Genomic DNA, 113,332 nt, shown 5'->3' with positions numbered 1-113,332 from the left:
CAAGTGCGTTCACATATGGAGGTTTTTCGGCTTAGCGTTGGACAGGTGGCCGATATGGCCGCCATAGACAAATCTACTCTCAGCCGATCGCTCAAAAAGGGCGCATTCTCGAAGCGAGTGCGGCAGCGTTTACGCAACGTCGTCGATCCAGTCAGATCGGACGAGTCTGTAAGTGAATTGGTGCATAAAGCGTTGCGTTTAATCTCGGCTTCGGATAGGCTGCGCGAACGCGCAGATCGGTTGTTGATCCAAGCACTCGACCAATCCGCCGCGAGTAAATAGGAGCACCCGCATGGCCAACAGCAAGCAGCTTATCGCGATGATCCGCAGCCATGCGGCCGGCGACGACGAGCGCTTTTTCGCGATCGCGGACCACATTGCATCCGACGCCCGCAAGGCCGGCCACCACCGGATGGCGGACGAGATCGGCACGCTGGTCGGATCCCTGCGCGAGGAGACCGACGAGCGGCGCGTCGCTTCGCGACCGACGATGATCGCGGCGCCGAGGGGTGAGCTCGCCTCGCTGGTTCGCGCCTCCTATCCTGAGACGCGCCTGTCCGACGTTGTGCTCGCCGACGACGTCGAGAAGCGGCTGCGCAAGATCGTGCGCGAGCACCGCGAGCGCGGACTCCTCGCCGCTAGCGGGCTCCTGCCGCGGCGCAAGGTGCTGCTGTCGGGTCCGCCGGGCACCGGCAAGAGCCTGACCGCCGCGGCGATCGCTGGCGAGCTGGGGCTGCCGCTGTTCACCGTGCAACTCGATGGCGTCATCACCAAGTACATGGGCGAGACCGCCGCCAAGCTGCGCATCGTGTTCGACGCCATGCAGGGCGCGCGAGGCGTCTACTTCTTCGACGAGGTCGACGCGCTAGCTACAAGGCGCGGCGCCGACAACGACATTGGCGAGGCGCGCCGGATGCTCAACTCGTTTCTCCAGTTCCTGGACGAGGAATCGTCGGGCAGCCTCATCCTAGCCGCAACCAACCACCAAGAATTGCTCGACCGCGCGTTCTTTCGGCGGTTCGAAGCCATAGTGCGCTACGATCTGCCCCCGCCCGACCACGTCCGTCGGATCCTCACTCAGCGCTTGCCGCAGTTCGACCTGTCCGGCGTGCCGTGGAGCGAGGTTTCCGCGACAGCCCAGGGCCTAAGCCAAGCCGACATCGTCGCCGCGGCGGACGACGCGGCGCGCGATGCGGTACTGGAGGAGGGCGGGTGCCTGACCGGCGCCACGATCCTGCAGGCGATCTCGGACCGTAAGCATCCGGATCGGCAGTAGCTTCATCTGGCACACGACCCGGCCGAGTGCTAACCAGCTGGAATGGCTCGACACCGTCACATTATTGTCCAGGGCATTGGTCGCGCGTCCGATGACTTCCAGCCGCACGGCGGCGGCTCAAACCGCGCGCCCTCGGCCCTCGAGAACAGGGCCGCCCATGCGGGCCGCCTGCGTGGCGACCTCGCGAACCTCTCCAGCAGCATGCGAGATGCGCGGATTGAGCAGGCCGCGATGGGCGTCCCGGCGCGGAAGCGCGGTCTCACGGTCGCGGTGACGTCGCGCGAGGGCGAGGAGCTGGTCACAGGCACCGCCAGGCGCTCCACCAGTAGAGGGATGCAGCTCCTCAACGTGCAGCGGCACGCCAAGGTCGAGGAGAACCGCGGGCATGACCGCGCCATTTACTTCCTGACCGGCAGCGCGATCGAGTCGCTGGGCAAGTCGCTGACATCCTACGAGGAGTGGAACCCCGACGGCGATGACCGCCGCAACGAGGAGTTCGATCCCGACACCGGGGACTCGATCAAGCGGCCGCGTAACTTCTGGCTTTTCGAGAGCGCCGCCGAGTTCCGGCGCGCGACGATCGAGGACCTCTGGACCGACACGCTGGAGAGATTCCCCGGCGGCCGCGGAGAGGCCGAATGGGAGATCTGGGTTCGCGCGCCGATGGTCGACGCCTTCGAGGCCGCGGTCGACGAGCTCGGAATCGAGACGTCGGGACGCCGGTCCGAGTTCGTGGACATCCTGGTTTACAACGTCATCGCGACCAAGGCGGCGCTCGACCGCCTCATCGGCAGCAGTGCGGCTGTTGTCGAACTGCGCGGTGCGTCCAGCTTCATCGCCGAGCACGCCGACCTGCCGCCGCCCGCGCGCCTCGCGCAGTATCAGGCCATCGCCGACCGGATCGTGCCCGCGCCGCCGGCCGCGCCGTGGGTCACGCTTCTGGATACCGGGGTCAACCGGGCGAACGCACTGATTTCGCCGGCCCTGCCTGCCGAACGCTGCCGCGCCGTCGCCCGCGCGTGGAACGCCCTCGACCCGGACGGCCACGGGACGAAGATGGCAGGCGTCGCGCTCTACGGCGACCTCGCCGACGTCGCCGGCGGCACCGACGCGGTCAGGCTCGAAATCGGCCTTGAGTCTGTCGCGGTGTTCAATCCCGGCAGCCCCGTCCGCATCCCGGCGCGCGACGCGATCGCGCGCGGCGTCCGAGCCGCCGAGGCCGAGGACGAGCACCGGCGCGTCTACTGCCTCGCGGCCACCGCCGTCGGCGAGCCCGAGGACGGCCGCCCGACCTCGACCTCGTCCACGCTCGACAAGCTCGCGTTCAACGACAGGCGCAACACGAGGCTGTTCTGCGTCGCGGTCGGCAACGTCGAGACCTCCGCCACCGCGCCCTACCTCGTCTCCTCCTACGCGACGCTCAATGGGGACCACGGCATCCAGTCGCCCGCGCAGGCGCTGAACGTGCTCTCGGTCGGCGCGCTTACGCACAAGTGCACGGGTCCGTCGCCTCTCGCCGACACCGGCGGACTGTCGCCGCGGTCGCGCACCGCCCAGCCGTGGCGCTTCCGCCCCAAGCACCACAAGCCCGATATCGTCATGGAGGGCGGCAACCACGGCATCGATCCGGGCGGGCGCACCTCGCATCCGCACGCCCCCGACATGATCGCGACCACGTCCAACGATCCCACCCGCCGGCCGATCACTTTCACGGGCGACACGAGCGCGGCATGCGCCGCCGCCTCGCGCCTCGCCGGCCGCGTGCTCGCCCGATACCCGGCCATGCGGCCGGAGACCGTGCGCGGCCTGCTCGTCCACTGCGCGGAGTGGACCGCCATCATGCAGGCCCGACGGCAGGATCTGATCGCCGCCGGCGCCACCGAGGAGGAGGCGACTCTCGCGACGCTCGACTGCTTCGGCTGGGGCGTTCCCGACGAAGAGCGCGTCTTTTGGAGCGCCGACAACGCGCTCACGCTCATCGCGCAGGACACGCTCAGGCCGTTCAAGCAAGATGAGGGCCGCGGGGTCACACTCAAAGAGATGAAGTCCTTCCGCCTGCCATGGCCGGACCATGCCCTCGGCGCCCTCGGCTCTACCGAAGTCGAGATGCGGTGCACGCTGTCCTACTTTATCGAGCCGGACCTCCATAGCGCCGGGCTGCAGCGCCCGCAGCTCTACTCTTCGCACGGCCTCAGCTTCGACTTCCAGCGCTTCGAGGAGAGCGAGGCGCGCGCGGAGCGGCGGGTCAACCGCGCTGTATTCGCGTCGGAATCCAGCACCGCAGACAACGGCTGGGCGCTGGGCTGGCGCAAGCGCAACCGGGGCACGCTCCATCACGACGTCTGGCGCGGTCCGGCCTATCAGCTCGTCGGACGTCGGCTGCTCAACGTGGCGCCTAGCCGGGGATGGTGGGCGACCAACGCCGAGACCCCGCCCGCCAACCTCGCGGTCCCCTTCAGCCTCATCGTATCGATCAGGACGCCGGAAACCACCAACGACCTCGTGTCGGAGGTAAGGGCGATCGTCCCCGCCTCGGCGCTGGTCGACGTCCCCAGCCTAGTCAGGACGTAGCGAACCGCGCCATCACGTCGCCGTGCGTCAGATAGGCGAGCGCGGCGACCGACGCGTCCGCGTTCTTCCAGCGCGCATCGCGCACCGCAGCGCCGAGGGTTACGCGCCCGCTCACGAGCTGGGGAAGAGTGTCCTGAGCCATCTGGAAGGCCATCGCGTCCTGCACTGCCCAGAGCGGCGCGATCAGGCCGCCGAAACCGGTGGCGGGGACCATCGCGCCCCAGCCTGTGTTCATCCCCAGCATCTCGGCGCCGGCCGACGCCTCGCAGGCGTTCAGCACAATCAGCGGCCCGTCCCGGTGACCGATCTGGACCGAGGACTGGTTAACCTCCATCAGGCCGACCGGAGCGTCCTGAAGCTCGATGCCGCCATCGTTTGAGCCCGTGTCGGCCATGCCGTGTCCCGCGAAGTGGATCATCTGCACGGGACGGGGATGCTTCCCATCCAGCAAGTCGAGAAATGCGTCGCGCGTCGGGTCCATGCGAATGGCACCTAGGGTCGAGCAGATCCACGCGCTCTCGGCCGCCGCCGAAGCCAGTTTCTGCACGGGATAGTCCGGCACGAAGGACAGGATGTCTCCCGGCAGGAACGTCGGCCGCAGCGCGCCGTTCGTGTTCAGCGGCCACCGGGCGACGGGATGCTCAATGTAGAGGTGGTCCACCTTCCCGCCATCAATGTCGGGCTTCATCATCTCCCACGGCACGTGCGGGTCGTCGCTGCTGAACTGGATCGGAAAGTCGCCGCCTAGGACCTGGCGGCAGCGCAGATAGGCGTCGCGGAAGCCGTCAGGCGCCTTGCGCCAGATCGTCTCCCCGATACCGCGCATCGTGCGCCGGAAGCTTTCGACCGGTAGGTCCGGGCATGACGCGAGAAGCGTGTCGGCGAACGTCTTCGCCGTGCCGCCGAGCTGCACGGTCCCGCTGCCGGTCCGGTATCCGTCCGGCCCGTAGGTCTTCCAGACCCACTGCTGCTGGCCTTCCACGCCCGCGATCATAACGACGAGCGCGGGGCCCGACGCGTCGGGCGCCACCGTGACCACGCTGGCCGCAGCGGGAGGAGCCTTCGGCTGTGCCGGTTTCGCCTGCTCCTCAGCATCGGTGGCCTTCCGCGGCGCATCGGCCGCCGCCAGGTCCCGTCGCGTGGACCCGCAGATGCGCGTGCCGTGCAGATAGTAGACCTGCAGCACAGCGGGCGTTCCCCGCACGTAGTCCGGAGAAACGGTACAGGTGAACGTGGCCGGGGTCGTGGGCCCGTCCCTGCGTAGCGTGATCGAACCGGTCAGGGGCGTCACGGCTTTCAGCCAGTCGCCGACGATCTGCACCGACAGCTCGATCTCGGTCCAGTCGGCGGCGAAGCTGCCGACGTTGATCAGCCTCTCTCCGCCATTCGCATCCGTCGTCAGGTCCACCGTTACGTCGAGGACGGCGCCGGCCGACGGCTCGCCCGAACTCTCCACGATAGGATAGCGGTTGACCTCGACGGGATCCAGCTCCTCGTCCCCGTCGTAGGACGCATATTCGACCCCGGGGCCCTCGATCCGGCCGCTGCCGCCGCCGTTGTACATCTCGTCCCATACGGGATTGGCGCTCTTGCGATGCCAGCGGGCCTCGATTCCGGGGGGCGCCCTCGCCGTCCGATCGCGCGACCTCCTCCGTCTCGACCTTGTCGAAGTAGTCGTCCTCGTCGGAGGAGTCGCTGGCACCCTCTAGGAAGGCGGCGACCTCGAGCCGGTTGGACACCTTGAACACGCCGTCGAACGCGAGAAGCTGACGCTTCGCGTCGCCGCGGCAGGCCTCGCTCGCCACCTCGCCGGACAGGACAATCGTGTCGCCTTCGATGAAGACGTCCAGCTCGGTCACCTCGCCGGGATACCGCGCCGACAGGATCTCGGCGAGCTTGTGCCCAATTTCGTCGATGCTCGTCCAACCGTAGTCCATCATTGGCCCCCGCCACACTTCTCTCGTCGGCCTTGGCGGCCGATCGCTTGACCGATTGTCAACCGGGCGGACGTTCGGTTCAAGAGGACCCTTCCGCTTCGGAACCATCTCGTCTCAGGGCGCCGAATTCACCATCAGGTCTATCTCCATGATTCCCTGGCCGTCCGCAGGCGGAAAGTGAGCCCTGTAGCCGTACTTCGCCTTCGTGTCGTCATCGCCCCACGGTAGCGTCCAGTCCGATCCGTAGTTGAACCACACATCCTTGACGCCAGGCACGCCGTAGTGGATGAACCGTGCGATCGATTCCGGATCGGGATGCTGATGCAGCGAACCGTTGGTGGAGATCGCGATCTGACGGCAATCGATGCTCTCGATGAGCTCGCGCGACGTGTTCTTCTTGCTGCCGTGGTGGGACGCCTTGAGAAAATCGAGGCGGTAGCGCCCGCCCTCCTCCCTCGCGAGAGGCTTCAGCCACGACGTCAGCAGATCAGGATGTGCGTCACCCGCGAGCAGGACGCGCCGGTCCCGCCACTCGGCGACGAACGCGATGCTAGTCCCGTTCGGGATCTCGGTGTCGATCTCGCCGTCGGCCACATAGTCGTCGACGACGATCGGCGGCTTCACCGGCGGTCGGGCCGCCCTCGCCCCTCCGCGCACGCCGGACCGCGCGGTTGCGATCGTCTTGCGGTAGGCCTCCCACCTGACACGCATCGCAGCCAGATGCGCCGCGTCCGGCGACAACATCGTGACCTTCAGACCTTCGACGTCGATCGGACCTGGCGCCTTCTCAATCGCCGCTACGCCGTCCTCGAAGGGCGTGTTGAGCGGCAGGCGCAGCCGCGCGATCGCCTTCGACCAGTCGTCGCCCTGCCGCATGCTGCGAACGCCCGCGCGTCCCATCTCCTCGAAGCCGTTATACCAAACCTGCTCCGGCAACAGCGGGCGGTTGACGTCGTCGAAGTAGGCGAGGGAGCCCTCGATATGGTCCGCATCCACGTGCGAGAGCACGTAGAGGTCCAGCTTCTCCCCGGCCTTCTTGATCGCGGCCAACTCGTCGTGAAGATAGGCGTAGGCGCCTTTCCTGCCGCCATCGACCACCATGTGGTGGAGCGGCCCGTCGTCGCCCCAGGACAGAAGCAGGCAGTCGCCGTCGAGAGCGGGCAGCATCTTCAGTCTGAACGTCACCGTTTCTTCCTCTCCCTACCAACCGGCGCCTGTCACCTCTTCTAGTGAACTCTTACGATAGATTCTGCGAATGCCCGCTTTCGCGTTCGGGCGTCCCAATGTCGCCAGTCGGCTCTCGGCCAAAACCGGTCGCCCCCAGATCGCATGAGGTAATGGCGGAAACTGGGCCGATTGCAGTATGTCCGCTTTGGAGCGGAGATCGGGCAAATTCAGACATCGCGGGCTACGCATGCCACGCTAAGCTCGCTCGCTACTGGTCGAGGGCGGCGATTTGCTTGAGGAACTGGCGCCTTCCTCCGAAGGCAGGGTGGCGCACTGGCACGTGAGGATATCCGCACCGCTTTAGTGCAATTGCCGCATCAGTGCCCACTGTGACTATCCGCTTCGGCCGGAGCAATTCTATGAGGGTATGGAGATGCGATACACAAATTTCGCGCTCAGTTGCGGTGTGCCGCCGGTTAGAAAGGGGTTCTTCGGGGCGATGCGGATGAACAGGAACCACATTCCAGAGAAACACAGGTCGCTCCACACGGCTTAGCGCTTCCCAAACGGTACCGGCGGTCACTTCCTTCGTCGGACCCGCTTGAGTCGCACGACGCAACAAGCCCGCTACTCCGAAACGGCTGCCATGTGCCAGAAGGTGAGTATCATCTGTCATAGCAAGACCGGTCCGGCGGCCTCCGTTATGGCCAAGTTCAAGCCCAATCCAAAGGTCGTCTACACTCGTTTCCGCCGCAGCCTTCAGGACGTGCCGCAGATTAGATCTGCGGATTTTTGGCGCGTCCTCCACATCGAAAGGATCGTAACGGTCAGCGTAGGGATTGAAGCAGTTGTCCATTCGGAGCATGGCGACCGCTTCGACGAATTCCTCCACCGCTAGTGTGATGCTCATTTCAATGACCGGTACGTGAGACGATGGCGAATCATATCGGCGACGACCACGCCGCCCTTGTTCTTACGGAGCTCACGAAACACTTCGAACCCCCGGATGATCGCTTCCTCCCACATCCAGAGCGGCCGAGATTCGACTTCATAGCCCTTCACCATCTGACGAATCGTCTTCAGTAGTCCGTAGTCGAGCCCCGTCACCCCCTCGAAGGCATGATGGCGCAGTCCATGCGCGAATATCCAGTTGGAAATACCTTCCTCTGCGATGATCGCGCGCGCACCGTCCTGTTGCTCGTCGATTTCGGGGCGGCTCTTGCGCTTTAGGCGAAGGAGTGAACGCATTACCGGCGACCAACCAAGGAAGGCGATGTAGGAGAGGTGAAAGACATCGTGGTAGCGATAATCGTCGGGCACCAGCGCATTGTCTGTAAGCCGGTCACCGACGTTGATGCCATGCCATTGCTGGATGACGTACGGCGCACCCTTCGTTGTCAGCTTCTCCCGAAAAGTTATTTCCATCCGTCGCGGGAGCTGCTCGTCGGCATCGAAGTCGTTGTCGAATGGTTCTCCCCAGTCGCGAACGACAGGGAAACGGTCGAGCGACTTTGCGAGGCTAAATTGAGCAGCTTCGTCTAGGCTGAGATGAGCGATATCCGCCGCAGCGATGAGCCCGCGGAAAATTTCGACCATCGATTGAATTATTGTCTCCCTTTCGGCGTTGGCGCCGCGGCCAATTTCGAGGAAGGCACCGACACGACTAGCTAAAATCAGCAGGCGCCGCTCGACCTGCCGGCCGCTTGCCGGCTCGCCGAAATTTCGTCCCGCCTGCTGGAGCGCAGTGAAAGTGCGAGGGCGATGCTGCGAGCCTTTGAACCCCCAGCCCCGGCTCTGAACAGCACGCGCAGCAAGGTCCGATATCTTTACGGGGACTAGCCGCGCGACGTTGGCGAAATACCAAAGCACATCACCCAGTTCCTCCACCGAGGATGCGCGGTAGGAGAGATACGCACGCTTGTCCCGCTGCTTCTTTTTCACCTCGCTGAGCAGGCTTCCGGTTTCGCCGAAAAGCCCCATCATAAGAAAATCGCGAGCAGCGTCATCCCGGAGACCCGTCCGATTGAGCGCGCCGGCGTATCGCTGATACTCATCGAGCATCAGATCGTCGGTGAAATTCCGGCGTGGAGCGAGCTGTCGACGCACCTGATCGAGGGGCAGGAACGCAGTCACCGCGTGACCTTAGCCTTGGCTACGACGGGAGCGGATTGGTTTGTACTCACTTCCAGTTGGGTCTCTGTAGCTTGTGGGGGCGAATTGCCGTTCTTGGTGATTGCACCGGACCACCTGTTCGCGACTGATGAAACTATCATTGATCCGAACAGTAAAGTGAAACAAATCGCCCAGAGCTTTACCGCGATAGTTGCGCTTGACGCCGAAACCACGCCCTTCCGTCTGTCATTTGAATACCGCCCCCAAGTGAGGCGCAAGCTAAGGACGATGCTAAGGGAAATGAGCGCGGCGACGGCTGGCTGTACCAGGCCTGCTTGAGCTATGGTCTCCCAGTTTGCCGGTAGGCTTAGCGCCAAGATAAGTATCGCGACAAAAAACGGAGTGAGAGCGACCGTGATCCACCTCGCCCGATAAGCTGGACCCACTCTGCGAACTCTCGGCTGCTTGCCCGGCGGGGAAGCTTTGACGTCAGTCATCAATGCCGACTCCTGCAGTAAACTCCGCAGCCGATACGACCTTCGGCGAGCACTCTCGAACGCCAAAAGCGATCAACCCGCCCAGGATAAGCGCACTTGCCCATCGGGTGACGGTCTGTTCACGTTCAAGCGATCGGATGCGATCATCCAACTCTGACTCGACCTCCTCGATCTTGTTCTTTAATCCCTTCAGGGTTTCGAACTCTCCAGCGATCGCGGATATTGCCTCGGGCTCGATATGGAAGAGAGGCTTTTTGCTTTTGCTTTGTTCGCCGCCATAAGGTCGTTCAGTCGTCTCATCGAGGTCAGCAAAAAATACCTCGAACAAGGCCTGCCCCGCTTTCAGATGAACTTCGCTAGGGCCAGCATTATATACTGCGAGGACAAGGCGTCCGTCGTATCCCGGGTCGATGTGGAAGCCGGAGACGTTGATCAGCCCCTTAAATTGAAGTTCTCGAGCACGAAGTGCAACAAGAGCGAACGCATCAGGCGGAACTCGTACAGCCTCCTCGGTTAACAAGAAAGCGAATTGTCCCGGCGGTATTCTAAAAGATTCTTTCGATTCGAGTTTACGGATGCTCTTCGGGTCAGTGTCGCTGACAGGGGTCACATAAGCTTCACGCCCCATCTTGATATTGTATGAAGCGGCCTTCAGTTGCGCGTCATCTAAAGTGTACTGACCGGGATCGGAGTCGTCCTCTTCTTTCGGCACCCAGAAGAGGGGAGTGGCTTTCTCGTGCTGCGCACGAATTCGTTGGGCTGACCAAAAGCCGCCTCTCGGTCCCGGGTCACCTTTTTCTCCCCGAAATAATTTCAGCATCGAGCCCTCCCCAACCTTGCTGGCTTGCTTTGTTTATTCCAGTCAAGCTGAAATCGGCTTTTTTTAGAAAAGCTGTCCTTGGCGGCTTGAAGATTTCAACGTCAATCCGTTATCCATTGACGGAACCTCCAGTTGCCAACGAGGTGGAAAAAGTGGGGCGGGCTCGGCGCGCAGGGAGGCCCGATACGACTGCTTGATGCGCTTACGGTCGCTAACGCCGCGGACTTCTGGATGCGCAACTCGAGCGTACTTCGAGATTTCGCAGAAGATGTTCTGGCAATCGATCAATTGGAGCTTGCGTCCGAACAGCCCCTTAAAGTCGATTCCAAGTTTGGCGAACTCTCGGTCTTGGACCTGGGCCATATGCTCGATCACCTCTCGCGCTGAGCGGCCACCGGTGTCTTCAAAGCATTTGGCGATCCCATCGAGCGCGCCCGGCCCCGCTACAACGAAATCAGCCTCTGAGAAGTCGAGTAGATTCGAGTAGTTGAGGTCGATCGCATACTGAAAGGTGAGGAACGGCCCGAGTCCAGGATACGGGCTGAGCAGTTCGTACACCTCAGCAAGATTGCGCGCGCGCTCCACCCGTGCCGGCAGGCCATCATCCATCATCCGCGCGAGCAACGACAGATGATTCGCGTGCTTTCGCGCATGTCCGAGCTGCGGCGAAGGCATGATGTAGGCGGCCGAGTAGATACGGGCGCCGTGAGTCATCGCTCGATCAAGCAGAGCATCGACCGCGGATAGGTCCATGCTCTGCCAGGAAACCGGACCTAGCTGAGTTTCTATAAGTTCCCACGTCTCGATCTTGTTGAAAATCTTGAACAGCAGGGTGCGGAAGAATAGCTCGGCCGGAGCCTGCGAACGGTCCGAGCGGTATTGAACGTTGCGGATAAGATACTGGCTGACGCGGTCTGCGGCGCGATAAGTGTTGGTGAAGCGGTAGGTGGCGAGGATCGGATCATCCGTCCATGGCCCTTGGGGGTCGGAAAGGCGGCGCTCGTAGATCGCGTGGCGCTCGGCGGCGAAGCGCCAGTAGCTGTTATAGACGGAGGTCGGGGTCATTGGGTCCTGAGATTGGCGGCTCAACGGCAAGGGAGTGAGTGCCGCTATCGCAAGATAGCCGTAGTTCTGTCTACTTTAACGAGGCCCAGTGCGTCGGCTTAGCGACATAGCCGCGCTCTGGGTGGCCGGTCGCCCAAGTCTCGAAAGCCTCGGCGCGGGCCGCGCTGAACCGGCACTTATGGCCGGGCCCCTTCTTGATAAGGTCTCGTAGTTCCTCGGGAATTTCTGGCGCTTTCACACCGAAATAGGCGAAGTCGCGTCCGATCAAGATACGCTCGGTCTTGCCCGTATCCCGTTTCAGATTCTTTTCGTTTCGGCTACCGTCCGCATTGCTGTGGAACGAGAAATCCTGCTTGAACAGGCCCGTCGTCGGGTCGCGCTCATAGATGTTGTCGCCGAACCGCTCGGCCTTTCCCGGCGCACGCATGTCCGGACGCTTGGAGCGAAAGCGCCGCGCCGTGCGATACTGGTCGAAATCGATGATCTCGTCGACCCGCATCCAGTATACCATATTATTGACCAGTCCGGTCGCAGTCGCGCCTGTCCCTATGACGATATCGCCGAGCTTGGCTGCCTTGCGGATATCCGGCTTGCAGCATGCCAGCGTGCAGGCGCCGTGGAACGGATTCGGCGCGAAGCCTAAGTCGTGCTCGATGACATAACTGTAGACGGTCATCCGCTTAGCATCCGCCGGTCGTCGGTGTGGGGGTGGGTGTCGCGGCTCCGGCGGGATCCTGGTGCTGCGGCACACCGCACACGGCGTCGTGGATGCGTTCCGCGTCCCAGGCGACGGTGTCCGCACCATAGTCGGCTAGCGGCGACAGGTCGCCATCGGCTCCCGGACCCCAGACGCCGATGACGCGGCAACCATGCGCGATCGCCGCCGTCAATTCAGGCTCGAGATCGTCTTCGGTCAGGCCAGGCTCAAGCACGACGATGCATGCGGGTGCGATCTGCACGTCATCGTTATCGTCATCGGCTGCCGGCTCGGACGGCGTGAGATCAATCTCGCAGTCTTCCAGTTCATCGACGATCTCGCAGCCGATCGCATTCAACAGGTCCTTGATCGCCGTGCGCAGCGCTCCTGTGACGTGGGGATGGATATAGACCTTCATCGCTCGGATCTCCGTTCCAGGATGCGCGCGGCCCGCGCAGCCATGCCGCATAGGTTGATCCAGGCTTGACGATCGAATCGGTTGGACTAAAACGCCAAAAGTGTCTGGATTTGGATTATCTACGTTGAGACTTAATGTGAGGTCAAGTCCAATCTCGGACTGTCGAGTGAGGGAGTGTGTCAATGGCTGAAAATTTAGCTGGCCCCCTGTCGGGTAGCGATATGCCATCGGTTTCAGCCGGATTTGAAGCTTTCCTCAAAATTGCCGAACTTTGGCGCCTCTCGAGCGACGAACAGATCAAGCTGCTGGGGTCGCCGGCGCGATCGACTTACTTCAAATGGAAGAAGGACGGCGGCGTCATCCCGGCGGACACGCTGGAACGCATCTCGCATATCCTGTCGATCTTCAAAGCACTCGAGATACTGATCCCTGACGCCGACGCTGCAGATAGTTGGGTGCGTCGGGAAAATGACTATTTTGATGGCCAAAGCGCGCTCAACGTTATGCTCGGAGGGCAAGTTGTTGATATCTACCGCGTCAGACAGTATCTTGACGCTCAGCGTGGATGCTGAGCAGTTCCAGTTGGCATCAATTGACCAGATTTGGCATCGGCTCATTCCATCGCGCTTCCCCCCCATCCGGGTGTATGAGCGTATCGCCGCGAATGATCAGCATGACGCGGTCACCGAACTGGAGGTGCTCACCAGCCCACGCGTGCGGGCTCGGCAGCGCTTGATTGGCATCGGGGCGGTCGATGAAGCCAGCCCGCAGCTACAGAATTGGAATCACGCGCCGTTCACTTATCTCAACCCTGAAGGAAGCGCTTTGTTCAGGCCCGCAATTGCGGTGCTTGAGCTTTTTGACACGCTGCAGACAGCGCTTGCCGTCTCAGTTGTTCGACGCGAGCGATTCCTAAGAAGTACCCGTGTGCCCAAGTTAGGACTTGATATGCGGGTTCTCACGACAAGGATACGCGGGGAGTTTGCCGATCTTCGTGGTGCGGCTCTTCCTGATAATAAGAGTGAGCGCTGGACAATCGGTGATCGACTTGTGAAGGCGCAAGTTGACGGTGTGCTGTTCAACTGCCCGGAGCGCAGCGGAGCTTCTTGCTTGGCTGTTCTCAACAGCGGCGTCTTGGAACGCAGTGTTCAGGCGGATCACTTTCGATTTGTCTGGGATGGTGCGCGTATCCTGTCGCTCTACTCATTTAGCGGTCAAGGCACGGTTATCGCTGCCGACGCGCTCAGTGGCCCGGCGATCAAAGAACTTCAATAAATATCGGATGCACCCGGAAACCTGAGGCGAATCGCATTCCCCATGTGGGCTCGGGTTATCCAGTAGCGCCACGCCGGCCTTTGCGACGAGGCTGATCAGCCAGTTCGTCGCGCGAAGTGCGATGGGTGCGTTCGCCAAGCAAGGGTGTTCGTTACGCTAGCGGCGGGCGCAGCGCAGCAAGCTGCCTTCCGCTTTCCGCTCGTTGCAGACACCCCGCCGGGCATATGCGAACGACAGCTTTCGGATTTGCTTGCGGATTGGCGGGACGGCGGACTTTGAGGCGCAAAGCTGCCGCCACTCACTCGAGCGACTTGTCATCCGAGAATAGCGGCATATCCCACGTCATCGGTTCAAATTTCGACACCGTAACACCGACAAGCCGCACCCCTTGCTCAAGCGGATAGAGGGAGCGGATCAACTCGATTGCCGTCGACCGCAAATCGCTCGGATCGCACACCGTCTGTGGCTGGGTTCGACTGCGAGTCACTTGCCTGAAATCCGCGTACTTCGCCTTGACTGTGACAGTCCGCCCGAACTGCTGACGGCCCAAACACCATGCTGCGACATCGCCAGCCATTTTCAGGACGCCAGCCTCGATCTCAGCGGGGTCGGTAAGGTCGCGGTCGAACGTCGTCTCCGCCCCCGATGATTTGCGCTCACGGCTCGGGTTTACCGGGCGATCGTCGATGCCCCGCGCGATGCCATGATACCATTCGGCTGAACTACCAAAATGCTGGGCCAAAAACGCGATCGATCGCGCCTTGAGGTCGGCCCCGGTTTCGATGCCCAGCCGCTTCATCTTGGCGGCAGTCACCGGACCCACTCCGTGGAACTTGGCGACCGGCAACTGCTCGACCCAGGCCGCGCCCATTTCGGGCGTGACCGCGAACTGCCCATTGGGCTTGCGATGATCCGAAGCGAGCTTGGCGAGAAACTTGTTGTAGGAGATCCCTGCCGATGCCGTGAGACCGGTCTGCTCCAGGATGCGCGCGCGGATTTCCTTGGCGGTCGCCCAGGCGGTCTGCAGCCCCCGGCGATCCTCGGTCACATCGAGATAGGCTTCGTCCAGCGAGAGCGGCTGGATGAGGTCGGTATAGTCGGCAAAGATGGCGTGGATCTGCGCCGAGACCGCGCGGTAAACCTCGAAGCGTGGCGGCACAAATACCAGCTCCGGACAACGCCGCAATGCGGTCACCGATGGCAGGGCCGAGCGCACCCCGAACGTACGTGCCTCATAGCTTGCCGCAGCCACCACGCCGCGTGCCGCCGCCGAGCCGACGGCGACAGGTTTCCCCCGAAGCGCCGGATCGTCGCGCTGCTCGACCGAAGCGAAGAAGGCATCCATGTCGATATGGATGATCTTTCGGACGGTCGGATCGGTCATTGGCATGGTTTAGCGAAGCCCGAACAAAGATGGAACGGGCAAGGCGCTGCCTTTGGTTTCTCTATGCGGCAAAAGCCCGCACGAGCCACCGATAGTCTCTCTAAGCCAAGCCGAAACTGACGCCTTTACAATGGCTTGGCGGAAACCGGCCCGAACAAGAGACTCGTTCACCACCGGTATCTCCATAAAAAAGGATGTGCAGACAATGGGTTAAGCACGGGTGCGAGACACTGCCTTTATCTTGCATCCACTCCTCCCCCCTTCACCCGCCGCTTCTCCCCGTCCTCTCCGCCGCCCCCGACCAATGCAACCGAGGCCGCGCCAAGGACCGAGCCCTCGACAATCAGAATACATCCAATATGGAGGTAAATTGAGAGATCAGCTGCGCTGCTTGAGAAGGAAATGCCATGTCTGAAGACACGAATTTGAACCCGGTCGAGCTTGCAACCGAGCTGACGATTGCGTGGCTCGGAAACCAGAACAACCGCGTGCAGGCGGACGAAGTGCCGACGTTTCTGCGCACGATGCATGCGACATTGACCGAACTTTCGGGCGCAACTTCCGCGCCGAATGCACCTCAGGATGACGCCGAACCGGCGCAAGAGTTCGTGCCGGCAGTGACTGTTCGCAAGTCGCTCGGGTCGAAGGATCACATCATTTCGATGATCGACGGCAAGCCGTACAAGACGCTGCGGCGGCATCTCTCGACGCACGGTCTGACACCGGAAGAGTATCGCGCGCGCTATAACCTCAAACCCGATTACCCGATGGTTGCGGAAAGCTATTCGGAAGCGCGCCGCGCGATGGCGAAGAAGATCGGCCTGGGTAACAAAGGCCGTGCGGCCAAGAAGCGTGCGCCGAAATCTGCCTGAATAAGTGATGAAAGACCGGCCGCAGCGCGGCCGGTCAGCTTTCTGCGGCGGCCTTGAGCTCTTCGAGCCGCTCGGTGCAGAGCGCGGCAACAAGGTCGCGCAGCTGCTCGATGGACGCGGCAAGCGCGTCAAGATCCTCGCGTGTGATCGCATAGCTGGCCGAATATCTCGCCTCGACATAGGCGCGTTTTAACCGCTCGAACCGTGCCCGGTCGGCCTTGGTCGCGCGCGGCCACGCATCGACCAGACGTGGGTCTTTGTCCTCGGCAAGCGAGCGCAGAAACTTGATGTTATGCGAGCGCGGGAAATACAGCGTCTGCACAAGCAGGAAGCAGATATAGAGCCGCTCCGCAGCTTGGTGCAGCGTGAACGCGGCTAGGTTCGGGTTATCACGCTCCCGATAAAGCTGCACTCCGGCCAGCAGGTCATCGACGCCATTTGACCATCGCTCAAAATACTCGCGCGCCATGCGGTGCGCGTCGGCCGCTGTAAGCGGCTTGGGCGTTGCCAACGAATGGCCCGGCAGCTCGTAGAGCGCGATGCCGTCGCGCGCGATATCGGTCCAGAAATACTCGCCGCGCGAGAGGCTGCGGTTCACCTCGTCCAGCGCATGGACGATGATATTGACCGGGCGTGCGATGCTGGGATCGCGCGCGATCCTGTCCTCGGCGATGTACCAGTAGTCGGCGATGTCGGTGAGGTTTTCGTGACTGACGACGATCAGCAGATCGAAGTCGGACTGATAGCCATTGTCGGGTTCATCGACCCAGTCCTCGCGGGCATAGCTGCCGAACAGGATGATCTTGAGCACTTTGCCATTGCGTTTGTGCGCGGCGGTTGCAGAACCGATCGCCCTGTCGAATTCCTCGAGCAGGATAGCGCGCACGCGCTCGAGTTCACGCTGCTGCTGCTCGGGAAGATGGTCGATCTCGGACTTCATCGCTGCACACTCACGCGCCCGGCTTAGTCTGGCAAGCCAAAGAGCGAAAGGCGGGCCTCATAGCCCGCCCTGCTCGACGCTGCGGTTAATATGAAACATTGCGTCGGCAAGGGCGCGCTCGACTTCGTCCACGCTGACGCCAAGCTCGATGGCGATCCGGGCGTAATCGAGACCTGAAAAGCGGTGCCGCTCGAACACCGCATAGGGCAGCGGCTCCATCGTATCGAGCGCCTGATCGATGCGCCGGAGCAGTTCCGGCAGGGGCAGATGGTGAGCCATGATCCGGCTCCTTTTGCGCAGGAACCGGCGGCGCTTCGCGCGCGCCGGTCCCCGGATGGATGGTCATGCGGCTTCGGGAGGCTGCGCGGTGTGCGGCTCGGCGGCATTGGGTTGGCTCCCCTCAACCGTCTCCAAACCGTCCTCGCCCTCTGGCGCGATCAGCGTTGCAACCGCAGCCGAGCGCCGTACCGATCCGACGCCGCCGCGTGGCGTATAGGCCGATGCCGGGAAGCGCAGCCAGCGCGGGACCCAGCCCTCGACCTTCGCGCGCCCGTTGGAGCCGCTAACGCAGTCCTTGAGGATGGTGCGCAGTACCTTGCCGCTCTCCTTGGCGTTCGCCTCGGCAACGGACTTGCCCGCCACTTCCTCGACCATCGCGCCAAGCACCTCGCGGTCGCGGACCGCGTCCAGAAGCGCATCGTTGGCCTCCCACACCGGGGCCATGTCGACCGCCAGATGCTCGCCCAACAGGTCCACCATGTCGCTGCGCGCGTCGAGGGTTTCGGCCATGACGATGGCGAGGATCGACAACAGCTGTGCATCGTCGAGCGACAACAGCTTGGCGAACAGGGCGGTAGTGCTCCCCTCGTTTCCACCGGTCACCGTCGGTGCCTCGGGATCGAACCCGAGCAACGCGATTACCGCGCGCCGCTTGGCATCGAACGCCGCCTCGCTGGCGCTGACCTCGACGCTCTCGGTCACCGCATCGGAGGCCGCGCGCTGCGGCTCGACACGTACATTCCACAGCGGCGAACCCGCGATCATGTGCGCGACCGCCACCCGCAACGCCACGCCCGGCGCATCGACCAGCTTGGCACGCACCGCTGCATGGCGATGCAGGTCGATATAGTCCTGCAAGGTCGCCGTGACCTCGGGCCGGGTCGGCTTCTCGACAGCTTCGCCCCGCTCCAGCTTCCGCGCCTCCTTGGTGGTGACATAGCCTTCATGGAAGGTGACATCGCCGCGATGACCGATGCTGATGAACACCCTGCCGCCCTGACGTTTTGAGCGCCGCTCATGCTCCCAGCTGCGGAAATAGTCGCCGCGCTCCAGCACCACGACCTCGCTCCACCCGGCCTCGCGATATGCTTCGGCCCGCGCGGCAATCGCCGCCTCCTGCGCGGTCCAGAACGTCTCGACACTCGCGAAATAGCGCTCGTCGCCGAACAGGTCGGAGACGATCTCGCCCTTGTACTCGGCAACGTCGAACAGCGCAGCATCGCACAGGATCGACGTACCGCCGAACAGCCACGCCTTGAGCTGCTGACCGACCGGAGCGCGCTGCTCGGGATCGTCGACCAGCGCTAGCCAGTCGCGCTGCTGCGCCTTGCTCGCGAGGGTCAGGTGTCGCACGGTCACCGCGTCGATCTGCTCGTGGCGGTAGAGGTTGCGGATGCGCGGCAGCAAATTGCCAAGCGCAAGCGTACGCTTCACCTGCACCTCGGTGAGGCCAAAGGTCAGCGCGACATCCTCGGGGCTGCGACCCTCGCGGATCAGCCGGGTGAACGTCTCCCATCGCGTCACCTCGTCGGGATCGAGCCGGGCCATGTTCTCGATCAGCGAGGCTTCAAGCGCCGCTGCGTCGTCTCCCGCCTCCATGATCGCGCACGGCAGCGCGTCACTCCCGCCGCCTTCTTCGGCCACGGCAAGGGCTGCATGGTAGCGCCGCTTGCCCGCGACGATCTCATAGGTGTCGGGACTGCCATTCTGCCGCACGATCAGCGGCACCAGCACGCCGCGCGCCCGTACAGACGGCAGGATGTTGGTGAGATCGGGCACCTTCTTCACGCCCCGCATATTGGCGGTCGAGACAGACAGGTTGGTGAGGTCGATATGCTTGAGTTCCATGGGTCTACTCCTTCTTCCTGAACCGCACCGGCCCCGGCGAAGGGGGGTGGGCGGCAAGGAGCGGACTGGCAGTCCCGCCGACTGGAGGCGGGCGGCACCCGAAGGGCCGTAACAACGTGAAGGACCGGCAAAGCCGGTTGCGGCCCGCCGCGGCGGGACTAGAAGGCAGCGACGCCCACCCCCCTTGGCCGCGGCCGAGACCAACAACGCCAGCGCGAAGCGCTGACCGCAGCATCCTCAAGCGCCAAGCGCTTGCCGCTCCGCCAGGAGCCCACCAAACACGCACTCTTGAAGCCGGACGGCCGTCGCGGCGGCGTGCGCGCGCAGCTGTGCGCCGGCCGCCGCCGCGCCCTCCGGTCGGATCGAGTGTGCCACGCGGCACACCAACTACGCGGCCTCTGGCGGTTCCGCAGGAAGCCGCCAGTGTACGCTCATTCGAACCCGCGTACTGCCTCAGGCAGCGCTAGGCGCCCTCCCAAACCTGATTGAGAACACGTGCAGCGATGGCGGCCTTATCCTGCGGCAGGAACCGTCCATAATGCTGAGCGACCATCTCGGGCGTATCCTGAATCGCATAGCTGGCCTGTTCATAGGAGCCGGTCTTTTTCAGGATGTGGGTCGCCAGCACGTCGCGAACATTGTGAGGGCCATGCGGGAGCAGACCCTTGATCGCGCCACGCCCGGTATAGGGATTGAAGATTCCGTAGCGCTGGATCACCAACCGCCAGGCTTCGTAGAATGTATTCTGATCATAGGACGCGTCGCGGCTGGTTCGCTTGACCGTTTTCACGAAGAACGTTTCCGGATCTTCGGCTTCTCCCAGCAACAATGGGCGGTAGCACCCGATATAGGCGTCGATCCTGGCGTACAGCCCGTCGAGATCGGGCAAGGTCAACCGAAAGGGCTGCTTTCCAAAAAATGAGGAATTGGCGTTCTTGAACGCCACCGACGGGATCAGAACCTCCCACGCCTGATCGCGCGAACTCCAGCGCAATTCACCGCGACGCAAATGCTCGAGTTGCCGCTCGGATCGCGGCGTCTGGCCACGGGGGCAGACCATTAGCTGCCGCAGATTCTTTTGCCGAACCCCCAAATGCAACCCCAGCCGAAGCATCAGAAACCCGCGCATCGCTTCGGCCGCGGGACGTGGATACCGCCGCTCGTCGGGCATGCGTGCGATGATTTCGTCGGCAATCCGCCGATAGGCTCCGACCGGGCTGTCATCCTCCAGTATCGTGAGGATCGGCTCGAACGGGTCACGATGGATGCGCACCACTCGTGCCAGCTCTTTCGACCGTGCCAGGGCATGGTCATAAATACGATCGCACGCCCCATTCCAGTCGCGCCGCGCGTACGCAATGTCCTCCTGCGAAATCAGACCGGGAATGGGTGTCAATCTCTCCGCTAGCCATTCGCTCTGACGAATCCATCCAGTCTCGCGGCGACTAAACGCCATCCCGAGCGCCAGCATGTTGACCTCCCACGACGTGTAGAAGCCGCGCCGCGCCTCGCGCCATTGCAGGTACCAGTCCCAGAAGGCGGGGAAGATCAATAGCGCCATGGTCAGGCTTTGCAGCGGTACACCAAGGCCCAAAACCGGTCGTTCCGGGTCGCCAGCAAGTGCCCCGAACATAAGACCGAAATGCTCAATTTTCTGGGTAACCGTCTCTTCGCCCCATACGCCAGAGCGCTTGACGCCGATCTGCGTGAGCGTCGCGGTCTTGAACCGAATGAGGTCACTCATCTCCATCACAAGCCCTGGCGGGGCGGGGCGCACCCCATCGCCTGCAACCTGCCCTCCGGTGTCCGTTTCCAGCGACGACGCCGAGGGTAAAAAGTCAGGGAAGCGCAGCGAAAAGCGAACCTTCATCGCCTCTGCTTGAAAGCGGCGATAGTCGGTCGAGCCGGAGATGATCACTGATCGGATCCAGTGAAGGATCTCCGCGCGCTCCGCTTGCGGGCGCTGGTCGAAGTCTTCCGGCAAGTGCCACGCTAGGCGACGACGCTCCGCTGTGGGCATCGTCGCGAACTTGTGGCCAGCAATGGCCCGCCCGGTGTTTGCGAGCTTTCCACGAAAATAGCCCGGTTGCAGTCGGTAGCGGTGCTCGACCCGCGCCAGCATCTCGAAGCTCTGCACGGCGCTCGGTAGTTTTGCGCCCGCTGCCCATTGCTGAAATGTCTTGCGGTCGAATGTCTCGCCGGGCCGACACACCGCTCGGTGCAGATGATGGCAGCTATCGCCGTGCCGCTTTAGCTGGAGCGCGAAGGCTTCAGGAAAAGAGGGTGGATCGATCCAGTCGGTGGTCAGAGGTTCGGGGAACTCAACTATGGGGCGCGGCTTTGGCCCGCGTCGAGTGAGAGTCGGCGATACAACTGCAGCGCTAGATGTCGTAGGGCATACACGACGGACAGGCTTGGGACGCAAAGTAGCAGACAATGAAGACTCCTGAGCTAAGGTAGCTCAGGCTATGACGCTCAAGTGTCTGCTTCCCCGCCCATATAGTTTCTTGTAGCCTCACGCTCACAGATAAATGCGCCCCAATCGGCCATGAGAAATCGGCGCTTGTCGAGGAAATCGGTCCGCCGATACGCAGCCTCGACCTTGTTGGACACCGCATGCGCCAGCGCAGCTTCGGCCACCTCGCCGGGGTAATCGGTCTTGTCCGCGACCCAGTCGCGAAAAGCCGACCGGAAGCCGTGGACGGTGACGCCAAGCTCCATGTCGCGCAGAATTTTCAACAGCGTCATGTCGGAGAGCGGTCGTTTCACATTCTGCCCCGGAAACACGAGATCGCTCGCCCCAACCTTGAATGCCTTTGCCCGCTCGAACACAGCGACCGCTTCGTCCGACAAAGGCACAAGATGGGTCCGCCCCATCTTCATGCGCTCGGCGGGGACCGACCAGATGCGGTTTTTGAGATCGAGCTCCGACCAGCATGCACCGCGAATCTCCCCTGACCGTGCAGCGGTCAGGATCAGCGCCTCAAGGGCAACCCGGCCAACCGACTCCCGCTCCCGCAATCTCTCGATGAATGCAGGCACATCAGCATATGGCATCGCGGCAAAGTGCCGATCCTTCTTGGGTTGGCGCGGCAGCCCCTTCGCGATCGACCGCATCGGCGCTTCGGTTCTCCTGAACCCTTTAGCGCACGCCCAGTCGAGTACCGTAGCGATCCGCTGGCGCACGCGACGCGCCGTCTCCGGCTTGCTCAACCAGATTGGGGCGAGAACGTCGCGAATGGCCGGTCCTTCGATCTCGTTGACCGGTCGATCGCCGAACGCCGGAAATACATAGGACTCCAGCGTCGAAATCCACTGCTGCTGGTGCTTGCCGTTCTTCCAGGCGGCGCAGTGCTCCTCATGAACCATGATCGCAGCCTCGCGGAACGTCGGGATCGTCACCCGCTCGAGCTTACGCTCTGCTACCGGGTCGATTCCCTGAGCGATTTTGCGGCGCATTGTGAATGCCGCCTCACGGGCATCAGCGAGCGAAACCGCCTTCAAAGATCCAAGCCCGATATCCCGCCGACGCCCATCGGCCTGGATGCGCAGCACCCATCGCGCCGAGTCCTTCCCATTCACCTGCAGAAACAGACCGTCGCCGTCGGAATATTTGCCGGGCTCGGACAATGACCGAACCTTGGCCGCTGTGAGCTTTCCCATCGCGTCCCACTCCGATTTACCCCACACTTTACCCCACACTTCGATCAGGAACGCATGGGACAGCATGGAACTCAGCGGGACCAAAAAACCGCTGATTTCCGGGAGTTTTTAGCAATTTTTGGGGTTCGCGACGACCCTAAAAAGGTCCAAAATGGCGGAGACGGAGGGATTCGAACCCTCGGTACGGTTCCCCGTACGACGCTTTAGCAAAGCGTTGGTTTCAGCCACTCACCCACGTCTCCGGATGCCTGCGGCGAGCGGGGGCTATAGCGAGCGTCTGCCACGCGATCAATGGGCGGATTTGCGGCGGCTGGGCGCGAAATCGACTCGGGTCATCGCCGGTTCATTGCCGCCCGGTCATGGCAGGAGGTAAGTGCGACGCTGCGGGAGGGTTCATATGCGACGGTTGATGCTCTGGATCGGGATGGCGTTCGCGCTGCCATCGCTGGCGGTTGCGCCCGCGCTGGCGCAGAGCATCCAGAAGGTCGATCCGGACACCGCGATCGACGCCGATCTCGACCGGCCGCAGACCGCGATCCCCGCCCAGCCCACGCCGCAGGACGAGCCTGTCGATCCCGGCGCACCCGATGAGGCCCCGCCAGCGCAGGGGCAGGTGCCGCCACCGGCACCCACGGTGCCCCCGGCTGCCCAGGCCCAGTCGGAGCTGCAAAAGCCGGAAGCCCCGACCACATTCGACCAGGTGCGCCTCGTCTCTGCAGCGGAAGGCGTGTTCGGCAAGGGGGCGACGGGCCTCGCCGCGCTGATCGAGGATATCCTGAAGGATCAGGGCCAACCCAACGCCTATATCGCCGGGTCGGAAGGATCGGGCGCGGTGGTCGTCGGACTGCGCTACGGATCGGGCACGATGGTTCATGCGGTCGAGGGCGAGCGCGATGTCTATTGGACGGGACCGTCGGTCGGTTTCGACATCGGTGGCGACGCCAACAAGGTGTTCGTGCTGGTGTACAATCTCTACGACAGCCAGGAGCTCTACAAGCGCTTCCCGGCGGGCGAGGGGCGGCTCTATTTCGTCGGCGGCTTTTCGGCCAGCTATCTGCGCCGTGGCGACGTGGTGCTGATCCCGGTACGGCTGGGCGTCGGATGGCGCGCGGGCGCCAACGTCGGATACATGAAGTTCAGCGAAAAGCGGCGCTGGCTGCCGTTTTAGGTTCGGCTCAGCGACGCTGAACCGGGTGCGGCACTTGAAGCCCGCACCCTTCCCCGCTAGGCGGGGCGCATGCCAGTATCCCAAGCCGATATCGATCTCGCCCAGCGCCTCGCCGATGCGGCGGGCGCGGCGATCCGCCCCTATTTCCGCGCCGAACATGGGCTGGAGTCCAAGGATGACGCCTCGCCGGTAACCCTCGCCGACAAGGCGGCGGAGGCGGCGATGCGGCGGCTGATCATTGCCGAACGGCCGATGGACGCGATCATCGGCGAGGAAGAGGAGGAACGTGAGGGCAGCAGCGGGCGAACCTGGGTGCTCGACCCCATCGACGGGACGCGCAGCTTCATCGTCGGGCGACCGATCTTCGGTACGCTGATCGCGTTGCTGGAGGATGGCTGGCCGGTGCTGGGAATCATCGACCAGCCGATCATCGGCGAACGCTGGCTGGGCGTCACCGGGCGCACCACCTTGTTCAACGGCAAGCTCGCAGAAACGCGTGCGTGCCGCGAGCTGTCCAAGGCGCTGCTCGCCACCACCTCCCCCGCCCTGTTCACCGACGGCCAGCTCCATGCGTTCGAGCATGTCGACGCGGCGGTGCTGAGCACCGTACTGGGCGGCGACTGCTATAATTATGGGCTGGTCGCATCGGGCCATCTCGACCTGGTGATCGAGGCGGGGCTGAAGCTCCACGATTTCGCCGCCCTGGTCCCGGTGGTCGAGGGCGCGGGCGGGCGCATGTGCGACTGGCAGGGCGACCCGCTGCACGCCGGGAGCAATGGCGAGGTGATCGCGGCGGGCGACCCCGCGCGGATCGAGGAAATCGTCGAGGCGCTCGCCTGTCGGGGTCACTAATCCCTAGAAAATCCCCAGAAACTTCTTCCGCTGCTCCTTGCGCTCGGCCCTGGTGCGTGAGCCGTCCTCGGACTTGGCGGTCGTCCCCTTGCCGACATCGTCGCGCGGGCGGCCCTTGGTGTCGCGCTGGGCCTTGGCCGTCGCACCGGCAAGGACCGGGCCGCACGCCGCGCTCTTGGCATCGCCGACATCGACGAATGCCAGAATGCCCGCCAGCGGACTGGCTGCCACGCCTAGGCCGAGACCGGCTCCGGCACGCCCGAGCAGTTCGGGGGTGATCACGTCGATCTTGGGCTGCGCGAAGTAGCCGCCGATCCCGACCGGCGACTGGCCGGCGAACAGGCTGAACTTCTTCGAATCGGCGCGGAAGGCGAGGTCGAGCGTTTCGTTGCGGAAACTGAAGCCGCCGCGGCCGAGCATGACGTTCTTTTGCGTGTCGATCAGGATCGGGTCCGCCGCCGCGATCCCGCGCTGCACCGTAAAGGCGATCAAGCCGCAATTGATCTGGACAGGTTCCTTCAGCTTCCCCTCGAACATCTTCTGAATGAACGTGCCGATATCGAGTTCGGACAGCTGGATGTTGCGCGTCCAGAAGCTGCCACGCGGCAGGATAACCGCGATGCGGCCGTTGGAGGCGGCCAGCGACTTGCGCACGCTGTCGCCCGTCCCGGTCATCTTGACGCGCGCCGACAGCGTACCGCTTGTCCCCGATTCCTCGACCCCAAATCCCTTGAGCAGCACCCCGATGGGCGTCGGCGACAGGCGGATATCATAGTCGGTGAGAACCGCCGGATTGCGCGCGTTGATCTTGATGTCCGAAGACACTGTGCCACGCGCCATCGCGAAGTTCAGCGGAGAGAGGGTGAGCAGCCGGTCGTCGAGCGTCAGGCCGAGCGTCACGTTGCTGAGTGGCAGTTGCTCTGCCCGGACGCGCGCAACCTTCCAGTTGAGCCTGGCGTCGAAATTGCGCAGCGCCTCGATCCGCAGCGGAGCATCGGGCAGGATATGCGGGCGTCCGCCTTCCATCCGCGTCACCGCGCCCGCAGCCGACGCTCCTGGGCTGTAGCCGATGAACGGGCCGACATCGACGATATCGAGCGTGCGTGTGGCAAGTTCGGCGTCGAGTAAGATGCGCGGTTCGCCCATGCGGACGGTCAGCCGTCCACCCAAGTCGCTGTCGCCGAACGTGCCGCGCAGTCCGGTGAAGCGCCATTCGTCGCCCGCCTTGGTCAATGCCGAGCGCAGGCGATAGGTGCGGGTATCGGGCACCGCGACCCCGGCAACGCTGAACAGATCGGCGAGGTTGCCGCCGCGCACATCGACCTTAAGGTCGGCTCCCTCGATCTGCGTCGCTTCGGGCAGGGTTCCGGTGATGTCTGCGCGGGTCTGCGCGCCCTCTACTCGTAGCGCGAGCTGATTCTGGCCGCCCGCAACCGTGGCGTTGGGTGAAAGCAATGCGCCCCACAGGGTGAACGGCGTGCGGCGCGCCATCCCGGTGCCGCGGAAGCGAATCGCCTCGTCGAACCGGTCGTCAGTCGCCTGGACCGTCTCGATCGTGATATCGGCGGACAGCGCCATCTTGGGGTCGCGGTAGCTGAGCTTGCTTTCGGCGACGATTGCGCGGCGGATCAGCGGAATGTCGAGCGGCTCGCCCTTCTCCTCGCTGAACGTCCATGTGTTGCGCCGTCCGGCTTCGTCCCAACGCAGGTCGACCGCACCGCTCTGAAGGTCCAGCACGTTGATACGCCGGCCACCCCACAGAAAGCTGAAGGTGGCGACATTGAGTTCGATACGCTTGGCCGCGAAGAAATTGCCTTCCCCCACCCATATCGGGTTGGAGACGGTCAGCTCTTCGGAGACATATTTGAGGTTGATCGGGTTGAAATAGAACTGGAAATCGCCCGCGACGCGCACCTCGCGCCCGGTCTGGCTGCTCACGATCCGCTCGAACGTCCCCTTCAGGAACCGGCCCTTGGTGATGTAGAGAATCGCCCAGGCGATGAACAACGCCAGCAGGACACCGCCGATGACGCGCACGGTGATGACCATCCAGCGTGGCCAGCGGCGCTGCTCAACGGGCGAATCGTCATCCCCACCGCTCTGAGTGGCGGCGGGTTCGGACGTCTCGGGCGGATCGACAGGCTCGGCATCCGCCGTGACGATCGGGGCGTCCCGGTCGGCCATGACAGCGTGAAAAGACTCAGGATACCAATTCAGTTCCGAACCTTGCTTTTCCCACCGTTCCTCGCTACTGGCCCGCCTTTCCGCGATTCAGGGGAACCGCCCGGCTAACAAGGGCTGCCGGGGCTGTTCGTGATCGTCGCGCGTAAAAGGAGACGGAAATGCCCAAGATGAAGACCAAGAGCGGTGTGAAGAAGCGCTTCAAATTCACCGCGACGGGCAAGGTGAAGCACGGCGTCGCCGGCAAGCGTCACCGCCTGAGCAGCCATAACGCGAAATATATTCGCACCAACCGCGGCACGTCGGTCCTGTCCGAAGCTGATGCCGGCCATGTGCGCCTCTGGGCGCCCTACGGCCTCAAGTAAGGAGTAGCAGACCATGGCACGTGTCAAACGTGGTGTAACCACCAAGGCGAAGCACAAGCGGATTCTGGATCAGGCGAAGGGCTATTATGGCCGTCGCAAGAACACCATCCGCATCGCGCGCCAGGCCGTCGAAAAGGCCGGCCAATACGCCTATCGCGACCGCAAGGTTAAGAAGCGCAGCTTCCGGGCTCTCTGGATTCAGCGCATCAACGCCGGCGTCCGCGCCGAGGGCCTGACCTATTCGCAGTTCATGCACGGGCTGAAGCTCGCCGGTATCGAACTGGACCGGAAGGTCCTGGCCGACATCGCGATGCACGAAGGTGAGGCGTTTACCGCCATCATCGCGCAGGCGAAGGCGGCTCTGCCCCAGGCCGCCTGAGGCAAGCCTGTAGCGACCGAATATGGGGCGCCGGTGGACATCCACCGGCGCCCTTTTTCTTGTCCCCCGAGAGGGTTCGACCGATGACGCTCCAGACCTGGTGGCTCTATGTCACCGCCGTGTTCCTGATCTCCGCGACGCCGGGGCCGAACATGCTTCACGTCATGGTGCAGAGCATCCATCACGGCGCGCGCCGGTCGGTTGCGTCGATGGCGGGGCTGATGACCGCGAACCTCGTCTGTCTGCTCGCCTCAGCCGCCGGACTGGGCGCGCTGCTCAAGGCGTCACCGGTGCTGTTCGATGCGCTGCGCTATGCCGGGGTCGGCTATCTGGTGTGGCTGGGGATCAAGGCGTGGCGGGCGCCGGTCGGCGGCGATGCCGACGCGGAGAAGCCTGCCCCGCCTTCCCTCCCCGCAATGTTCGGGGCCGGGCTCGGCACCGGATTTTCTAATCCCAAGCTGATCATCTTCGCCGCCGCGCTATTCCCGCAGTTTATCGACACCAACGCGCCGTTCGCGCCACAGCTCGCAACCCTGATCGTCAGCTTTGCCGCGATCGAGGCATTCTGGTTCAGCATGTACGCGTTGGGCGGGCGGTCGCTGTCCGCCTGGCTCGCGCCTGCCAACCGTCAGCGGCTGTTCAACCGGGTGACCGGCGGCGTGTTCGTCGCGTTCGGCATCGCTTTGCTGGGCAGTCGGGCTTGACCTTCGCGCCCGTCTGCGGTTCGGGCCAATAGACCAATGAACGGAAATTCGATGACCGATCTCGACCAACTCAAGGCCGACCTTCTCGCCGCGATCGACGCGGCTGCCGGCGTCGACGCGCTGGAGGCCGTGCGCGTGCATGCGCTGGGCAAGCAGGGTGCCGTCACGGGCCTGCTCAAGACACTCGGCGGGATGTCACCGGAAGAGCGGCAGGAGACCGGCCCGCGCATTCACGGCCTGCGCGAAGTGGTGACCGAGGCGATCGCGGTGCGGAAGGCGACGCTCGAATCCGCGGCGCTCGAGGCGAAGCTCGCCAGCGAGACGCTCGACATGACGCTGCCGGTCGATAGCGTGCCCGCCGGCACCGTCCACCCGATCAGCCAGGTGATGGACGAGCTCGCCGAAATCTTCGCTGATATGGGCTTTGCCGTCGCGACCGGGCCGGAGATCGAGGACGACTGGCACAATTTCACCGCGCTCAACATTCCGGAGACGCATCCGGCGCGCGCGATGCACGACACCTTCTACCTCGCCGGCGAGCATGAGCGGCCCATGGTGCTGCGCACGCACACCAGCCCCGTGCAGATCCGCACCATGACCAGCCAGACGCCGCCGATCCGCATCATCGCGCCGGGCCGCGTCTATCGCAGCGACAGCGACGCGACCCACACGCCGATGTTCCACCAGATCGAGGGGCTGGTGATCGACAAGGGGATCACGCTCGGCCACCTCAAATGGACGCTGGAGACCTTTCTCAAGGCCTATTTCGAGCGTGACGACATCGTGCTGCGTCTGCGCCCGAGCTATTTCCCATTCACCGAGCCGAGCGCGGAGGTCGATGTCGGCTTCACCTGGATCAACGGCAAGCGCGTGATCGGCGGCAGCGGCGATGCCGAGGGCGGCGGCTGGATGGAGGTGCTGGGCAGCGGCATGGTCCACCGCCGGGTGATCGAGGCATGCGGGCTGGACCCGGATGAATGGCAGGGCTTTGCCTTCGGCACCGGGGTCGATCGCCTCGCGATGCTCAAATATGGGATGGACGATTTGCGCGCATTCTTCGACGGCGACCTGCGCTGGCTGAAGCATTACGGCTTCTCGGCACTCGACGTGCCCACGCTGTCGGGGGAGTTGGCGCATGAAGTTCACGCTGAGCTGGCTCAAGGAGCATCTCGACACCGATGCCTCGCTGACCGACGTCCTCGATGCCCTGAACCGCATCGGGCATGAGGTCGAGGGCGTGGAGAATCCCGGCGCGGCGCTGGCCGCGTTCAAGGTCGCGCGCGTGCTGACCGCCGAGCGGCATCCGCAGGCCGACAAGCTGCAGGTGCTGACCGTCGATGCCGGAGACGGCGCGCCGCTGCAGATCGTGTGCGGCGCGCCCAATGCCCGCGCTGGCCTCGTCGGCGTGCTCGGCCTGCCCGGCGCAACGGTGCCCGCCAACGGCATGGTGCTGAAGGTCGCGGCGGTGCGCGGCGTCGAATCGAACGGCATGATGTGTTCCAGCCGCGAGCTGGAGCTGGGCGACGATCATGACGGCATCATCGAACTGCCCGAGGATGCGCCGGTCGGCACGGCGTTCCCGGATTATGCCGGGCTCGACGATCCGGTGATCGACGTGTCGATCACGCCCAACCGTCAGGATTGCATGGGCGTACGTGGCATTGCCCGCGACCTTGCCGCTGCGGGTCTCGGCACGTTGAAGCCGCTCGACGCCACCCCGGTTCCCGCCAGTGGGCCGGGGCCGGAGGTGCGGATCGAGGCACCCGAAGGCTGCCCTGCCTATTTCGGCCAGACCGTCAGTGGCGTCACTAACAGTGCCGCGCCCGACTGGATGCAGCGCCGGTTGAAGGCGATCGGCCAGCGCCCGATCAGCGCGCTGGTCGACATCACCAACTATGTGATGATTGACCTCGGCCGCCCGCTCCACGTCTATGACAAGGCGAAGCTCAGCGGTGCGCTGACCGTGCGCAAGGCAAAGCCGGGCGAGCAGGTGCTGGCGCTCAACGAAAAGACCTACACGCTCGACGAGACGATCACGGTGATCGCGGACGATAATGGCGTCCACGATATCGGTGGGATCATGGGCGGCGAGGACACCGGCGTGTCGGAAACGACCACCGACGTCGTGATCGAATGCGCCTATTTCGAGCCGGAGGCGATTGCGCGAGCGGGGCAGAAGCTGCTGCTCACTTCGGACGCCCGCACCCGGTTCGAGCGCGGCGTCGATCCCGAGTTCCTTGACGACGGCATCGCCATCGCCGCGCGGCTGGTGACGCAGATCTGCGGCGGAACCGCGAGCGAAGTGACGCGCGCGGGCACGGTGCCGAAAGTCGGCATCACCACCGGCTATGACCCGCGTCTCGCCGAGACGCTGGGTGGCATGGCGATCCCGGCAGAGCGGCAGCGCGACATCCTCGAATCGCTGGGCTTCACCGTCCAGCCGCTCGACGCCAATGGCGACCCGTGTGAGCTGGACGACGCGTGCGACGGCTTCCGCGTCACCGCCCCCAGTTGGCGGCGCGACGTCGACGGCCCCGCCGATCTGGTCGAGGAAGTGATCCGGATCGAGGGGATCGACAAGGTCCCCTCCACCCCCTCCCCCGCGCGCCCGGCGTCGCCAAGCCGACCGCGACGCCCGAGCAGAAGCTGGAACGCCGCATCCGCCGCACCGCCGCCGCACGCGGCCTCAACGAAGCGGTGACGTGGAGCTTCATCTCCGAGAGCGAGGCGCAAGCGGTCGGTGGCGGCGCATGGACGCTCGCCAACCCGATCAGCGAAGACCTGAAGGTCATGCGCCCCTCGCTGCTGCCCGGCCTGATGATGGCGGCGGCGCGCAATGTGAAGCGCGGCGCGACGAGCGTGCGCCTGTTCGAACTCGGCCGCCGCTATCTGGCCGATGGCGAGAAGCTGACGCTCACCGTCCTGCTCACGGGCGACCGCAGCCCGCGCGGCTGGGCGAACGGCAAGGCGCAGCCCTTCGGCGCGTTCGATGCCAAGGGTGAGGCACTGGCACTGCTCGAAGCCGCCGGCGCGCCGGTCGGCAACCTTCAGGTGATGGGCGAAGCGGGTGCGGCCTGGCATCCCGGCCAGTCGGCGACGCTGCGGCTGGGTCCGAAGACAGTGCTCGCCGCATTCGGCATGCTCCACCCGAGCCTGACCAAGCGCTTCGACCTCGACGGCCCGGTCGCCGCGGTCGAGATGTTCCTCGACGCGATCCCGACCAAGCGCGCGACCGGCTTCGCCCGTCCGGCCTACACGCCCCCGGCGTTGCAGGCGGTGACGCGCGATTTCGCGTTCATCGTGCCGAGCACGCTGGCGGCGGGCGATCTGGTCCGCGCGGTCAAGGGTGCGGACAAAGCCAGCATCACCGACGCCCGCCTGTTCGACCTGTTCACCGGCGCGGGCGTCGAGGACGGCAAGAAGAGCCTCGCGGTCGAAGTGACGCTGCAACCGGGCGAAAAGAGCTTCACCGACGCGGAGATCAAGGCGGTGGCCGACAAGGTCGTCGCGGCGGCAGCAAAGCTGGGCGCGAGCCTGCGCGGCTGAACCTTGCCCGCTACCCGGCTAGCGGTCGGGTAGCGGTGGCGCGCCGCCGTCTGCGCCACGTCCATGCGGCCAGGAACAGGCCGCCCAGTATCCCGATTGCATAGCTAGCGCTATGCGCGAAGCCGACGGTTAGAAAGGCGACGTGGCGGTCTTCCGGAACACGGGCCGCCATCTCGCCGACGAGCCAAATGGCACCCTGCGCGGCGAGTAGCGCCCCGACTATGCCGCCGACCGCTGCCCCGCCAGCGCTTACCAGCATGAGCCGGACGATCCCGGCGCGCACGTCATTGACTCTGAGCTTTGGAGCACGGCCCACTCGCGCAGCCAACGCAAGCAGGATCCCGAGGATCAGGCCGACCCACCAAGTTGCGATGACGCCCCAGCCGATCGCGAGAAGAAACGGTGAGTCCGTGGCAAAGACCGGTGGATGCCCGATCGTGAAATACTCGACGCACACATGCGCGGTCACCTGATCGTGCAGGATACCGTAAACGACCGCCGCCAAGATCGCGAAGAGGATGATTTTCAGCGATTCCATGATGCTCTCGGTGGGCGATCATTGCAGCGTGTCGGACGAATGACCATAGGGCGTGGGTCTCCAGCGAAAGGACCCGGACCATGCCAACCGTACTCATCACCGGCGCGACAGCAGGGATCGGCGAAGCGGCGGTGCATGCCTTTGCCGATTCTGGCTGGCATGTCGTTGCGACGGGTCGCCGGGCGGACCGGCTGGCGGCGCTGAAGAGCGACGGCGTCCACACGCTCGAATTCGACATTCGCGACGAGGCTGCGCGGGATGCCGCGCTGGCATCGCTGCCCGAACCGTTTGCCGACATCGATCTGCTGATCAACAATGCGGGGCTCGCCCGGGGCCTTGAGAAGGCGCAGCAGGCCGATCTCGATAACTGGAAGACGATGGTCGACACCAACGTCACTGCGATGATGTCGATCACCCACAAGTTGCTGCCGATGCTGATCGAACGGCGCGGCGCGATCATCAATCTCGGCTCGGTCGCGGGCAGCTATGTCTATCCGGCCGGCAATGTCTATGCCGGGACCAAGGCGTTCGTGAATCATTTCAGCCTCGCGCTGCGTGCCGATCTGCACGGCACCGGGGTCCGTGTGACCTCGATCGAGCCGGGGATGGTCGAGACCGAGTTCATGACCGTGCGCACCGGCGGCGACAAGACTGCGTCCGACCGGCTCTATGCGGGCGTCCATCCAATGACCGCCGAGGACATCGCCGAAACCCTGCTCTGGGTCGCGACCCTGCCGCCGCACCTCAACATCAACCGGCTCGAACTGATGCCGGTGAACCAGGATTTCGCCGGCTTTGCGGTGCATCGCGAGGCGTAGGACGAGTCCCGCGACGGGATCGGCCGCGTCGCGCCCCTTGCCATCGCGGCGTTAACCAATAGCCTGTCCGCCGGGGGCAGGTGATGGAGTCGATCGATCCCGGCAATGCATGCGCTGCGTTCGGCGAGGACGATCTCGTCGAGCTGCTCGCCATCGCCGAATTCCATGAGGACGCGGGCAGCGTGCTGATGAACCTCGCCAAACAGGCGGGGAAACAGGCCGATTCCATCATCGAGTGGCTCCCCGACGACTGGGAGGCCAAGCTGCAGGGGGATGCTCGATCTGGCGCTGCGCCAGAGCTATGCTTTCGCGTTCCGCACCAACAAGTCCAACCGTCGCGCGCCCGGCGACACGCGGCCGGTGAAGAATAGCGAGGGGTTTCACCGCTTCGCCGCCGGGTTCACCGGCGCGATCGGCGGGTTGGGCGGGGTCGGCACCACGCTGGCCGACCTTGCGGTTACCACCACGCTGATCCTGCGATCTATCCAGCAGATCGCGGCGCATTATGGCGAGGATATCGACGATCCGGAGGTGCGCGCGCAGTGTATCGCGGTGTTCGGCCTGGGCGGCCCGCTCAGCGACGACGACGCGACCGATACCGGGCTGTGGGCCGGACGCATCGCGCTCAGCCATCAATCGGTGTCGGGCGTGATCGGCGCGGTGGTGCCACGGCTGGGGCGGACGATGGGCCAGACGATCGCCGCACGCGCCGCCCCGGTGGTCAGCGCCGCGACCGGGGCGGCGATCAACACCGTCTTCACCCGCTACTATCAGAAGATGGCGCACGTCCATTTCCGCCTGCGCCGGATCGAGCGCCGCCACCCGCGAGAGGAGGTGATGGCGTGCTTTGAGCGGATCGTGATGATGGAGCGCGCGCGGCGGCGATCCAAGAAGCGGCGGGGGTGAGACCCCTCGATTCACGCGCCACTTGCCGCTAGAGGGCCGCGATGCCCGAAAATGTGATTCCCGATCGTCGCACCTTCGCGATCATCTCCCACCCTGACGCCGGCAAGACCACGCTGACCGAAAAGCTGCTGCTGTTCGGCGGCGCGATCCATCTTGCCGGCGAAGTGAAGGCACGCGGCCAGGCGCGACGCGCACGGTCGGACTGGATGAAGATCGAACAGCAGCGCGGGATTTCGGTCACCTCATCGGTGATGACGTTCGAGCGCGACGGCATCACCTTCAATCTGCTCGACACGCCGGGGCACGAGGATTTCAGCGAGGATACCTATCGCACGCTGACTGCGGTCGATTCGGCGGTGATGGTGATCGACGCCGCCAAGGGCATCGAAAGCCAGACACGCAAGCTGTTCGAAGTGTGCCGGCTGCGCAACGTGCCGATCATCACCTTCGTCAACAAGGTCGACCGCGAGGGCCGTGAGATGTTCGAGATCCTCGACGAGATCGCCGACCTGCTCGCGCTCGACGTCGCGCCGATGACCTGGCCGGTCGGCATGGGCGGCCAGTTCGAGGGGATTTACGACCTGGTCGACCATCGCCTGCTGCTTCCCGAGGGAGACAGCCGCGAATTTCAGGGCAAGGTGGTGCAGACCAGTGGCCTCGACGACCCCCAGCTCGACACGCTGATCTCGGCGCAGACGCTCGCCAAGGTTCGCGAGGAAGCCGAGCTGGGGCTGGCGGGCTATGCGACGTTCGATGGCGACGCCTATCGCAATGGCGATCTGACCCCGGTCTATTTCGGGTCAGCGCTCAAGGAATTCGGGGTCGATTCGCTGATCGACGCGCTCGCGGCCCATGCCCCGCCCCCGCACGCTTTGCCCGCCGAACCCGCGCCAGTCGCGCCGGACAATCCCGAAGTCACCGGATTCGTGTTCAAGGTGCAGGCGAACATGGATCCCAACCACCGCGACCGAATCGCGTTCATGCGGCTGGTGTCGGGCACCTTCAAGCGCGGCATGAAACTGACTCCGAGCGGGCACGGCAAGCCGATCGCGATCCATTCGCCGATCATGTTCTTCGCCCAGCAGCGCGAACTGGCGGACGAGGCGTTTCCGGGCGACATCATCGGGATTCCCAACCACGGCACGCTGCGCGTCGGCGATACGCTGAGCGAAAAGGCGGCGGTGCGCTTTACCGGCCTGCCCAATTTCGCGCCGGAAATCCTGCGCCGCGTGGTGCTGAAGGATCCGACCAAGACCAAGCAGCTGCGCAAGGCGCTCGACGACCTGTCCGAAGAGGGCGTGATCCAGGTCTTTTACCCGGATATCGGCTCGAACTGGATCATCGGCGTGGTCGGCCAGCTTCAGCTCGAAGTGCTACTCAGTCGCCTCGATGCCGAATATAAGGTCGGCGCAAACCTTGAGCCGGCACCGTTCGACACGGCGCGCTGGGTCGGCGGCGAGGCGGGCGATGTGAAGGAATTCATGGACCTCAACCGCACCGCAATGGCCAAGGACCGCGACGGCAACCCGGTGTTCCTCGCCAAATCGGCGTGGGAAGTCGGCTATATCGCCGACCGCTATTCCAAAGTGAAGTTCATGGCGACACGCGAGCGGTAGGGATTTGCGCCCCTGCGAAAGCAGGACACCAGAGTTTCAACCCGAATCGCCTGTAGCTCTGGGTTCCTGCTTTCGCAGGAACACAAGTTTACGTCACTCCGGACGCGCGCGCGCCTGCGGATAGGTGCCAAGCACACGCATCGACTTGGTGTGGAACTTGAGTTCCTCCAGCGCGCGATCGACTGCGGCGTCGCCGGGACGACCCACGATGTCGGCATAGAATTCCGTCGCCGCGAAGCTGCCGCCGCGCTGGTAGCTTTCCAGCTTGGTCATGTTTACCCCATTGGTCGCGAAGCCGCCCAGCGCCTTGTACAGCGCGGCGGGCACGTTCTTCACCTCGAACACGAACGTGGTCATGTACGGCCCGTGATCGCGCAGCGGCGGCGCACTGCGCGAGAGCATCACGAAACGGGTCATGTTGTGATCGGCGTCGGCGACGTCGTTGTCGAAGATCGTCAGACCATAGAGCGGCGCAGCGCCCGGCGGGGCGAGCGCGGCCACGGCGGGATCGCCCTCCTCCGCCACCACCGCCGCCGCCCCGGCGGTATCGGGGTAGGAGAGCGGTGCGATCCCCTGAGCCTTCAGCCAGTGGCGGCACTGGCCCAGCGCCTGCGGATGGCTCATCGCCTGACGCACCCCGGCGCGCGCGCCCAGTCCCATCAGCGCGTAGCGGATCGGCAGGAAATGCTCGCCGATGATGACCAGGCCCGATTCGGGCAGCAGGAAATGGATGTCGGCGACCCGCCCGTGCAGCGAATTTTCGATCGGGATCATCGCGCAATCGGCGCGCCCGTCGCGCACCGCGTCGATCGCATCCTCAAAGCTGAAGCAGGGGAGCGGCAGCCCGGTCGGGAAGGCCTCCAGCGCAGCCATGTGCGAATTTGCGCCCGGCGCGCCCTGGAACGCGACCGCGCGTTTGGGCTCGGCCAGAGCGGCCTGCGTCATCCGTTCGACGATCGGGCGGGCGGGGGCGGCGAAATTGTCCATCGGCGCGCGCGTAACCGCGCGATCAACTTGCGGCAAGCCCGGGTTGCGGGGATCAAAAGGCCACACTAAAGAACCCGGCCAAGATCAACACGGGGCAGAACGGGCGCACATGGACAATCGCATGAACACGATCGCAGGCTGGGTCCTGTTCGGCTGTGCCTCTGCCCTCGGCCTCTCGATCGCCAGCGGCATGATCTATCATGGTGGAAAGCCCGAGAAGGAAGGCTATCCGGTCGAGAGCGCGGACGGCCCGGAGGGCGGCAGCGGTGCCGCTGCGGTCGAGCCGATCGCCAACCGCCTGGCCAAGGCCGATGTCGCCAAGGGTCAGGCATCGTTCGCCAAATGCGCGGCATGTCATTCGATCACCCAGGGCGGTGCGAATGGCGTGGGGCCGAATCTGTGGGCGTCGATGGGCAAGCCGCACGGCCATGTCGCCGGATTCGCCTATTCCGACGCGCTCAAGGCGGTTCCGGGCAACTGGACGTTCGAGGCGATGGACGCATGGCTCGCCAGCCCGCGCAAATATGCCGCCGGCACCAAGATGACCTTTGCCGGCCTGTCCGATCCGCAGGAACGCGCGAACGTGATCGCCTATATGAACGCGCAGGGCTCGAACCTGCCTTTGCCAGCCCCCGAAGCGGCTCCGGCCGAGGGTGAGACAGAAGCTGGCAACGAAGTGACACCGACCGAACTGGGCAATGCCGGCACTCCGGCTTCTGGCGCACCCTCGGTCGATCCCGCCGCAGCCGCGGAAGCCGCGAAGAAGGAATAATTCGGCCTCGGGACTGGAACGCGAAAAGGGCGGCCTCAACGGGCCGCCCTTTTTCTTACTCCTCCCGGTCCTCCCAGAATTTCTGGACGATCTCCCATCCCTCCTCGGCGGTTTCGCAGAAGTGGAACAGGCCAAGGTCGCGAGGACTGATTACACCCTCCTCGACCAGCGCCTCGAAATTGACAACGCGGGTCCAGAAATCCTTGCCGTAGAACAGCACCGGGATCGGAGCGATCTTCCCGGTCTGGATCAGCGTCAGCAACTCGAACGATTCGTCGAACGTCCCGAACCCGCCGGGGAACACCGCGACCGCTCGCGCGCGGAGCAGGAAGTGCATCTTGCGCAGCGCGAAATAGTGGAACTGGAAGCTCAGTGACGGGGTCACATACTCATTCGGTGCCTGCTCATGCGGCAGCACGATATTGAGCCCGACCGACTCGCAGCCCTTTTCGGTCGCGCCGCGATTCTGCCGCCTCCATGATCGAAGGCCCGCCGCCCGAGGTGACGACGAAATGGCGGTCGCCATTCTCGTCGAGCGGGTAGCAGCTGGCGAGTCCCGCCAGTTCGCGCGCGACATCGTAATATTTCGACTTCTCGATCAACCGCTCGGCGATTCGCCGCGACTGGTCATCGGTCGCCAGGTCGAGCAGCGCCTGCGCCTTGGCCGGCTCGGGAATCCGCGCCGATCCGTAGATGACGAACAGTGACGCGATGTTCGCCTCGTCCATCAACAGGCTGGGCTTCAACAGCTCGAGCTGGAACCGCACGGGACGCAGATCCTCACGCAACAGGAAGTCCATGTCCTGAAAGGCGAGGCGATAGGCCGGGTGTTCGGTCTGGGGGGTGGAGACGGCGGTCCGCGCGGTCTCCGCATCCTGGCTCGCGCGGGCAAAGACGCGCGACGGCACTTTCTTGTCTGTCATTGCGACGGGACTAGCCGGTTTCGCTTCGGACGCAAAGCGCCGAGCGTCAGCGGCAGAACGGCTTGCCGCCGAGGTCGAAATGGAAATGGTTTGCGTGCGCGCTGTTATAGTCGGGGCCCAGCACCGTGGTGAAGCGGCGACACGCCGAACGGTGCACGACGCGCAGGAACTCGCGCTCCTCCGCCGTCCCGCCGCTCCAATCGCCCAGCACGCTGATCTTGCGTCCATCACGCAAGACAAAGGCGGCGACATCGATCGCATTGCCAAGCCCATGTTCGGAAACCTTGAGCGACGACGCGGCACTCCCACCGACGATCCCCCGGCAGGAGTAGGTGCCATAGGTTTCGACCCGCACCAGCTCGCCATTCAATATCTCGCGCGCCGCCGGGACCGCCGCGTGGCGCATCCAGGCAATGAAATTGCGCGCCAGCGGGCAACGCATTGCCTTCAGCCCCGACACCGGGATCCCGACATCGATCAGCTGCACCGCGCCGATCACCATGCATCCGCCACCATAGTCGCGGTCGGGCAGCGGACTGAACCGCACCTCTGCGCGCGACAGATCGGCATAGCATTGCTGCGTCTCGCGGCTGGTCGGAATGTCGAGCGTCACCGGGCCGCGCGGGTCCGGGCGCACCGGCGCGCGCGACGGCGCTGCACGGTCGTCGTCACCGCCGAACACGCATCCGGCGAGCAACAGGGGAAAGCACAGGGTCAGGATTGCGCGCATGACCATGCCCCCCTGTAACCCATTGTGGTTAACCCGCGCTTATCCGCCCCACCCGGATTCCACCCGTTTCACCCGATACCGCTCTTTGCTTGACTTACCGCCCCCCATCGTTAGGGCCGCCGACGGGCCACGCGGTCCCAACGCCGCGCGTGCTCTCTGCGAGGAGAGACTGACATGACTGAGTTTGTTGCCGCCGACGCCGGAACTGCGTCCATCGCCAAGCCCGCCACGAAGCCGGCTCGCCCCCATTTCTCTTCGGGTCCCTGCGCCAAGCCTCCGGGCTGGGATGCCGCCAAGCTCGCGACCGAGGTTCTCGGTCGCTCGCACCGCTCGAAGCTCGGCAAGACCCGTCTCCAATACTGCATCGACCTGATGCGCGAGATGCTGCGCCTGCCCGACACGCACCGCATCGGCATCGTCCCCGGTTCCGACACCGGCGCGTTCGAGATGGCGATGTGGACGATGCTTGGTGCGCGGGGCGTCACGACGCTCGCCTGGGAATCGTTCGGCGAAGGCTGGGTCACCGACGCGGTCAAGCAGCTCAAGCTCGATCCGACGATCGTCCGCGCCGATTATGGCCAGCTGCCCGACCTGACTCAGGTCGATTTCGCCGACGACGTGCTGTTCACCTGGAACGGCACCACCAGCGGCGTGCGCGTACCCGATGGCGACTGGATCCCCGACGACCGCGAAGGGCTGACCTTCGCCGATTCGACCAGCGCGGTGTTCGCCTACGACCTGCCGTGGGACAAGATCGATGTCGCGACCTTCAGCTGGCAAAAGGTGCTGGGCGGCGAAGGCGGCCATGGCGTCCTGATCCTCGGCCCGCGCGCGGTGGAACGGCTGGAAAGCTACACCCCCGCCTGGCCGCTGCCCAAGGTGTTCCGCCTGATGGCCAAGGGCAAGCTGACCGAGGGCTTGTTCAAGGGCGAGACGATCAATACGCCGTCGATGCTGGCGGTCGAGGACGCGATCTTTGCGCTCGAATGGGCCAAGGGTCTCGGCGGGCTTGAAGGCCTGATCGCGCGCAGCGACGCCAATGCCGCCGCATTGCAGAAGCTGGTCGCGGAACGCGACTGGCTCGGCAATCTGGCTGCGGACGAAGCGGTCCGATCGACCACCAGCGTGTGCCTGACGGTCGAAGGGGCAGACGAAGCCTTCATCAAGAAGTTCGCGTCGCTGCTCGAAGCCGAGGACGCCGCCTATGACGTCGCCGGATACCGCGACGCTCCGGCGGGGCTGCGCATCTGGTGCGGCGCGACCGTGGACACCGCCGATATCGAGGCGCTCGGCCCCTGGCTCGACTGGGCCTACGCCACCGCCAAGGCGGGCTGACCTCTATAGCCCTCTCCCCTTCAGGGGAGAGGGTTGGGAGAGGGGCAGTCCCTCTCGAACATTCCATTTCAATTGACAGGGCCGGACGAGACACTGCCCCTCTCCCCGGCCCTCTCCCCTGAAGGGGAGAGGGAGATAACAATGCCCAAGGTACTGATCAGCGACAAAATGGACCCCAAGGCCGCCCAGATCTTCCGCGAGCGCGGGGTCGAGGTGGACGAGATCACCGGCAAGACGCCGGAGGAGCTGAAGGCGATCATCGGCCAATATGATGGCCTCGCCATCCGTAGCTCGACCAAGGCGACCAAGGAGATCATCGACGCCGCGACTAATCTGAAGGTCATCGGCCGCGCCGGCATCGGCGTCGACAATGTCGACATCCCCTATGCGTCCTCGAAGGGCGTGGTGGTGATGAACACCCCGTTCGGCAATTCGATCACCACCGCCGAACACGCCATCGCGCTGATGTTCGCGCTCGCGCGCCAGCTGCCCGAGGCGAACGCCCAGACCCAGGCGGGAACCTGGCCCAAGAACGGCTTCATGGGCGTCGAGGTGACCGGCAAGACGCTGGGTCTGATCGGTGCGGGCAATATCGGGTCGATCGTCGCGGATCGCGCGCATGGCCTCCGCATGAAGGTGGTCGCATTCGACCCGTTCCTCAGCCCTGAGCGTGCGGTGGAAATGGGCGTGGAAAAGGTCGAGCTCGACACATTGCTCGCCCGCGCCGACTTCATCACGCTGCACACGCCGCTGACCGACCAGACGCGCAACATCCTGTCCAAGGAAAACCTGCTCAAGACCAAGAAGGGCGTGCGCATCATCAACTGCGCGCGCGGCGGGCTGATCGACGAGGCGGCGCTCAAGGAGCTGCTCGACAGCGGCCATGTCGCGGGCGCGGCGCTCGACGTGTTCGTGACCGAACCGGCCAAGGAACACGCGCTGTTCGGCACCCCCAACTTCGTCGCCACCCCACATCTGGGCGCGTCGACCAACGAGGCGCAGGTCAATGTCGCGATCCAGGTCGCCGAGCAGATGGCCGATTACCTCGTCAATGGCGGCGTCACCAACGCGCTCAACGTGCCGAGCCTGACCGCCGAGGAAGCGCCGCGGGTCAAGCCGTACATGGCGCTGGCCGAAAAGCTGGGCTCGCTCGTCGGCCAGCTCACCCATGGCGATATCCCGCGCGTGTCGGTGCATAGCGAGGGGGCGGCGACCGAGGTCAACCAGAAGCCGATCGTCAGCGCGGTGCTCGCCGGGTTCCTGCGCACCCAGACCGACACGGTCAACATGGTCAACGCCCCCTTCCTCGCCAAGGAGCGCGGGATCGAGGTGCGTGAGGTCAAGACCGAGAAGGAAGGCGATTACCACACGCTGATCCGCGTGTCGGTCAAGACCGATGCCGGTGAACGCTCGGTCGCGGGCACATTGTTCAACAACCGCGAGCCGCGGCTGGTCGAGCTGTTCGGGATCAAGGTCGAGGCCGATCTCGCCGGGCACATGCTCTATGTCGTCAACGCCGACGCCCCCGGCTTTATCGGCCGGATCGGCACCGCGCTGGGCGATGCCGGGGTCAATATCGGCACCTTCCACCTCGGCCGCCGCGATGCCGGTGGCGAAGCGGTGCTGCTGCTCTCGGTGGACGAGGCGGTTACGGCGGAACTGGTAGCGCAGGTTCGCGCGCTGCCGGGCGTCAAGACCGCCATGGCGCTCAAGTTCTGACGCGCTTATGGGGGCGGGCATGAACGGACTACTTCCCGAAGGATTCCACGACCGCCTGCCCCCGCTTGCCGATTCGGCGGCGGCGCTCGAATCGCGCGTGCTCGATGTTGCGCGGCTGCATGGCTATGAGCGGGTCGATCCCCCGCTTGCCGAGTTCGAGGAATCGCTTGGGGCACGGCTGAAGGCAGGGAGCGGCAAGGATGCGGTGCGCTTCACCGATCCGGTGTCGCGCCGCACGCTGGCGATCCGCCCCGACATCACCGCGCAGATCGGCCGCATCGCCGCGACGCGCATGGCGCACCATCCGCGTCCCGTCCGCCTGTCCTATGCTGGGCAGGTGCTCAAGCTGCGCGCCAGCGAGCTGCGGCCCGAGCGCGCGATGCGCCAGATCGGCTGCGAGCTGATCGGGCGCGACAGCATCGCTGCGGTGCGCGAGATCGTCAGCGTCGCGGTAGCGGCGCTGGAGGCGGCGGGCGTTCCCGGCCTCGCGATCGACTTCACCCTGCCCGATTTGGTCGAACAGCTTGCCCCCGAAATGGCGCCCGACCAGCTCACAGCCCTGCGCGCCGCGCTCGACGCCAAGGACGCCGCTTCGGTCGCGGCGATCGACCCGGCATTCTTGCCCCTGATCGAGGCGGCGGGGCCGTTCGACGCGGCGGTTGCCCGGCTGCGCGCGCACGACACCGGAGGGGCGCTGTCCAGCCGGCTCGACGGGCTGGAGGCGGTCGCCCAGGCGGTGGCGGGCAAGGCCGCGCTCACGCTCGACCCGACCGAACGGCATGGCTTCGAATATCAGAGCTGGATCGGATTCTCGCTGTTCGCGCGCGGCGTGCGCGGCGAAATCGGGCGTGGCGGCAGCTATTCGGTGATCGGCGCGCAGGGTGAGGAACCCGCCGTCGGCTTCTCGCTCTATGCCGATCCCTTGCTAGACGCAGGGCTGGCCCCGGCGGAGCGGAGGCGCTTGTTCCTGCCGTTCGGCACCGATGCGGCGACGGCGGCGCATTGGCGGAGCGAGGGCTGGGTCGCGGTCGCCGCGCTCGATGCCCAGGACAGTGCAGCAGCCCAGCTCTGCACCCATGTCCTCAACAACGGCGAGCCCTGCCGCCTCTAATCCAGCGGCTCGGCGAGCAGCTCCGCCCATTGGGGGTGCTTGCGGATATAGGCGGCGACGAACGGGCACTGCGCGATCACCCGCAGCCCACGGTCGCGCGCGGCGGTCAGCGCGTGCAGGATCAACCGGCTGGCAATTCCCCGTCCTTCCAGCGCAGGCGGGACGATGGTGTGGGTGAAGGTGATGATATCGCCGTCGATCACATATTCGGCGCGCGCCAGATGGCCGTCCACGATCAGTTCGAACCGGTTCCGTTCCGCATTGTCGCGAATTTCGTCAGAATCCATCACCCGCCTCCCGATTGCCGTGCATCGGGGGCGATGGTAGCGATCCGGGAACGGAGGACAATCGCTTGAAGATGCGGCTTTTCACGCTGATCTTGGTGGCATTGATGCTCGGCGGTGCGGCTTCGCCGGCGCGGCAGGTGCGCGCGGGCGAAGCAGTTCAATGGTCGATGGGCGACGGGCGCAAGGCGTTTCGCCATGGCGACCTGACCGCGACCTTCGACCGCGTTCAGTGCGCACCGCTGGGCGACGAATGCGAGGAGGAGCAGCTAGAGCCGAGGCTCGTGCTCAGTACCGCAGACGGCAGGTCGGTGACGCTCGACGATCTGCCGCTGGCCGCCACGCTGATGCTGGGGCCGCTCGACAAGGGCGGGCCCGTCGTCGCGTTCCTCCAGACTTATACCGGCGGGATGCATTGCTGCCAGCAACTGCGCGTGATCGTGCGGAGCGCGAACGGGCTGAAGATCGTCGAGCTCGGTGGCTATGACGGGGCGGAGATCGGCTGGCCAAGGGACGTCGATGGTGACGGGGTTCGTGATTTCGTGGTGAGCGACGACCGCTTCCTCTACGCCTTCGAAAGCTATGCCGCGAGCGTGGCACCGCCAAAGGTGCTGAACATTGTCGATGGGGCAGTGCGCGACGTGTCGGCCGAACCCCGCTTCGCCAAGGTTTTCGCGATGGCCGCAGTGCGCGCGCGCAAAGCGTGCATCGGCGAAGATTATCCCAATGGCGCCTGTGCCGCATGGGCCGCGAGCGCCGCGCGGCTGGGCCAGCTCGACGCGGTGTGGCCGGTGATCCTCGCCGAACATCGCAAGGAAACCGCGATCTGGCCGGACCGATGCAGGGTCGATCGCAGCGAGGATGGCGACTGCCCGGAGGGCCAGCTGGTCGAATATCCCGATTATCCAACCGGACTGCGCGCATTCCTCGCGGAGACTGGCTATATCCCCGCCGCATGAGTGACCCGCGCCCGCTGAATCCCCAAGACGTATTGCACACGCTTTTCGGCTTTCCAGACTTTCGCGGCGTCCAGCGGCAGGTGGTCGTTCGCGTCCTCGCCGGGCAACGCACGCTGGCGGTGATGCCGACCGGTGCGGGCAAGTCGCTGACCTATCAGCTGCCCGCGACGATGCTCGACGGCACCTGCGTCGTCATCTCCCCGCTGATCGCATTGATGCACGATCAGCTGCGCGCCGCCGAGGCAGTGGGCATCCGCGCCGCGACGCTGACCAGCGTCGATGAGAACCGCGCCGAAACGGTCGAACGATTCCGCAACGGTGAGCTCGACCTGCTCTATGTTGCGCCCGAGCGCGCATCGGGCAGCGGCTTCCGTGACTTGCTCCGCTCCGCCCCGCTCGCCTTGTTCGCGATCGACGAGGCGCATTGCGTCAGCGAATGGGGGCACGACTTCCGCCCCGACTATCGCCTGCTTCGCCCGTTGATGGATGCATTCCCCGACGTCCCGCGCCTCGCGCTGACTGCCACTGCCGATGCGCACACCCGCGCCGATATCCTCGGCCAGCTCGGCATCACCGAGGACGGGCTGATCGTCGCCGGGTTCGACCGGCCCAATATCCGCTACCAGATCGCGCCGCGCGACAATGTGCCGCGTCAGGTCGCCGACTTCATCGCCACGCAGAGCGGCCCTGGCATCGTCTATGCCCAGACGCGCAAGGCGGTGGAGCAGCTGGCAGAGAAGCTCGCCGCGACCGGGCGTCCGACCCTGCCCTATCATGCCGGGCTCGACCCCGCCGTGCGCCGCCGCAACCAGGCCGCGTTCGTCGCGAGCGAGGACATGGTGATCGTCGCCACGGTCGCGTTCGGCATGGGGATCGACAAGCCCGATGTGCGCTTTGTCATCCATGCCGGCCTGCCCAAGTCGATCGAGGCCTATTATCAGGAGACCGGCCGCGCCGGGCGCGATGGGGACCCGGCGGTGGCGCAACTCTTTTGGGGTGCCGATGATTTCGCCCGCGCCCGCCAGCGCATCGGCGAGGTCGAACCCGAGCGTCAGCCGGGCGAACGCGCGCGGCTCAACGCACTTGGTGCGCTGGTCGAGACCGCCGGATGCCGCCGCGCGATCCTGCTGCGCCATTTCGGCGAGGAACCGCCCGCGACCTGCGGCAATTGCGACAATTGCCTCGAAGCGCCCAAGGCAATCGACGCCAGCGTAACGGCGCAGAAATATCTCTCCGCCGTGTTCCGCACCGGCCAGAGTTTCGGCGCGACCTATATCGAACAGGTGCTGACCGGCCAGTCGACCGAACGCAGTCTGATGAACGGGCATGAGGCGCTGTCGGTCTGGGGCATCGTCGAGGGGGATGAAGCTGCGCTGATCAAGCCGGTTGGTCGCGCTCTACTGCTACGCGACGCGCTGCGTACCAATCCGCATGGAGGACTTGAGTTCGGCCCCGGTGCGCGGCCGATCCTGAAGGGCGAAGCCACCCTCGACCTGGTCATACCGCCCAAGCGCGAACGCCGCCGCAAGGGCAGCAGCACCGGCGCGCCCAACCCTGTCGGCGATCCGCTGTTCGAGGCGTTGCGCGACAAGCGCCGCGCGCTGGCGCAGGCGGCGGCGGTCCCGCCCTATGTCATCTTCCACGATTCGGTGTTGCGCGAAATGGCAGCGACGCGCCCGGCGACGCTCGCCGACCTCTCGCGCATTCCGGGCATTGGCGCGCGCAAGCTGGCGGATTATGGCGATACCTTCCTGCAAGTGATCCAAGAGGCCGCCTGACATGCGCACGATCGACGAAACCATTTCGGTGGCCCCGCAGATCAGCCCGGCCGACGTGACCGACATCGCGCGCGCGGGGTTCAAGGCGATCGTCAACAACCGCCCCGACGAGGAAGAGCCTGGCCAGCCCTCGGGCGACGCGATCCGCGCGGTCGCGGAGACTTTGGGCCTGTCCTACCACGCCATCCCCGTCACCCATGCCGGCTTCTCGATGCCGCAGGTCGAGGCGATGCGCGCGGCGATCGAGGGTGCAGATGGTCCGGTCTTCGCCTATTGCCGATCGGGCACGCGCTCGACCAACCTGTGGGCGCTCGCCGAGGCGAGCCGCGGTGGCGATCCCGAGACGCTGATCGGCAAGGCCGCACAGGCGGGATACGACATCAGCGGTCTCCGTCCGATGCTCGACGCGCTGTCGGGCAAGGCGTGACGTCATGAACTGGTGGCTGGTCGGCGGATCGCTGGCGGCGGTGCTAGCGCTGGCCGGGATTGCCTCGCTGCTCGGGCTGGGTGGCGCACGACGGCTGCAGACTGGAGACGACGCGATCCGCCTCGCCGAGGCGCTGGTATCCGGCTTTTCGGGCAAGGTCGGCGTCGTCGCCACCGATGGCACGCGCGCCATGGTGGCGGGGGGCACCGCCGATCTGGTGGTGATCGAACCACTCGGCGCGCGACACCGGGCGACGCGGTTCAAGTCGGCCCGCGTCGTGATGACCCATCCGGAGGCGGACGGCCTGAAGATCGCGCTGGAGCTGCAACCGGGCACAGTGTTTCGCATCACTGTTGCCGATGCGGACGCGGCGCACGCCCTAACCGACGCGCTCGGCTAACCATTGCCAAGGTCGATCCGACACGCTTATTTACACGCGTGTAAGGAGAGCGAATGCCCAATCTGCCGGACCCGGTCGATCTCGCCGTCCCGGCCTTCGTCCTGCTCGTGCTGGCGGAGATGGTGGTCGCGCGGATCAAGGACCGCAGCCGCTATTGCCTGCGCGATACGCTGACATCGCTGATGCTGGGGTTTGGCAGCACGATCGCGGGCGTGCTGGCGGGTGGCTTCGTCTTCGCGATGGCGGTGTGGGTGCACCAATATCGCCTCTTCGACATCTCCTATGCCTGGTACTGGTTCGTCGTCGCCTTCGTGCTCGACGATCTCGCCTATTATGTCTTCCACCGATCGGCGCACCGCGTCCGCTGGTTCTGGGCAAGCCATGTCATCCACCACAGTTCGCAACACTATAATCTGTCGACCGCGCTGCGGCAGACCTGGACCGGGTTCTTCAGCCTCGGCTTCATCTTCCGCCTGCCGCTGTTCCTGATCGGCTTTCCGCCGGCGATTGTGTTCTTCGTGGCGGGGGTAAACCTCGTCTACCAATTCTGGATTCACACCGAGGTGATCGGGCGGATGCCGCGCTGGTTCGAGGCGGTGATGAACACGCCCTCGCACCACCGCGTCCATCACGCGACCAACCCGCGCTATCTCGACAAGAATTATGCCGGCGTGTTCATCATCTGGGACCGCATGTTCGGCACGTTCGAGGCGGAGCGCGATGAGGATCGCCCGCGCTATGGCATCGTCAAGAACCTGCCCGACTTCAACCTCGTCCGCGCCGCCTTTCACGAATGGTGGGGGATCGCGCAGGACGTCTGGGCTGCCCCGAACTGGCACGCCCGCCTCATGTACATGATCGCGCCGCCCGGCTGGAGCCATGACGGCAGCCGCGATACATCCGAGATAATCAAGGCGCGCTGGGAGGCGCGGGAAAAGGCGGGGGTCCAGTGGAAGAAGCCGATATCGTCGTCATCGGAGCCGGGTCCGGGGGAGCGCCGCAGCAGGTCGGCTGAGCGAGGACGGGAAGTACTCGGTTGCCGTTCTGGAGGCGGGGGGCGCAACACCAGCTTCCGCACGTTGATGCCCGGCGGGATCGCGATGCAGACCCCCGCGACCAACTATGCGTATGAGACGGTGCCGCAGCCCGGCCTCAACGGTCGTCGCGGATACCAGCCGCGCGGGCGCGGGCTGGGCGGATCGAGCGCGATCAACGCGATGCTCTACATCCGCGGCGTGCCGTGGGACTATGACAATTGGGAACGGCTCGGCTGCCCCGGCTGGGGCTGGAACGATGTGCTCCCCGTGTTCAAGCGCAGCGAGGCGAATGAGCGCGGCGCGGACGATTATCATGGCGGCGAAGGCCCGCTCCATGTCAGCGACCAGAGTTTCATCCACCCCGGAACCCGCGCGTTCGTCGAAGCGGGCGCGGCGCTGCAGATCCCGCGCAACGACGATTTCAACGGGCCGAGCCAAGAGGGGATCGGCGTCTATCAGGTGACGCAGAAGGACGGCGAGCGCTGGACCGCCGCGCGCGGCTATCTGAAGGACCGCCCCAACCTCAACATCATCTGCGAAGCCACCGTCGAACGCGTGCTGATCGAGGAAGGGCGCGTGTGGGGCGTCGCCTATTCACGCGGAGGACAGACCAAGATGATCCGCGCGCGCCGCGCCGTCGTAATGGCGGGCGGCGTGTTCGGTACCGCGCAAACGCTCATGCTGTCAGGCATCGGTCCGGCTGCGCATCTCAAGGAAATGGGGATTCAGGTCCGCATCGACCGGCCCGAGGTGGGCGGCAACCTTCAGGACCATCTCGATTATGTCGCTGCGTTCGAGACGCCGGGATATGATTTTCTCGGCCGCTCGCTGCGCGGTTCGCTGGCGGGGCTCGGCGGCATGTGGCGCTGGTTCCGCAGCCGCAGCGGCATGATGACGTCACCCTATGCCGAGGGTGCGGCATTCCTGAGGAGCGATCCGGCGCTGGAAGTGCCCGACATACAGCTCCACTTCCTGATCGCGATCGTCGAGGACCATGGACGGGCCAAGGTCAAGGCGCACGGCTATAGCTGCCACGCCTGTGTCCTGCGCCCGGAGAGTCGGGGAACGGTGCGGCTGAAGTCGCCCGATCCGCGCACCGCGCCGCTGATCGATCCGCAATTCCTGTCCGATCCGCGCGACCTGGAACTGCTGATGAAGGGGACGCACATGATGTACCGCATCCTCGAGCAGCAGCCGCTGGCCGCGCTCGGAGGCAAGGACCGCTACCCGTTCGACGACGATGCCACGTTGGAGCGGCTGATCCGCGCGCGCGCCGACACCATCTATCATCCGGTCGGCACCGCGCGAATGGGGTCAGACAATGGCGCGGTGTGCGACCCGCAGCTGCGGGTACGCGGGGTCGAGGGGCTGTACGTCGCCGACGCCTCGATCATGCCGCGCCTGATCGGCGGCAACACCAACGCGCCGAGCATTATGATCGGCGAACGCTGCGCCGATTTCGTCCGGGCCGACCTTACATAAAAAAACGGGCCGGCTCAGGAGAGAGCCGGCCCAGTCGTCCGCAGGAGGAACATCGTGAGGGGCCGCACCGCTGCGGGTGCGACCCCAATTGCGTCAGTAGTTGTAGGCGCGCTCGCCATGCTCGCCGAGGTCGAGACCTTCCTGCTCGACTTCGGGGCTGACGCGCAGGCCGGTGAGTGCCTTGGCAATGGTGAAGGCGATGGCCGAACCGATCGCTGCCCACGCCACGGCCACGCCGACCGACTTGATCTGGATCCAAAGCTGAGCGCCCAGTTCATAGTCTTCCGCGCCCGGGCCACCGAGCACCGGCAGCATGGTCACGGCGGTCAGGACCGAACCGACGATGCCACCGAGAGCGTGGATGCCAAATGCGTCGAGCGATTCGTCGATCTTCAGCTTCGGCTTGATCGCGATGACGAAGATCGCGCAGACCACACCGGCAATCGCACCGAGCAGGATCGCACCGAACGGGCCGGAGTTGCCCGCAGCCGGCGTTACAGCGACCAGACCGGCAATCGCACCCGAGCATGCGCCCAGCAGCGAAGCCTTGTGACCCAGCACCCGCTCGGTCAGCATCCAGAACAGGATGCCAGCCGCGGTCGCGACGAAGGTGTTGATGAGCGCGAGGCCCGCCGAACCATTGGCTTCGAGCGCCGAGCCGGCGTTGAAGCCGAACCAGCCCACCCACAGCAGGCCCGTACCGATCAGCGTCATGGTCAGCGAGTGCGGTGCCATGCGCTCGGTCGGATAGCCCTTGCGCTTGCCCAGGATGATCGCACCGACCAGCGCCGAAACACCGGCGTTGATGTGAACCACGGTGCCGCCCGCGAAATCGAGCGCGCCCCAGCCAAAGATCAGGCCGGTCGCTTCATCGGTACCGCCCAGATACCAGACCATGTGCGCGATCGGATAATAGACGATCGTCAGCCAGATCGCGGCGAAGATCATCAGCGCACTGAACTTCATGCGCTCGACCAGGCCGCCGATGACCAGCGCGACGGTGATCGCGGAGAAGGTCATCTGGAACGCGATGAACACGAATTCGGGAATGACGACACCGTCGGTGAAGGTCGCGACGGTTGAGTCGGCGGTCACCCCGGCGAGCAGGAATTTGCCGGTCGAGATGAACTGGTTGGCGTCACCGCCGAACGACAGCGCATAGCCGTACATCACCCACAGCAGCATCGCGAACGCCGCGACCGCCAGCACCTGGGTCAGCACCGATGCCATGTTCTTGGTACGGACCAGGCCGCCATAGAACAATGCGAGGCCGGGGACGATCATCGCCATGACGAGCACGGTCGCGGTCATCATCCACGCGGTGTCGCCCTTGTCGGGAGTCGGCGCGGCAGCAGCAGCCGCGTCCTGAGCCCAGGCGGGCAGGGCCGCGAACAGCGCGACGCCCGCGCCTGCAGCCAGTTTGAGTGCAGTTTTCATCGTTACCCCCTTCACAACGCGGTCTGGTCGGTTTCGCCGGTGCGGATCCGCACGGCCTGACCGACGTCGAGCACGAAGATCTTGCCGTCGCCGATCGCGCCGGTGTTCGCTGCGGCCTGGACCGCCTCGACCACCCGGCCCGCCAGATCGCTGGCACAGACCACTTCGATTTTGAGCTTGGGCACCATGTTGGTGCTGTATTCCGCGCCGCGGTAGATTTCGGTCTGGCCCTTTTGCCGCCCGAACCCCTTCACCTCGGTCACGGTCATGCCCGCAACGCCCAACTCTGTGAGCGCTTCCCGGACGTCATCGAGCTTGAACGGCTTGATGATAGCGATGACGAGTTTCATTCCGCCCCCTTTCGCGTTTGACCCGGAGGCCATTGAGCAAAGGGCGTGCCAGAGTCGAAAAAGGCAGGATTCCGGGGATTCCGTCGCGGGCGATTGTTACCGAAAGGTAAAAAATTGTGCAGATGCGAAGGCGTGCCTAATTTTTAGGCTGCGCAGAGCACTGCTCGCGCAATAGGCATCCAATCCCAACATCCAGCCGCATTGGGCCTGACGAAGGGCCGAGGTCGAACAGCTGCGAAGGTGGAAGATGGTGGCTCAACAAGCGCAACACGAACGGATCGCGTTAGAGCTGATGCCCGGTGCGGTCGCGCTTGGTCGCCAGATAGGCGGCATTGTGCGGGTTGGGGGGAAGCTGGTGCGCAACCCGCTCCGCCACCGCGACGCCGGCCGCCTCAAGCCCCGCAACCTTGTCGGGGTTGTTGGTCAACAGTCGCACCTGGTTCTGGCCCAGATGGGTCAGCATCCGCGCGGCCACGCCGAAATCCCGCGCGTCGACCGCAAAGCCCAGCCGCGTGTTTGCATCGACCGTGTCGAAGCCCTGATCCTGCAGCGCATAGGCGCGCAGCTTGTTGATGAGGCCGATCCCGCGCCCCTCCTGCCGCAGGTAAAGCAGGATGCCCCATCCGCTGGCGGCAATCGCGCGGATCGCCGCATGCAGCTGCGGCCCGCAATCGCATTTCAGGCTGCCGAGCACATCGCCGGTCAGGCATTCGCTGTGCAGCCGCACCAGCGGCGGATTGCCATCGGGCTGGCCGATCAGCAGCGCGATATGCTCGTCGGGCGATTCGGGGGAGCGGAACGCGACGATCTCGGCATCCTCCGCGCCGACCACCGGTAGCCGCGCGCGCGTGACCAGCCGCAGCCGCGCCGGATCCTCATGCGCCTGGATATCCGCCGGGGTGACCGCATCGTCGATCCGATGCCCCGGCCCTTCGCCGCGCGCGAAGAATGCCGGGAGCAACCCGGCGATCCGCGCCAGCCGCAGCGCCGCCGCCGCCGCATCGGGTGCCATCGCCGGCACCGCGCGGAACGGCCCCTTGAGGGGCGTGCGCAGGTCGAGTTGCGGGTCAGCGAGCGCCACAGCTGCGTCGAAATCGAGCCAGGGCCGCCGCGCGATCATCACCGGCGAATCCGGAACTGCCGCCGCCGCCTGATTGGCGAGCTTGAGCGTCACCGCGCGGCCCGACGTGATCAGCAACGGCGCCGCGATCCCCGGATCGAACTCGGCGAGCCTTGCGGCATCCGCCGTTTCGACCGCCAGCAGCGACAATGCGCCCGTACTCCCGCGAACCGCGAACGGCCAGCCGCGCCTCATCGCATCGACCGCGCGTGCCGCCGCACGGGGATCGGGCGTGCTGCCGTTCAAAAGGCGAACTCGGTGACGATCGGGACATGGTCCGACGGCTTGAGCCAGCCCCGGCATGGCTCGCACACGCGATGCGCGGTCGCCTGTGCCGCGACATCGCCGCTCGCCCACATATGGTCGAGCCGCCGCCCGCGATCCGACGCCGCCCAGTCCTTGGCGCGATAGCTCCACCAGGTGAAGCAGCGCTCAGGTGCCGGGATGAAGCGGCGGCCAAGGTCGACCCAGTCGTTCGCCGCCTGCATCCGCCCCAGCGCCTCGACCTCGATCGGCGTATGGCTGACCACGTCGAGCAGCTGCTTGTGACTCCACACATCGCACTCGAGCGGCGCGATGTTGAAGTCGCCGGTGACGATCACGGGCAGGCTGCCCAGCCCCTCCGACCAGCGGGTCATGCGTTCGACGAAATCGAGCTTCTGGCCAAATTTGGGGTTCTTCTCGCGATCGGGAATGTCGCCGCCGGCCGGGACATAGACATTTTCCAGCCGCACCCCGTTGGGCAGCCGCACCCCGACATGCCGCGCCTCGCCATTCGCCTGCCAGTCGAGCCGGTCGTCCTCGACCAGCGGCACCCGGCTGATGATCGCGACGCCGTGGTGCATCCGCTGGCCATGGATGACGATATGATCGTAACCCAGCGCGCGCAGGGGCGCGTGCGGGAAATCGCCGTCGATCACCTTGGTTTCCTGAAGGCACAGCACATCCGGCGCTTCCTCGCGCAGGAAACGTTCGACGATCTCCATGCGGAAGCGGACGGAGTTGATGTTCCAGGAGGCGATCTTCATCGCGCGTGATCTAGGGGCGATCCTCCGCCGATACCAGCGCGACGTTCAGATTTCGGCGCTGGCCCGCTCCCCCGCCCCGCCACCCATTCCAGAATATCCTGCCGATGGGTGGCGGGGCGGGGAGCGGGCCGGTGCCGCTGCGCCGATAGGCGCACAAACACCACCAAAAACCAAAAGGCCCCCGCTCCGGGGGCATGGAGCGAGGGCCGACCTGGCGTTCGTCACGCAGGCGGGACGGGATGTGCCTCGGGCAACAGGGGGAAAAAATCCCAAGGCCCCGTCCGCGAAACCGATCTAGCGTGTCAAAGCTGTCACCAACATGAACGCGGATGTCAGCGACGACCGCCGGTTTTCCGCGGGTCGTTCCAGCGGAACGCTCCGTCGCTGACCGGCGCGTTGAACCGCTGGTTCGATAGCCGCACCGTCGTGCGGTTGTTCTGGGCATCGAGCGCGACCCAGCCCTGAAGCATCAGTCCACCCGGTGCCGACGCGTTGCGCGCGAACACCATCGTGATGCGACCATATTCGGGCCGCTTGGGATCGCGTGCCTCGACGCTGATCACATCGGGGTTACCCGTCGGAACAACCTTGGCGTACCGCGCGGCGTCGCGATCGGGATTCATCAGGATGCCGAGCGGCGAATCCTTGACCGGCCAGCGCTGCACCTGGCGCACCGAATAGTCGATGAACCACAGCGAACTGCCATCGGCGACGATCAGCAGCGGGACGCCCTTTTCATATTGAAACCGAATCTTGCCCGGCTTCTTGAGCGTCATCGTGCCGTTGAGCGTCTTGCCGGTCCGATCGGTCTGGCTAAACGCGGCAGTCATCGACTGGGTCGCGCGCAGATGCTGCTGCACCTGCGCCAGCGTGCCCTGCTGCGCCGCGGCCGGCAGGGCGAGGGTGAGGGCGGCCACAGCCGCGAGGGGGCGAAACATCATGCTATTGCCAAACATGTCCCGCCCCTGCCGGTTCCGCGTTGAACTCGGTGTGAACCGATAGTTCAGGCTGCGCTGCGCGCCTGGACGATCTTGCCCGGGTTGCGCGGCGGCTCGCCCTTGGGCAGTGCGTCGACATGCTCCATGCCTTCGGTCACCACGCCCCAGACGGTGTACTGGCCGTCGAGGAAGGTTGCGTCGTCGAGGCAGATGAAGAACTGCGAATTCGCGCTGTTGGGATCGTTGGTGCGCGCCATCGAGCATGCGCCGCGGACATGCGGTTCACGGCTGAATTCGGCGGGAAGGTTGGGCTCCTTCGACCCGCCCATGCCGGTGCCGCTGGGGTCGCCGCCCTGCGCCATGAAGCCGTCGATCACACGGTGGAACACGACGCCGTCATAGAAGCCGCTGTCGGCCAGCTTGACGATCCGCTCGACATGCTGGGGGGCAAGGTCGGGGCGCAGCTGGATGTGCACGTCGCCGCTGTCGAGCGTCATCACAAGGCGCGTCGGAAGATCGGACATCGAAAGGAAAACTCCAGTGGAAACAAATGAGACCTCCCTCCCCTAGGGCGGCGCGGAGCGGGTTGCAAATCATGGCGCGCCTGCAGCGGATTGGCAGCGCGATTCGAGCGCGTTAGAGGGGGCGGGCAGCACAGTCGGGGGAGGCTCGATGATCGACGAGACCGAAACCACGGCCGGTACCCCCGATTCGCCCGCGCACGAGGCGCATGAGCGGATGTCTCCCGAGTTCGTGCGGACCGTCCTCGACCTGGTCGAGTCGGGCGATGTCGAGGCGGCGCGCGAGAAGGTCGAACCGCTTCACCCCGCCGACATTGCCGACCTGGTCGAGCTGACGCCCGCCGACCAGCGCCATGCGCTCGCCGCTGCCATCTCGGGCCTGATCGACGGCGATGTGCTCGCCGAGATGAACGACTGGGTGCGCGAGGCGCTGATCGAGGCGCTCGAGCCGCACGAAGTCGCCGATATCGCCGCCGAACTCGATACCGACGACGCGGTCGCGATCATCGAGGACATGGAGGAAGAGGACCAGCGTGCCGTCCTCCGCGCGCTCGACCCCGACGATCGTGCCGCGATCGAAGAGGCGCTGTCCTACCCCGAGGAATCCGCCGGCCGCCTGATGCAGCGCGAGCTGATCGCGGTACCCGAGCATTGGACGGTCGGCGACGTGCTCGACTTCCTGCGCGGCGAGGAGGAGCTGCCGACCGATTTTTGGGAAATCTTCGTCGTCGACCCGGCGCACCACCCGGTCGGCACCTGCGCGCTGTCGTGGATCCTGCGCACCCCGCGATCGGTGTCGATCGCGGACGTGATGAAGCGCGAACAGACGCTGATCCCGGTCGGCATGGATCAGGAAGAGGTCGCGCTGATCTTTCAGAAATATGCGCTGATCTCCGCCGCGGTAATCGACGATGCCGGACGGCTGGTCGGCATGATCACGGTGGACGACATCGTCCATATCATCTCCGAGGAAGCGGGCGAGGACGCACTGCTGCTGTCGGGCGCGGGCGATGGCGACATCAACGAGCCGGTGCGCGATTCCTATATCGCGCGCGTGCGCTGGCTGATCGCCAATTTGTTCACCGCGCTGGTCGCATCGACCATCATCGCGCTGTTCGGCGGCGCGATCGAGCAGATGGTGGCGCTGGCGATCCTGATGCCGATCGTCGCATCGGTCGGCGGCAATGCGGGGACGCAGACGATGGCGATCATCGTGCGCGCCCTGGCGACCAATCAGCTGACCCAGTCGAACACGATGCGGATGGTCAAGCGCGAGATCAAGGTCGCCCTGCTCAACGGCGGCACGATCGCCGTGCTGCTCGGCCTGGGTGCGGCAATCGTCTTCGGCAATCCGGCGCTGGGCGGCGTAATCGCGGCGGCGATGGTGATCAACATTCTGGTCGCCGGGCTCGCGGGGGTACTGGTCCCGGTCGCGCTCGACCGGATGAACCAGGATCCTGCGGTCGCATCGTCGGTGTTCGTGACGATGGTCACCGATCCGATGGGATTTCTCGCCTTTCTCGGACTCGCCGTCGCATCGGGGCTGGTCGGCTGGTAGCTTGACCGGCAGCCGCCCGGTCCCCAGATCGCGGCGATGGCGCTCCACCTTACCAAAGTCGCGTTCGGGACCACCGGGGTCGACCATCTGCGCGAGCGGCTGGCACTGCGCGGCCTCGACGGCCCGGTCGCGCTGACCACCCGCTATCTGCCAAAGCGGCATGAAGAGATCGCCGGTCAGGGGTCGCTGTTCTGGATCCTCAAGCACCAGTTGGTCGCGCGCTCCCCCATCTTGGGCTTTGCCGAGGCAGAGGGCGGTCGCACCGCGATCCTGCTCGACCCCGCGCTGGTGCAGGTCGTGCCGCAAGCCAAGCGCGCGCATCAGGGCTGGCGCTATCTGGAAGGGGCCGATGCGCCCGCCGATCTGGGCAGCGGCGACATGGCGTCACTTCCGCCCGAACTTGCGGGAAAGCTGGCCGAACTGGGGTTCTAGCGCGCGAGGCTGGGGAACGCCGCGCGGAACGCCGCGACCTTGGGCTTGTCCCAACGGACGATATAGCTGTGGTTCGGGTTGCGCCGCGCAAAGTCCTGGTGCTCCGGCTCGGCCAGATAATATTCGCCGCTCTCGATCTTCGTCACGATCCGCGCGCGATAGACACCGCTCTTGCCGAGCTGATCGATATAGGCGCGCGCGACCCGGGCCTGTCCCGGGTTCTGCGGAAAGATCGCCGAGCGATAGCTTGGGCCGATATCCGGCCCCTGCCGATTGAGCTGAGTGGGATCGTGCGCGACCGAGAAATAGATGCGCAGCAAGGTCGCATAGCTGACCACCCGCGGGTCATACGTGATGCGGATCGCCTCGGCATGGTCGGTGCGTTCGGTCACCACCTGGGCATAGGTCGCGGTCGCGCGGGTACCACCGGCATAGCCGCTGGTCACCGTCTTCACGCCCTTCACCTGCTCGAACACCGCCTCCATGCCCCAGAAACAGCCGCCGGCGAGGACCGCGACCTGATCGCCTGGCGCGGGCGCGACATCGGTGGTGGAAGCGGGGATCGGGACGGCCTTTTCGCCGCCGCCGGCGAACACGGGGGGAGCCAGGCCCGCCACATGCGCGAACCCGATCGCCCCCAAGCTGGCAAGGCCGAGGGCGACCGCGCGCAGCATCAGAACAGCGGCGCCGCCATCACCTGCTCCGCATGGAGCGCGACCATTCCGATCGCGCCAAGCGAGAAACCGGCAAGGAAACGGCGGAGAAACGGCGATTTGAAAGCCGCGATCATGGTACAAATCCTTTGTGCTTGGCGCGGAGATGGGGGTGCCACCTCGAATTCCAAGCAAAGACTAACTTTCCCGCGCTGAACCTGCGCTGGTCTTCCCGTTCATATTCGGGAAACCCGCGCAAAAGGTTTCAGCGCTCAGCGAAAAAATATCGCTGGTCAGCGCAGCACGGCGCACGCCTCCTGAATCCGCGTGCACGCCTGCGTCAGCAGCGCATCGCTGGTCGCATAGCTGATGCGCAGCGCCGGCGACAGGCCGAACGCCGCGCCGTGCACAGCAGCCACCTTCGCGTCGTCGAGCAGATAGCCGACCATCGTCTCGTCGCTGTCGATCTTCAGCCCCTTGGGCGTGGTCTTGCCGATCAGCGCGCTGAACTCGGGATAGACGTAGAAGGCACCCTCCGGCGTCGGGCAGGTCATCCCGTCGATGGCATTGAGCATCGACACCACCAGATCGCGGCGCGTCTGGAACGCGGCGTTGCGCTCGGCCAGGAACGACTGATCGCCGTTGAGCGCCGCAACCGATGCCGCCTGGCTGATGCTGCACGGGTTGCTGGTCGACTGCGACTGGAGCTTGCCCATCGCCTTGATCAGCCATTGCGGGCCACCGGCATAGCCTATGCGCCAGCCGGTCATGGCATAGGCCTTCGACACGCCATTCGCGGTCAGCGTGCGGTCGTAGAGCGCCGGACACACCTGTGCGATCGTCGCGAATTCGAAGCCGTCGTACAGGATGTGCTCATACATATCGTCGGCATAGATCAGCACATGCGGGTGCCGCTCCAGCACCTCGCCCAGCGCGCGCAGCTCGGCCGCGCTATACGCCGCGCCGGTCGGGTTGGACGGTGAGTTGAGCACCACCCATTTGGTCTTTGCGGTGATCGCCGCTTCCAGCTGTTCGGGCTTGATCTTGTAGGCCTGGTCGGCACCCGCCGCGACGAACACCGGCTTCCCGCCAGCAAACTCGACCACATCGGGATAGCTGACCCAATAGGGTGCCGGGATCACCACCTCGTCACCCGCGTCAATCGTCGCACAGAACGCGTTGAACAAGGTGTGCTTGCCGCCCGAATTCACGCTGATCTGGCTTTCGGCATAGGTCAGGCCATTGTCGCGCGCATACTTCGCGACGATCGCAGCCTTGAGCTCGGGCGTGCCGTCGACATTGGTGTATTTGGTCGCGCCGCGGCGGATCGCCTCGATCGCCGCTTCCTTGACGAAATCGGGCGTGTCGAAATCAGGTTCGCCCGCGCCCAGGCCAATGACATCGACCCCCCGCGCGCTTCAGCTCGAACACGCGGCTCGTCATCGCGAGCGTCGCGGAGGGCTGGATGCGGTTGAGCGCGGCGGAGGTCTGCATGGAAAACGCCTCTCTGAATGGAAATCGCGCGCCCTATAGGTCGGAGGGTTCCACTTCCGCAACCGTAACAGCCGAAACAAGTCCGCGCAGCGCGTTGCCGAGCTGGAATCCCTGGCGCAAATCCTCGGGCTGCAGATCGGCCTCGACCGCGCGGCCGGTAGCGATCAGCTCGGCGCGCAACACGCCGGGCAAGATGCCGCGCGCCAGCGGCGGGGTGCGCAGAACGCCGTCGTCGCCGGGCACGAAGAGCGAGGTGAAGCTGCCCTCTGTCAGATACCCCTCGTCATCGACGAATACCGTCTCCCACGCCCCCCGCGACACGCGGCCAGGGGCTGCGGTCGCTGGTCTTGTGGACCAGGCGAAAGTCGCGCGGCGCGACTTGGCGGCGGGCGAGCGCGACCGTGACCGGACCGTACGGTGCCCCGGGCATCGGTCCGGTGCCGATCGCAAGTCGTCCCTCGGGTGACAGCAGCAGCCGCACCTTGGCCGGATGACGCAGCCGGAAGGTCGCGGCCTGCAGCTCGTTGCGCACGCCGTGCCGGTCGAACGGTATCCCGAACGCCCCGGCGCTGGCCCGCATCCGCTCAAGATGCCGTTCGAGCAACGCGATCCCCCCGACGGGATCGAATGCCATCGTCTCGATCAGGTCGAAGCGCCGCTGGCCCCGCGTCAGGAATGCGCCCTTGGCCAGGCATTCGTCCCATTCCTCACCCGCGCGCGAATCGGCAACCACGCCCGAGCCGAGGCCAATCGTCGCTTCATCGGCTCCATCGCGCAAATGCAGCGTGCGAATTGCGACATTGAACGCGGCGTCGCCATCCGGATCGATCCGCCCGATCGATCCGGTATAGGCACCGCGCGCATCGGGCTCGACCGCCGCGATCACCTCCATCGCCCGAATCTTGGGCGCGCCGGTCACCGACCCGCACGGGAAGATCGCCGCCAGCGCCTGCCCCGGGCCGATGTCGGGCGCGAGCTTTGCCGCGACGGTCGACACCATGGTGTGCAGCGTCGGATAGGTTTCGACCTTGAACAATTCGGGCACATGCACGCTGCCCGGCGCGGCGATCCGGGTGAGGTCGTTGCGCATCAGATCGACGATCATCAGATTTTCGGCGCGCTGCTTTTCGTCCAGCGCCAGTTCGGCCCGCGCCGCGTCATCTGCCTCCGGCGTAGCACCGCGCGGCGTCGTCCCCTTCATCGGTCGCGCGATCAGCTCGCCTCTGCGGAGCGCAAAGAACAATTCGGGCGAGAAGGACAACAGCCAGTCGCTGCCAGTCCACACAATCCCGCCATAGCCCGCCGCCGCCCGCGCGCGGATCGCGGCATAGGCGGCAAGCGGGTCGCCCGCGACGCGCACCGCAGCTCGAAAGGTCAAATTGGCTTGATAGATATCCCCCGCCTCGATCCAGTCATGCACGCGGGCAAAGGCAATGTCATAGTCGGCGCGGCTAATCCCCGGTGCGGGCCGTCCGACCCAACCCCCCGCCGGGTCGGGCAGCCGTGCGGCGACGGTGTCTGGGGCCAGATGCTCGGCCGTCTCGAACAATCCGAACCACAAGAGCGGCGTATCGCTTTTCGTGCGGCTCAGCCCGGCAAGTCGTGTCTCGATCGCATGTCCGGCCTCGTAAGCGATATAGCCCGCCGCATGCAGTCCCTCGCCCCGCGCGGCGTCCAGCGCGGCGAGCGCAGGTGTGACCTCTTCCGGGCGATGTGCGACGACCACCCGCACCGGCACGGTGTAGAGCCGCGCGTCACTGCCCCCCGGCCGGGCATCGTCGAGCAGCACAAACGGTGTGTCGGGTCGCATCGCACCGGCCATGAAGCGCTAAACGTCTGCCCGCAAGCCTCTGTTGCTGCACGATCGGGGGCAGACTATCTGCAACAGCCATGTCCACCACCCCCACGCCCCCACTGCGCGCCGCGATCGTCCCCGTCACTCCGCTCCAGCAGAATTCGACCCTGCTCTGGTGCACCCGCACCATGCGTGGTGCGTTCACCGATCCGGGCGGCGACCTGCATCTGCTCAAGGCGGCGGCAGCGCAGCATAGCGTCACCATCGAAAAATTGCTGATTACCCATGGCCATATCGACCATTGCGGCCAGGCGGGCATGCTAGCCAAGGAGCTGGGCGTGCCGATCGAGGGGCCGCATGAGGCCGACCGCTTCTGGATCAGCCGGCTCGACGATGATGGCCGCAAATATGGCATCGACGGCAAACCGTTTGAGCCCGATCGCTGGCTGGTCGATGGGGACACCGTCACGGTCGGCGACCTGACGCTCGACGTCTATCACTGCCCCGGCCACACCCCGGGGCATGTCGTGTTCCACCATGCGCCGTCGAAGCTCGCCATCGTCGGCGACGTGATCTTTCAGGGATCGATCGGCCGCACCGACTTCCCGATGGGCAATCATCAGGACCTGCTCGACGCGATTACCACCAAGCTGTGGCCGCTCGGTGACGACACGGTGTTCGTCCCGGGCCATGGCCAGCCGAGCAGCTTCGGGCAGGAACGCAAGACCAACCCGTTCGTATCGGATCGCGCGATGGCGCAAAGCTAAACCGGTCGGTTGACAGTCCCAGGGCGACCGTGTAATTCAACCAAATGGTTGAACGACTCGATGCCACATTTCACGCCCTCGCCGATCCCACACGGCGCGGGATGCTCGCCACACTCGCCCAAGGCGAAAAGAGCATCGGCGAACTTGCGCAGCCTTATGCGATGACCCTCGCCGGGGCGTCGAAGCATGTTCAGGTGCTCGAACGCGCTGGCCTGGTTGTGCGCCGCCGCGATGGCCGCACGCATCGCTGCGCGCTCAATCCTGCGCCGCTCGCCGAAGCGAACCAGTGGCTGCAGCAATGGGCAGACTTCTGGAACGCGCGCCTCGACCAGCTCGAAATCCTGCTCGCCGACCTTCCCAAGGGAGACACGCCATGACCGCCACGATGCCCGACCTCGAACGCCTCGCGCCCGATACGATTCGCATGGTCCGCATCCTCGACGCACCGCCCGCGACGGTGTGGCGCTACCTGGTCGACGCCGATCTACGCCGCCGGTGGTTCGCGGGCGGCACCGATGCGCGGCGGGGCGGCGAAGTGGATCTGGTATTCGACCATGACGAACTGTCGACCGATGACGTTCCCTATCCGGAGGAATACGCCAAATGGAAAGGCGCGGTCGGGTGCGAGCGGGTGGTCGAATATGATCCGCCACATGTCTTCGCGATCAGCTGGGATGAAGGGAAGGAAGGAACCGCCCGGTTCGAACTGTTCGCCGACGGGGCGGACAAGACTCGCCTGATCCTCACTCACAGCGGCATCACCGGCCCCGCGCCGATGGCCAATTTCGGGGGCGGCTGGCACGCCCACTTTGCAGTGCTGCAAGGGCTGTTGGCCGGCGACCCCGTTCGCGACTTCTGGGCGCTCCATGCCCGGTCGGAGGCGCGGGTGGCGGAGGTGCTGTCGACGCACAGCTGAACTATCCGCCTGCATCGCAGCGCGCTATCCCATGCGACGGAGGTGCGCGATGTCAGACGCAAAGCAACTCGACGGACATTGCCTGTGCGGCGCGGTGCGGGTGCGGATTGCCGCCCCCGCGCCGGTGATTGAGGCATGCCATTGCAGCATGTGCAGGCGCTGGGGCGGCGGGCCTTTACTATCGCTGCGGCTGGTCACCGATCCGCAGATCGATGGCGCTGAACACATTGTCCGCTATCATTCGTCCGACTGGGCGGAGCGCGGCTTTTGCCGCAACTGCGGGACGCATCTTTTCTACTATTATGCGCCGAAGGACGGGTATTCGTTCGGCGCGGGTTTGTTCGAGGGTGTCGACGCCTTTCCGCTCACCGAAGAGATTTTCGTCGATGAGCAGCCCGCCGGCTATGCCTTTGCCGGGGACCATGAGCGGCTGACCGGCGCGGAGGTGATGGCAAAGGCAGGAATCGCGACTTCCTAGCCCCCTTCGACAATTGCTCCGCGACTCCCTAGATCGGCGCGATGCTGATCCTCGGCCTCGAATCGAGTTGTGACGAAACCGCCGCCGCGCTGGTGACCACGGACCGCCGCATCCTCTCTCACCGCCTTGCCCGGCAGGACGAGGCGCATCGGCCGTTCGGCGGCGTGGTCCCCGAAATTGCCGCGCGCGCGCATGTCGAGGCGCTCGAGCCGCTGATCGCCGCCGCGTTCGAAGAGGCGGGCGTCACGCTCGCCGATGTCGATGCGGTCGCGGCGACCGCCGGGCCAGGACTGATCGGCGGGGTGATGGTCGGCCTCGTTACCGGCAAGGCGCTGGCGCACGCGGCGGGCAAGCCGCTGGTCGCGGTCAATCATCTCGAGGGCCACGCCCTGTCCCCCCGCCTGACCGACCCCGATCTCGCCTTCCCTTATCTGCTCCTGCTCGTGTCGGGCGGGCATTGCCAGCTGCTGCTGGTCGAGGGAGTCGGCGCCTATCGCCGCCTCGCCACCACGATCGACGATGCGGCGGGTGAGGCGTTCGACAAGACCGCCAAGCTGCTTGGCCTCGGCTTCCCCGGTGGCCCCGCGGTCGAGGCGGCGGCGAAGTATGGCGATCCGCGCGCGGTCCCGCTGCCCCGCCCGCTGGTCGGATCGGGCGAGCCGCACTTCTCCTTCGCGGGCCTCAAGAGCGACGTCGCGCGCAAAGTCGGCAAGTTCGATCCCGCCGACCTCGCCGCATCGTTCCAGCAGGCGGTGGTCGATTGCCTGGTCGATCGCACCCGCATCGCGCTGGGCAAGGCGATGGGCGCGACCGCTCTGGTCGTCGCGGGCGGAGTCGCCGCCAACGCGTCGGTGCGCGCAGCGCTTGAGACGCTCGCGACCGAACATGGCCTGCGCTTCGTCGCGCCGCCACTCTGGCTCTGCACCGACAATGCGGCCATGATCGCCTGGGCCGGGGCGGAGCGCTTCGCCGCCGGATACAGCGACCCGCTCGACGTGCCCGCGCGCCCGCGCTGGCCGCTCGACCCGGACGCGGAGAAGGTGCGTGGAGCGGGGGTGAAGGCATGAAGATCGGTGTGCTCGGTGGCGGCGCATGGGGCACCGCTCTCGCTCAGGTGGCAGCGCGCGGCGGTGAGCCGGTGATGTTGTGGGCGCGTGAGGATGACGTCGTGACGTCAGTGAACGCGGCCCATGAGAATGCGCTGTTCCTCGCCGGTGTCCCCCTCTCCCCGTCGATCCATGCGACCAGCGACCTTGCCGCACTTGCCGATAGCGACGCCCTGCTTGTGGTCGTCCCGGCGCAGTTCCTCCGCTCGGTCCTGTCGCAGCTTCCAGCCGGCAACCGCCCGCTGGTGCTCTGCGCAAAGGGGATCGAGGCGGGGACGCAGAAGCTGGTCGCGGAAATCGCGCGCGAGCTGCACCCGGAAGCGCCGGTCGCGGTCCTCTCCGGCCCCACCTTTGCGCATGAGGTGGCAAAGGGGCTGCCCACCGCCGTCACGCTGGCGTGCGAGGACGCTGCCCTGCGCGACGCGCTGGCCGAGCGGCTCGGCGGGCCGACCTTCCGCACCTATGGCTCGTCCGACGTCACCGGCGCGGAGATTGGCGGCGCTGTCAAGAACGTCCTCGCCATCGCATGCGGCGTGGTCGAGGGTGCGGGGCTGGGCCTCAACGCCCGCGCCGCCCTGATCGCGCGCGGCTTTGCCGAGATGACCCGTTTCGGCGTCGCGCGCGGCGGGCGGCCAGAGACGCTGGCGGGGCTGTCGGGCTTGGGCGACCTGGTTCTCACCTGCTCCTCGACCAATTCGCGCAACTTCTCGCTCGGCGTCGGGCTGGGTCAGGGCAAGGCGGCGTCGGAGCTGCTCGCCGACCGCCGTACCGTAGCCGAAGGCGCCGCCACCGCCCCGGTGCTGCGCGAAGCGGCACGCGCCGCCGGGGTCGAGATGCCGGTAACCGAAGCGGTCTGCGCCCTGCTCGAAGGCACCCCGGTACGCGCAGTGGTCGACGCGCTGCTCGCCCGCCCGACGCGCGGGGAAGCCGCATGAGATGGGCGGCGCTGCTGCGGGGGATCAACCTCGGCAAGCGTCAGCTCAAATCGGCCGAGTTGAAGGCGGTGGTCGAGGGGTTGGGCTTCACTGACGTCAAGATCCTGCTCGCCTCGGGTAATGTCGTCTTTACCGCTCCCGGGGCGAAGGCCGAAGCGCTCGAAGCGCAAATCCACGATGAACTTGAGAAGCAAACCGGCCTCAAATCCGAAATCTTCGTCCGCACGCCTGAAGACATGGCTGCCGTGGTCGCTACCAACCCTTTTCCCGATGCCGCGCGAGACCGTCCCAGCTTCCTGGTCGTCACCTTCCACCGAAAACCGGTCGATGGCGACGCGGTCGCCGCGCTGATGGCCGACTATGACGGCCCCGAACGCGCGCAGGCGATCGATCGTGAACTTTACATCGACTTCCCGGAAGGTCAGGCGCGCTCGATGCTCCACGCGCCCTTAGGAAAAGCGACGCGCGACCCGGTTACGACCGCCCGCAACTGGAATACCGTCCTCAAGATTCGCGACGCGCTCTAGCGCAGCGCCTTCGCCGCCAGTGCATTGCAATCGGCATCGGTCGCCAGCGGCGGGCGGTCCCCGGCGATCGCGTCGCCCAGCAGCTTGAGCACCCCGCCGACATTGGGCTTCGCACCTTCGGGCAGGCGCATCACAGGCGCCTTGATCGTCCCCGACACCGGCACCGGCTTGGTCAGCCGCAACAGGCTTTCCTTCTTGGGCGACCCGGTCATCGCCAGCGCCAACCGCTCGTCCGGCAGGTCCACCGTGCCGGTAAAGCGCGACTGGCCGCGCGACGTGTCGATCAGGAACGGATTCATCCGCCCGGTTCCATTCTTCACGTCCAGCCTAAGGATCATGCAGCGCAGTGCCGCGACCCTCTCGTCCCCGACCAGCGCGCCGCGCCCGACATCCAGTCCCAGATAGGAAGCGATGTTCGCCGGAATCCGACCCGATCCACCGACCAGCGCGACGCTGCCGCTGGACCGCCCGATCGCATCGCGGATCGTCTTGCCCGCGCCGGTCAACCGCGCGCGGCCCTGCAACGGGGCATCGAGCACACCATCCCCCGCCAGCGCGGCGATCCTGCTGCCGTGCAGCCGCAGGTCGAGCGTCAAGCTGGGTTGCGGCTTGCCGTCACGCTGATCGATCACCACCCGTCCGCTCAGGCTGCCGGGTGTCATCCCCATCGCGAACGGATCGACGGTCAATCGCGCATTGTCGAGCGTCAGCACCCCCTCGGCCGACCTGAAGCCCGGCGTGCCGACGATCCGGTCGGCGCGAACCCGGAGCACGCCATCGACATCGCTCACGCTCTTCAGGTCGATTGCGGTCGCCGGGACCAGCCGGTCGCCCAGCCGCGCGCGCCGCGCCGCCGCGATGGCAAGCCCGCGGTCATTGGCAAGATCGTCGAACGCCAGGCTCGCCAGCACGACATCGCCCTCGATCCGCGTACGCCCTGGCTTGCTCTTGTCCACCGTAGCGATCGCATTCGACAGGCGGGAGCCGCCGATCGTCCCGGCCAGTCGCTCGATCCGCCACTGATCGCCCTTGCGCGACACGCGTCCGGCCAGCGCGACCGGCTGGGTCCCGAACAGCCCTGCCTCGATCACCCGATCGATATCGAGCAGGTCGGCGCCCCGTGTCGCAATGTCGAACGCCATGTCGCGCGTGTTGAACGGCGCCGCCATCGCGCCCTGCACCGCGATCCGCGTGGTCGGCCCGGCAATCCGCGCGCGGAACGGCCAGCGCGCGCGCCCGGCGACCGGCGCGCCGCGCACCTCGATGCTCACCTGCTCCGTGGCGAGCGCGCCGGTGCCGGAAGCGCGGAACCCCGCGGTGTCCGAGTCGATCCGCACCGACGCGCGCCGATCCTTGAGCGCGTCGCGGTAATCGAGGATCAGGTTGCGCACCGCCAACCGGTCGAGCCCGCTCCCCCCCGCCGCTGCCGCGCTCGGGCCTGCGGTCCCAATTCTTGCGGCCGTCCTGCGCGCGAACCAGCATGATCCGGCCATTCGCCGCCTCGACCGGCTCGGGCGCGAATCGCCCGATCAGGATCGGGAGCACCGGAAGGCGCACGGTGACGCGCTCGACCCGCACCATCTCCCCCGTCCCGGCCCAGGCCGGCTGAGCGATGCGCAGGTCGCGAATGTCGAGCAATGGCGCGAAGGAAAACAGTCCGCGCCGCTCGATCGCGCCGATCGTCACCGGCGCATCGAACCGGTCGGACAACGCGCGCTCAGCCCGGCCCTTGAACGCGCCCCAGGGCATCATCGCCAGCGCGAGCAACAGCAACAAGATCGCCACGGCGATGCCGATGGCGATCCGGATCATCAGGGTACGGGTTGGGGCGGTCATCGGCGCAGGACGCGCCGTCCCTGCTTTCGTTCCGCAGCCGGTTCAGAAATCGACCGCGATGCCCTTCAGCTCCCAGTCGCCATAGCGGGTGGGATCATTGCCCAGCGGATCGGTCTCCGCCTTCTTCCCGGTCTCAGGCTTTGGCAGCGGGGGGCTCTTCGACAGATATACGGGCGGCTTCACATGCGGGGGGCGCTTGCCCATGATCGGTCCTCAGATTGACGCGCGGATTGCAGCCCCCACATTGGGGTCTGAAAGGATCGAATCCAAGTGAACGGTTTCAAGACGACGATGCTGCTGGCGGCGCTGACGGCGCTGTTCATGGCTTTGGGCTTCACCATTGGCGGACGCGGGGGCATGATCATCGCGCTGCAGGTCGCGGTGGGGATGAACCTCTTCACCTACTGGAATGCCGACAAGATCGTGCTGAAGATGCACGGCGCGCGTCAGGTGGACGGTGCATCCGCGCCCGAATTCTACAATCTGGTCGCCGGACTTGCCCAGCGCGCGCAGCTGCCGATGCCCAAGGTGTACATCATCGATTCGCCCCACCCCAACGCCTTTGCCACCGGGCGCAATCCCGAGAATGCGGCGGTTGCGGCGACCACCGGCCTGCTCAACATCCTCAACCGTGAGGAGATTGCGGGCGTTATGGCGCATGAGCTGGCGCATGTCCGCAACCGCGACACGCTGATCATGACAATGGTCGCGACGATCGCCGGCGCGATTTCGATGCTCGCCAATTTCGGCCTGTTCTTTCGCGGCGGCGACGACAACCGCGGCGCGTTCCTCGCTACCATTCTTGCGGTGATCGTCGCGCCGTTCGCCGCGATGATCGTCCAGATGGCGATCAGCCGCACCCGCGAATATGGCGCGGATCGCGGCGGCGCGGAGATTTCGGGCAACCCGCGCGCGCTCGCCTCGGCGCTGGCCAAGCTCGCGCGCGGCGCGGCGGCGGTGCCGAACCCGGTGGCGGAACGCAATCCTGCCGCAGCACAACTCTACATCGTCCCGGGCCTGGCGCGCGGCGGCGACAGCCTGTTTTCGACCCACCCCGACACCGGCAACCGCATCGCAGCGCTGGAGGAAATCGCGGTCACCATGGGCCAGAGCGCCCCGCTCGACGCATTCGCTGCCCCTGCCCCCGCCGAGCGTCCGTCTGCACTGGGTGTGCGCGCGACACCGCGTCGCGGAAGCGCGCTCGACCCGAACCGGCGCGGCTGATGCTTTGGGGGTGAACCCGCGCGCGATTCGGCGTAGGGGGCGGTGATGCCTCGCCCTACCGGTCATCGCCCTCCGCCCCGCCCCGCCGATCCCCCCGGCACCCCCGCCCGCCGCGCGGCGCTGCGCCTGCTCGATGCCGTGCTCCGTCGCGGCCTTGCGATCGAACAGGCACTGGACACCTCGACCCAAGGGCTTGCCCCCTCCGATCGCGGTCTGGCGCACGCCATCGCGGCGGAAGTGCTGCGCCGCCTCACCGATCTCGACGACCTGATCGACAGCGCCACGCGCAATCGCCTGCCCGATGACGCCAAGGCGCGCTTCGTGCTGCGGATCGCGCTGGTACAGGCGCTGCGGCTCGGCACCCCGCCGCATGCCGCGATCTCCACCGCGCTGGCGCTGGTCGATGGCGGTCCGCGCAAGCTGGTCCATGGCGTGTTCGGCACGCTGATGCGCCAGAATGCCGTGCTGACCGACCCGCCCGCGCTGCCGGGCGATGTCTATGCCCGGATCGCCGCCAATTGGGGGGCGCGCGTCGCCGACGCCGCCTGCGCCGCCATTGCCGCCCCGCCGCCGCTCGACCTCACGATGCATCCGGCCCACGACGCATCTTGGCCCAACGCGCCGAGCCTACGGCCCGGCCATTATCGCCTGCCCTCCGACTCGACCGTTCTCGAACTCCCCGGCTTTGCGGAAGGCCATTGGTGGGTGCAGGACATCGCCGCCTCGCTCCCCGCCCGCCTGATCGGCGGCGGTTCAGGCCGCGCGCTCGATCTGTGCGCCGCGCCGGGCGGCAAGACGCTCCAGCTCGCCGCCGCCGGATGGGACGTCACTGCCGTCGATGTCTCGGAAAGTCGTCTGGCGCGACTTCACGAGAATCTCGAGCGCACCGGGCTGTCCGCCACCGTGGTCGCAGCAGATCTTCTGAGGTGGGCACCGGGGTTCGAGGCCGACGCCGTGCTGCTCGACGCGCCGTGCAGTGCGACCGGCATCTTCCGCCGTCACCCCGATGTGCTCCACCGTGTCCGCCCGCGCCTGATCGCCGAGATGGCCGAGCTTCAGGCGCAGTTGCTCCCGCGTGCCGCGCGTTGGGTCCGGCCCGGCGGGCTGCTGGTCTATGCCACCTGCTCGCTCGAGCCCGAAGAGGGCGAACAGCAGATCGAGCGTTTCCTGGCCCAGCATCCGGAATTCGCGATCGACCCGATCCTGCCCGACGAACTGCCCGAGGGGTTGTCTGCCCATCCGCGCGGCTGGCTGCGCACCCTTCCCGGGATGCTCGCGGAACAAGGCGGGCTCGACGGGTTTTTCATGGTGCGCCTGATGCGAGTTGCCGCCTAGCTTCGAGGTGATAAAGGAAGGCCATGAACCCGGTCCGTATCGCCCCGTCCATCCTGTCCGCCGATTTCGCCAAATTGGGCGATGAAGTGCGCGCGATCGACGTGGCCGGGGCCGACTGGATCCATATCGATGTGATGGACGGACATTTCGTCCCCAACATCACGATCGGCCCCGCCATCATCAAGGCGCTGCGCCCGCACAGCGCCAAGCCGTTCGACGTCCATCTGATGATCGCGCCGGTCGATCCGATGCTGGAGGCTTTTGCCGAGGCGGGCGCGGACTGCCTGTCGGTCCATCCCGAAAGCGGCCCGCACCTCCACCGCACGCTCCAGACGATCAAGGCGCTGGGCAAGCGCGCCGGCGTGGTGCTCAATCCGGCGACCCCGGTGGACGTGGTGGACCACGTCATGGACCTGATCGACCTGATCCTGGTGATGAGCGTCAACCCGGGGTTCGGCGGGCAGAAGTTCATCGAAAGCCAGCTTTCCAAGATCGCGACGCTGCGCGCGAAGATCGACACCAGCGGCCGGTCGATCGACCTTGAGGTCGATGGCGGGGTCGATCGCACGAACGCCGCGCGCGTCATCGCGGCAGGGGCCGACGCGCTGGTCGCGGGCACCGCAGCGTTCAAGGGCGGCCCGTCGGCTTATGCCGACAATATCGCTGCGTTGCGGGCGGGGTGAGCATTGGCGGCGATGAGCCCGCCGACGGGGCGGCCACCGACGGGATCGAGCAGGGCAAAAGGCTCATCCGGATCGGCGGCGATCGCGGCCTGTCTCTCGCCGACCGCATTTCCGAAAAGTTGTTCCGCTTGAGCTGGCGGACCCCAATTCATTCGCTGCGGCTGAAAGGCCGACACCCCCTCAAGCTGATCGCGGTGACCGACGACCCGTTCATGGGTGATCCGGCGCGCGGCAATGCGTTGCTCGAGGGACGCCTCGTGTTTCGCGGCGAGAGCCATGACGTGGAGTCGCTCGACCTCGCCCGACCGACCTGGTCCGTGCCGTTCGGCGATCATCTCCACAGCTTCGCCTGGCTGCGCGACCTGTCCACCGTCGCCACCCGGCAGCAAGCGGCACCAATTGCCGAGGCGCTGATGCGCAAATGGCTCGCCGCGCATGCCAATCGCGTACGCGATCCAGCGTGGCGCGCCGATCTATGGGGTCGCCGCCTGCAATTCTGGACCGCGCACGCGCCGCTGATCCTGTCGAGCACCGACCTCGTCTATCGCTCGCAAGTTCTCCACGCGCTCGCCCGTGGCGCGCGCCATCTCGATCGCGCCGCCGACCGCGCGCCCGTCGGAGCACCACGCATTGCCGCATGGTGCGGCGTGCTTACCGCCGGGCTGATGATTCCAGGCGGCGATCCGCGCCGTTCGTTCGGTGAGGCGGGACTGTTCCGTGCGATCATCGGTGCGGTCAGCCGCGATGGCGGGATTACCGGTCGCTCGCCCGCAGCGCTGCTCGACGCGATCCAGCTGCTCACGCTGCTTCGCGAAACCTATGCTGCGCGTCGCCTCGATGCGCCGCCCTTTGTCGGTGAGGCGATCGGCCGCATGGTCTCGGCATTGCTCGGCGTGAGCCATGGCGATCGTGGCCTGGCTAGCTGGCAGGGCGGACTACCCGTCCCCGGTGACGTCGTCGACCAAACGGTCGAAGCGACCGGGGCACGTGTCCGCCCGCTGCGTCAGGCGCATGAATGGGGCTATCAGCGCCTCGCCCAGCAGGGGACGGTGCTCATCATGGACGCCGCCCCGCCGCCGATCGCACGAGTGATGGCCGGGGGCTGCGCCTCCACCCTCGCCTTCGAATTCTCCGATGGCGAGGAGCGGATCGTCGTCAGTTGCGGCGGCGCGCGCGGCGCGGACCTGCGCCTGCCCACCGCGCTGACCGAGGGGCTGCGGACGACTGCGGCGCATTCGACCCTGGTCGTGCGCGACAGCAATTCCACCGCGATCCATCCCGACGGCACGCTCGGACGCGGGGTGGTCGAGATGGAGCTGAGCCGCAACGAGACCGAGACCGCCAGCCGGATCGAGGCGAGCCATGACGGCTATGCCCGCCGCCACGGCGTGATCCACCGCCGCACCATCGCGCTCGGCACCGATGGTCGCGACGTGCGCGGCGAAGACAGTCTGCTTCCCGCGGAGAAGCGCGGGGGCAAGGGCGGCGCCGTGCCGTTCACCGTCCGCTTCCACCTCCACCCTGCGGTTGACGCCACCCCCCACTGCCGATGGCTCGGGCGCCTTGCTCCGCACGCGGTCGGGATCGGTGTGGCAGTTCCGTGCGCGCGGCGCGGCGCTGGCGATCGAGGAAAGCGTGTGGATCGACGCCAAGGGCATTCCACGTGAAACCCAGCAGATCGTCCTGACCGGCGAGGCGCTGACCGGCGGCTCCAGTGTCTCTTGGCTGTTCCACCGCGCGAGATAGTTGTCGGCTTCAGCATAGCTGAAGCGTTGCGGCACCGGCCCGCTCCCCCACCCGGCCACCCACTTCAAGGTATCTTCGATGGGTGGCCGGGTGGGAGAGCGGGCCGGTGCCGCAACTCGGGGCTTGCAGAGCAAGCCCCGCAAGCTAAAGCGCGCGGCCATGAGCAGCATCACGATCCGCCGCGCCCTCCTCTCGGTTTCCGACAAGACCGGGATCGTCGAACTCGGTCAGGCGCTCGCCGCCAAGGGAGTCGAACTCGTTTCGACCGGCGGCACGTCCAAGGTGCTGCGTGAGGCAGGGCTGGAAGTCCGCGACATCTCCGACCTCACTGGTTTCCCCGAAATGATGGACGGCCGCGTCAAGACGCTGCACCCGGTGGTGCATGGCGGTCTGCTCGCGGTGCGCGACGATGCTGGCCACATGGCCTCGGCCAGCGAACATGCGATCGGGATGATCGACCTGGTCGTGGTCAATCTCTACCCCTTCGCCCAGACTGTCGCGAAGGGCGCGAGCCGCGACGAGATTATCGAGAATATCGACATCGGCGGCCCGTCGATGGTCCGTTCTGCCGCCAAGAACCACGCATTTGTCGCGATCGTCACCGATCCCGCCGACTATGCCGTGGTCGCGACCGGCGAGACCACGCTCGACGACCGCAAGCGCTTTGCCGCCAAGGCCTATGCCCTGACTGCCCAGTACGACTCGACCATCGCCAGTTGGTTCGCCTTCGCCGATCAGGGCGAAAAATTCCCCGAAACGCTCCCGTTGGTGTTCAAACGCGGCGAAGAGCTCCGGTACGGTGAGAACCCGCATCAGTCCGCCGCCCTCTACCTCCCCGCCGGTCCCGCCACGCCGGGGATCGCGCAGGCCGAGCAGCTGCAGGGCAAGGAGCTGAGCTACAACAACTATAACGACGCCGATGCCGCGCTCGAACTGGTCAGCGAATTCCGCGACGGCCCGCCGACGGTGGTGATCGTCAAGCACGCCAACCCCTGCGGCGTCGCCACCGCCGAGACTTTGGTCGACGCGTACAAGGCCGCGCTCGCCTGCGATTCGGTTTCGGCATTTGGCGGGATCATCGCGCTCAACCGTCCGCTGGATGCCGAGACGGCGAAGGCGATCACCGAGATTTTCACTGAAGTCGTCGTCGCTCCCGGTGCGAGCGATGAAGCCAAGACCATTTTCGCCGCGAAGAAGAACCTCCGCCTGCTGATCTGCGGCGAGTTGCCCAATCCGACGCGACCCGGCCTGATGCTCAAGACGATCGCGGGCGGAGCACTGGTCCAGTCGCGCGACAATGGCAGCGTGACGCAGGACGCGCTCAAGGTGGTCACGCAACGCGCGCCGACCGATCAGGAACTTGCCGACTGCCTGTTCGCCTGGACAGTCGCCAAGCACGTCAAGTCGAACGCAATCGTCTATGCCAAGGATGGCAGCACCGCAGGGGTCGGCGCGGGGCAGATGAACCGCCTCGAATCCGCGCGGATCGCCGCATGGAAGGCCAAGGACGCCGCCGAAAAGGCCGGCTGGTCCCAGCCGCGCACGATCGGCAGCGCGGTCGCCTCCGACGCCTTCTTCCCCTTCGCCGACGGCCTGCTCGCGGCCGTCGAGGCGGGCGCGACTGCCGTGATCCAGCCTGGCGGATCGATCCGCGACGATGAAGTGATCGCGGCGGCGGATGGGGCTGGCCTCGCGATGGTGTTCACCGGGATGCGCCACTTCCGGCATTGAGCGAAAATGCCCACTCTCCGTTTGTCCTGAGCCTTTCGAAGGGCCAGCCCCTGAGGTCTGCGCCCGCGCTTCGACAATGACCAAGTGGAACGTCCCCCGGATGTTCCAGCCAAAGCTGGGAGCTTTGGCGACTTGGTCATCAGCGTAAACGGGGTGCGGGTCAAACTTTCTCGTCGGGCAGTGTCGGTTCGCTCTTCGGCATCTTCTTGAACAGCGCCCGGTCTTCCGGCCCGAACGCCCATTTTGCGATCACCGCAAAATAGGCGATGAAGATCGCGGGGATGCCGACCGACAGTTCCAGCCATTCGAGCTGCGGCGGCAGTCGCGTGAACGCCCATCCGACCGCGCCAGCAACCAGGATCGCGGCCACGAAGCCGGGGCGCAGGCTGAACACCGATGCGCTGGTCAGCTTGGCCAGCATCCAGCATTTTATGGTCGATCCCAGCGCCAGCGTCAGTACCAGCGCCATTGCCGGTCCCACCGCCTGAACATGCACATCCAGCCCCATCGCCCGCATCTGGAACACCAGCGCAAAGCTCAGTGCCGCCTGAAAGCCGAGCAGCAGCAGCGATACCACCAGATTGCGGTGCCGCGCCATATAGACCAGCCCGGCCTCTGCCACCGCGCCGGGCGTTGCGGCGACCTCGGCTGCGAGAAGGAAGCAAAGTGCCACTGCGCCGACCACGAATTGCGGGCCGACAACGCCCATCACCCCTTCCGCCGGGATTCCGCCCATCAGCAGCAATGCCGCCTGAAGCGTGATGATCCAGAAACCGACTTGCTTGACCTGCGCCGCAATTGCGCTGCGGTTTCCTGCGGCCAGATTGCGCGCGATCACCGGCCCCAACACCGGATCGAAGCTGGTCTTGAGCTTTTGCGGGATCGAGGAAACCTGCTGCGCCATGTAATAAATGCCGACGATCGCTGGCGGGAACAGCAGACCCAGGATGAATCGGTCGATATTGCGCGACCCCCATTCGATCGCATCCGCGCCCGCCAGAGGCATGTTGCGCCGGGCGAGCTGGAGCAATGGAGTCACCCGCGGCGACCAGCCATGCGGAAGGCCATAGCTGCGGATAAAGGGAATCAGGCTGGCGACCAGCGCCGCCGCCATCGACAGGACATAGGCGATAATCAGTCCGTCGCGTGCCGAGACATAATAGAGCGCCCAGGCCGCAATACTGATCGTCCACGGTTCCACGATCGCGCGCGCCGTCACCGTGGCCTTCACATTGTGGCGGTAGGCAAGCGCGGCGAGGCTGACATCGGACCAGGCGATCGCGAACACGATCACTGCCAGATAGCGGTCGAGCCCGGTGGTCCCGCTATTGGGAAACATCAGATCCGGGAAAACGAACAGCAATGCACTCGCCAGCACCGAGACGACGAACGCGACCACCATCCCGTCCCACACGACATGACTGTGCGGTCGGTCGGTCGACGCCAGCGCCTGTGCCAGCCCGCGTTTGAGGCCCAGGGTGGCGAGCAGCGCTGCCAACTCGACCACGACGACGGCGAGCGCGAACCGCCCGACTGTCTCCGCGCCATAGAGGCGCCCGGCAATGAACAGGAACGGCAACCGCGCGAGTAAACGCAGCATGAAGCCAAGAATATTGGTCCGCCCACCCTTTGCGAGCGCATTGAGATCGTCGGGTTGCGAACCCGGTGCGGTCGCGCTGCTCAATGCGCCGCGCCCCAACTGGGGCCTGTGCCGATCTCCACGCCGAGCGGCACGGTGAGCGCTATCGCGGGTTCCGCCGCAGTCTCCATCACCCGGCGGATCACCGCCGACGCAGCATCGACATCGCCTTCGGGCAGTTCGAACACCAGTTCGTCATGCACCTGCAGCAGCATCCGCACATTCGGCAGCCCCGCGTCCAGCAGCGCCGGCCCCATCCGCGCCATGGCGCGCTTGATGATGTCGGCGCTGGTCCCCTGAATCGGCGCGTTGATCGCGGCGCGCTCGCTGCCCGCGCGCTCATTCTGGTTGGGCGCGTTGATCCGCGTGAAGTGCGTCTTGCGCCCGAACAAGGTCGTCGTATAGCCGCGCGCCTTCGCCTCGGTCAGCGTGTCGGCGATATAGCGGCTGATCCCCGGGAAGCTCTGGAAATAGCGGTCGATCATCCCCTGCGCTTCGTCCGGCGTGACGTCGAGCCGTCCGGCCAGCCCCCAGCGGCTGATGCCGTAGAGGATCGCAAAGTTGATCGTCTTCGCCCGCCCGCGCGTGTCGCGGTTGACCTCGCCAAACAGCTCCATCGCGGTGCGGTTGTGAATGTCCTCGCCCTGCTCGAACGCCTCGCGCAGCGCGGGCACATCGGCGATATGCGCGGCCAAGCGCAATTCGATCTGCGAATAGTCGGCTGACAGGATGACGTTGCCCGGCTCGGCCACGAAGGCGTCGCGGATCTGCCGCCCCGTCTCGGTACGGATCGGGATATTCTGCAGGTTCGGGTCGGTCGACGACAGCCGCCCGGTCTGCGCCCCGGTCAGCGAATAGCTGGTATGCACCCGCCCCGTCGCCGGGTTGATCTGTGCCTGCAGCGCATCGGTATAGGTGGATTTGAGCTTCGACAGCTGGCGCCAGTCGAGCACTTTCAGCACCATCTCCCGCCCGGGCGAATCCTTGTCCGCCGCGATCCGCTCCAGCTCGTTGACGTCGGTCGAGTACACGCCCGACTTGCCCTTGCGCCCGCCCTTGATCCCCATCTTGTCGAACAATACGTCGCCCAATTGCTTGGGGCTGCCGATGGTGAATTTGAACCCGGCGATCGCGTGGATTTCCGCCTCCAGCGCCGCAATCTGCGTCGTAAACTCGCTGGAGAGTCGCGCCAGCACCCCGGCATCGACCTTGATCCCCGCCAGCTCCATGTCGGCGATCACCCGCACCAGCGGCCGATCGACCATCTCATAGACGCGCGTCGCGCCCTCATAGGCCAATCGCGGCTTCAACCGCCGCCACAGCCGCAGTGTGACATCGGCATCCTCGGCGGCGTAGCGCGTCGCGGCCTTCAGATCGACCTCGGCAAAGCCGATCTGCTTCTTTCCGCTCCCGGTCACATCCTTGTACGCGATGCAGCTGTGCGACAGATGCGTCGCCGCCAGCTCGTCCATGCCATGGCCGTGCAGCCCGGCATCGAGATCGAAGCTCATCACAATCGTGTCGTCATAGGGCGCGATATCGATCCCCAGTTGGCCCAGGATGATCAGGTCATATTTGAGGTTGTGCCCGATCTTGAGCACCGCCGGATCCTCCAGCAGCGGCTTGAGCTGCGCCAGCACCGTCGCGCGGTCGAGCTGCACCGGCTTCTCGGCGAACATGTCGGTCCCGCCATGGCCGATCGGAATATAGCAGGCGAGATTGGGGTGCAGCGCCAGGCTGACCCCGACCAGTTCGGCCCGGGTCGCGTCGGTGCCCGTCGTCTCAGTATCGATCGCGACCCAGCCCTGATGCCGGGCAACGGTAATCCAGCGGTCGAGCGCCGCCTCATCGACCACCGTTTCATAGGCATCGTGATCGCAGGGTGGATCGGGCTCCAGCCCCGGCACCTCATGGGTCTCGACCGGCGCATCCGCGACCGACTCACCACCGCTGCCCAGCCGCGCGAGCAAGGTCTTGAACCCGTGATGCTCGAGGAACGCGCGCAGCGGCGCATCCGGGATTCCGTCAAGGACGAAGCTGTCGAGCGGTTCGGGCAGCGGCACATCCTCGGCCAGCGCGACCAGCTTGCGCGACAGCCGCGCCATATCGGCATGTTCGATCAGGTTGTCGCGCAGCTTGCCCGGCTTCATCGTCGGCGCGGCGGCCAGCACCGCCTCGACATCGCCATGCTCGAGGATCAGCTTGGCCGCGGTCTTCGGCCCCACCCCCGGCACGCCCGGCACATTGTCGACGCTGTCGCCCATCAGCGCCAGAACTTCGCCGAGCTTGTCCGGCCCGACCCCGAACTTCTCGACCACCGCCTCCGGCCCCATGCGCCGGTCCTTCATCGTGTCGAGCATGTCGATGCCCGGTTCGGTCAGCAGCTGCATCAGATCCTTGTCGGAACTGACGATCGTCACCTGCCACCCCTGCGCCAGCGCTGCCTTGGAGTAACTCGCGATCAGATCGTCCGCCTCCCAGCCCAGTTCCTCGATACAGGGCAGGCTGAACGCGCGCGTCGCGTCGCGGATCATCGGGAATTGCGGGCGCAGATCTTCGGGAGCCGGCGGACGGTTCGCCTTGTACTGGTCGTAAAGCTGGTTGCGAAACGTCTCCTCCGCCTTGTCGAGGATCACAGCCAGGTGCGTCGGGCCCTCGGCCTTGTGCAGTTCGCTCGCCAGCTTCCACAGCATCGACACATAGCCATAGACCGCACCCGCAGGTTCGCCATGCTTGTTGGTCAGCTTGGGCAGCACATGATAGGCGCGAAAGATGAAGCTCGAGCCGTCGACAAGATAGAGATGGGGCATTGGCGAGGCTTAGCAGCGCGAAACCGCATGGGCGAGAGCTTAAGCCTCAGCGATGGTTCGCCACTACGCTCGCGACGACCGCTTGCATCAGCTGCTGGCGTTCGCGCACCGGGCGCGGGGTATCGCCGATCATCACCGCGATCGAATAGGCTTTGCCATCCGGCGCGGTCAGGATGCCGATATCGTTGAACCCGGCGGTACGCGCGCCCAGATCCTGCCCGGTCCCGGTCTTGTGCGCCAGAGTCCAGCCCACCGGCACCGCCGCGCGCAGCCGCGCCTTGCCAGTCCGCGTGCCAGACATCACCGTGGTCAGAAAACTCGTCGATGAGGCCGAGAGCAGCTCCCCGGCCTTCAGCCGCGCCAGCGCCAGCGCGATCGCCGAGGGTGCCGCGCCATCGACCGGGTCGGCAACATAGGAATCGAATGCCGCGCGCCGCACGGTCGGCGGCAATGCGGCACGCGCGCGCTGGAACTCACCCGCCATCGAATAGCGTTGGTCCCAGCTCAGCCCGGCAGTGCCCGCCTGCAACAGCCGCTCGCCCGGCCCAAAGCGAATTTCGCCCAATCCGCGATCGGCGATGAAGGCGCGTACCGCCTGCGGTCCGCCGACCAGGGTCAGCAACCGGTCATTGGCGGTATTGTCGCTCGACTGCATCGCGCGCAACAGCAACTCGCGCACAGTGGTGCGATAGACGCCGTCGCGCACCACCAGCGAAGCGATCGGCTGATGGAACAGGGTCAGATGCTCGCGGCGCAGTTCGACCGGATCGTCCAGCGTCAGACGGCCCTTGTCGCGGGCATCGAGCACGGTCATCGCGACCCACAGCTTGCTCACGCTCTGCTGCGGCATGCGGCGGTCGCCATTGGCGTCGACTTGCCACCCCCATTCGAGGCTGCGGACCGAAATGCCGACCACGCCGCCGAAATCGCGCGCAAGCGCATCGACCGTCACGGTCAGAGCGGCGGGGGCGGGAAAGACCGGGAGTGGCTTCGGCGCAGCCGGAATCGGCATCGACACGCGATAGCTGGCCGGGGTCAGATCCTTGGGGAGGTCATCGCGGTGCACGCCGGCACCGATCAACAGGACAGGCGCGAGGCCCGCCAGAGTCATTGCACGCTGAAGAGATCGTAAACTCCTGCATCCCCAACACGATACCACGCCCCTTGCCCTAAGCGATCATGCTGCGTCGCGGCGTTCCGGCCAAGAGTCGACGGCAACTTCTGCGACGAACGCGCGGAATATGACGGCAAAGCGTGAAGATTCGGCCAAAATTTCAGGGAACCAATACAGTATCGCGGGCGATTTCGTCGGTCTGCGGGTGATCCAGCGTGTAGTGCAGCCCGCGGCTTTCATGCCGGTGGAGCGCCGATCGTACGATCAGTTCGGCTGACTGGAGCAGGTTGCGCAGTTCGATCAGGTCGGGGGTCACGCGGAAATGGCCGTAATAGTCGGCGACCTCCTCGTTGAGCATCTTGATGCGGTGCGCGGCGCGTTCGAGCCGCTTGGTGGTCCGCACGATCCCGACATAGTTCCACATGAAGCGGCGGATTTCGGTCCAGTTCTGCTTGATCACCACTTCTTCATCCGAATCGGTGACGCGGCTCTCGTCCCATGGGCGGATCGGCGGTGGCGGGGGCAGATCATTCCAGTTCGCCGCGATATGCCGCGCGGCCGCCTCGCCGAACACGAAACATTCGAGCAGCGAGTTGCTCGCCAGCCGGTTCGCGCCGTGGAGCCCGCTCTCGCTACACTCGCCAGCGGCATAGAGCCCGGGCAGATCGGTGCGCCCGTCCAGGTCGATGACGACCCCCCCCACAGGTGTAGTGCTGCGCCGGCACCACCGGGATCGGCTGGGAAGTCATGTCGATGCCCAGGCCAATCAGCTTGTCATGGATGTTGGGGAAATGCCCCTTTACGAACTCGGCGGGCATATGGCTGATGTCGAGATGGACGAAATCGAGGCCGTCGCGCTTGATTTCGGCGTCGATTGCGCGGGCGACCACATCGCGCGGGGCCAGCTCCATCCGCTCCGGGTCGTAATCCGCCATGAAGCGCTTGCCGGTCTGCGGGTTGAAGAGTCGCCCGCCCTCGCCCCGCACCGCTTCCGTGATCAGGAAATTCTTGACGTCGAGATTGTAGAGGCAGGTCGGGTGGAACTGCATCATCTCCATGTTCGAGATGCGGCACCCCGCGCGCCACGCCATCGCAATGCCGTCACCGGTCGCCCCCTTGGGCGCGGTCGAGAAGAGATAGGTGCGCCCCGCCCCGCCGGTCGCCAGCACCGTGGCGTTCGCTGTGAACAGCTCGACGCCCCCGGTCGCGCGGTTGACGGCATAGACGCCCCACACCTTGCCCGCCCCCGAATAGCGCAGCTCATGGCGGCTGGTGGCAAGATCGATCGCGACCATGTCTGGGACCAGGGTGATGTTGGGATTGGCGCGCGCGGCGCGGATCAGCGCCTCCTGCACCGCCCAACCGGTGGCGTCGTCGACATGGACGATGCGGCGCGCGCTGTGCCCGCCCTCACGCGTCAGGTGCAGTGCGTTGCCGTCCATATTGAATGGCACGCCCAACTCGACCAGCCGTTCGATCGCGGCGGGGGCGTTTTCGACCACCATCTCTACCGTCGCACGGTCGTTGAGGCCCGCGCCGGCGATCATCGTATCCTCGATATGCGCCTCGAACGTGTCGCCCGGCTCGAGCACCGCGGCGATCCCACCCTGCGCCCAGGCGGTCGACCCCTCATCCAGCCCGCCCTTGGCCAGCACCGTCACCCGGAACCGTTGGGCAAGATTGAGCGCGGCGGTCAGCCCGGCGGCGCCCGATCCGATGACAAGCACGTCGCACTGATGGGGGTCGTGGGCCACTCTTATTCCTTCGCGCACTCATGGCGGTGGGCCGCTATGCGACAAAGCGCGGCGATTTCAAACACGCTGCGGTTGCCGCATAACAGCGCAGGTCATAGCGAGCGGATTACAAGGAGATACCGATGCGCCTGATCCTCGCCGCCGCCGCTGCCCTGTTCGTCGCGACTGTGCCAGCACTCGCCGCACCGGGCTGCCCGGTTGTCTCCGGCACCACGGCGCGGGTGACGGTCGGCAATACCGGACGCAGCATGCTGCTCCACGTTCCCGCGAATGCACCGCCGGGTCGCCTTCCGCTCGTCTTCGCCTTGCACGGCAGCGGTGGCGACGGCGCCGCCATCCTGGCGCAGTCGAAGCTGGAGGCGAGCAGCGACCGCCACGGATTCCTTGTCGCCGCGCCGGACGCTGGCATCCCGGTCGAGCGCGGCTTTGTCTGGAACATTCCGGGCGTCCCGACCGTCACCGGCAAGGTGCCGGGGCCGGGCGATGCCGATGACGTCGCCTTCCTCAAGACCGCGATCGACTGGCTGGCGAACAGCGGCTGTGCCGACCGCAAGCGCGTCTATGCCACCGGCCTGTCGGGTGGCGGGCGGATGACGTCATGGCTGGGCTGCGTCGCGTCAGACCGCTTCGCCGTGATCGCCCCGGTCGTGGGCCTTCGCGCCGGCAACCCGCTGGCGAGCGACACGGCCCGCCCGGACCCCACGACCTGCACGCCCAAGCACCCGATGCCGGTGATCGCCTTTGCCGGAGACGCCGACGGCACCAACCCGGTGCAGGGTGGCGGCGCGGGCTATTGGCAATATACGATGGAGGCTGCGGAGGCGCGCTGGGCCGCGCTCAACGGGTGCAAGGCAGGCCCGCTGCGCCGCGACCTCGCCGCGAACCTCTATGAGCGGCTGCATACGCAATGCCGGGCGCGCGCCGAAGTCGCCGCCCATATCCTGCGCGGCGGCGGGCATGTCTGGACTGCGGACAATGACGCGATGTGGCGCTTCTTCGCGCGCTATCGGCGTTAGGCCGCGTTCGCCGCCCGCGTCAGGCTCAGGAACACGTCCTCCAGATCCGCCTCGCGCGTGCTGACGTCAACGATGCCGAACCCCGCCGCCTGCACCGCGCCCAGCACTTCGCCGGCGTTCGCGCGGTCCTTGCGATAGGTGATGACCAAGGTCCGCTCGCCCTTGGCTTCGATCTTCTGGAAACAGGCATTGGCGGGCAGATCGGCGATGTCACGGTCCACGACGACCTCGACCGCCTTTTCCTGCGTCTTGCCGACCAGCTCACGGGTCGGCTCGTTGGCGATCAGCTTGCCGTGGTTGATGATCGCGATGCGATCGCACAGCTCCTCCGCTTCCTCCAGATAGTGTGTGGTCAGCACCACCGTCACGCCGGCGTCGTTGAGCGTGCGGACATAGGCCCAGAGCTGCTGGCGTAGTTCAATATCGACGCCGGCAGTCGGTTCGTCGAGCACCAGCACCGGCGGCGAATGCACCATTGCCTTGGCGACCATGAGCCGCCGCTTCATCCCGCCCGACAAAGTGCGCGAATAGGCGCGCGCCTTGTCCTCCAGATGCACCGCGCGCAGCAACTCCATCGAGCGCCGTTCGCCCTTCGGCACGCCGTACAGCCCGGCCTGAATCTCCAGCGTCTCGACCGGCGTGAAGAAGGGGTCGAACATGATCTCCTGATTGACGATCCCGATCGCGCGCTTGGCGTTGCGCGGACTGGCGTCGATGTCGAATCCCCAGATGCGCGCGGTGCCGCCGGTCTTGTTGACCAGACCCGCCAAGATGTTGATCAGCGTCGACTTGCCCGCACCATTGGGCCCGAGCAGCCCAAAAATCTGTCCGCGCGGGACGGAGAAGCTCACCCCGTCCAGCGCCTGTTTGCCGCCCTTATAGACCTTCGAAAGGCCGTCGATCTCGATCGCCGCGTCGCTCATCGGGCGGAAGTGGGACGGTGCGTCGCGATTGGCAAGCGAATCGGTTGCCAAAACCGGCCGCAGGGCACAGGCTTGGTGACCATCCGGGGAGGAAAAACGATGCTGATCGTCCATGCAATCGCGCTCGCAATTGCCCAGGCCACCCCGACCCCCGCCGATCAGGCCGACGCGAAATGCGTGTTTGCGATGACGATGCTGGGCGAAAGCGCCTCCGCGACCGACAAGCCCGGACTCGAGATGACGATGAGCTTTTTCCTGGGCAAGATCGTCGGGCGAAGCGGAGCGGCGATGCTCGGCCCCGCTATCGATGCGGTGGCGGAATCGATGCAGGCAGGCGGCATCGACGGCGCGGCGAAGTTGGCCGAGCAATGCGCGAGCGAGTTCGAACGCTCGACCGGATCAATGTAGGCAACCGTGCACGCCGCGATTGCCCGCGCGCGCGCGCTTTGCTAACCGCGTCCCCATGATCGCGCCGCCCGAAGTCACCCGCGTCACCACCGCCTGCGTCGTCTGTGACGGCGCGCACGCCGGTATTCCCGCCGTGTTGGGCCATCCGCGCGTGTTTTTGCAGATCGATGAGCATGGCTATGTCGATTGCGGCTATTGCGACCGCCGCTTCGTGCTGATCGGCGGCCCCGTCGATGGTAGCAATCAGGGCGACCTGCCCGATATCGCGTCTGGCGCGAGCATCTAACTTACCTATATTCGGGGAATGTACCGCGATCCCCGAGGCTTTCTTTACCGCGACGGCTTTGACGCCGATGCCGCCCAGCGCCTGACCGCATCGATCCTCGCCAAGGCCGAGGATGGCGAGCTTTACCTGCAATATCGCAAATCGGAAGCGTTCGGCTTTGACGACGGACGGCTCAAGACCGCGTCGTACAATACCGATTCGGGCTTTGGCCTGCGCGCGGTGAGCGGCGAAACCACCGCCTTCGCGCACGCCAACGAGATCAGCGAAGCCGCGATCCGCCGCGCGGGCGAGACGATGGCGCTGATCGACCCGGCGACCGGGCCCAAGGCCGCTGCCCCGACGCGCACCAATCGCCATCTCTACACCGACGCCGACCCGCTCGACCTGGTTCCCTTCGCCGACAAGGTGAACCTCTGCCAGACGATCGATGCAGCCGCCCGCGCGCGCGACCCGCGCGTGGTGCAGGTGTCGGCGAGCCTGCTGGGGTCATGGAGCGTGGTCGAAATCGTGCGGCCAGACGGCTTTGTCGCGACCGACATCCGCCCGCTGGTCCGCCTCAATGTCAGCATCGTGGTTGAGGCAAATGGGCGGCGCGAGACTGGCAGCTTCGGCACCGGCGGTCGCGCGCTCTATGACCGACTGTTCGAGCCCGTGACGTGGAACCACGCGATCGACGAGGCGCTGGCGCAGGCGTTGGTCAATCTCGACGCGGTCGATGCGCCGGCCGGCGAGATGACCGTGCTACTCGGACCGGGTTGGCCCGGTGTGCTGCTGCACGAGGCGGTCGGCCATGGCCTTGAGGGCGATTTCAACCGCAAAGGGACCAGCGCCTTTTCGGGCCGGATCGGCGAGCGCGTCGCTGCACCCGGCGTCACCGTGGTCGATGATGGGTCAATCATGGGCCGGCGCGGATCGCTGTCGATCGACGATGAGGGCACGCCGACGCGCGAGACGGTGCTGATCGAGGACGGCATCCTCAAGGGCTATATGCAGGATCGCCTCAACGCGCGGCTGATGGGGGTCGAACCCACCGGAAACGGCCGACGCGAGAGCTTCCAGCACGCGCCGATGCCGCGCATGACCAACACCTTCATGAAGGGGGGCAAGGACGACCCCGCCGAGCTGTTGAGCCGCGTCAAGAAGGGCATCTTCGCCAAGAGCTTCGGCGGCGGTCAGGTCGACATCGTGTCGGGCAAGTTCGTCTTCTCCTGCACCGAGGCGTACAAGATTGAGAACGGCAAGATCGGCGCCCCGATCAAGGGCGCGACGCTGATCGGTGATGGTCCCACCTGCCTGACCAAGGTAATCGGGATCGGCAATGATTTTGCGCTCGACGAGGGCATCGGCATGTGCGGCAAGGGCGGGCAGTCCGTGCCTGCGGGCGTCGGTCAGCCGAGCCTGCTGGTCGAGCGGCTGACGGTCGGCGGAACGGCGGCGTAAAGCCTGCTCTGTTCAAACAAGCTTTGTTACCCTGCGAAAGCAGGGGTCCAGAGCAGGCACGGCATCGCTTGCGGCCCTGGACTCCTGCTTTCGCAGGAGGACGGTTCAAGCAACTGACACCCTTTAGGCAAGCAGCCGCGCAACTTCGGTGAAGTCGTGCGCGATGTCGTGAACGCCGATTTCGCGCAGCCGGGTCGCGTGATCCGGCCCGCAATGATTGCCCGCGCAGATGCCGATGACATGTGCGCCCGACGCCACCGCGCCGGTCGCGCCAACGGGTGAATCCTCCAGAATCGCACAGCGTTCGATCGGCACGCCCAGTTGCGCAGCGGCGTGGAGATAGATGTCGGGGGCGGGTTTTCCCCGTGCGACATGCTCGCGCCCGCTGAAGATCCGTCCGTCGAACGCATCGCGGATGCCGAAATGGTCGAGATGCGTCCCGATCCAGCGGCTGTTGCTCGACGAGGCGATGGCACGCGGCAGGTCGGCGGGCAGCGCGCGGACAAAGGCGATTGCGCCCGCAACCTCCGCCACCCCTTCGGTCAGCGCGCGGCGATTTTCGATCTCGCGCGCGGTGTGGAAGTCCTCCGGAAGCGTTCGCCCGATCCAGGTTTCGATCGCGTCGAGAAACTCGCGCCCGGCCAGACCCATGAAGTTCGCCATCGACTCTTCGGGGCTGGTTGGATGGCCGATGCCGGTCAGATATTCGGCGATGTGCCGGTTGCCCTCGAACTCGCTTTCGAGCAGCACTCCGTCGAAATCAAAGATCAGCGCGTCGAAGCGCACCGAGAGGGTCATGCGCGCGCCCCGAACAATGCGGTGCCGACGCGGACATGGGTCGCGTCGATCGTGACCGCGACGTCGAAATCGTCCGACATGCCGATGCTGAGGCCCTCCAGCCCCGCCTCGCGCGCCAGCTTTGCCAGGAGCGCGAAATAGGGGGCCGAATCGACGCCCACCGGCGGAACAGCCATCAGCCCGACGATCGGCAAGTCAGCCGCCATCGCCTCGGCCAGCAGCGCGGGTAGCTCTGCAACCGCGACGCCGCCCTTTTGCGGTTCGTCCCCGATATTGACCTGAATGAAACAATCGGGGCGCTTACCGGACTCGGCCATCGCCTTGGCGAGCGCCGCGATGAGCGAAGAACGATCGACCGAATGAATCGCATCGAACAGCGCGACAGCGTCCGCCGCCTTGTTCGACTGGAGCTGACCAACCAGATGCAGGCGGATATCGGGGTGCGCCGCACGCAGCGCAGGCCATTTCTCGGCCGCTTCCTGCACCCGATTCTCGCCAAACACGCGCTGGCCCGCGTCGAGCAGCGGTCGGATCGCATCGGCATCATGCGTCTTGGAGACCGCGATCAGCGTGACGGCGTCGGGGCGACGGTCGGCCAGTGTGGTGGCGCGTGCGATTCGCGTGCGGATAGCGGCGAGGCGGGAAGAAGCGGTTTCGGCGGACATGCGGCGCGCTATAGGAAAGGCGATGCCGCGCCGCCACCCCTGCCCCGTCACCTTGCCGCGCCGCTGGCTGATGACCGACGAACGGATGGACGAAGCGCTATGGCGTGCGATCGACGCGCTGCCGCGCGGGTCGGGGATCGTGTTTCGCCACTATGCGACGCCGGCGGGCGCACGGCGCGCACTGTTCGATCGGGTGCGCGGCACCGCGCGACGTGGGGGACATTTGCTGCTGGTCGCCGGTCCCCGAGTCGGGCGCGGGCCCCTGCCCCGCCATGGTCGCGAGCGGGGAGCACTCACCGCGCCGGTCCATTCTCGCCGAGAAGCAATCGCCGCGATTCGCGCCAGCGCGGCGCTGTTGTTCGTTTCCCCCGTCCACCCGACACGCTCACATGTCGGCGCCCCCACACTCGGGCGTGTGCGACTCGGACTGATGATCCGCGGGCTCAAGCTGCCGGTGATTGCGCTGGGCGGCATGGATGAACGTCGCTGGCGCACACTCCGGCAACTCGGTGTATATGGATGGGCCGGGATCGACGCCTGGGCCTGAACCCAACGTCAGCGATCAGAAGCGGATCGCGGTTCCGACATAGACCGCCTGGCTGTCGCGGCGGTCGTCGTTGAGCTGCGGCAGGCGATCCTTCTCGGTTGTGTAGCGGACGCCCGCCGTCACATCGAGGTTGCGCGTGATCGAATAGGCACCACCGACATCGATCGAGTAATTCGGATCGACCGTCAGCAGGCGCGGCCCGCGCTCAGTGGGCTTCTCGCTGGTTGCCTTGATCCGGCCCGTTGCGCGCTTGCCGGTGTAGGAGACACCCAGATCCATCTTCTCGCTGCTGCCCGGCTGTCCAGCCAGGTCCATCTTGGCAAGGTCGCCCGAGATGGCGAAGCGCTTCCAACCCACCGAGACGCCGAGATTATAGGCGATCGGCTGAAGCGTGACCGAAGCGGGTGCCGCAGCACCACGATCAGCAACCGCCGCCGAAGGACGCGCGGTGCGCGCACGGACGGCAACGGTCACGCTGCGATTGCTGGTCCCGCGGGTATCGGCCGGGGTGAAGCGGAAGCCGGTCCCCGACAGCCCGCTGCGCGCCAGTGCCGCTGCGAGTCGCGGATCGGCGGATGCCGGGGTGAAGGTGCCGATTCCGGCGATCGGAGCGGCGCGCGCAGGCGTAGCGCGCTGTGGTGTCCCGGTCTGCGCGAGGATCGCCGGCGCAGCGACGAGCCCGGCGACGCCCAGCGCCCCCAGTCCCATGCCAGCGATGATCCGACGAAAACGCATGAAGAACCCCCTTACTCGCTCATAGCGCTACCATGATTCGGCCCCAATGTTCCACAGGCCGAATCCGATTTCGCCGCAGGTGTTGCACAAGACGCACAGCCCCGCCGCGCCACACCATCGTTCCACGCGGCGGCTTGCGCTTGCGGCGCGCGCGCCAGCATCTATAGATGCACACCGAATAGATGAGACTTCCCATAGGATGATGCCGATGAACCGCCAGTTGCGCACCGCGATCCTGGGCAGCGTTGCCCTCACCCTCGCCGCATGCGGTGGCGGTGGCGATCGCCCGCGCGCCGACCTTGCCGCGTCGAAGGTCACGACGATCGGCGTCAACGCCTATCTGTGGCGCGCCGCGCTCGACACCGTGTCGTTCGCGCCGATCGCCCAGACCGATTCGAACGGCGGCGTGATCGTCACCGACTGGCATGTGAACCCCAACCTCACGACCGAGCGGGTAAAGATCACCGTCGCGATCCTGGACCAAGATCTGCGCGCCGATGCGCTGCGCGTCAGCGTCCAGCGTCAGGTCAACCGCGGCGGCCAGTGGGTCGATGCCCCGGTCGAGGCGGCAACGGTCCAGAAGCTGGAGGATATCATCCTCACCAAGGCGCGCGATCTGCGCCGCGCTGCCATCGCCGGGAATTGAGCTGTAGTTTAGTTTAGCGGCACCGGCCTGCTCCTCCACCCGGCGACGGACTCGCGGACCCGGGCAGGGGCGAGCCGACGCCGAGCCTGAGGAAATACCATGTCGCGGTTCAACGCGCTGAACGCCGATTCCGCGTGGCAGAAGGTCTGGGAGGAACGCCGTACCTTCGCCGCGGACGATCACTCGCCCAAGCCCAAATCCTATGTGCTCGAGATGTTTCCCTACCCGTCGGGGCGCATCCATATGGGGCATGTCCGCAACTACACGATGGGCGACGTGCTGACGCGCTATCGGCGGATGAAGGGCATGGAAGTGCTCCACCCGATGGGGTGGGATGCGTTCGGCATGCCCGCCGAAAATGCCGCGATGGAAAAGAAGGTCCATCCCGGCGGCTGGACGCGCGACAATATCGCGACGATGCGCGCGCAGCTGAAGCGGCTGGGCCTGGCGATCGACTGGGGCCGCGAGCTGGCGACGTGTGAGCCGGACTATTACGGCCACGAGCAGGCACTGTTTCTCGATCTGTTCGCTAACGGATTGGTTTATCGCAAGGAATCGACGGTCAACTGGGACCCGGTCGATATGACCGTGCTTGCCAATGAGCAGGTGATCGACGGGCGCGGGTGGCGATCCGGGGCGCTGGTCGAAAAGAAGAAGCTCAGTCAGTGGTTCCTCAAGATCACCGACTTTGCCGACGAGCTGCTCGACGGGCTCGAAAGCCTCGACAAATGGCCCGACAAGGTCCGGCTGATGCAGGAAAACTGGATCGGCAAGTCGCAGGGGATGCAGTTCCGCTTCAAGCTTTCGTCCAGCGATTTCAATGAAGTAGAGGTGTTCACGACCCGCCCGGACACGATCTTCGGATCGAGCTTCGTCGCGATCGCGGCGGACCATCCGATCGCGCAGGCGCTGGCCACCAGGGACCCGGCAGCGGCAGAGTTCATCGCGCAGTGCAAGCTCGGCGGCACCACCGCGGCGGAGATCGAGACGCAGGAGAAGCTCGGCTTTGACACCGGCATTCGCGCGGTGCATCCTTTTGATTCCGCGTGGGAATTGCCGGTCTATATCGCGAATTTCGTGCTGATGGATTACGGCACCGGCGCGGTGTTCGGCGTGCCGGCGCACGACCAGCGCGATTTCGAATTCGCGACCAAATATGGGCTCCCGATCCGGCGAGTCGTATCTGATGGCGAAAAAACCGAAAGCGAATATGTCGAGGAAGAAAGCTTCACCGGCCCCGGAACGCTCGTCAATTCTCACTTCCTGAATGGCATGGATGTCGCCGATGCGAAGCGCGAGGTGATCCGCCGTGCCGAATCCGAAGGCTGGGGCAAGGGAACGACCGTCTGGCGGCTGCGCGACTGGGGCGTGTCGCGCCAGCGTTACTGGGGCACGCCGATCCCGATCGTGCATTGCGAGATTTGCGGTGCGGTGCCGGTGCCCAAGAAGCAGCTGCCCGTGGTGCTGCCCGAAGATGTCAGTTTCGACATCCCCGGCAACCCGCTCGACCGCCATCCGACGTGGAAGCATGTCGATTGCCCGCAATGCGGCAAACCGGCACGGCGCGAGACCGATACGCTGGATACCTTCGTCGATTCGAGCTGGTATTTCATCCGCTTCGCCAGCCAGCCGGGCGACAAGCCGTTCGACCGCGCGGTGGCCGAACAATGGCTGCCGGTGAACCAATATATCGGCGGGGTCGAGCATGCGATCCTGCACCTGCTCTATGCCCGCTTCTGGACGCGTGCGCTCAAGCGGATCGGGATGATCGACATCGCCGAACCGTTCGAGGGGCTGTTCACCCAGGGGATGGTGACGCACGAGACCTACAAGGCGGCCGATGGCCGCTGGCTGTCCCCGGACGAGATCGAGCGGCGCAACGACGTGCTCGTCGAGCGCGCGAGCGGCGGTCCGGTCACGGTCGGGCGCATCGAGAAGATGTCAAAGTCCAAGAAGAACACGGTCGATCCCGAACCGATCGTCGACCAGTATGGCGCGGACGCGGTGCGGTGGTTCGTGCTGTCGGATTCTGCCGCCCGAGCGCGATCTGGAGTGGACCGAAAACGGGATCGAGGGTGCCTGGCGCTTCGTCCAACGGCTGTGGCGGCTGTTCGACCAGTTGGAAGCATGGGAGGGCGAGGACAAGGGCCTCGACCGCGTGCTGCACCAGACGATCGCCGGGGTCGCCGCGGATATAGAAGGGCTGCAGTTCAACAAGGCGGTGGCCAAGCTCTATGCCCTGGTCAATGCGATCGAAAAGGCCGCGCCGAGCGCGTCGCGCGCAACCGCGATCCGCACCGCGATCCTGATCGCCGCACCGATGGTGCCGCATCTGGCCGAGGAAGCCTGGGCCGCGATGGGCAATGACGGCCTGATCGCCGATGCCGAGTGGCCGGCGGTCGATCCCGCCCTGCTGGTCGATGACGAGGTGACAATCGCGATCCAGGTCAACGGCAAGCTGCGCGACACGGTCACGGCGGCCAAGGGGGCGGACAAGGCCGATCTGGAAGCCATGGCCTTGGCAAACGCCAATGTGCAGCGCATTCTGGACGGCGCAACACCCCGAAAGGTGATCGTCGTGCCCGACCGTCTGGTGAATATCGTCGCATGACGCGCCCTGCCCTTCTCCTCGCGCTCGCCGTTGCGGGCATGACCCTGTCGGGCTGCGGGCTGCGACCGCTCTACGGCGGCGGCGTGGGTGGCCCGGTGCAGACGATGCTGTCGGGGGTCGAGGTTGCGCCAATTCAGGGCGAGGCCGGCTGGCTGGTCTCCAATGCGGTGCGCGACCGGATCGAGGCGACGCGCAGCGGCACCCCGGCCTATCGGCTGGAGATCAAGCTGGACGACCGGATCGAGGGTCTGGGCGTGCGCAGCGATGACGTGGTGACGCGCGAGCGGCGGACGCTGCGCGCGCGCTATCAGCTGATCGACCTGACGACCGGACAGACGGTGCTCGATGCGACCGCCGAGTCGGATGCGGGCATCGACGTCGCGGGATCGGAATATGCCACCATCGCGGCGGAGCGGAGCGCGCTGGAGCGGCTGTCGGGCATCGTCGCGGACCAGATCGTCGCGCGGTTGGCCCGGTACGCGCGCAGCTCTAGCCCCAAGTGAAGGCGAGCGAGGCGCAGATTCGGGCGCGGCTGGACAAGCCGGGCCCCGATATTCGCCTGTTCCTGCTCTACGGCCCCGATGAGGCGGGGGCCAACGACCTCGCCGCGCGGCTGGGTCGGGCGATGGGTCCCGATGCCGAGCGTATCGATATCGAGGGCAATGCGCTGAAGGACGATGCCGGGCTGCTTGCCGGCGAGGCAGCGTCGCTGTCGCTGTTCGGTGGGGCGCGCTACATTCGGGTTTCCGGGATCGACGATGGCGGCACCGATGCGGTGCGGATGCTGATCGAGGCGGAGACGGCCGGGAATCCCGTAGTCGCGGTCGGCGGCGGGCTGAAAGGCACCGGACGACTGCTCAAGCTTGCGCTCGCCGCGCCCAATGTGATGGTCCATGCCTGCTATGTCCCCGATGCGCGCACCGCCGGGCAGCTGGCGACCGGAATCGCGCGCGAACATGGCTTGCGGCTGGTGGGCGGGGCGGCTGATCGGCTGGCGGCCATGTCAGGGGGCGATCGCGCGGTGCTGGCGCGCGAGATCGAGAAATTGTCGCTGTTCCTCGACGCCGCGCCCGATCGGCCGCGTGAGGCGGGGATCGAGGCGCTCGACGCGATTGGCGCCGATCTGGGTGAGGCCGAGATGTCCGGCGCGATCGAGGCGGTTGTGGGCGGTCGCCCGGCCGAGATCGGCGTCGAGCTGGCGCGGCTGGACGCGGCGGGGGTTTCGACGATTCCGCTGCTGCGCGGGCTGGTCCGCCGCCTGATGGCGCTGGCCGAGATGCGCGCCGATATCGATCATGGGCTGAGCCCCGCCGAGGTCGTCAAGAAGCACCGCGTCTTCTTCAAGGAAGAAGCCGCGACGATCCGCGCACTGCAACGGTGGAACAGCCCGATGCTGGCGCGCGCCGTGGAACGTGCGCGCGAAGCGGAACGCGCGATGACGCGCGGCGGGGGGAATGCAGGGCAGGTGCTGGCGGATCATGAGTTGGCGGTGCTGGCGCGGGGGGCGGCGCGGGGGTGAGTGGCGGCCAGTTTAGGGATATTGAATCGGCTCAAGACGACTCAAGACCCGACCGTGGCGTTCGCTGTGCGTTTCCACAAACCCGCGTTCACACAAGAACTTCTGGAGGCGTGGGTTCGGGTTGTCACAGGTGAGTGCGTGGACGTTCCACAAGACGCAATGATAGCCGCGGTCCTTCGCGAACGCAGTGACGAGCTTCCATAGCGATACAAGCACGCCCTCCCCGCCACCGTCGATGTGCGCGAGATTGACGGTGAGGCAATCATCATCCTTGTTGAACTCGGCAAGCACGGTTGCCGATCCGATGCGGAACGTGATGGGTCGCCCGAATGCGAGCAGTGCATTGAGCTCATCGCTCGGTAGAGCCCGCAGGGCTGCCGGAGTAAGGCCTTCTATTTCCACGCTGACTATCTGGCGGCGGATTCCGCAGGCGACAAGTCGACTCTATCTGTTCGTCACCCCGGACTTGTTCCGGGGTCCACTCATCCTCACGTCCGGCGGCTTGAAGTTCAAGCTCCGCGCTTGCCGCCCGGTGGACCCCGGCACAGGGCCGGGGTGACGAGGGGGGCAAGGTTCCACCAGTCCTCCCCGGGGGGGGGGGAGGTGGCATCGCGTAGCGATGACGGAGGGGTAGTTTCGTCGAGGGACATCGCCCAGCGGAGAGCTACCCCTCCACCGCCTTCGGCGGTCCCCCCCCCTCCGGGGGAGGAGTTTTTGAAGAAGAATGAGAAAGAAGAAGACCCTCCCCAACCCCTCCCGCAAGCGGGAGGGGCTTAAGAAGATCGTCATTAGATTCTTGTTTTAACTAGATTTTTTCGCCCGTCAGACGCTGGCAGATCATGTCGAGCTGATCCAGCGTCGAGTAGGCGAGCGTCAGCGCCCCGCCCTTTTCACCAAAGCTGATCTTGACGTTGAGGCCGAGCACGTCGCCCAGCTGGCGCTCCAGCGCGGCGATGTCGGCGTTGCTGCCGCCGCCCGCTTTGTCGCCGCCGCCCTTCCCCGCCGCGCGCGGCTTGGCGTCGCGGGCGAGCTTTTCGGTTTCGCGGACGGAGAGGTCGCGTTCGACGACGATCTTGGCGAGCTTCTCCGGGTCGGGCGCGCCGATCAGCGCGCGAGCGTGGCCCATCGTCAGCCCGCCCTCGACCACGCGCTGGCGCACGCTTTGCGGCAGGTCGAGCAGGCGGATCAGGTTGGCGATATGGCTGCGCGACTTGTGGACGATCCGCGCCAGCGCCTCCTGGCTATGGCCGAAATCGTTGATCAGCTTCGAATAGGCCTCAGCCTCCTCGATCGCGTTCAAATCCTCGCGCTGGATATTCTCGACGATCGCGATTTCGATCGTCTGCGCCTCGTCGAGGTCGCGGACGATGACCGGCACTTCATGCAGCCGCGCGCGCTGGGCGGCGCGCCAGCGGCGCTCACCGGCGACGATCTGATAATCCTTGCCGTGCGGGCGCACGACGATCGGCTGAATCAGCCCGCGCATCGCGATCGACTTGGCGAGCTCTTCCAGCGCATCCTCGTCGAAATGGCGGCGCGGCTGCTCCGGGTGCGGGGCAAGCGAGCTGACCGGCAGCATCCGCACCCCCATCGATGGTTCGGTACCGGGGCGGACGGGCTCTTCGCGCTCGGCATCGCCCAGCAGCGCGCTGAGGCCGCGGCCGAGGCCGGGTCGCGCCTTGCGCGTGCTGAGTGGCGCGGCAGCGGGAGTCGGGGTCTCTTCGGTCATGCGGCCTTCTTCAGCTTGGGCAGGCGATCGATCACTTCGCGCGCAAGGGCGATATAGGCTTCGGATCCGGCGCAGCGATAATCATAGATCAGCGCCGGCAGCCCGTGGCTCGGGGCTTCGGACAGGCGGACGTTGCGTGGGATCACCGTGTCGAACACCACCTTGCCCAGCACGGCGCGGACGTCATCGGCGACCTGATCGGTCAGGCGATTGCGGCGGTCATACATGGTCAGGACGACACCGAGGATCGACAGGCCCGGGTTGAAGCGGCCGCGGATTCGCTCGACCGTGTTGAGCAGCTGACTGAGCCCTTCCAGCGCGAAAAACTCGCACTGCAGCGGAACGAGCAGCGCGTCCGACGCGACCATCGCGTTGATCGTGAGCAGGCCGAGCGAGGGCGGGCAGTCCATCAGCACCACGTCCCAGCGCTTGGCGCTGCGCTCGATCGCTGTGGCGAGGCGGTGGGTGCGTGCCTCGAACTCGATCAGCTCGATCTCTGCGCCCGACAGGTCGACCGTCGCGGGGACGATATCCAGGCCGGGTACACGGGTGGGGACGACCACATCCTCCAGATTGGTCTCACCGATCAGCAGGTCATAGGTCGAGCGCTCGCGATCCGCGCGGCCGATTCCGAGGCCGGTCGAGCAATTTCCCTGAGGATCGAGGTCAAGCAATAACACCCGCTGGCCGGTCGCGGCGAGCGCCGTGCCGACATTGATCGCAGTCGTGGTCTTGCCCACCCCACCCTTCTGATTCGCGATGGCGATGCAGATCATCTGGGGCGTACCTCTTTGGCGACAACGATGAGCGAGTCCGGTGCGGTCACGCTCGGTTCCACGTGGAACGAACCTTGCCACCATAGCTTGGCATCTTCCACCTCCGATTGTGCATTTCTCCCCTTTGGGAGCACCCAGATTGTGGATCTGTCGGTGCGATGCCGGGCAATGCGGAAGACGGTGTCGAGAGTGCCGACCGCGCGTGCCGTTACCACCGCCGCGCGCCCCTTGGTCCGCTCGACCTTTGCCGTGTGGATCGTGACATTGGTCAGGCCAAGGGTATCCGCGCAATGCTGAAGAAACGCAGTGCGCAGCTTGCGGGGTTCGACCAATTCGACCGGGCCATCGCGGAGGATCGCGAGGACGATACCGGGCAGGCCGGCGCCGCTGCCGATATCGAGCCAGAGCCCGCCGGCATCGCCATGCTTGAGCAGCTGCGCCGAATCGACGATATGCCGCGCCCAGATCGCATCGAGCGTGGAGGGTGACACGAGATTCTGTCGCGTCGCCTCATCGCGCAACAGATGCACAAATTGCGCGAGCCGTGTTTCACGTGAAACATCATGGCGTGCGCTGATCCAGCGGCGGGCTTCGTCTTCGGTCATGCAGCCCGCTTCACATGGAGCAGGATTGCGGTCAACGCGGCGGGGGTGATGCCACGCACGCGCGCTGCGTCGCCCAGCGTCGCCGGGCGCGCCGCTCCGAGTCGTTCGACCATCTCGTTGGAGAGGCCGGGGACAGCGCAATAGTCGAGCGAATCGGGAATGCGGGTGCCATCTGCACGGATCATGGCCGCAGCCTCCGCCGCCTGGCGTTCGAGATAGGGGGCGTAGCGGGCGTCCTCGATCAGTTCGCCGAGGACCGCCGGGTCACTGTCTGCGGTGTCGATGCCGAGATGGTCGAGCGTCACTGCGGGAAAGCGCAGCCATTCGAACGCGGTGCGCCGCGCGCCGTCCTGCGCAACAAGCGACCCCGCCTGCCCCATCGCATGGGCGGTGATGCTGTGCGAGAAGCGCTGGTCGAGCGCTTGCCGGGCGGCGGCGCGGGCGCTGATGAATGCCTGACGCTCCGGGCCAAGACAGCCGGCTGCGTCACCCAATGCGGCGAGGCGGGTCTGGGCGTTGTCGGCGCGCAAGTACAGCCGATGTTCGGCACGCGCGGTCAGCATGCGGTAGGGCTCGGTCACGCCCTGAAGCGTGAGATCGTCGATCATTACCCCGATATAGCTGATCTGACGCGGGAACAGCGTGGGCGCGCGACCGAGAGCCGCAGCGGCGGCGTTAATGCCCGCTACCAGACCCTGCGCGGCGGCTTCCTCATAGCCGGTCGTGCCGTTGATCTGCCCGGCGCAGTACAGGCCAGGAAGATCCCGGCACTCCAGTTGGTGCGTCAGCGAGCGGGGGTCGACATGGTCATACTCAACGGCATAGCCCGGGGTAACGATGCGCGCGTGTTCAAGCCCCCGCATCGACGCGATCATCGCCGCCTGAATGTCGGTCGGCAGCGAGGTCGACAGGCCGTTGGGATAGACGAGGTGGGTCGCGAGCCCTTCGGGTTCCAGGAAGACCTGATGCCCGTCGCGGTCGCCGAAGCGAAAGATCTTGTCCTCGATCGATGGGCAATAACGCGGACCCCCGGCCTCGATCGCCCCGCTGAACAGGGGTGAACGATCTAATCCAGTACGAATGATCGCATGCGTCTCGAGCGTGGTACGGGTGATTGCGCAGGCAAGTTGGGGCAGACGCGGTCCGCGCGTCATCGGCGACATGCGCCAGTCGTCGGCGTCGCTCGGCTGTTCCTCGAGCGCCGCCCAGTCGATCGTGCGGCCGTCGAGCCGAGGCGGCGTGCCGGTTTTGAGTCGGGTGATCGGCAGGCCGCAGTCGCGCAGCTGGATACCGAGTGCGGTCGCAGCGCGCTCCCCTACCCTGCCACCCGTCTCACGCTCCTCCCCGCGGAAGATGCGGCCACCCAGGAAGGTGCCGCTGGCGAGGATGACGGCGTGGGCGTGCAGCTTGGTGTCATCTGCAAGGCGGATACCGGCGATGCGTCCGCCTTCAAGGAGCAGCGCGACCGCTTCTCCCGCGACGATCCCCAGTCCCTGCTGGGCGGCGAGCATCGTCTGGATCGCGGCGGAATAGCGTATGCGGTCGGCTTGGACGCGGGGGCCCTGCACCGCTGGGCCCTTGGAGCGGTTCAGCAGGCGATAATGGATTGCGGCGGCATCGGCGGCGCGGGCGATCAGGCCGTCGAGCGCGTCGACTTCACGGACGAGATGGCCCTTACCCAGACCACCGATCGCCGGGTTGCACGACATTGCGCCGATCATCGCGGGATCGAAGGTAACAAGCGCTGTCCGTGCACCGCAGCGCGCAGCCGCAGCTGCCGCTTCGGTACCGGCATGGCCGCCGCCGATCACGATCACGTCATATGTGTGCATGGGTGCCGCATAGCGATGTGCGGGGATCACGTCAAAAACGTTCCACGTGGAACACTCACTTGCCGATGCAGAATCGCCCGAACAAGGTGTCGAGCATCGCTTCGACATCGGCGGCACCCGTCACGCGATGAAATGCGCGAAGCGCCGTACGAAGCTCCTCCGCCACCAGCAGCGCGTCCCGCTCCCGCGCTGCGCGACGCAGCGCCGAGGCAGCTTGCCCCGCGAGCCCCCGCTGACGCGCGTTCAGCGCGACGGCGTCTGATGGCGGCAGCAACGTTGCGGCAACTCCGCCAATCATGGTCCACAGGGCTTCGATGCCCTGCCCGGTCGCCGCCGATACGCTATGGCGCGCATCGACCGGACGTCCACGACCGGGTTCGTCAATACGGGGACGAATCAGCAGATGGTTGACCGCCGCCACCTCGACTGACGGCGGTCCGTCGTCGAGCCACAGCACGAGGTCCGCAGTCTCGATTGCCGACCGCGCGCGGGCGATCCCGATTTCCTCGACCATATCCGCGGGGGTTTCGTTCAGACCTGCGGTATCGGTGAGCAGATACGCGACCCCGTCGCGCATCACCGGCACTTCGATCCGGTCACGTGTGGTTCCCGCGAGTGGTGAGACGATGGCTGCTTCGCGACCCGCCAAAGCGTTGAGCAAGGTCGATTTGCCCGCATTGGGCGATCCGGCGAGCACGATACGGATGCCGTCGCGAACCCGTTCGACCGGCGGCTGGGCGATCGCCGCCTCGATCGCAACCGCAAGCAGGTCGGCGTCGCGAGCCACCGCGTCGAGCACATCGCCCTCCGCGGCCACATCTTCTTCGTCGCCATGATCGAGCATTGCCTCGATCAACGCAGAGAGCCGAAGCGCGCTGGTGGCCCAGCCTTCGATCTGAGCGCGCACTCCGCCTTCTGCCGCACGCAGTGCAGTGCGGCGCTGCATCTCGGTCTCGGCGGCGAGCAAGTCACCCAATCCTTCGGCTTCGGTCAGGTCGATCCGACCGTGAGCGAGCGCGCGGCGGGTAAACTCGCCTGGTTCGGCACCGCGCAGCCCCGGAAGCGCGGCAAGCGCAGCCTCGACCGCGCGCACCACCGCGCGGCCGCCGTGGAGGTGAAGTTCGGCAAGATCCTCACCGGTCGCGGTCGCGGGGCCGGGAAAGACCAGCACCAGCGCGCGGTCGAGCGGTTCGCCATCGCGCCGCAAGGTCCGCAGCGATGCGCGACGCGGCGGGGGCAACTCGCCCACCAGCGTGGCGACGGCGGCGAACGCCCGAGGACCGGAAATTCGGATGACCGCGATGCCGGCGGGCAATGCCCCGCTCGACAGCGCGTAGATCGTCTCGCTCACTCGCTGCCGCTGCGCTTGCCCATATCGAACATGCCGCGCCAGAAATTCATCCCGGCCTCACCCATCGGGGTCCAGCTCTTCATCATCGACTCGATCATCTCGGGATTGATCCCGCCCTTCTCGATCGAATCGAGCATCATCTGGATGTAGCGGTCGTGCACCGGGGTGAAATCGGGCAGGCCCATCGCGCGACGCGCCTCTTCGGGGGTGCAGTCGACCTCGACATTGATCTTCATGTGTCTTCTCCACTTGAGCCCGAAGCATCCCCTGCCCTACGCTCGCCCCATGTATGCGCGCGACCATGCCCTGATCGCAACGCCCATCGGCCCGATCCGGATCGAAGGCGACGAAGAAACGGTACTGCGCGTGACGCTGGGTGTCGCGGAACCGGTTGCGGACGGGAGATATGCAGCTGTCCGTGCCGCGGCCGAACAGCTGCGCGCCTATTTTGCGGGCGAACTCAAGAGCTTCGACCTCCCCCTTCCCATGATCGCTTCGGCGCGCGGCCAGGTGCTTCGCGACGGCTTGGTCGCCCTTCCCTATGGCGAGACCGCGAGCTACGGCGAGCTGGCCCGGCGACTCGATTCCGGGCCGCGTGCGATCGGGCAACTGTGCGCGCGCAATTCCCTGCCCGTCATCATCCCGTGCCACAGGGTGACCGCCGCGGGCGGCGCGCTGGGGAGCTATTCGGCGGGCGACGGCCCCGCGACCAAGAAATGGCTGCTCGACCACGAGCAGCGCCACGCCTGACCCGAAGGAGAGTTTCATGGCGAGCACCGACATCCAGGCAATCGACGGCAGCGGAAGCTTTGCCGCTTATCGCGCCGACCCCGAAGGCGCACCGCGCGGCGCAATCGTGGTGATTCAGGAAATCTTTGGCGTCAACGAAGGCATCCGGCGCAAGTGCGATCATTTTGCGTCACTCGGCTATATGGCGTTCGCGCCCGACCTGTTCTGGCGGCTGAGGCCCGGCATCCAGCTCGACCCCGATATCGAGTCGGAATTTCAGGAAGCGCTCGGCTGGATGGGCAAGTTCGACCAGGACAAGGGCGTCGCGGATATCGAGGCGACAATCCGCGCAGCGCGCGCCGCAAGCGGCGGCAAGGTCGGGGTTACTGGCTATTGCCTGGGCGGACGCCTCGCCTTCATGGCCGCGGCGCGCACCGATAGCGATGCCAGCGTCGGCTATTATGCGGTGGGCGTGGACGGGCTGCTCGGCGAAAAACATGCCATCGCCAATCCGCTGATGCTGCACATCGCCGGCGAGGACGGATTCGTCCCCGCCCCGGTGCAGAAGGCGATGCATGACGGGCTGGACGGCCACCCCAAGGTGACTCTGCACGACTATCCGGGCGAGGACCACGGCTTTGCCACCGAGATGGGCAACAGGCGGTCGGATACGGCGGCGCGGCTGGCCGACAGCCGGACCGAAGCGTTCTTCGCCGAGCATATCGGCTGACACGAAAAAGGGGCGGCGTCGTAACGGACACCGCCCCTTTTCTGTTGTGGGATCAGACCCTTAGCGGAACAGCTGAAGGATGCCGACATCCTGGTCGGTGATCCCGGTGTAGATCATCGACCCGGCGACATAGACGATCACCAGCAGACCGACCCAAGCGATCCAGCGATAGCGTTCGATGTACTTGGCGATGACGTTCGCCGCGACGCCCATCAGTGCCACCGCGATAACCAGGCCGACCATCAGGATACCGGGATGGTCGCGCGCCGCGCCGGCAACGGCCAGCACGTTGTCGAGGCTCATCGACACGTCGGCGACTGCGACAGCCCAGGCGGCACCCGCAAAGCTCTTCGCCGGCTTCAGGCCCGAATGCTCGTCACCCGCAATTTCGGGCGAGCCGGCGCTTTCACCGGCACCATGGCCGATTTCGCGGTACATCTTCCACGCCACCCACAGCAGCAGCACGCCGCCAGCGAAGATCAGTCCGATGATCGCCATCAGCTGAGTCACGACCAGCGCGAACGCGATGCGCAGCACCAATGCCGCGATGATGCCGATCAGGATCACCTTCTTGCGCTGATCCGCGGGAAGACCCGCCGCAAGCGCGCCGATGACGATCGCATTGTCGCCCGCCAGCACGATGTCGATCAGGATTACCTGCCCGAACGCCAGCCAGGCTGACCCGCTGCCTGAGAACAGGCCGGCAAAGTCGTTGACGATATGACCCCAGATTTCGGTCATGGGTTCCCCTTCTTATTGGTCTGCACAGCGCAACGCATAATCAAACATCGCGGGTCCGTCATGGGCAAAGCCCATGACGTCGAACGAGCCGTTCGGACGCTTCGACGAGTCCTGATCTAGCAGCGCTAAATCAGGCCGCCTTGGTCACTGATTCATGCTGTCGAAGAAGTCTTCGTTGGTCTTCGAATCCTTCATCTTGTCGAGCAGGAACTCCATCGCATCGGTGGTGCCCATCTGCATGAGGATGCGGCGCAGCACCCACATCTTCGACAGCGTCGGCTTGTCGAGCAGCAGCTCTTCCTTGCGCGTGCCGCTCTTGCCGACGTCGAGCGCCGGGAAGATGCGCTTGTCCGCGACCTTGCGGTCGAGCACGATTTCGGAGTTGCCGGTGCCCTTGAACTCTTCGAAGATCACCTCGTCCATGCGGCTGCCGGTGTCGATCAGCGCGGTCGCGATGATCGAAAGCGACCCGCCCTCCTCGATGTTGCGCGCGGCGCCGAAGAAGCGCTTGGGCCGCTGGAGCGCATTGGCGTCGACACCGCCGGTCAGCACCTTGCCCGAGCTGGGCACGACGGTGTTGTAGGCGCGGCCGAGGCGGGTGATCGAATCGAGCAGGATGACGACATCCTTCTTGTGTTCGACCAAGCGCTTGGCCTTTTCGATCACCATTTCGGCGACCTGGACATGGCGCGTGGCGGGTTCATCGAAGGTCGAGCTGACCACCTCGCCCTTCACGCTGCGCTGCATGTCGGTGACTTCCTCGGGTCGCTCGTCGATCAGCAGGACGAGCAGGAACACCTCGGGATGGTTGTCGGTGATCGCCTTGGCGATGTTCTGCAGCATCACCGTCTTGCCGACGCGCGGCGGTGCGACGATCAGCGTGCGCTGGCCCTTGCCCTGGGGCGACACGATGTCGATGACCCGCGCCGACTTATCCTTCTGGGTCGGATCGGCGGGGTCGAGCGTGAGCTTCTGATCCGGGTAAAGCGGGGTCAGGTTGTCGAAATTGACGCGGTGGCGGACGGCGTCGGGATCGTCGAAATTGACACTGACCAGCTTGGTCAGCGCAAAATAGCGCTCGCCATCCTTGGGGGCGCGAATTTCACCTTCGACGGTGTCGCCCGTGCGCAGGCCGAATTTGCGGACCTGATTGGGCGAGACATAGATGTCGTCGGGACCAGCGAGATAGTTGGACTGGGGGCTGCGCAGAAAGCCGAAGCCGTCCTGAAGCACCTCGATCGTGCCCTCGCCCATGATCAGTTCGCCATTCTCGGCCTGGGCCTTGAGGATCGCGAACATCAAATCCTGCTTGCGCAGCGTCGACGCGCTTTCGACACCAAGTTCCTCGGCCATCGACACCAGTTCGGCGGGCGCGGTTTTCTTCAAATCTTTCAAGTGCATGGGAGAAGTCCGTCTGGCGATCGCTATGGGTTTTCGGGCGTTTGGACGCGCAGGTCGCGATGGCTTGAGGAAAAAAGGAGGGACGCCGGGCCGCCGCCAGGACGGCGACGCGACCCCAGCGGATTAGGATTCGCCCTGTGGCAAGTCAAGCGATCAGGCTGACATCAGCCTGACAGACTGACAGAAACACACGGGTTTGCGGCGAACGGGACGGGTTTGCGACCGGTTCGGGTCGGGAAAGCAACCGCGACGCGACACCGGCGCGACACGTGCGGGACTTCGAGTCACCACATGCGCGCGCCTGATGCGACAGAAACAGGCCGCACCGCGACAGCTATCGACCGCCGCGCGACAATGACGCAGCGGGATCGCGCCTACAGATAACAGGTTCAATCGGTCAAAGAGCGGCATCCGGGGATGCGCGCCGAGGAGAACAAAGAAAATCCAACATTACAAGCATATTGGACGCGCGATCAGAACGGGCGGACCACCGCCAGGATGACGATCAGCGCGACGAAGATCGCGGGCATTTCGTTGGCGAGGCGCAGCTGTTTGGAGGTCAGCGACCCCTGCCCCGTCGCGAGCTTCTTCGAATAGCCGACCGCCCAGCCATGATAGCCCGAGAGCAGCAGGACGAGCAGCAGCTTGGCATGGAGCCAGCCCAGACCCGCGCCGCCTTCGAACAGGCCGAGATTGATCGCGAGGGCGATGCCGAGCAGCCAGACGATGACCAGCGACGGGGTGAGGATCACGCGGCGCAGCTTTGCCTCACGCTCTTTCCACGCCTTGGCCTGGACCGGGTCGGCCAGCGCCTCCTGATGATGGACCAGATAGCGCGGGAGGATGAACAAGCCGGCCATCCAGAAGATCACGAAGATGACGTGCGCGGCCTTGGCCCACAGCCAGGCATTGCCGAGAAATCCGGTCATCAACGCGTCCCCCTGACGATGCCGATCAGCTGTTCGACATGGGCAATCGGCGTATCCTGTTGAATGCCGTGGCCCAGATTGAAGATATGGGGGCGGTCGCGCAGGGCATCAACCACGCGGGTGGCGGCGGCCCGCAATTCCTCACCGCCGGCGATCAGCGCGAGCGGATCGAGATTGCCCTGAACCGGCATTCCCGCGGGGAGTTCGCGATGCGCCCAGACCGGATCGACCGTCTCGTCGAGGCCAATCGCGTCCACGCCGGTTTCGCGGGCGTAAGCGGCGAGCTTGCCGCCCGCACCCTTGGGGAATCCGATGATCTGGGCATCCGGGCAACGCGCGCGCAGGCCCGCGACGATCGCGGCGTTGGGGGCGATCACCCAGCGTTCGAATTGCGCGGGGCTGAGCGACCCGGCCCAGCTGTCGAACAGCTGCACCGCCTCGACCCCAGCCTCGATCTGCTTCGCCAGATAGTCGATCGACATTGCGACGATCGCGTCGATGATCGCCTGGAATGCACCGGGATCGGCATAGGCCATGCGGCGCGTCTCGCTCTGGTCGCGACTGCCTTGTCCTGCGACCATGTAGGTCGCGTTGGTCCACGGACTTCCTGCAAAGCCCAGAAACGTCACCTCAGGCGGCAAGGCGGCGGCGACGCGGCGCACAGTGCCATAGACCGGGTCGAGCCGCTGTGGGGCCGCTGTGAGGCTTTCCAGCGCATGATCGACCAGCCTGGGGGCAAGGCGCGGCCCCTCCCCCGCCTCGAACCACAGATCCTGGCCGAGCGCATGCGGTACGACGAGAATGTCGGAAAACAGGATCGCGCCGTCGAAGCCGAAGCGGCGGATCGGCTGGAGCGTGATCTCCGCCGCGGCGTCGCTGTCGTTGACCAGTTCGAGAAACCCGCCCTTTTCGGCCCGGAGCGCGCGATACTCGGGAAGGTATCGGCCCGCCTGACGCATGAGCCACATCGGCGGTGCATCGACGCGCTCGCCTGACAGCACTCGGAGCAGTTTCTTCGGAGTCACAGGACCGTCCGTCTCTCTCAACAAAAATAAGAAGAAGAATCTAAGTAGGATGTAGTTGTACGTTGGTGCGTGGATGCCGGGGCTTAGGCGTTCGTCCCCATTCTGCCAACAGATTGACCGGGCGGACTCCCGCGATTCCGCCGCGATTCGATTCAGTCGTCCCCGTTATCCACAGCCTGTGTGGCGGATCGCCTGGCTGTGGGCGCGGTTGTGGACGAATGATCCGGAGCGTGGACCGACTCCCACGCTTGGCGGGTGTTGCGCGTTGCGCTAGCGATTTCCCCCATGTTTTCCACAGATCCGTCCAGACTAGGCGTTTTTCTCCCCCTCCCGCTTGCGGGAGGGGTCGGGGGAGGGCCTGTTTTTGGATGTTTCCGGAGTGGACACGCCCTCCCTAGCCCCTCCCGCAAGCGGGAGGGGAATCTTTGAAACTCCACCTGCACCTTCTCTCCGATTCCACCGGCGAGACGCTGGAGAATATCGCCAAGGCGGCGCTGGCGCAGTTCGACGATGTCGAGGTGTTGCGCCATTTCTGGCCGATGGTGCGCAGCGAAACGCATCTCGAGCGCATCCTCGCCGAAATCGCGCAGAATCCGGGGCTGGTGATCTTCACGCTGGTCAATCCGGAGATCCGCCGCCAGCTCGAGACGCGGTGCCGCGCGATCGGCTTGCCAGCGGTCGCACCGCTCGATCCGGTCAATCATGCGTTGTCCAACCTGCTGGGACAGGAGATGAAGGCGCGGCCGGGGCGGCAGCATATGCTGGACGCCGCCTATTTCGCGCGCGTGGACGCGATCCAGTTCACCATCGCGCATGACGATGGGGTGAATTGGGAGAATTGGGAGGAGGCGGACATCGTGCTGGCGGGCGTGTCGCGCACGTCGAAGACGCCGACGTCGATCTACCTCGCCAATCGCGGGTTCAAGGTCGCAAACATCCCGATCGTGCCGCAATCGCCGCCGCCCGACCTGCTCTATCGATTGAAGAACCCGATGGTGGTCGGGCTGACCACCAGCCCCGAGCGGCTGATCCAGGTGCGGCGCAACCGGCTGCTCGCGCTCAACCAGCAGGATGAGACCAGCTATATCGAGCAGGAAGCGGTGCAGAAGGAGGTCGCCTATGCCCGGCGCATGTTCGCCGACAATGGCTGGCCGGTGATCGACGTGACGCGCCGGTCGATCGAGGAGACAGCGGCGGCGATCATTACCATGGCCAATGAGCGCGTCAACGCGGAGGCGCGGCCATGATCGTGCTGGCTTCGACCAGCGCGTCGCGGCGCGCGATGCTTGCGGCGGCGGGCGTGGCGCACGAGGCGCTGCCAGCGCATGTCGATGAGGATGCGGTCAAGGCGAGCCTTGGAAAAGTCGCGCCGCGCGACTTGGCCGATGCGCTGGCCGAGATGAAGGCGCTCAAGGTCAGCCAGCGTGTGCCGGGGACATTGGTGCTGGGCGGGGATTCGGTGGTGGCGATCGAGGACGGGACGTTGGTCGACAAGCCGGTCGATCGCGCCGATGCCGAGCGGCACCTCAAGATGCTGTCGGGCAAGCGCCACGATCTCTACAGCGCGGCGGTGATCGCGGAGAATGGCCAAGCGCTGTGGCGGCATGTCGATCGCGCGCGGCTGTGGGTCAGGCCGCTGTCGGATCGGTTCATCGCCGAGTATCTCGATGCCGAGTGGCCCGCGATTTCGGGCTGTGTCGGCTGTTACCGGGTCGAAGGTCCGGGGGTTCAGCTGTTCAGCCGGATCGAGGGCAGCCACTACACCATCCTGGGGATGCCGCTGCTCAACATCCTCGATTTTCTGCGGACCAGAGGCAAGTTGACGTCATGACCACCCCTTTTGCCCCCCCATATGCTGAGGTGATCGGCGACCCCATTGCACAGTCCAAGTCGCCGCTGATCCATGGCTTCTGGATCGACAAGCTTGGGCTCGACGCCCGCTATGCCAAGACGCTGGTAACGCCCGAGGGGCTGGGCGATTTCTTCGCCTCGCGGCGTGACGACCCCGACTGGCGCGGGTGCAACATCACCGCCCCGCACAAGGTGGCGGCGCTCGACCATGTGCCCGATCCGGGCGGGGTGCGCGACAGCATAGGCGCGATCAATACGGTGTTTCGCGGGGCGAATGGCGCGTTGATCGGGACCAATACCGATGCAGCCGGCTTCTATGCGCCGATTGCCGAGTTCGATCTGGAGGGCGCGCCGGTCGCGGTGGTCGGTGCGGGCGGCGCGGCGCGCGCGATCCTGTCTCGCGCTGGCGCGGGCGGGGGTGGAGCGGGTCACCATCCTCAACCGATCGCCGTTGAAGGCGATGGGGCTGCTTGCGACCTTCGGGTTGAAGGGCGATGCGGTGCCGCTCGACGCGCCGCTGCCGCCGGTGGCGCTGCTGGTCAATGCCAGTTCGCTGGGAATGGTGGGGCATCCGCCGCTCGACCTCGACTTGTCGAACCTGCCCGAAGATGCGCTGGTCTATGACGCGGTCTATGCGCCACTCGAGACCGGGCTGCTCGCGGCGGCGCGGGCGCGCGATCTGGAGACGGTCGACGGGCTGGAGATGCTGATCGGCCAGGCGGCGCTGGCGTTCGAGCTGTTCTTTGGCGAACCGGCACCGCGCGAACATGATGCCGAGTTGCGAGCGCTGCTGCTGGCATGACCCTGATTCTCGGTCTCACCGGGTCGATCGGCATGGGCAAATCGACCGTCGCGGCGATGTTTGCCGAGGCAGGGGTGCCGGTATTCGACGCCGATGCTGAGGTGCACCGGCTGCAGGGGCCGGGCGGTGCTTTGGTCGCGCAGATCGAAGCCGAGTTTCCCGATACGACGACCGAGCTGGGGGTGGATCGCACGCTGCTGGGCGAGGCGGTGTTCGGCAACCCGGAAGCATTCAAGCGGCTGGAAGGGATTGTGCATCCCGCCGTTGCGCATGCGCGCAATGAATTTCTCAAGGCCAATGCCGACAAGCCGCTGGTGCTGCTCGACGTGCCACTGCTGTTCGAAGCGGGTGGCTGGCGGCAGGTGGACAAGATCGTCGTCGTCTCCGCGCCGGCCGAAATTCAGCGTGAACGAGTGCTGTCGCGGCCCGGCATGACGGTCGAACGCTTCGAGTCGATCCTTGCCAGGCAACTGCCCGATGCGGAGAAGCGCGCGCGCGCAGATTTCGTGATTTCGACCGGCGGGTCCAAGGATGAGACAAGGGCCGAAGTTGCCGCGCTGATCGCTTGCCTCGCGCGCGAAACAGGCGGATAAGCAGGGCATGCGCGAAATCGTGTTCGACACCGAAACGACCGGCCTGAGCTACAGCGCCGGGCACCGGCTGGTGGAAATCGGGTGCGTCGAGCTGATCAACCGCGTGCCGACCGGTCGTCATTTCCACCGCTACCTCAATCCCGATCGCGACATGCCGATCGAGGCGTTCGCGGTGCATGGCCTGTCGGAGGCGTTCCTGGCCGACAAGCCGCGGTTCCACGAGATTTGCGACGATCTGATCGAATTTCTGGGCGATTGCCCGCTGATCGCGCACAATGCGATGTTCGACCTGGGATTCATGAATGGCGAGCTGAAGGCGTGCGGGCGCGCACTGCTGCCGGTCGATCGCATCGTCGATACGCTGCAGATCGCGCGCGCCAAGCATCCCGGGGCCAAGCATACGCTCGACGCGCTGTGCGTGCGCTATGGCGTCGACCTGTCGGCGCGCGAGCTGCACGGCGCGCTGCTCGACGCGCAGTTGCTGGCGCAGGTGTTCATCGAATTGACCGGCGGACGCCAGATTGCGCTTGGGCTCGCGGTGGAACAGGCGGCCGGACCCGAGCGGATCGAGTTCGGCGCCGCGAAGACGCATGTGCGACCGGCACGCATTTTTGTGCCGAGCGATGCGGAACTGGCCCGCCATTCGGCGTTTATGGCCGGGTTCGAGGACCCAGTGTGGGGAACGGAGGCGTCCGGTTGACGCTGTCGGCCCCCATTCCTAGGTGCTCCTCTTGTTAGGACGGAGGAAAATATGGATATCCGGGTTTCTGGTCACCAGGTGGACACGGGCACTGCGCTGAGGCAGCACGTGGACGACCGGCTCCAGGGTATCGCCGAGAAATATTTCGCCCGCGCGATCTCGGCCCAGGTCACGTTCGGCAAGGGGCCGCATGATTACGGCTTCACCTGCGACATCGTCGCGCACGTGATGCAGGGGCTGGTGCTCAAGGGATCGCATGCCGCGCAGGAGGCGCACCTTGCGTTCGACGGTGCCGCCGACAAGATCGAAAAGCAGCTGCGCCGGTACATGCGCCGCCTGAAGGACCGCAACAACGGCCAGCAGCAGGCGATGATGGATGCCGCCTATGACGCGGGCTACACCGTTTTCCAGATCGAGACCGATGAGGAAGAGGCCGCCGACGCGCCGCCGATCATCGCCGAAACGCGGGTGGACGTGCCCGATGCGAGCGTGTCGGACGCGGTGATGATGCTCGACCTGCGCAACACCAATGCACTGCTGTTCAAGAATACCGGAACCGGCACCTACAACATGGTCTATCGCCGCACCGACGGCACGATCGGCTGGGTCGAACCCAACCGGGCGGCCTGACGCGGGACGATGCACGATCTCCATGATCTGCTGACGCCCGAGGCGGTGGCTTCGGGCGTGACGGCGGGCAGCAAGAAGAAGCTCTTCGCGCTGCTCGCCGACGTCGCGGCGCGGGCCTATGGGCTCGACGCCGCGACCGTCGCTGCCGCGCTTGCGGCGCGCGAGCGGCTGGGCACGACTGGCTTTGGCGGCGGAATCGCGATTCCGCACGGGCGGATCGAGGGGCTGGAGAGCGTGCGCGGGGTGATGATGCGGCTCGACCGGCCGATCGATTTCGCCGCAGTGGACGACAGTCCGGTGGATCTGGTGTTCATGCTGCTGTCGCCGGTGAATGCCGGGGCCGAGCATCTGAAGGCGCTGGCCCGGGTGTCGCGGCGGCTGCGCGATCGCGGCTTTACCGCCAAATTGCGCGGCGCCGGGTCGGCCGATGCCATCTATGCGCTGCTCGCGGGGACCGAAGCGCGTGACGCCGCAGCCTGACGCGATCGCGGCGGTCGGGGCAGAGGCGCATCATCGCGCGCTCGAATCGCTCTATGCCGCCGCGCCCATCAACCAGCTGTTCGAATCGCGGCTGGAGATCGCGCGCGCCGGCGTGGCGCATATCCGCTTCACCATCGACGAACGTCATTTCCACGCGGGCGGCGCGGCGCATGGGACGAGCTATTTCAAGATGCTCGACGATGCCGCCTTCTATGCGGCGAACAGCCTGGTGACCGACCGGTTCCTGCTCACCACGGCGTTCAACCTGCTGTTCACAAAGCCGCTGGGTCCGGGACCCGTGACCGCCGAGGGGCGCTGGGTCAGCGGGCAAAGGCGGGTGTTCGTCGCCGAGGCGCGGTTGATCGACGCGAGCGGCGAAGAGGCGGCGCGCGGGACCGGCACCTTCATGAAGTCGCGGATCGCGCTGGCCGGGCTGCCCGGTTATCGCACTGCGCGATGAGCGCCCGGCTCGCCAGCGGGCTGATCGTCAATGCGCTGATCCGCCGGGTCAATGCCGAAGGCGGGAGCGCGATGGTGCTTGCCAGGGGGCATGAAGAGGCGGGCGCGATCCTGGTCCTGACGCTGGAGCGCGGCATGAATCCCGGCTTTTTCGAGCGCGGAATCGGGGCGGATGGCGAGCCAGCGCTGGTGCGCAGCGGCCCATCGGCGTTCGAAGATCCGTTCGGGGTGAGCGACTACTGGCAGCGTCGCCGCAGCCGCGACCCCGACCTGTGGGTGGTCGAACTGGATATCGCAGCGGCAGAACGGTTCGCCGCTGAAACGATTATCGGCGCTTGACGCACCGCAACATCGGCGGCAGAGGCGCGCGACGTTATAAATAGCGTTGTGCCGTCGGGGTCAGAGGCCGGTGGTTACGCAGTCGGGGGGCAAGCCCGATCGGTCCGTGCAAAAGCACCCCGTGGGACCGAATCGCGCACCAACCGCACAGTATCGATGTTGAATGTCTTTCTCGTTCCGGGCTGCGATGATCGCGGCCACGACCCTGACCATTGCCGCAGGCATTGGCGCAACGGCCCCGGGTATCGCCGGAGAAGCCGAAAAGACCCCGGTCCAGGCGATTAACGAAGCCGCGACCGAACAGGTTCCCACGATGGGCGAATCGCTTGCCGCGCTCGACGCCGACGATGCCGCCCTCCCCCCAGGACTCAGATTCCGAATCCGCCACCTACGCGACGCTGGCCGCTGCGGTCGCCGCGCAGGACGCGGTCGCCGACGATGCCGAGCTCAACTGCCTCGCGATCGGCGTCTATTACGAATCCAAGGGCGAGCCGCTCGAGGGCCAGCTCGCGGTCGCCGAGGTGATCCTCAACCGCGCCAAGTCGGGCCGCTTCCCGGCATCGGTGTGCGGCGTGCTCACCCAGCGCGGCCAGTTCTCCTTCGTCCGCGGCGGTCGTCTCGTCCAGCCACCGGCGGGTGCGCGTGCGTGGAAGACCGCGCTCGCGGTGGCACAGGTCGCACGCGACGATGCCTGGGACAGCAGCGTATCGAACGCGCTGTTCTTCCATGCCCGTTATGTCTCGCCCGGTTGGCGCCGCGCGCGGGTCGGCAGCGTCGGCAACCATATCTTCTATCGTTGATCCTGCCGGACGGGCTTTCGTTCGTTCGTCAAATGTTCTAAGGGCCGGGGATGGTTTCGATGCCTTCCCCGGCCTTTCCCGTTGATCCAGAGCTCGACGCTGCGGCTGCGCCACTCATCGCCGCCGATGTGACGCGCGGCGTTTGCCGCATGCTGCTGCGGCACGAGACGATTGCGATGGCGGAAGTGCCGCTGGGCGATGGACGACGCGCCGACCTGATGGCGCTCAACCTGCGCGGCGAGATCGTGATCGTCGAGGTCAAGGTGTCGCGCGCCGACCTGATCGGCGACGGCAAGTGGACCGACTATCTCGCCCATTGCGACCGTTATTTCTGGGCCGTGCCGGCTGGATTCGATCTGGCGCCGTTCGACCGTCCCGATTTCCTGCCCGAGCGCGCCGGGGTGATCGTCGCCGACCGCTACGACGCGGCGATCGTGCGCGAGGCGCGGACCGTGCCGCTGGCGAGCGCGACACGGCGCAAATGCACATTGGCCTTTGCCCGCCGCGCGGCGCGGCGGGTGATCACGCTGACCGACCCCGAAGCGGATGGACTGGGTTGGGGTAGTTAGAAACTCGGGCCGGAGACCGCGCGCTTCTGGACCTTGGGGGCATTTTTGAGCGCTTCGGCGACGGCCGGCGCGCGGGTATCGCGGGCGGCATAGTCGCGAGCGCTCAGGCCCGCAAGCCGATCGACCATGTCGGGGTCGGCACCGCTGGTGAGGAGCAGCTGGACCAGTTCGAGATCGCGGCGCTGGACGGCGCGCATCAGCGGAGTCTCGCCCCCATTATTGGCCAGATTGACATTGCCCTTGCGGGTGAGGATTTCCCGGATCCCCTCGGGCCAGTTGGCCTCGACGGCAAGCATCAGCGGACTGTTGCCCTGCCCGTCCTGCAGATTCACATTGCCCCCGCGCGCGAGGATGAAGCGCAGATAGGTCATGTCGCGGCGCTTGGCGACGATATGGATCGCCGCGTCGCCATCGTCGCCCTTGACGTTGACGATCGTCTGGCCGGGCGCGCTCAGATATTCGGTGACCTTGTTGCCATCCTGCTCGCGCACAGCCTTGAGGAACAGATAGCTTTCGGAAAAGCGCTGGGCACCAGCGGGAAGCGCAACGCACAGCAGTACCGCGGCGAATACGAGCCGGGACGAAACGGTCAACATGGTCGGAACAAACCCCCGATAGGATGCAAGCCTTGCCTAACCCTCCCTATCAGATCATGGGTCGCCTTGTCATGAACAGGATATCCTTCTTCGCGCTTCCATTGGCTTTGGCGCTCGCCGCCTGCGGCGGAGGTGCGCCGCAACCCAAGTCGCTCGCCGACGCCCCGCTCGCCGGAGCGTCGATCGGCGGGCCGTTCACGCTGGTCAATGGCGACGGCAAGACCGTCACCGAGAAGGCGTTCGCCGGCAAGTACCGGATCATGTATTTCGGCTACACCTTCTGCCCCGATGTCTGCCCGGTCGATG

Annotated in this window: 105 protein-coding genes, 1 tRNA gene and 11 pseudogenes (1 of these 117 running past the window's edge); 63 read left to right on the top strand and 54 right to left on the bottom strand. The window is 65.6% G+C overall.

Annotated elements, in window-relative coordinates; translation table 11 throughout:
• Positions 1-292: 292 nt before the first annotated feature.
• Together LRS08_RS10100 and LRS08_RS10095 are read left to right on the top strand one after the other, a co-directional pair.
• On the top strand, positions 293-1,276 hold the full coding sequence (locus LRS08_RS10100; RefSeq protein ID WP_257843807.1) for an AAA family ATPase: 984 nt from the start codon (positions 293-295) through the stop codon (positions 1,274-1,276).
• Between the two features lie 42 nt (positions 1,277-1,318).
• Complete coding sequence (locus tag LRS08_RS10095) at positions 1,319-3,847, top strand: S8 family peptidase (RefSeq protein WP_257843809.1); 2,529 nt, start codon at positions 1,319-1,321, stop codon at positions 3,845-3,847.
• Here LRS08_RS10095 and LRS08_RS10090 read toward each other — a convergent pair.
• The 8 genes from LRS08_RS10090 to LRS08_RS10055 all read right to left on the bottom strand — a co-directional run bounded on the left by LRS08_RS10090 (position 3,837) and on the right by LRS08_RS10055 (position 12,560).
• On the bottom strand, positions 3,837-5,411 hold the full coding sequence (locus tag LRS08_RS10090) for a CHAT domain-containing protein (protein WP_257843810.1): 1,575 nt from the start codon (positions 5,409-5,411) through the stop codon (positions 3,837-3,839). The genes LRS08_RS10095 and LRS08_RS10090 overlap by 11 nt on opposite strands.
• 487 nt (positions 5,412-5,898) lie before the next feature.
• The gene (locus tag LRS08_RS10085) at positions 5,899-6,969 is read right to left on the bottom strand and encodes a ComEC/Rec2 family competence protein (protein WP_257843812.1); all 1,071 of its coding nucleotides are present in this window, start codon (positions 6,967-6,969) and stop codon (positions 5,899-5,901) included.
• A gap of 250 nt (positions 6,970-7,219) precedes the next feature.
• Entirely contained in the window at positions 7,220-7,843 is a 624-nt protein-coding gene (locus LRS08_RS10080; protein ID WP_257843813.1) for a uracil-DNA glycosylase, read from the bottom strand.
• Positions 7,844-7,857: 14 nt separating this feature from the next.
• Positions 7,858-9,084 carry a nucleoside triphosphate pyrophosphohydrolase family protein gene (locus LRS08_RS10075; RefSeq protein WP_257843815.1) on the bottom strand — a complete coding sequence of 409 codons (1,227 nt, stop codon included), beginning with the start codon at positions 9,082-9,084 and terminating at the stop codon, positions 7,858-7,860.
• 468 nt (positions 9,085-9,552) lie between these two features.
• On the bottom strand, positions 9,553-10,380 hold the full coding sequence (locus LRS08_RS10070; RefSeq protein ID WP_257843816.1) for a dCTP deaminase domain-containing protein: 828 nt from the start codon (positions 10,378-10,380) through the stop codon (positions 9,553-9,555).
• A gap of 63 nt (positions 10,381-10,443) precedes the next feature.
• On the bottom strand, positions 10,444-11,445 hold the full coding sequence (locus tag LRS08_RS10065; RefSeq protein WP_260481625.1) for a nucleotide kinase domain-containing protein: 1,002 nt from the start codon (positions 11,443-11,445) through the stop codon (positions 10,444-10,446).
• Positions 11,446-11,515: 70 nt separating this feature from the next.
• Positions 11,516-12,121: a hypothetical protein gene (locus tag LRS08_RS10060; RefSeq protein ID WP_257843817.1), complete on the bottom strand. Its 606-nt coding sequence runs from the start codon at positions 12,119-12,121 to the stop codon at positions 11,516-11,518.
• Positions 12,122-12,125: 4 nt separating this feature from the next.
• Complete coding sequence (locus LRS08_RS10055; RefSeq protein WP_257843818.1) at positions 12,126-12,560, bottom strand: hypothetical protein; 435 nt, start codon at positions 12,558-12,560, stop codon at positions 12,126-12,128.
• 182 nt (positions 12,561-12,742) lie between these two features.
• Between LRS08_RS10055 and LRS08_RS10050 the strand changes: the two genes are divergently transcribed.
• The gene (locus LRS08_RS10050; RefSeq protein ID WP_257843819.1) at positions 12,743-13,132 is read left to right on the top strand and encodes an MbcA/ParS/Xre antitoxin family protein; all 390 of its coding nucleotides are present in this window, start codon (positions 12,743-12,745) and stop codon (positions 13,130-13,132) included.
• Positions 13,110-13,835 carry an RES family NAD+ phosphorylase gene (locus LRS08_RS10045; RefSeq protein WP_260481624.1) on the top strand — a complete coding sequence of 242 codons (726 nt, stop codon included), beginning with the start codon at positions 13,110-13,112 and terminating at the stop codon, positions 13,833-13,835. The genes LRS08_RS10050 and LRS08_RS10045 overlap by 23 nt, the downstream gene beginning before the upstream one ends.
• A gap of 298 nt (positions 13,836-14,133) precedes the next feature.
• Here LRS08_RS10045 and dinB read toward each other — a convergent pair whose 3' ends face one another.
• Entirely contained in the window at positions 14,134-15,219 is a 1,086-nt protein-coding gene (dinB, locus tag LRS08_RS10040; protein WP_260481623.1) for a DNA polymerase IV, read from the bottom strand.
• A 407-nt stretch (positions 15,220-15,626) separates the two neighbouring features.
• On the opposite strand from dinB, the gene LRS08_RS10035 reads away from it, so the two are divergent.
• A complete protein-coding gene (locus LRS08_RS10035) occupies positions 15,627-16,091 on the top strand; it encodes a MucR family transcriptional regulator (RefSeq protein WP_257843821.1) in 465 nt (154 codons plus the stop codon).
• A 34-nt stretch (positions 16,092-16,125) separates the two neighbouring features.
• Here the strand turns inward: LRS08_RS10035 and LRS08_RS10030 are convergent, their stop codons facing one another.
• The 6 genes from LRS08_RS10030 to LRS08_RS10005 all read right to left on the bottom strand — a co-directional run bounded on the left by LRS08_RS10030 (position 16,126) and on the right by LRS08_RS10005 (position 23,063).
• Positions 16,126-17,031 carry a HEPN domain-containing protein gene (locus tag LRS08_RS10030; RefSeq protein ID WP_257843822.1) on the bottom strand — a complete coding sequence of 302 codons (906 nt, stop codon included), beginning with the start codon at positions 17,029-17,031 and terminating at the stop codon, positions 16,126-16,128.
• Between the two features lie 57 nt (positions 17,032-17,088).
• Positions 17,089-17,310, bottom strand: a complete 222-nt coding sequence (locus tag LRS08_RS10025; protein WP_257843823.1) for a sigma factor-like helix-turn-helix DNA-binding protein — start codon at positions 17,308-17,310, stop codon at positions 17,089-17,091.
• A 63-nt stretch (positions 17,311-17,373) separates the two neighbouring features.
• Complete coding sequence (locus tag LRS08_RS10020; RefSeq protein ID WP_257843824.1) at positions 17,374-19,158, bottom strand: ParB/RepB/Spo0J family partition protein; 1,785 nt, start codon at positions 19,156-19,158, stop codon at positions 17,374-17,376.
• A gap of 463 nt (positions 19,159-19,621) precedes the next feature.
• Positions 19,622-21,295 carry a hypothetical protein gene (locus LRS08_RS10015; protein WP_257843825.1) on the bottom strand — a complete coding sequence of 558 codons (1,674 nt, stop codon included), beginning with the start codon at positions 21,293-21,295 and terminating at the stop codon, positions 19,622-19,624.
• Between the two features lie 338 nt (positions 21,296-21,633).
• Positions 21,634-22,887, bottom strand: coding sequence for a phage integrase central domain-containing protein (locus tag LRS08_RS10010; protein ID WP_312026675.1), 1,254 nt, complete (start codon positions 22,885-22,887; stop codon positions 21,634-21,636).
• An 86-nt stretch (positions 22,888-22,973) separates the two neighbouring features.
• Positions 22,974-23,063: transfer RNA gene (locus LRS08_RS10005), tRNA-Ser, on the bottom strand.
• Positions 23,064-23,218: 155 nt separating this feature from the next.
• Here LRS08_RS10005 and LRS08_RS10000 point away from each other — a divergent pair.
• Complete coding sequence (locus LRS08_RS10000) at positions 23,219-23,989, top strand: DUF1134 domain-containing protein (RefSeq protein WP_257843826.1); 771 nt, start codon at positions 23,219-23,221, stop codon at positions 23,987-23,989.
• Positions 23,990-24,058: 69 nt separating this feature from the next.
• Positions 24,059-24,841 carry a histidinol-phosphatase gene (gene hisN / locus LRS08_RS09995; RefSeq protein WP_260481622.1) on the top strand — a complete coding sequence of 261 codons (783 nt, stop codon included), beginning with the start codon at positions 24,059-24,061 and terminating at the stop codon, positions 24,839-24,841.
• Positions 24,842-24,844: 3 nt separating this feature from the next.
• On the opposite strand, the gene LRS08_RS09990 is transcribed toward hisN, so the two are convergent.
• Positions 24,845-27,025: an AsmA family protein gene (locus tag LRS08_RS09990; RefSeq protein WP_260481621.1), complete on the bottom strand. Its 2,181-nt coding sequence runs from the start codon at positions 27,023-27,025 to the stop codon at positions 24,845-24,847.
• A gap of 158 nt (positions 27,026-27,183) precedes the next feature.
• On the opposite strand from LRS08_RS09990, the gene rpmI reads away from it, so the two are divergent.
• The 5 genes and pseudogenes from rpmI to pheT all read left to right on the top strand — a co-directional run bounded on the left by rpmI (position 27,184) and on the right by pheT (position 32,016).
• Entirely contained in the window at positions 27,184-27,387 is a 204-nt protein-coding gene (rpmI, locus tag LRS08_RS09985; protein ID WP_066581118.1) for a 50S ribosomal protein L35, read from the top strand.
• Between the two features lie 13 nt (positions 27,388-27,400).
• On the top strand, positions 27,401-27,766 hold the full coding sequence (gene rplT / locus LRS08_RS09980; protein ID WP_145848216.1) for a 50S ribosomal protein L20: 366 nt from the start codon (positions 27,401-27,403) through the stop codon (positions 27,764-27,766).
• An 83-nt stretch (positions 27,767-27,849) separates the two neighbouring features.
• Positions 27,850-28,470, top strand: coding sequence for a LysE family translocator (locus LRS08_RS09975; RefSeq protein WP_257843827.1), 621 nt, complete (start codon positions 27,850-27,852; stop codon positions 28,468-28,470).
• A 51-nt stretch (positions 28,471-28,521) separates the two neighbouring features.
• A pseudogene (pheS, locus tag LRS08_RS09970) lies at positions 28,522-29,595 on the top strand (phenylalanine--tRNA ligase subunit alpha); the annotation flags it as partial.
• Positions 29,596-29,605: 10 nt separating this feature from the next.
• A pseudogene (pheT, locus tag LRS08_RS09965) lies at positions 29,606-32,016 on the top strand (phenylalanine--tRNA ligase subunit beta).
• Between the two features lie 10 nt (positions 32,017-32,026).
• Here the strand turns inward: pheT and LRS08_RS09960 are convergent.
• Positions 32,027-32,554 (bottom strand): hypothetical protein, encoded by a 528-nt coding sequence (locus LRS08_RS09960; RefSeq protein ID WP_257843829.1) that lies wholly within the window; start codon positions 32,552-32,554, stop codon positions 32,027-32,029.
• Between the two features lie 80 nt (positions 32,555-32,634).
• Between LRS08_RS09960 and LRS08_RS09955 the strand changes: the two genes are divergently transcribed.
• From LRS08_RS09955 to LRS08_RS09940, 4 genes are all read left to right on the top strand, one after another.
• Entirely contained in the window at positions 32,635-33,372 is a 738-nt protein-coding gene (locus LRS08_RS09955) for an SDR family NAD(P)-dependent oxidoreductase (RefSeq protein WP_257843830.1), read from the top strand.
• Positions 33,373-33,455: 83 nt separating this feature from the next.
• Positions 33,456-33,743: a hypothetical protein gene (locus tag LRS08_RS09950; RefSeq protein ID WP_260481619.1), complete on the top strand. Its 288-nt coding sequence runs from the start codon at positions 33,456-33,458 to the stop codon at positions 33,741-33,743.
• The gene (locus LRS08_RS09945; protein WP_260481618.1) at positions 33,646-34,278 is read left to right on the top strand and encodes an EcsC family protein; all 633 of its coding nucleotides are present in this window, start codon (positions 33,646-33,648) and stop codon (positions 34,276-34,278) included. The genes LRS08_RS09950 and LRS08_RS09945 overlap by 98 nt, the downstream gene beginning before the upstream one ends.
• Before the next feature lie 41 nt (positions 34,279-34,319).
• A complete protein-coding gene (locus LRS08_RS09940) occupies positions 34,320-35,894 on the top strand; it encodes a peptide chain release factor 3 (RefSeq protein WP_257843832.1) in 1,575 nt (524 codons plus the stop codon).
• A gap of 93 nt (positions 35,895-35,987) precedes the next feature.
• Here the strand turns inward: LRS08_RS09940 and LRS08_RS09935 are convergent, their stop codons facing one another.
• A complete protein-coding gene (locus tag LRS08_RS09935; protein WP_257843833.1) occupies positions 35,988-36,881 on the bottom strand; it encodes a prephenate dehydratase in 894 nt (297 codons plus the stop codon).
• Between the two features lie 109 nt (positions 36,882-36,990).
• Between LRS08_RS09935 and LRS08_RS09930 the strand changes: the two genes are divergently transcribed.
• Complete coding sequence (locus LRS08_RS09930) at positions 36,991-37,653, top strand: c-type cytochrome (RefSeq protein ID WP_257843834.1); 663 nt, start codon at positions 36,991-36,993, stop codon at positions 37,651-37,653.
• A 55-nt stretch (positions 37,654-37,708) separates the two neighbouring features.
• Here the strand turns inward: LRS08_RS09930 and LRS08_RS09925 are convergent.
• Positions 37,709-38,576: pseudogene (locus LRS08_RS09925) on the bottom strand (LOG family protein).
• Positions 38,577-38,622: 46 nt separating this feature from the next.
• A complete protein-coding gene (locus LRS08_RS09920; RefSeq protein WP_257843836.1) occupies positions 38,623-39,312 on the bottom strand; it encodes an extensin family protein in 690 nt (229 codons plus the stop codon).
• 168 nt (positions 39,313-39,480) lie between these two features.
• Between LRS08_RS09920 and LRS08_RS09915 the strand changes: the two genes are divergently transcribed.
• From LRS08_RS09915 to LRS08_RS09905, 3 genes are all read left to right on the top strand, one after another.
• Complete coding sequence (locus tag LRS08_RS09915; protein ID WP_257843837.1) at positions 39,481-40,641, top strand: phosphoserine transaminase; 1,161 nt, start codon at positions 39,481-39,483, stop codon at positions 40,639-40,641.
• A 141-nt stretch (positions 40,642-40,782) separates the two neighbouring features.
• On the top strand, positions 40,783-42,360 hold the full coding sequence (gene serA / locus LRS08_RS09910) for a phosphoglycerate dehydrogenase (protein WP_257843838.1): 1,578 nt from the start codon (positions 40,783-40,785) through the stop codon (positions 42,358-42,360).
• Positions 42,361-42,379: 19 nt separating this feature from the next.
• On the top strand, positions 42,380-43,471 hold the full coding sequence (locus tag LRS08_RS09905; RefSeq protein WP_260481617.1) for an ATP phosphoribosyltransferase regulatory subunit: 1,092 nt from the start codon (positions 42,380-42,382) through the stop codon (positions 43,469-43,471).
• On the opposite strand, the gene LRS08_RS09900 is transcribed toward LRS08_RS09905, so the two are convergent.
• Positions 43,468-43,758: a GNAT family N-acetyltransferase gene (locus LRS08_RS09900; protein WP_257843839.1), complete on the bottom strand. Its 291-nt coding sequence runs from the start codon at positions 43,756-43,758 to the stop codon at positions 43,468-43,470. The two genes, LRS08_RS09905 and LRS08_RS09900, sit on opposite strands and share 4 nt — an antisense overlap.
• 65 nt (positions 43,759-43,823) lie before the next feature.
• On the opposite strand from LRS08_RS09900, the gene LRS08_RS09895 reads away from it, so the two are divergent.
• From LRS08_RS09895 to LRS08_RS09870, 6 genes and pseudogenes are all read left to right on the top strand, one after another.
• Positions 43,824-44,714, top strand: coding sequence for a hypothetical protein (locus tag LRS08_RS09895; RefSeq protein ID WP_257843840.1), 891 nt, complete (start codon positions 43,824-43,826; stop codon positions 44,712-44,714).
• Positions 44,711-46,492, top strand: coding sequence for a DNA helicase RecQ (gene recQ / locus LRS08_RS09890; protein ID WP_257843841.1), 1,782 nt, complete (start codon positions 44,711-44,713; stop codon positions 46,490-46,492). Before LRS08_RS09895 ends, recQ begins: the two co-directional genes overlap by 4 nt.
• A 1-nt stretch (position 46,493) precedes the next feature.
• Positions 46,494-46,919: a TIGR01244 family sulfur transferase gene (locus tag LRS08_RS09885; protein ID WP_257843843.1), complete on the top strand. Its 426-nt coding sequence runs from the start codon at positions 46,494-46,496 to the stop codon at positions 46,917-46,919.
• 4 nt (positions 46,920-46,923) lie between these two features.
• Positions 46,924-47,319 carry a hypothetical protein gene (locus LRS08_RS09880; protein WP_257843845.1) on the top strand — a complete coding sequence of 132 codons (396 nt, stop codon included), beginning with the start codon at positions 46,924-46,926 and terminating at the stop codon, positions 47,317-47,319.
• Positions 47,320-47,372: 53 nt separating this feature from the next.
• Positions 47,373-48,251, top strand: a pseudogene (locus LRS08_RS09875) (sterol desaturase family protein); the annotation flags it as partial.
• Between the two features lie 17 nt (positions 48,252-48,268).
• Positions 48,269-49,838: pseudogene (locus tag LRS08_RS09870) on the top strand (GMC family oxidoreductase).
• A gap of 93 nt (positions 49,839-49,931) precedes the next feature.
• On the opposite strand, the gene LRS08_RS09865 reads toward LRS08_RS09870, so the two are convergent.
• The 6 genes from LRS08_RS09865 to LRS08_RS09840 form a co-directional block, all read right to left on the bottom strand.
• Entirely contained in the window at positions 49,932-51,275 is a 1,344-nt protein-coding gene (locus LRS08_RS09865) for an ammonium transporter (RefSeq protein ID WP_257843846.1), read from the bottom strand.
• Between the two features lie 11 nt (positions 51,276-51,286).
• Positions 51,287-51,625 (bottom strand): P-II family nitrogen regulator, encoded by a 339-nt coding sequence (locus tag LRS08_RS09860; RefSeq protein ID WP_145848270.1) that lies wholly within the window; start codon positions 51,623-51,625, stop codon positions 51,287-51,289.
• A 283-nt stretch (positions 51,626-51,908) separates the two neighbouring features.
• Complete coding sequence (gene ribA, locus LRS08_RS09855) at positions 51,909-52,940, bottom strand: GTP cyclohydrolase II (protein WP_260481666.1); 1,032 nt, start codon at positions 52,938-52,940, stop codon at positions 51,909-51,911.
• A gap of 47 nt (positions 52,941-52,987) precedes the next feature.
• Positions 52,988-53,773, bottom strand: a complete 786-nt coding sequence (locus LRS08_RS09850) for an exodeoxyribonuclease III (RefSeq protein ID WP_257843847.1) — start codon at positions 53,771-53,773, stop codon at positions 52,988-52,990.
• A 332-nt stretch (positions 53,774-54,105) separates the two neighbouring features.
• Positions 54,106-54,714 carry a LolA family protein gene (locus tag LRS08_RS09845; RefSeq protein ID WP_257843848.1) on the bottom strand — a complete coding sequence of 203 codons (609 nt, stop codon included), beginning with the start codon at positions 54,712-54,714 and terminating at the stop codon, positions 54,106-54,108.
• A gap of 62 nt (positions 54,715-54,776) precedes the next feature.
• On the bottom strand, positions 54,777-55,235 hold the full coding sequence (locus tag LRS08_RS09840) for a peptidylprolyl isomerase (protein ID WP_257843849.1): 459 nt from the start codon (positions 55,233-55,235) through the stop codon (positions 54,777-54,779).
• 148 nt (positions 55,236-55,383) lie between these two features.
• Here LRS08_RS09840 and mgtE point away from each other — a divergent pair, with 148 nt between their 5' ends.
• Positions 55,384-56,790, top strand: coding sequence for a magnesium transporter (mgtE, locus tag LRS08_RS09835; RefSeq protein ID WP_260481616.1), 1,407 nt, complete (start codon positions 55,384-55,386; stop codon positions 56,788-56,790).
• A 36-nt stretch (positions 56,791-56,826) separates the two neighbouring features.
• The gene (locus LRS08_RS09830) at positions 56,827-57,222 is read left to right on the top strand and encodes a DUF1489 family protein (protein ID WP_257843850.1); all 396 of its coding nucleotides are present in this window, start codon (positions 56,827-56,829) and stop codon (positions 57,220-57,222) included.
• Here LRS08_RS09830 and msrA read toward each other — a convergent pair.
• The 4 genes and pseudogenes from msrA to pabB all read right to left on the bottom strand — a co-directional run bounded on the left by msrA (position 57,219) and on the right by pabB (position 61,179).
• Complete coding sequence (msrA, locus tag LRS08_RS09825; protein WP_257843851.1) at positions 57,219-57,896, bottom strand: peptide-methionine (S)-S-oxide reductase MsrA; 678 nt, start codon at positions 57,894-57,896, stop codon at positions 57,219-57,221. The genes LRS08_RS09830 and msrA overlap by 4 nt on opposite strands.
• A 272-nt stretch (positions 57,897-58,168) precedes the next feature.
• Positions 58,169-59,369, bottom strand: a pseudogene (locus LRS08_RS09820) (pyridoxal phosphate-dependent aminotransferase).
• A gap of 33 nt (positions 59,370-59,402) precedes the next feature.
• Complete coding sequence (locus LRS08_RS20305) at positions 59,403-59,690, bottom strand: aminotransferase class IV (protein WP_409456287.1); 288 nt, start codon at positions 59,688-59,690, stop codon at positions 59,403-59,405.
• On the bottom strand, positions 59,653-61,179 hold the full coding sequence (pabB, locus tag LRS08_RS09815) for an aminodeoxychorismate synthase component I (protein ID WP_409456286.1): 1,527 nt from the start codon (positions 61,177-61,179) through the stop codon (positions 59,653-59,655). The genes LRS08_RS20305 and pabB overlap by 38 nt, the downstream gene beginning before the upstream one ends.
• Before the next feature lie 80 nt (positions 61,180-61,259).
• On the opposite strand from pabB, the gene LRS08_RS09810 reads away from it, so the two are divergent.
• The 7 genes from LRS08_RS09810 to LRS08_RS09780 are packed head-to-tail and all read left to right on the top strand — an operon-like array spanning position 61,260 to position 65,893.
• Complete coding sequence (locus LRS08_RS09810) at positions 61,260-61,931, top strand: MBL fold metallo-hydrolase (protein ID WP_257843853.1); 672 nt, start codon at positions 61,260-61,262, stop codon at positions 61,929-61,931.
• A 44-nt stretch (positions 61,932-61,975) separates the two neighbouring features.
• Entirely contained in the window at positions 61,976-62,308 is a 333-nt protein-coding gene (locus tag LRS08_RS09805) for a helix-turn-helix transcriptional regulator (RefSeq protein WP_257843854.1), read from the top strand.
• Positions 62,305-62,847: an SRPBCC family protein gene (locus LRS08_RS09800; protein ID WP_257843855.1), complete on the top strand. Its 543-nt coding sequence runs from the start codon at positions 62,305-62,307 to the stop codon at positions 62,845-62,847. The genes LRS08_RS09805 and LRS08_RS09800 overlap by 4 nt, the downstream gene beginning before the upstream one ends.
• A gap of 49 nt (positions 62,848-62,896) precedes the next feature.
• Positions 62,897-63,325 (top strand): GFA family protein, encoded by a 429-nt coding sequence (locus LRS08_RS09795; protein ID WP_257843856.1) that lies wholly within the window; start codon positions 62,897-62,899, stop codon positions 63,323-63,325.
• A 41-nt stretch (positions 63,326-63,366) separates the two neighbouring features.
• Positions 63,367-64,392 carry a tRNA (adenosine(37)-N6)-threonylcarbamoyltransferase complex transferase subunit TsaD gene (tsaD, locus tag LRS08_RS09790; RefSeq protein WP_260481615.1) on the top strand — a complete coding sequence of 342 codons (1,026 nt, stop codon included), beginning with the start codon at positions 63,367-63,369 and terminating at the stop codon, positions 64,390-64,392.
• The gene (locus LRS08_RS09785; protein ID WP_257845447.1) at positions 64,389-65,366 is read left to right on the top strand and encodes an NAD(P)H-dependent glycerol-3-phosphate dehydrogenase; all 978 of its coding nucleotides are present in this window, start codon (positions 64,389-64,391) and stop codon (positions 65,364-65,366) included. The genes tsaD and LRS08_RS09785 overlap by 4 nt, the downstream gene beginning before the upstream one ends.
• Positions 65,363-65,893 (top strand): DUF1697 domain-containing protein, encoded by a 531-nt coding sequence (locus tag LRS08_RS09780; protein ID WP_257843857.1) that lies wholly within the window; start codon positions 65,363-65,365, stop codon positions 65,891-65,893. Before LRS08_RS09785 ends, LRS08_RS09780 begins: the two co-directional genes overlap by 4 nt.
• Here the strand turns inward: LRS08_RS09780 and LRS08_RS09775 are convergent.
• From LRS08_RS09775 to LRS08_RS09765, 3 genes and pseudogenes are all read right to left on the bottom strand, one after another.
• Entirely contained in the window at positions 65,890-67,284 is a 1,395-nt protein-coding gene (locus tag LRS08_RS09775) for an AsmA-like C-terminal region-containing protein (RefSeq protein ID WP_260481614.1), read from the bottom strand. The genes LRS08_RS09780 and LRS08_RS09775 overlap by 4 nt on opposite strands.
• Positions 67,285-67,393: 109 nt before the next feature.
• A pseudogene (locus LRS08_RS20300) lies at positions 67,394-67,642 on the bottom strand (AsmA family protein); the annotation flags it as partial.
• A gap of 129 nt (positions 67,643-67,771) precedes the next feature.
• Entirely contained in the window at positions 67,772-67,933 is a 162-nt protein-coding gene (locus tag LRS08_RS09765; protein WP_257843859.1) for a DUF1674 domain-containing protein, read from the bottom strand.
• Between the two features lie 66 nt (positions 67,934-67,999).
• On the opposite strand from LRS08_RS09765, the gene htpX reads away from it, so the two are divergent.
• The 5 genes and pseudogenes from htpX (at position 68,000) to purH (ending at position 74,448) form a co-directional block, all read left to right on the top strand.
• Positions 68,000-68,953, top strand: a complete 954-nt coding sequence (htpX, locus tag LRS08_RS09760) for a zinc metalloprotease HtpX (RefSeq protein ID WP_260481612.1) — start codon at positions 68,000-68,002, stop codon at positions 68,951-68,953.
• Positions 68,954-68,998: 45 nt separating this feature from the next.
• Positions 68,999-70,288, top strand: a complete 1,290-nt coding sequence (locus LRS08_RS09755; protein WP_260481611.1) for an RsmB/NOP family class I SAM-dependent RNA methyltransferase — start codon at positions 68,999-69,001, stop codon at positions 70,286-70,288.
• 23 nt (positions 70,289-70,311) lie between these two features.
• Complete coding sequence (gene rpe / locus LRS08_RS09750; protein ID WP_257843860.1) at positions 70,312-70,971, top strand: ribulose-phosphate 3-epimerase; 660 nt, start codon at positions 70,312-70,314, stop codon at positions 70,969-70,971.
• A pseudogene (locus tag LRS08_RS09745) lies at positions 70,968-72,717 on the top strand (heparinase II/III family protein). The gene rpe and the pseudogene LRS08_RS09745 overlap by 4 nt, the downstream one beginning before the upstream one ends.
• A gap of 159 nt (positions 72,718-72,876) precedes the next feature.
• Positions 72,877-74,448 carry a bifunctional phosphoribosylaminoimidazolecarboxamide formyltransferase/IMP cyclohydrolase gene (purH, locus tag LRS08_RS09740; RefSeq protein WP_257843862.1) on the top strand — a complete coding sequence of 524 codons (1,572 nt, stop codon included), beginning with the start codon at positions 72,877-72,879 and terminating at the stop codon, positions 74,446-74,448.
• A gap of 160 nt (positions 74,449-74,608) precedes the next feature.
• Here the strand turns inward: purH and LRS08_RS09735 are convergent, their stop codons facing one another.
• From LRS08_RS09735 to nadB, 4 genes and pseudogenes are all read right to left on the bottom strand, one after another.
• A complete protein-coding gene (locus LRS08_RS09735; protein WP_257843863.1) occupies positions 74,609-76,132 on the bottom strand; it encodes a lipopolysaccharide biosynthesis protein in 1,524 nt (507 codons plus the stop codon).
• Positions 76,129-78,897: a DNA polymerase I gene (polA, locus tag LRS08_RS09730; RefSeq protein WP_260481610.1), complete on the bottom strand. Its 2,769-nt coding sequence runs from the start codon at positions 78,895-78,897 to the stop codon at positions 76,129-76,131. The genes LRS08_RS09735 and polA overlap by 4 nt, the downstream gene beginning before the upstream one ends.
• 46 nt (positions 78,898-78,943) lie before the next feature.
• Positions 78,944-80,008: a serine hydrolase gene (locus LRS08_RS09725; protein ID WP_260481609.1), complete on the bottom strand. Its 1,065-nt coding sequence runs from the start codon at positions 80,006-80,008 to the stop codon at positions 78,944-78,946.
• Between the two features lie 163 nt (positions 80,009-80,171).
• Positions 80,172-81,765: pseudogene (nadB, locus tag LRS08_RS09720) on the bottom strand (L-aspartate oxidase).
• Positions 81,766-81,887: 122 nt separating this feature from the next.
• Between nadB and LRS08_RS09715 the strand changes: the two are divergent.
• Positions 81,888-82,781, top strand: coding sequence for a PHB depolymerase family esterase (locus LRS08_RS09715; RefSeq protein ID WP_257843866.1), 894 nt, complete (start codon positions 81,888-81,890; stop codon positions 82,779-82,781).
• Here LRS08_RS09715 and LRS08_RS09710 read toward each other — a convergent pair.
• Positions 82,778-83,704, bottom strand: a complete 927-nt coding sequence (locus LRS08_RS09710) for an ABC transporter ATP-binding protein (protein WP_257843867.1) — start codon at positions 83,702-83,704, stop codon at positions 82,778-82,780. The two genes, LRS08_RS09715 and LRS08_RS09710, sit on opposite strands and share 4 nt — an antisense overlap.
• Before the next feature lie 99 nt (positions 83,705-83,803).
• Between LRS08_RS09710 and LRS08_RS09705 the strand changes: the two genes are divergently transcribed.
• The 3 genes from LRS08_RS09705 to tldD are packed head-to-tail and all read left to right on the top strand — an operon-like array spanning position 83,804 to position 85,838.
• Entirely contained in the window at positions 83,804-84,112 is a 309-nt protein-coding gene (locus LRS08_RS09705; protein ID WP_260481608.1) for a hypothetical protein, read from the top strand.
• A gap of 55 nt (positions 84,113-84,167) precedes the next feature.
• On the top strand, positions 84,168-84,398 hold the full coding sequence (locus tag LRS08_RS09700; protein WP_257843868.1) for a zinc-finger domain-containing protein: 231 nt from the start codon (positions 84,168-84,170) through the stop codon (positions 84,396-84,398).
• Positions 84,399-84,416: 18 nt separating this feature from the next.
• Complete coding sequence (tldD, locus tag LRS08_RS09695; RefSeq protein WP_260481607.1) at positions 84,417-85,838, top strand: metalloprotease TldD; 1,422 nt, start codon at positions 84,417-84,419, stop codon at positions 85,836-85,838.
• A 123-nt stretch (positions 85,839-85,961) separates the two neighbouring features.
• On the opposite strand, the gene LRS08_RS09690 is transcribed toward tldD, so the two are convergent.
• The gene (locus tag LRS08_RS09690; RefSeq protein ID WP_257843869.1) at positions 85,962-86,636 is read right to left on the bottom strand and encodes an HAD family hydrolase; all 675 of its coding nucleotides are present in this window, start codon (positions 86,634-86,636) and stop codon (positions 85,962-85,964) included.
• Positions 86,633-87,301, bottom strand: a complete 669-nt coding sequence (locus tag LRS08_RS09685) for a YggS family pyridoxal phosphate-dependent enzyme (RefSeq protein WP_257843870.1) — start codon at positions 87,299-87,301, stop codon at positions 86,633-86,635. Before LRS08_RS09685 ends, LRS08_RS09690 begins: the two co-directional genes overlap by 4 nt.
• A 22-nt stretch (positions 87,302-87,323) precedes the next feature.
• Between LRS08_RS09685 and LRS08_RS09680 the strand changes: the two genes are divergently transcribed.
• The gene (locus LRS08_RS09680) at positions 87,324-87,848 is read left to right on the top strand and encodes a thiamine phosphate synthase (protein ID WP_260481606.1); all 525 of its coding nucleotides are present in this window, start codon (positions 87,324-87,326) and stop codon (positions 87,846-87,848) included.
• Between the two features lie 15 nt (positions 87,849-87,863).
• Here LRS08_RS09680 and LRS08_RS09675 read toward each other — a convergent pair whose 3' ends face one another.
• A complete protein-coding gene (locus LRS08_RS09675; RefSeq protein ID WP_257843871.1) occupies positions 87,864-88,583 on the bottom strand; it encodes a hypothetical protein in 720 nt (239 codons plus the stop codon).
• Between the two features lie 208 nt (positions 88,584-88,791).
• Here LRS08_RS09675 and LRS08_RS09670 point away from each other — a divergent pair, with 208 nt between their 5' ends.
• The 4 genes and pseudogenes from LRS08_RS09670 to holA all read left to right on the top strand — a co-directional run bounded on the left by LRS08_RS09670 (position 88,792) and on the right by holA (position 93,359).
• The gene (locus tag LRS08_RS09670; protein ID WP_260481605.1) at positions 88,792-89,229 is read left to right on the top strand and encodes a DUF3576 domain-containing protein; all 438 of its coding nucleotides are present in this window, start codon (positions 88,792-88,794) and stop codon (positions 89,227-89,229) included.
• A 99-nt stretch (positions 89,230-89,328) separates the two neighbouring features.
• A pseudogene (gene leuS / locus LRS08_RS09665) lies at positions 89,329-91,840 on the top strand (leucine--tRNA ligase).
• Positions 91,837-92,343 carry an LPS assembly lipoprotein LptE gene (lptE, locus tag LRS08_RS09660; protein ID WP_257843872.1) on the top strand — a complete coding sequence of 169 codons (507 nt, stop codon included), beginning with the start codon at positions 91,837-91,839 and terminating at the stop codon, positions 92,341-92,343. The pseudogene leuS and the gene lptE overlap by 4 nt, the downstream one beginning before the upstream one ends.
• Positions 92,340-93,359, top strand: coding sequence for a DNA polymerase III subunit delta (gene holA / locus LRS08_RS09655; RefSeq protein WP_260481604.1), 1,020 nt, complete (start codon positions 92,340-92,342; stop codon positions 93,357-93,359). Before lptE ends, holA begins: the two co-directional genes overlap by 4 nt.
• A 12-nt stretch (positions 93,360-93,371) precedes the next feature.
• Here the strand turns inward: holA and LRS08_RS09650 are convergent, their stop codons facing one another.
• The 7 genes from LRS08_RS09650 to LRS08_RS09620 all read right to left on the bottom strand — a co-directional run bounded on the left by LRS08_RS09650 (position 93,372) and on the right by LRS08_RS09620 (position 99,888).
• Positions 93,372-93,761, bottom strand: a complete 390-nt coding sequence (locus tag LRS08_RS09650) for a hypothetical protein (protein ID WP_257843874.1) — start codon at positions 93,759-93,761, stop codon at positions 93,372-93,374.
• 403 nt (positions 93,762-94,164) lie between these two features.
• Positions 94,165-95,088, bottom strand: coding sequence for a ParB/RepB/Spo0J family partition protein (locus LRS08_RS09645; RefSeq protein WP_257843875.1), 924 nt, complete (start codon positions 95,086-95,088; stop codon positions 94,165-94,167).
• A complete protein-coding gene (locus tag LRS08_RS09640; protein WP_260481603.1) occupies positions 95,085-95,864 on the bottom strand; it encodes a ParA family protein in 780 nt (259 codons plus the stop codon). The genes LRS08_RS09645 and LRS08_RS09640 overlap by 4 nt, the downstream gene beginning before the upstream one ends.
• Positions 95,861-96,469: a 16S rRNA (guanine(527)-N(7))-methyltransferase RsmG gene (gene rsmG, locus LRS08_RS09635; RefSeq protein WP_257843876.1), complete on the bottom strand. Its 609-nt coding sequence runs from the start codon at positions 96,467-96,469 to the stop codon at positions 95,861-95,863. Before rsmG ends, LRS08_RS09640 begins: the two co-directional genes overlap by 4 nt.
• Positions 96,466-98,301 (bottom strand): tRNA uridine-5-carboxymethylaminomethyl(34) synthesis enzyme MnmG, encoded by a 1,836-nt coding sequence (mnmG, locus tag LRS08_RS09630; RefSeq protein WP_257843877.1) that lies wholly within the window; start codon positions 98,299-98,301, stop codon positions 96,466-96,468. Before mnmG ends, rsmG begins: the two co-directional genes overlap by 4 nt.
• 55 nt (positions 98,302-98,356) lie before the next feature.
• Positions 98,357-99,652, bottom strand: coding sequence for a tRNA uridine-5-carboxymethylaminomethyl(34) synthesis GTPase MnmE (gene mnmE / locus LRS08_RS09625; RefSeq protein WP_257843878.1), 1,296 nt, complete (start codon positions 99,650-99,652; stop codon positions 98,357-98,359).
• Positions 99,649-99,888 carry a DUF6489 family protein gene (locus LRS08_RS09620; RefSeq protein WP_260481602.1) on the bottom strand — a complete coding sequence of 80 codons (240 nt, stop codon included), beginning with the start codon at positions 99,886-99,888 and terminating at the stop codon, positions 99,649-99,651. The genes mnmE and LRS08_RS09620 overlap by 4 nt, the downstream gene beginning before the upstream one ends.
• A 49-nt stretch (positions 99,889-99,937) precedes the next feature.
• Between LRS08_RS09620 and LRS08_RS09615 the strand changes: the two genes are divergently transcribed.
• Together LRS08_RS09615 and LRS08_RS09610 are read left to right on the top strand one after the other, a co-directional pair.
• Positions 99,938-100,402, top strand: a complete 465-nt coding sequence (locus LRS08_RS09615; protein WP_257843879.1) for a methylated-DNA--[protein]-cysteine S-methyltransferase — start codon at positions 99,938-99,940, stop codon at positions 100,400-100,402.
• A gap of 16 nt (positions 100,403-100,418) precedes the next feature.
• Positions 100,419-101,111: a dienelactone hydrolase family protein gene (locus LRS08_RS09610; RefSeq protein ID WP_257843880.1), complete on the top strand. Its 693-nt coding sequence runs from the start codon at positions 100,419-100,421 to the stop codon at positions 101,109-101,111.
• Between the two features lie 60 nt (positions 101,112-101,171).
• On the opposite strand, the gene LRS08_RS09605 is transcribed toward LRS08_RS09610, so the two are convergent.
• From LRS08_RS09605 to hemE, 4 genes are all read right to left on the bottom strand, one after another.
• Positions 101,172-101,852 carry a YjbE family putative metal transport protein gene (locus LRS08_RS09605; RefSeq protein WP_257843881.1) on the bottom strand — a complete coding sequence of 227 codons (681 nt, stop codon included), beginning with the start codon at positions 101,850-101,852 and terminating at the stop codon, positions 101,172-101,174.
• Positions 101,853-101,996: 144 nt separating this feature from the next.
• Entirely contained in the window at positions 101,997-103,253 is a 1,257-nt protein-coding gene (rho, locus tag LRS08_RS09600) for a transcription termination factor Rho (protein WP_257843882.1), read from the bottom strand.
• Between the two features lie 473 nt (positions 103,254-103,726).
• The gene (locus LRS08_RS09595) at positions 103,727-104,182 is read right to left on the bottom strand and encodes a CopD family protein (protein ID WP_257843883.1); all 456 of its coding nucleotides are present in this window, start codon (positions 104,180-104,182) and stop codon (positions 103,727-103,729) included.
• Positions 104,182-105,207 carry a uroporphyrinogen decarboxylase gene (gene hemE, locus LRS08_RS09590; protein ID WP_260481601.1) on the bottom strand — a complete coding sequence of 342 codons (1,026 nt, stop codon included), beginning with the start codon at positions 105,205-105,207 and terminating at the stop codon, positions 104,182-104,184. The genes LRS08_RS09595 and hemE overlap by 1 nt, the downstream gene beginning before the upstream one ends.
• A gap of 425 nt (positions 105,208-105,632) precedes the next feature.
• On the opposite strand from hemE, the gene LRS08_RS09585 reads away from it, so the two are divergent.
• From LRS08_RS09585 to LRS08_RS09535, 11 genes and pseudogenes are all read left to right on the top strand, one after another.
• Positions 105,633-106,454: a pyruvate, water dikinase regulatory protein gene (locus LRS08_RS09585; RefSeq protein WP_257843884.1), complete on the top strand. Its 822-nt coding sequence runs from the start codon at positions 105,633-105,635 to the stop codon at positions 106,452-106,454.
• Positions 106,451-107,038 carry a Maf family protein gene (locus tag LRS08_RS09580; RefSeq protein ID WP_260481600.1) on the top strand — a complete coding sequence of 196 codons (588 nt, stop codon included), beginning with the start codon at positions 106,451-106,453 and terminating at the stop codon, positions 107,036-107,038. The genes LRS08_RS09585 and LRS08_RS09580 overlap by 4 nt, the downstream gene beginning before the upstream one ends.
• Positions 107,035-107,860, top strand: a pseudogene (locus tag LRS08_RS09575) (shikimate dehydrogenase family protein). The gene LRS08_RS09580 and the pseudogene LRS08_RS09575 overlap by 4 nt, the downstream one beginning before the upstream one ends.
• Positions 107,857-108,453: a dephospho-CoA kinase gene (gene coaE, locus LRS08_RS09570; RefSeq protein WP_257843886.1), complete on the top strand. Its 597-nt coding sequence runs from the start codon at positions 107,857-107,859 to the stop codon at positions 108,451-108,453. The pseudogene LRS08_RS09575 and the gene coaE overlap by 4 nt, the downstream one beginning before the upstream one ends.
• Before the next feature lie 7 nt (positions 108,454-108,460).
• A complete protein-coding gene (gene dnaQ / locus LRS08_RS09565; protein WP_257843887.1) occupies positions 108,461-109,153 on the top strand; it encodes a DNA polymerase III subunit epsilon in 693 nt (230 codons plus the stop codon).
• A gap of 51 nt (positions 109,154-109,204) precedes the next feature.
• A complete protein-coding gene (hpf, locus tag LRS08_RS09560) occupies positions 109,205-109,783 on the top strand; it encodes a ribosome hibernation-promoting factor, HPF/YfiA family (RefSeq protein WP_257843888.1) in 579 nt (192 codons plus the stop codon).
• A gap of 9 nt (positions 109,784-109,792) precedes the next feature.
• Positions 109,793-110,263 (top strand): PTS sugar transporter subunit IIA, encoded by a 471-nt coding sequence (locus LRS08_RS09555; protein WP_257843889.1) that lies wholly within the window; start codon positions 109,793-109,795, stop codon positions 110,261-110,263.
• A complete protein-coding gene (locus tag LRS08_RS09550) occupies positions 110,220-110,723 on the top strand; it encodes a PaaI family thioesterase (protein WP_257843890.1) in 504 nt (167 codons plus the stop codon). Before LRS08_RS09555 ends, LRS08_RS09550 begins: the two co-directional genes overlap by 44 nt.
• Complete coding sequence (locus LRS08_RS09545) at positions 110,720-111,061, top strand: DUF1491 family protein (protein WP_257843891.1); 342 nt, start codon at positions 110,720-110,722, stop codon at positions 111,059-111,061. Before LRS08_RS09550 ends, LRS08_RS09545 begins: the two co-directional genes overlap by 4 nt.
• 347 nt (positions 111,062-111,408) lie before the next feature.
• Complete coding sequence (locus LRS08_RS09540; RefSeq protein WP_260481599.1) at positions 111,409-111,861, top strand: cell wall hydrolase; 453 nt, start codon at positions 111,409-111,411, stop codon at positions 111,859-111,861.
• 59 nt (positions 111,862-111,920) lie between these two features.
• Positions 111,921-112,430 (top strand): MmcB family DNA repair protein, encoded by a 510-nt coding sequence (locus LRS08_RS09535; protein ID WP_257843893.1) that lies wholly within the window; start codon positions 111,921-111,923, stop codon positions 112,428-112,430.
• Here the strand turns inward: LRS08_RS09535 and LRS08_RS09530 are convergent.
• Positions 112,427-113,026 carry an ankyrin repeat domain-containing protein gene (locus tag LRS08_RS09530; RefSeq protein ID WP_257843894.1) on the bottom strand — a complete coding sequence of 200 codons (600 nt, stop codon included), beginning with the start codon at positions 113,024-113,026 and terminating at the stop codon, positions 112,427-112,429. The two genes, LRS08_RS09535 and LRS08_RS09530, sit on opposite strands and share 4 nt — an antisense overlap.
• A gap of 101 nt (positions 113,027-113,127) precedes the next feature.
• On the opposite strand from LRS08_RS09530, the gene LRS08_RS09525 reads away from it, so the two are divergent.
• Positions 113,128-113,332, top strand: partial view of an SCO family protein gene (locus LRS08_RS09525; protein ID WP_308222982.1) — the beginning only. The gene runs 359 nt beyond the window's last position; the window shows 205 of its 564 coding nt (coding positions 1-205); its start codon is at positions 113,128-113,130; its stop codon lies off the right edge, out of view.

This window comes from Sphingomonas sp. J315 (genome assembly GCF_024666595.1).
Lineage (GTDB): Bacteria > Pseudomonadota > Alphaproteobacteria > Sphingomonadales > Sphingomonadaceae > Sphingomonas.
The sequence above is the reverse complement of the archived record's forward strand: the minus strand, read 5'-3'. Positions and strand labels throughout refer to the sequence as shown.

Bases quoted from the DNA above. Each gene is read 5' to 3' on its own strand.
- LRS08_RS10100 (WP_257843807.1), top strand. From the start codon at position 293: ATGGCCAACAGCAAGCAGCTTATCGCGATGATCCGCAGCCATGCGGCC.
- LRS08_RS10095 (WP_257843809.1), top strand. From the start codon at position 1,319: ATGGCTCGACACCGTCACATTATTGTCCAGGGCATTGGTCGCGCGTCC.
- LRS08_RS10090 (WP_257843810.1), bottom strand. From the start codon at position 5,411: ATGTACAACGGCGGCGGCAGCGGCCGGATCGAGGGCCCCGGGGTCGAA.
- LRS08_RS10070 (WP_257843816.1), bottom strand. From the start codon at position 10,380: ATGCTGAAATTATTTCGGGGAGAAAAAGGTGACCCGGGACCGAGAGGC.
- LRS08_RS10065 (WP_260481625.1), bottom strand. From the start codon at position 11,445: ATGACCCCGACCTCCGTCTATAACAGCTACTGGCGCTTCGCCGCCGAG.
- LRS08_RS10060 (WP_257843817.1), bottom strand. From the start codon at position 12,121: ATGACCGTCTACAGTTATGTCATCGAGCACGACTTAGGCTTCGCGCCG.
- LRS08_RS10055 (WP_257843818.1), bottom strand. From the start codon at position 12,560: ATGAAGGTCTATATCCATCCCCACGTCACAGGAGCGCTGCGCACGGCG.
- LRS08_RS10050 (WP_257843819.1), top strand. From the start codon at position 12,743: ATGGCTGAAAATTTAGCTGGCCCCCTGTCGGGTAGCGATATGCCATCG.
- dinB (WP_260481623.1), bottom strand. From the start codon at position 15,219: ATGACCGATCCGACCGTCCGAAAGATCATCCATATCGACATGGATGCC.
- LRS08_RS10035 (WP_257843821.1), top strand. From the start codon at position 15,627: ATGTCTGAAGACACGAATTTGAACCCGGTCGAGCTTGCAACCGAGCTG.
- LRS08_RS10030 (WP_257843822.1), bottom strand. From the start codon at position 17,031: ATGAAGTCCGAGATCGACCATCTTCCCGAGCAGCAGCAGCGTGAACTC.
- LRS08_RS10025 (WP_257843823.1), bottom strand. From the start codon at position 17,310: ATGGCTCACCATCTGCCCCTGCCGGAACTGCTCCGGCGCATCGATCAG.
- LRS08_RS10020 (WP_257843824.1), bottom strand. From the start codon at position 19,158: ATGGAACTCAAGCATATCGACCTCACCAACCTGTCTGTCTCGACCGCC.
- LRS08_RS10010 (WP_312026675.1), bottom strand. From the start codon at position 22,887: ATGCTGTCCCATGCGTTCCTGATCGAAGTGTGGGGTAAAGTGTGGGGT.
- LRS08_RS10000 (WP_257843826.1), top strand. From the start codon at position 23,219: ATGCGACGGTTGATGCTCTGGATCGGGATGGCGTTCGCGCTGCCATCG.
- hisN (WP_260481622.1), top strand. From the start codon at position 24,059: ATGCCAGTATCCCAAGCCGATATCGATCTCGCCCAGCGCCTCGCCGAT.
- LRS08_RS09990 (WP_260481621.1), bottom strand. From the start codon at position 27,025: ATGGCCGACCGGGACGCCCCGATCGTCACGGCGGATGCCGAGCCTGTC.
- rpmI (WP_066581118.1), top strand. From the start codon at position 27,184: ATGCCCAAGATGAAGACCAAGAGCGGTGTGAAGAAGCGCTTCAAATTC.
- rplT (WP_145848216.1), top strand. From the start codon at position 27,401: ATGGCACGTGTCAAACGTGGTGTAACCACCAAGGCGAAGCACAAGCGG.
- LRS08_RS09975 (WP_257843827.1), top strand. From the start codon at position 27,850: ATGACGCTCCAGACCTGGTGGCTCTATGTCACCGCCGTGTTCCTGATC.
- LRS08_RS09960 (WP_257843829.1), bottom strand. From the start codon at position 32,554: ATGGAATCGCTGAAAATCATCCTCTTCGCGATCTTGGCGGCGGTCGTT.
- LRS08_RS09955 (WP_257843830.1), top strand. From the start codon at position 32,635: ATGCCAACCGTACTCATCACCGGCGCGACAGCAGGGATCGGCGAAGCG.
- LRS08_RS09950 (WP_260481619.1), top strand. From the start codon at position 33,456: ATGGAGTCGATCGATCCCGGCAATGCATGCGCTGCGTTCGGCGAGGAC.
- LRS08_RS09945 (WP_260481618.1), top strand. From the start codon at position 33,646: ATGCTCGATCTGGCGCTGCGCCAGAGCTATGCTTTCGCGTTCCGCACC.
- LRS08_RS09940 (WP_257843832.1), top strand. From the start codon at position 34,320: ATGCCCGAAAATGTGATTCCCGATCGTCGCACCTTCGCGATCATCTCC.
- LRS08_RS09935 (WP_257843833.1), bottom strand. From the start codon at position 36,881: ATGGACAATTTCGCCGCCCCCGCCCGCCCGATCGTCGAACGGATGACG.
- LRS08_RS09930 (WP_257843834.1), top strand. From the start codon at position 36,991: ATGGACAATCGCATGAACACGATCGCAGGCTGGGTCCTGTTCGGCTGT.
- LRS08_RS09920 (WP_257843836.1), bottom strand. From the start codon at position 39,312: ATGGTCATGCGCGCAATCCTGACCCTGTGCTTTCCCCTGTTGCTCGCC.
- LRS08_RS09915 (WP_257843837.1), top strand. From the start codon at position 39,481: ATGACTGAGTTTGTTGCCGCCGACGCCGGAACTGCGTCCATCGCCAAG.
- serA (WP_257843838.1), top strand. From the start codon at position 40,783: ATGCCCAAGGTACTGATCAGCGACAAAATGGACCCCAAGGCCGCCCAG.
- LRS08_RS09905 (WP_260481617.1), top strand. From the start codon at position 42,380: ATGAACGGACTACTTCCCGAAGGATTCCACGACCGCCTGCCCCCGCTT.
- LRS08_RS09900 (WP_257843839.1), bottom strand. From the start codon at position 43,758: ATGGATTCTGACGAAATTCGCGACAATGCGGAACGGAACCGGTTCGAA.
- recQ (WP_257843841.1), top strand. From the start codon at position 44,711: ATGAGTGACCCGCGCCCGCTGAATCCCCAAGACGTATTGCACACGCTT.
- LRS08_RS09885 (WP_257843843.1), top strand. From the start codon at position 46,494: ATGCGCACGATCGACGAAACCATTTCGGTGGCCCCGCAGATCAGCCCG.
- LRS08_RS09880 (WP_257843845.1), top strand. From the start codon at position 46,924: ATGAACTGGTGGCTGGTCGGCGGATCGCTGGCGGCGGTGCTAGCGCTG.
- LRS08_RS09865 (WP_257843846.1), bottom strand. From the start codon at position 51,275: ATGAAAACTGCACTCAAACTGGCTGCAGGCGCGGGCGTCGCGCTGTTC.
- LRS08_RS09860 (WP_145848270.1), bottom strand. From the start codon at position 51,625: ATGAAACTCGTCATCGCTATCATCAAGCCGTTCAAGCTCGATGACGTC.
- ribA (WP_260481666.1), bottom strand. From the start codon at position 52,940: ATGAGGCGCGGCTGGCCGTTCGCGGTTCGCGGGAGTACGGGCGCATTG.
- LRS08_RS09850 (WP_257843847.1), bottom strand. From the start codon at position 53,773: ATGAAGATCGCCTCCTGGAACATCAACTCCGTCCGCTTCCGCATGGAG.
- LRS08_RS09845 (WP_257843848.1), bottom strand. From the start codon at position 54,714: ATGATGTTTCGCCCCCTCGCGGCTGTGGCCGCCCTCACCCTCGCCCTG.
- LRS08_RS09840 (WP_257843849.1), bottom strand. From the start codon at position 55,235: ATGTCCGATCTTCCGACGCGCCTTGTGATGACGCTCGACAGCGGCGAC.
- mgtE (WP_260481616.1), top strand. From the start codon at position 55,384: ATGATCGACGAGACCGAAACCACGGCCGGTACCCCCGATTCGCCCGCG.
- LRS08_RS09830 (WP_257843850.1), top strand. From the start codon at position 56,827: ATGGCGCTCCACCTTACCAAAGTCGCGTTCGGGACCACCGGGGTCGAC.
- msrA (WP_257843851.1), bottom strand. From the start codon at position 57,896: ATGCTGCGCGCGGTCGCCCTCGGCCTTGCCAGCTTGGGGGCGATCGGG.
- pabB (WP_409456286.1), bottom strand. From the start codon at position 61,179: ATGCGACCCGACACACCGTTTGTGCTGCTCGACGATGCCCGGCCGGGG.
- LRS08_RS09810 (WP_257843853.1), top strand. From the start codon at position 61,260: ATGTCCACCACCCCCACGCCCCCACTGCGCGCCGCGATCGTCCCCGTC.
- LRS08_RS09805 (WP_257843854.1), top strand. From the start codon at position 61,976: ATGGTTGAACGACTCGATGCCACATTTCACGCCCTCGCCGATCCCACA.
- LRS08_RS09800 (WP_257843855.1), top strand. From the start codon at position 62,305: ATGACCGCCACGATGCCCGACCTCGAACGCCTCGCGCCCGATACGATT.
- LRS08_RS09795 (WP_257843856.1), top strand. From the start codon at position 62,897: ATGTCAGACGCAAAGCAACTCGACGGACATTGCCTGTGCGGCGCGGTG.
- tsaD (WP_260481615.1), top strand. From the start codon at position 63,367: ATGCTGATCCTCGGCCTCGAATCGAGTTGTGACGAAACCGCCGCCGCG.
- LRS08_RS09785 (WP_257845447.1), top strand. From the start codon at position 64,389: ATGAAGATCGGTGTGCTCGGTGGCGGCGCATGGGGCACCGCTCTCGCT.
- LRS08_RS09780 (WP_257843857.1), top strand. From the start codon at position 65,363: ATGAGATGGGCGGCGCTGCTGCGGGGGATCAACCTCGGCAAGCGTCAG.
- LRS08_RS09765 (WP_257843859.1), bottom strand. From the start codon at position 67,933: ATGGGCAAGCGCCCCCCGCATGTGAAGCCGCCCGTATATCTGTCGAAG.
- LRS08_RS09755 (WP_260481611.1), top strand. From the start codon at position 68,999: ATGCCTCGCCCTACCGGTCATCGCCCTCCGCCCCGCCCCGCCGATCCC.
- rpe (WP_257843860.1), top strand. From the start codon at position 70,312: ATGAACCCGGTCCGTATCGCCCCGTCCATCCTGTCCGCCGATTTCGCC.
- purH (WP_257843862.1), top strand. From the start codon at position 72,877: ATGAGCAGCATCACGATCCGCCGCGCCCTCCTCTCGGTTTCCGACAAG.
- polA (WP_260481610.1), bottom strand. From the start codon at position 78,897: ATGCCCCATCTCTATCTTGTCGACGGCTCGAGCTTCATCTTTCGCGCC.
- LRS08_RS09725 (WP_260481609.1), bottom strand. From the start codon at position 80,008: ATGACTCTGGCGGGCCTCGCGCCTGTCCTGTTGATCGGTGCCGGCGTG.
- LRS08_RS09715 (WP_257843866.1), top strand. From the start codon at position 81,888: ATGCGCCTGATCCTCGCCGCCGCCGCTGCCCTGTTCGTCGCGACTGTG.
- LRS08_RS09710 (WP_257843867.1), bottom strand. From the start codon at position 83,704: ATGAGCGACGCGGCGATCGAGATCGACGGCCTTTCGAAGGTCTATAAG.
- LRS08_RS09705 (WP_260481608.1), top strand. From the start codon at position 83,804: ATGCTGATCGTCCATGCAATCGCGCTCGCAATTGCCCAGGCCACCCCG.
- LRS08_RS09700 (WP_257843868.1), top strand. From the start codon at position 84,168: ATGATCGCGCCGCCCGAAGTCACCCGCGTCACCACCGCCTGCGTCGTC.
- tldD (WP_260481607.1), top strand. From the start codon at position 84,417: ATGTACCGCGATCCCCGAGGCTTTCTTTACCGCGACGGCTTTGACGCC.
- LRS08_RS09690 (WP_257843869.1), bottom strand. From the start codon at position 86,636: ATGACCCTCTCGGTGCGCTTCGACGCGCTGATCTTTGATTTCGACGGA.
- LRS08_RS09685 (WP_257843870.1), bottom strand. From the start codon at position 87,301: ATGTCCGCCGAAACCGCTTCTTCCCGCCTCGCCGCTATCCGCACGCGA.
- LRS08_RS09680 (WP_260481606.1), top strand. From the start codon at position 87,324: ATGCCGCGCCGCCACCCCTGCCCCGTCACCTTGCCGCGCCGCTGGCTG.
- LRS08_RS09675 (WP_257843871.1), bottom strand. From the start codon at position 88,583: ATGCGTTTTCGTCGGATCATCGCTGGCATGGGACTGGGGGCGCTGGGC.
- LRS08_RS09670 (WP_260481605.1), top strand. From the start codon at position 88,792: ATGAACCGCCAGTTGCGCACCGCGATCCTGGGCAGCGTTGCCCTCACC.
- lptE (WP_257843872.1), top strand. From the start codon at position 91,837: ATGACGCGCCCTGCCCTTCTCCTCGCGCTCGCCGTTGCGGGCATGACC.
- LRS08_RS09645 (WP_257843875.1), bottom strand. From the start codon at position 95,088: ATGACCGAAGAGACCCCGACTCCCGCTGCCGCGCCACTCAGCACGCGC.
- LRS08_RS09640 (WP_260481603.1), bottom strand. From the start codon at position 95,864: ATGATCTGCATCGCCATCGCGAATCAGAAGGGTGGGGTGGGCAAGACC.
- rsmG (WP_257843876.1), bottom strand. From the start codon at position 96,469: ATGACCGAAGACGAAGCCCGCCGCTGGATCAGCGCACGCCATGATGTT.
- mnmG (WP_257843877.1), bottom strand. From the start codon at position 98,301: ATGCACACATATGACGTGATCGTGATCGGCGGCGGCCATGCCGGTACC.
- LRS08_RS09620 (WP_260481602.1), bottom strand. From the start codon at position 99,888: ATGAAGATCAATGTCGAGGTCGACTGCACCCCCGAAGAGGCGCGTCGC.
- LRS08_RS09615 (WP_257843879.1), top strand. From the start codon at position 99,938: ATGTATGCGCGCGACCATGCCCTGATCGCAACGCCCATCGGCCCGATC.
- LRS08_RS09610 (WP_257843880.1), top strand. From the start codon at position 100,419: ATGGCGAGCACCGACATCCAGGCAATCGACGGCAGCGGAAGCTTTGCC.
- LRS08_RS09605 (WP_257843881.1), bottom strand. From the start codon at position 101,852: ATGACCGAAATCTGGGGTCATATCGTCAACGACTTTGCCGGCCTGTTC.
- rho (WP_257843882.1), bottom strand. From the start codon at position 103,253: ATGCACTTGAAAGATTTGAAGAAAACCGCGCCCGCCGAACTGGTGTCG.
- LRS08_RS09595 (WP_257843883.1), bottom strand. From the start codon at position 104,182: ATGACCGGATTTCTCGGCAATGCCTGGCTGTGGGCCAAGGCCGCGCAC.
- LRS08_RS09580 (WP_260481600.1), top strand. From the start codon at position 106,451: ATGATCGTGCTGGCTTCGACCAGCGCGTCGCGGCGCGCGATGCTTGCG.
- coaE (WP_257843886.1), top strand. From the start codon at position 107,857: ATGACCCTGATTCTCGGTCTCACCGGGTCGATCGGCATGGGCAAATCG.
- dnaQ (WP_257843887.1), top strand. From the start codon at position 108,461: ATGCGCGAAATCGTGTTCGACACCGAAACGACCGGCCTGAGCTACAGC.
- hpf (WP_257843888.1), top strand. From the start codon at position 109,205: ATGGATATCCGGGTTTCTGGTCACCAGGTGGACACGGGCACTGCGCTG.
- LRS08_RS09555 (WP_257843889.1), top strand. From the start codon at position 109,793: ATGCACGATCTCCATGATCTGCTGACGCCCGAGGCGGTGGCTTCGGGC.
- LRS08_RS09550 (WP_257843890.1), top strand. From the start codon at position 110,220: ATGCGCTGCTCGCGGGGACCGAAGCGCGTGACGCCGCAGCCTGACGCG.
- LRS08_RS09545 (WP_257843891.1), top strand. From the start codon at position 110,720: ATGAGCGCCCGGCTCGCCAGCGGGCTGATCGTCAATGCGCTGATCCGC.
- LRS08_RS09540 (WP_260481599.1), top strand. From the start codon at position 111,409: ATGCCGCCCTCCCCCCAGGACTCAGATTCCGAATCCGCCACCTACGCG.
- LRS08_RS09535 (WP_257843893.1), top strand. From the start codon at position 111,921: ATGCCTTCCCCGGCCTTTCCCGTTGATCCAGAGCTCGACGCTGCGGCT.
- LRS08_RS09530 (WP_257843894.1), bottom strand. From the start codon at position 113,026: ATGTTGACCGTTTCGTCCCGGCTCGTATTCGCCGCGGTACTGCTGTGC.